The sequence below is a fragment of the Psychrosphaera sp. 1_MG-2023 genome (genome assembly GCF_030548245.1).
GTDB lineage: Bacteria > Pseudomonadota > Gammaproteobacteria > Enterobacterales > Alteromonadaceae > Psychrosphaera > Psychrosphaera algicola.
Genome location: NZ_JAUORW010000002.1, coordinates 230,687 through 316,319 on the forward strand (window position 1 = coordinate 230,687; position 85,633 = coordinate 316,319).

Genomic DNA, 85,633 nt, shown 5'->3' on the forward strand with positions numbered 1-85,633 from the left:
CAATTCTGGTTTGGCGAACAAGGTTATAAACCATTTATCGCCGCTAATCGTGGGAGCTTGTAATCATGTCTTCAGATGCTAAAAAAGTTTTATCTAGCCCTATTGTTGATAACAATCCAATCGCTTTACAAGTTCTTGGTATATGTTCAGCACTAGCGGTGACGAGTTCTATGGCAAACGCGCTAGTTATGACTCTTGCAGTTGTAATGGTAACGGCGTTTTCAAACTTATTTATCTCTACTATTCGTAACCATATCCCATCAAGTGTACGTATTATTGTGCAGATGGCGATTATTGCGTCTTTAGTAATTGTTGTAGACCAAGTATTGAAAGCATTCTCTTATCAGTTATCAAAAGAACTTTCGGTATTTGTTGGCCTGATCATCACAAACTGTATCGTTATGGGACGTGCTGAAGCTTTTGCTATGAAAGAAAAGCCGATGGTAAGTTTCTTAGACGGTATCGGTAATGGCTTAGGTTATGGCTTTATCTTGATGTTAGTTGCATTCTTCCGTGAGTTATTTGGCTTTGGTACTATTTTCGGAATCGAAATTTTACCACTAGTTCAAAACGATGGTTGGTATCAAGCTAATGGTCTTTTGGTATTGCCATTCAGCTCTTTCTTCATCATAGGTTTGATCATTTGGGCAATTCGCCAGTGGAAACCTGAACAAGTAGAGAAGGATTAATCGAAATGGAATATTATTTAAGCCTTTTGGTTAAAACGATCTTTATCGAGAATATCGCGTTATCGTTTTTCCTTGGTATGTGTACATTCTTAGCAGTCTCTAAAAAAGTGAGCACTGCGATTGGTTTAGGTGTAGCCGTTATTGTCGTATTGGGCATAGCGGTACCAGCTAACCAAGTTATTTATCAAAGCATCTTGGCGCCAGGCGCTTTAGATGGTGTTTTAGGCATTACAGACCCTACTCAATCTGTTGACTTAAGCTTCTTATCTTTCATTACTTTCATTGGTGTTATTGCGGCACTCGTGCAAATTTTGGAAATGGCATTAGACAAATACTTCCCGCCGCTTTACAACGCGTTAGGTATTTTCTTACCATTGATTACTGTTAACTGTGCAATTTTTGGTGCGGTTTCTTTCATGGTTGCCAAGAACTTAGGTTTTGTTGAAAGTGTTGTTTACGGTATCGGTTCAGGTATCGGTTGGGCGCTTGCTATCGTATTGTTGGCAGGTATTCGTGAGAAAATGAAATATTCAGATGTGCCAGATGGCTTAAAAGGTTTGGGTATTACGTTTATTACTGCAGGATTGATGGCGTTTGGCTTTTTATCCTTCGGTGGTATCTCGCTTTAAGGTTAATGTCGGCCTCGTGTTTTTACATGGGGCCCTTAGATAAAAAATAAGGAAAAGTCGATGGAAATCGTTCTCGGCGTATCGATGTTTACCGCAATCGTAGTAGCTTTGGTGTTAGTTATTTTAGTAGCTAAGTCAAAACTAGTATCGACCGGAGATATCACAATTTCAATTAATGGCGACGCTGAAAAATCAGTTGTAGCCTCTGCTGGCGGCAAGTTACTTAACGTCCTAGCTGACAAAGGGATCTTTATTCCTTCAGCTTGTGGTGGCGGTGGTACATGTGGTCAGTGTCGTGTACACGTCCATTCAGGTGGTGGCGATATTCTTCCAACTGAAGAAGGTCACATTACTAAACGTGAAGCTAAAGAAGGTTGTCGTCTATCTTGTCAGGTAGCGGTTAAACAAGATTTAGATATCGAATTAGAGCCTGAGATTTTTGGTGTTAAGCAATGGGATTGTGAAGTTATCTCTAATGATAACAAAGCAACCTTCATCAAAGAGCTTGTATTAAGAATTCCTGATGGTGAGTCAGTTCCGTTCCGTGCCGGTGGTTATATTCAAATTGCAGCACCTGCGCATCACATCAAATATTCTGAATTTGACATTCCTGACGAATATCGTCCGGATTGGGAACGTTTCAACTTCTTTAGCATTGAGTCTAAAGTAGACGAAGAAACGATCCGTGCTTATTCAATGGCCAACTACCCAGAAGAAGAAGGCATTATTATGTTGAACGTGCGTATCGCTACGCCGCCACCTAATAACCTAACACTTCCAGCGGGTAAAATGTCATCGTTCATTTGGAGCCTTAAAGAAGGTGACAAAGTAACGATTTCAGGTCCGTTTGGTGAATTCTTTGCCAAAGACACAGACGCAGAAATGGTCTTTGTTGGTGGTGGTGCTGGTATGGCGCCAATGCGTTCACATATCTTTGACCAACTACGCCGATTAAAAACCGACCGTAAGATGAGTTTCTGGTATGGCGCTCGTTCTGCCCGTGAAATGTTCTATGTAGAAGATTTCGATATGCTTGCTAAAGAAAATGACAACTTTGAATGGCATGTTGCTTTATCTGATCCACAACCAGAAGATAACTGGGAAGGGTACACTGGTTTCATTCATAACGTATTGTTTGAAAACTACCTACGTGATCATGAAGCACCGGAAGATTGTGAGTTCTACATGTGTGGTCCTCCAATGATGAACGCTGCCGTTATCAACTTGCTTAAAGATTTAGGCGTTGAAGACGAAAACATCCTTCTTGATGACTTTGGTGGTTAACCCCCTGATGTCATTAAAGATGTTAAAAACAATTTGGCTAGCCCTGGTAGGGCTGGCCTTTTTGGTTTCTTGCACACAGCAAACTGAGTCTGAGGTTCAGCCTGTTCTTTTGCAGGGCAAAACCATGGGTACGACCTTTAGTGTTAAGTTATTCCCAACACAAGACGACATCAATCAGCTTAATTTGTATGAGTCAGTAAACAATGAGTTAATTAGAATTAACCAACTCATGTCGACTTATATTGCAGATTCTGAACTAAGCAAATTTAATCAAACAGAAGCGGGTAAACCGTTTGAGTTTTCAGCGGATAATGTTGAAATTTTGACAAAGTCTTTCGAGATTAATCGCGAGTCAAATGGTGCGTTTGATGTAACGGTTGGGCCTATTGTAAATTTGTGGGGCTTTGGTCCTAATGGCCGAATTGAAACTCGCCCAAGCGACGCAGATATTGCAAACGTTAAACATTTTGTCGGCATAGACAAAGTTTCGCTGACAGGTAATGTGGCAGTTAAAAAGCATAAAGACGTTTATGTTGATTTTTCATCAATTGCTAAAGGTTTTGCTGTTGATAAAATTGCTGAATATTTAGAGCGAAATAACATTACCAATTACTTAGTGGAAATTGGTGGTGAAATGCGTCTTTCAGGCCATAAACCGTCAGGAGAATTATGGACGGTAGCGGTCGAAAAACCGGTGACAAATAGACGCGAAGCTCAGTTGATATTTAGTCCAGGCAATATTGGTATGGCTACGTCTGGTGATTATCGTAATTATTTTGAAGAGAATGGTACTCGATTCTCACATACGATTAACCCAGAGACTGCAGCACCAATAACGCATAAGTTAGCTTCGGTAACCGTATTACATAGTTCTGCGGCAAGTGCAGACGCTTACGCTACGGCTATTAATGTTTTAGGTCCCGTTAGCGGTGTTGAATTTGCAGAGAAAAATGGTATCGCGGCTTACTTTCTAATTAAAACGGATAATGGATTTGCCGAAGTTTTGTCGACGGAATTTAAAAAGTTGATTGGTAAAGGCTAACAGAATGTTAAAAGTATTTTTATTGACGTTTGCGCTGCTTTTGATTGTGTTTATCGCTATGTCGGTAGGCTATTGGATCAAGCAGAAAACAATTGCAGGCAGTTGTGGTGGTTTAGGTGCGTTAGGAATTGCTAAGGCATGTAATTGTGACAACCCTTGTGATAAGCGACTTGAACGTCAGAGATTGGCGCGAGAAGAAAAAGAGCAAGCTTGGAAAGATAACCAAATTATTTAATGAAAAGCGCCGAAAAGGCGCTTTTTTATTGGTTTAACGCAATGGTTGTGAAATTAGTTCAGTATAGAAGTGATTTAAGCTGTTGACGTCAGTTGTCCTGTTTCAAACGCCTGTTTAAAATGTTTCCGGCATAAGCTCATATATTTATCATTTCCGCCAATTTCTACTTGATCCCCTGAAGAAACCACGTGCCCATCTTCACCATACCTAACCACCATATTGGCCTTTTTGCCACAATGACAAATTGTTTTTAGCTCGACAAGCTTGTCAGCCCACGATAGTAAGTATTTACTACCTTCAAATAACTCACCTTGGAAGTCTGTTCGAATTCCATAACACATAACGGGGACGTTTAGTTTATCGACAACATCGGTAAGTTGTTGTACCTGATTTTTTGAAAGGAATTGAGACTCGTCGACCAACACACAGTGCAATGCTCTATTTTCTTTGATTTTAGATATCTGCTGAAATAAATCGGTGTCGCTGTTAAAAATATCGGCAGGTTGGCTTAAGCCAATTCGAGAACTCACAACGCCTGTTGCGGTGCGGTCATCTATTGCAGCAGTAAAAATGGCACTGTACATTCCTCTTTCAACATAATTGTAAGCTGATTGTAACAAAGACGTCGATTTTCCAGCGTTCATTGTAGAGTAGTAGAAGTATAGTTGCGCCATGTTTTTAATATTCTCGATAAAAAGTGTTCTTCGCCGTCATGGGAGTTTACCTACTAACTGCTCGGAAATAAATTATTTGATTGGTAGCCTAAAACCACTTTGGTCACTTTAGTTTTTGCGGTCAATTCGACTTGTTGAAATGAAATGTATTTTTGCTCTTGGGCATGACCTCTTTGCATACGTATGGATGACCAAAAATTCAGTTCTTCTGTCGACTGCTATAAGAAATACGGTAAATTACCGTATGAATTTAACAAGAGCACAGTAAATGTTGAGTATCCAAAAGAAGTTGTCTGCACCGTTTTATATGTTGTTAAGCTTGCCATCCACAGCTATGGGGTTTGCACTATCTGTTCAAATTTCAGCATTGAGTTGGTTGCTGAGCACACAATATGGCCTCGATATTCATGAAATTGGTATTGTTTGGGCCGCCGGTCCAATAGCCGGTATTTTAGGTCAAGTTATTGTTGGCTTTATTAGTGATAAAGTTTGGTTTTGGAATGGCAGACGAAGACCATTTATCATTATTGGCGGCGTATTAGCGTCACTATCTCTATTAGCCTTACCGAATATCGGCATCATAAACGAGTCTTTGGGTCATGTTGGCTTAATGGCCGTTGCTATAGCCGTTGCTCTATCCCTCGACTTGTCTATAAACGTTAGCTTTAACCCTACACGATCAATAATTGCTGACGTTACTCCAGCAGGGGAGCAGCGCACATTAGGTTATACTTGGATGCAAACCATCTCCGGAACCTTTGGCGTACTAGCCTATGTTATCGGCGGATTTTGGAACAATTTTCTACTTATTTACTTTGGTGCTGCACTCGTCCTGCTATTTTCAGTTATACCCGCATTGTTTATCGAAGAGCCTAAAGTACTTGAAGGTGAGAACAAAGAAGCGGATGTAAAATTTTCTTGGTATGAAGTACTTAGCGATATAAAGCCACTTTGGGGCTTTTTAGTTTATTCAATTTACGCCAGTGTTTTACATTTAACTGGTTTTGAAGTTAAGCACTATTATTTCGAAATATTGGCCTTGCTCATCACCTTGTATTTCGTATTTGAAACACTATCGAAAAATGAAAACGACTTTTCTGAATCTGACGCTAAGCACTTAGGATTCAAAAAGGTATTGGCGGCACACTCATTCTCATGGATTGGAATTCAAACGATGTTTGTTTTTTGCTATGCGTTTTTGCAAGAAAAAATGTCGACGCTCACTACGGAGGAATTAGGCCAAACAATTTCGTACAGCTTTGCCATTTTAAACGCCGTAGCTGCACTATTACCCGCTTTGGTTTTAGGACCCTTAGCCATTAAGTTTGGGCGTATTCAAGTCCATGCCTATGCATTATTGGTGACCGCAGTTGCGTACGCTTTGATCGCATTTTTTGCAACGACACCGATGATCATGTATCTCTTCATGGCGTTAGCTGGCATTGGTTGGTCTGCAGTTGTAAGTTTACCCTTTGCGATTATGTCAGAGCGTGTCGAAAACGCTAAGATGGGCTTGTACATGGGGTTATTTAATTTGTCTGTGGTTTTACCGCAACTTGTGGTTTCGTTGGGGGTGAGTCTATTCCTAAATAAAGCAGATGATAAAAGCATGGTCTTTGTGGTCTGCGCGATTTCAATGACGATCTCGGCAGTCTCGTGGTTAATGATCAAAGAGAAGCCAGTGCCCGATGTCAACGCGAACTAAATAGGTTAATTTGTTGTAATAAAAGGATAATTAAATGGATTTTTTGACGGGACTAAAGATCCATTTATTCATATGAACTAATAATCTGTCTATTATTTATCCTTTATTCTAAAATAGGGCTTTTGTTTTATAATAGTTATGCTATTATACGTCGCGCTACAGATGCAGTATTTATTTTGTTATCCGCTTTAGTTACACCAGTAAACCCGTTTTTTAATATTATATTGAATTCAGTTTTACCCAAGGCACTATCAATTAAGTAATTTCTTTAGCTCGACCGGTCAGAAATGACCATTCAATTTAATATTTAAAAAGGTAAGATTATTATGTCTACTACTACTGGCACAGTAAAATGGTTTAACGAAGAGAAAGGTTTCGGATTTTTAACTCAAGAAGGCGGCGGTAAAGATGTATTCGTACATTTCCGTGCTATTGCTTCTGAAGGTTTCAAAACTTTGACTGAAGGTCAATCTGTTCAATTCACTATTGAACAAGGCCAAAAAGGTCCTCAAGCATCAAACGTTGTTGTTATCTAATTTTAGATTTTTCTAAAAATAGTTAATAATTGAAAGGTCGAGTAAATTTTTACTTGGCCTTTTGTTTTATAGAGTGTTATAAAACCACTCAAGATTGTGTTTACCCCAAAGTTCTTCTTTTCTGTATAACTTTTTAATGCATTGATTTGACATTAAAAACGTATTGTCTTTATTGAACTCGTAAAATAATCCGAATTAGTCATGCTTGTAATTTTTCACAGAATAATTTTGTGCGGAATTTACTTAGTCATGTTTCTGTAATAATTGGTGGCTAAACTGGCCGCTGTTTTTTAATAATATAATAAGAAATTAAATTTATGTCATATACCTATAACGGTGAGCAATTAACAATTGTGCAACCACTACATTCAATTTCAGTTAACAACAACAAAGTTGTGTTTTCTGATCAGTCAGGCCCTAAACATTTAACGTTGGCCAATACCAAAGAAGCAAAACGCTTTTTAAACTGGTTAGTTCAAGAGCGATCTTAACTAACCGGCTGTACGGTATTACTCTCGTTTACTGTTATTAACTCTCACTCATATCCTTCAAAAATTTTCGTTCAAATTAATTCTCAACGGCTTTACTAAACAAGCTGATTGGCTTGCAGTTCATTCCAAATAAATTTCGCGATAATGTGCCTTAAACTTATTCGTTTTAATCGTTGTTTAAATAACGATACGAATAAGTAGGTTACCTTAGTCGTTTTTCAACTTCTTAATTGCAAACTTATCAATCTAGATTAAAAAACTGCACTTTGACTGTTTGTTTATACAGTGATATTTTGTAGCTATGGGCCAGTGAGCATTAAATTTAAACAGACAATATTCTAAATATGAGCATCAACCGAAAAATTATTCATGTCGATATGGATGCGTTTTATGTCAGTGTCGAGATAAGAGATAACCCGGCTTTAGTGGGGTTGCCTGTTGCAGTTGGTGGAAATTCTGATAGGCGAGGTGTCATAGCCACGTGCAACTATGAGGCACGAAAATTCGGTGTACGGTCTGCCATGGCAACTGCAATGGCCCTCAAAAAGTGTCCTAATTTAGTGATAGTTCCGGGCCGGATGGCTGAATATAAAGAAGTTAGCCGTCAAATTAGAGAGATATTCGAGTATTACACCCCACTAATTGAACCTTTATCATTGGATGAAGCGTATTTAGATGTTTCCGATTGTACGGAGTTTCAAGGTTCCGCAACCCTCATTGCCCAGCAAATAAGACGTGATATCTTTTATAAAACGGGTTTAACCGCTTCCGCTGGTATTGCACCGGTCAAGTTTCTTGCAAAGGTCGCGAGCGATGAGAATAAACCAAACGGACAGTTTGTAATTACGCCGGACCAAGTAGTTGAATTTGTTAAAACCATGCCGCTAGAGAAAATATCGGGTGTAGGCAAAGTTACATTAAAAAAATTACACGACGCTGGGCTCTTTGTCGGGGAAGATGTCAGAAACTCTAAAGAAGTGTTTTTATCTCAATTGCTTGGAAGTTACGGCGCCGTTTTATGGGCACGTTGTCAAGGCATTGATAACCGAGGGGTAGAGACTGAACGAGTTCGAAAATCCGTTGGTGTTGAGCGGACTTTCAGTGAAGATATTAAGGATCTATCTGTATTGAAGCAGATAATGCATGAAAAACTCATACCTGAACTTAAAAAGCGTGCCCAAAGCTATTTAGACAAGCGACATATTGGCAAGTTAGGCGTTAAGTTAAAGTTTAATGACTTTGTTGTCACAACTAAAGAGCAAAAACATAATCAATTTGATGTAGCGACGTTTGAATCGCTTTTAGTGGAGGCGTTAAGTCGTGGCGAGGGACGAGCCGTTAGACTATTGGGTGTTCATATTGGACTAGAAGATTCGGTGGTCGACGCTATTGAACAGCTTAGCTTATTTGGCTAATGGCCTTAGCTGCTTAATCCAACGTTGTTCTATACCTGGCAATTGCCACAATTCCAATCAAGACAATAAACCCGATTAACGCGTAAAACTCATTCGCGAGATGGGAAAAATCCGCCGCTTTTAGCATAACTCCCCTGACAATCCGCAAAAAATGCGTTAAAGGTAACATTTCACCGATAAGTTGAGCCCACTGTGGCATTCCTCTAAACGGGAACATAAATCCTGACAACAGCAGTGACGGTAAAAAGAAGAAGAACGTCATCTGCATTGCCTGCATTTGTGTTGTTGCGATTGTTGAAAACGTAAAACCTAAACATAAGTTAGCCAACAGAAAAATAAGGATTGCGGAGTTAAGGATCATAAAACTCCCTAGGAAGGGCACTTCAAATAAGAAACTGGCGGCGGATAAAATGATGGCGGTCTGTATGAGTCCAATGAGGACATAGGGAGCAATTTTTCCAACCATAACCTCAAATGGCTTAACCGGCATAGCTAAAATATTTTCCAAATTGCCTTTTTCCCGTTCTCGTGTCATTGCCATAGAGGTGATCATGACAGAAGTCATAGTTAAAATAACACCGAGCAATCCTGGTACGATGTTGTACTGAGTAATGCCTTGAGGGTTGTATTTTGGGTGAATAATTACATCGACATTTGGTTTAGTAGACTTCAGAAAGTTTAAAGAGCCGACAAAATCATGATTCAATGCTTTGCTAACAATTGCAGACGCTTTGGCAATCGCATTCGATGAAGCTGCAGGATCAGAAGCATCTGCAGATATTAACAATTGAGGCATTTCCTGGCGGACCAGTTTTTTTGTAAAGTCTGCTGGGATCACAAGTAAAAACGTAATTTCACCTTTTAAGAATAAGTCATCAGCTTGTTGGTAGTTACTCACTGCAGTAACAACATCAAAATATTCGGATAATTTAAAGCCCTCAACAATGGTTCTAGAATGTTGGTCTGGTGCTTCTATAAATACCGCTGTTGGCAAACCTTTTGGATCATTGTTGATGGCAAAACCGAACAATATTAATTGCATTATTGGAACACCGACCATCATCGCAAATGTCATTCTGTCGCGGCGCATTTGGATCATCTCTTTAGACAATATCGCCCAAATCCGAAATAAACTGTTCATTGGTAGTCTCGCTTATCATTGCCTACAGATGTCATAAGTGAAATAAACACGTCTTCTAAACTAGGGGTGATTTTTTGCCAATCTAGTGAGTCGAATGGCGCTCGTTTTATAACGTTTTCGATTGCTACTGTATTTGTGCTACTAATATGCAGGGCGGCTCCAAAGTATGAAACGTTTTCAATGTCATCTTCCGCTTTTAGCGCCGAGGCAAATTGCCTAACACCTTTATTGATCGAAACGTACGTTGTTAAGTTAGAGGCCGCAATGACATCTCGAACCGTTCCCTGCGTGATAAGTTTACCGTGGGCAAGATAGGCAATCTGGTCGCATCGTTCAGCTTCGTCCATGTAATGCGTCGAAACTAAAATGGTGATCCCTTGATTTGTCAGCTCATGAATTTGGTCCCAAAATTCTCGACGGGCCTTAGGATCCACGCCCGCTGTTGGTTCATCAAGCAGCAATAATTTAGGATTATGCATGGTCACAGCGGCAAGTGCTAAACGTTGCTTCCACCCGCCAGAAAGATCACCTGCTAGCTGGTGTTGTCTTTGAGTTAAATCTAGCCTTGCTATTACGTCATCAACTTTGGCTTTACGATTTGGCAGGTTGTACATTCGAGATACAAAATCTAGGTTTTCTCGAATTGATAAATCTTCCCAGAACGAAAATTTCTGAGTCATATAACCGGTTTGTAATTTTATCTTTTCAGCTTCGGTTATGATGTCTAGACCTAAACAGGTTCCTGAACCTTGAGTTGGTGTTAATAGCCCACATAACATTCTGATAGTCGTTGTTTTACCTGACCCATTAGGCCCGAGAAAGCCCCACACCTGGCCTTTTGGAATTTGTAATGCGACGTCATCAACCACGCGAGTTTTACCAAACTCTTTGACTAATGATTTAACATCAACCGCAAAGTCATTCATGGAAACTCACATCCACTGGTTGTCCAATATGTAGCTTAGTGGCGGGCGCTAATTGTGCCTCAACCATAAATACCAATGAGCTTCGAGAGCTTTGGTTATACAAAACCGGCGGTGTAAACTCTGGCTCCTGTGCAATAAACTGGACTTTTGCTTTATGGGTTTGAGTATCGTTATCTAGATTGATATCGACATATTGACCTACTTTCACGCGACTCAGTTGGCTTTGTTCGACATAAAACCTGACTTTTTGGGAATCGTTAATTAATACTGAAACAATTGGTTGCCCTTGTTTAACATACTCACCATGTCGCTGAAAAACTTGCTCTACAACACCGCTGTTTTTAGCGCTCAATATTCGTTTTGAATGTAACCATTGGGCCTTTTGGAGCTCAATTTTTGCTACCTCAAGTTGTTGCTCATGACTCGTAATAACAGCGGGTCGTGCTGCCATTTTCATAACGTTTATTGTGTGATTGAGTGACGAAACGTTTGCAGCAAGTTGCAGTTGATAGGACTTAGATGTTTCCAATTCAGTTTCAGAAACTAGGTTTTTACGATGCAAATTTTCTAAACGTAGGTATTCACTTTTCGCTAAATCAAGCGCCAGTTGTTTTTGTTCCAATAAGTTTTGTTGTGCTAATAACTCTTCTTCCCGCGCACCACTTTGTATGTCTTCGAGTTGTGCTGCCGTCGACGCCAGTTGTTTTTCCGCCTGGGCAATTGCAAGACGCTGATATTCATCATCGAGTTGAGCAATGATAGAGTCCGGGCTGACGGTATCGCCTTCTTTTACTGATAAGTTTATTATCCATCCAGGTTCCGGAGCGGAAACGTAAAAGTAATTACCTTCTATATAACCGGTGTACGCTGATACAGGCGGTTGCTTAGAACAAGCGGCGAGAAATAAATAAAGCAGGAAAAATATACACTTAACGCTTTTGTTTGTGTTCATTCTGTTATCCCTAAAGCTTTGTAAATTATCAATTGATGTTGTTTTAATAATACGTCAACGGCCAGTGGCGGAGAGTTTTCAGCTTCGGATAAGACTTTCCAAACGACGGCAAAAATGACAGGTGCAACGATGAGTTTTGCGGTAAGTGCTGCATCGTCAATATTAACTTCACCTCGTTCTTTTCCGGCTTGTAATACTATGGTGATAGTAGACAGAACTTGGTCAATGATATTTTGTTTATAGGTTTTTATCACATCAGGAAAATCAAAGGCGTCACTGATCAAAACTTTAATTAACTTTGGTAATGGAGAATCAATAATAACTTTGGGGATAAACTCAAATAATTGGTCGAGAGCTTCTTTTACACTATTGTGGTTTGTCATTAATGATTGGATTTGTTGCGCCTTATGCATAGCAATATGCTCAACAGCGGATTCAAAAAGCGCTTTTTTTGAACTAAAATAAAGATATAGGGTGCCTTTTGATATTCCGCAGCGAATGGCGATATCTTCCATTTTTGTCGCTTTAAGGCCTTTTAAATAAAACTCGTCCAAAGCAGCAAATACAATTTGCTCTTTTCTTTGTTCTTTTTCGATTTCAGAAATTGCACGTTTCATTTTTATCGCTAGGTTATTCAAAGATGACATTATGCATTCGATTAGGCTACCTAAAGGAGTAATTTCAATCAGCAGGTGATAATGGGTTAGATCAGGATCTTTATTTAGATAATAAATAACTGACCAGTAAGTTATTTAATCTAGTAAACAATATTAAAATTGGCAAACTTGATTTACAACTTCGGTAAGTTCGAAATATATCTAGACCGTCATTGACTTGCAATTCACCTATGTTTATCAATACTCTAGCGATATAAAAAATAATAGAGTAATGCCGTATGTCTTATCCAAAACCTATCTTAATATCAGAATTACAAACTGCACTTAGTGATCCAAGTTGGGATTCAGTTGTAATCATCGCGCCACAATTTGACGCAGAGTTACCTGACAACATCCAAACTGTAATTCAACAACACGCTAAATTTGATCAACGTATAGGCAATAGCGTTGTGACTATTGTGACGCAAGAGATAGCCCCAAAACGCTTAGTTCTTGCGCCTACTGGTCAATTAACACGTTATTTTGATGACGTAAGACGCTATTTTGATGCTGCAAAATTGGCAGCAGTTGAAGTGATTAAGATGGGGTCGGTGAAACCATTACTTGTTGTTTTATCAGATAAAAGTGAGACTTATAAAAATGCCACTACGGTAAGCTATCTTGGGTTTAGTCAGGCCTTATGGCAGCCGTTAGAGGCGAGAGAATATCATGGTGAAAGTATCGAGCCCGTCCAGACCATTGGCTTAGTCGGAGGTGATATAGACGTAAACCTTGCTGCAGCTATCGAAAGTGGCAAGTACATAGCCCGAGATCTTTGTGGAACCGAACCTGAACGCATGGCACCGCCTCAGTTTGCGCAATATTGTGTCGACTCGTTTGCTAACAGCAATGTTAAGGTTAGTGTAGTCGATGATATGGCCGTGATTGAACGCGATTATCCATTAATGTGGGCCGTAGCACGTGCTTCGGTTGAAGTAGAAAGACATCAACCTCGAGTCATCCGATTGGAATATATACCTGAGGGTGAAATCACTAAAACCTTAATGTTGGTGGGTAAAGGGATTGTCTATGACACCGGCGGCGCTGATTTAAAAACCGGCGGACATATGGCGGGTATGAGCCGCGACAAAGGTGGTGCAGCAGCGGTTGCTGGGTTTATGAAGTCAGTTGCAGAACTTGCACCTAAAGGCGTTAAAGTGGTTGCAGAACTTGCTGCGGTGCGCAACAGTATTGGTGCAGAAGCATTTGTATCAGATGAAATTATTACCGGTCATTCTGGTGTTCGAGTTCGTATTGGCAACACTGATGCGGAAGGCCGTTTAGCTATGGCGGATTTATTGTCTAGATTTAAAGATGAAGCGCTTACTGAAGTTAACCCTATTTTATTTACCGTCGCGACTCTCACAGGCCATGCCGCTAGGGCTGTAGGGCCATATACCGCGTTAGTTGAAAACGGTGTGGCATATAAAATGGGATTAGGTGAGAACATGGTTAAACAGGGGGACTTGATTGGTGACCCATGTGAAACCAGTCGGTCTCGCAGAGAAGATTATGATTTTGTTCAGCCTAGAACCAAAGCAGACGATTTGCTGTCATCAAACAATGGACCGTCAGCAGTAACAGCCCGTGGTCATCAATTTCCGATGGCATTTTTAGCACTTGTCGCTGGGTTAGAGCAGCACGATGTGAACTCAACTCAACCTATGCCTTATATTCATATCGATATCGCCGGTAGCGGTGTTGAGAATGGTGATTGGCAACATGGTAAACCTACGGCTGCGCCAGTAGCTGCTTTATTATCTTCGTTTTTGTAATATCTGATGGCCATCTAAGTTAATTTATTTAGATGGCCCTTCTCACTATTTGCTTTCCCTAAGGTGCTGAGAATATAAGATATTTTAAATTGTACTTCACAATTTTATTGTTGAGACTATAGTAGTATTCAATAGCGATTAACGCACTAAAGTGACTACAATGAAAAAAATCATCGCATTATTGGCTGGACTCAATTTAATCTCGTTCGCTGTATGTTCGAATTCTCGTTTTGACGATGTCGAAGTCACTGCAACTCAAGTTGTTGGTAATGTATTTGTATTGACAGGTACAGGTGGCAATATCGGTATTTTAACGGGCTCAGATGGCATCTTAATGGTGGATGATCAATTTGAACCACTTGCCCATAAGATAGAAAAAGCAATTAAAGTGGCAAGCCCTAATTCCCCCAATAAAGTAACCTACGTTGTAAATACTCACTATCACGGTGATCACACTGGTAGTAACGTCTATTTTTCTAAGTCAGCCAGTATATTAGCTCACGAGAATGTTAGAAAGCGGATGTCGGTAAAGCAAAAAGGGCCGGGATTGCCGGTGATAACTTATTCTGACGGCGTTAAATTATATGTAAATGACGACCGGGTTCATGTTAAACATTTAAGTTCAGGTCATACCGATGGTGACTCCGTAGTTTATTTTGAAAAGCATAATGTCTGGCATTTGGGTGATATGCTGTTTGAATCTCGTTTTCCTTATATCGATCTTAAAAGTGGTGGCTCAGTCCAAGGTTATATTCAAAATCTCGAAACACTTTTGGCGCAAATTGACGACACCGCTAAAGTTATTCCCGGACATGGTAATTTAACTGACAGAGTCGGTGTAAAAAATCTAAAAGACATGATAGTGGCGACTTTCGCAGAAGTGTCGGAAATGAAGTCGAGAGGGATGACATTAGCCCAAGTAATTGAACAAGGGTTAGATCAAAAGTGGCAAGCGTGGAGTTGGTCATTTATTAATGAAGAACGCTGGATAACTACATTATATGAGTAATAAGCTGTTTTTTAATGGCAAGTTTTAAAAGGTGCCTTACACTTGTTGTAATCGGCTAACATTTAAATAAAATTAGGGTGATGGACTTCCTTAAATGCGTTTACAACAAAAATCACTTTTAGTCACGCTACCGCTGATACTGATCCCCACGATTATTTTGGGATGGTTGTCTTTTCATTATACAAAAGACGCACAGGTACAAATTGAAAACGCCAAACTTCAAGCCGACGTAACGTATCGTTCCAACGCGATGCAAAACTACATTAATAACGCCAAGTCAGCTTTACAATTTATCTCGTCGTCTGGCGATATTAAAATGTTGCGGACACGTGTTGTTCGAGATTTACCTTATAGCCTTGCCCAAGAATTTATTGTCGAAAGTTTTGAAACATTTGCAACCGCTTATCCCGATACCGAATCTATAGTGTTATTCACCAAAGATTTAGAGCCCATATTTGGTTACGCGAATCCTGCAATACAATTGAATATTGACGACGTACGACTAACATTGTCGGATCAGGTATGGCGTCTAATATCAAAGCAAAATGAAGCTCCTAAAATTGAAATTCAACTACCTTTGATCGCTACCGGTGAAGATATTGAAGACGGAGATGCACATTGGGGCTATGTTCAATTAATTCTAAAACCAAGTTGGTTGGAGTTATTTGATTTACCAAAAGACAAAACCTCTAGCAGTTTTATCGTTAGTGATTTACAGGGTAAGTTGTTGTTTACATACCCTTATAACAATGTCGGCACGACGTTGCCTCGTCAGTTATTTGAGCGACTCTTAGACTCAGCACGAAAACTGCAATCTTCAGATATAAACGATGGTAGCCAGAAAGTGTTTTTCACTGGCAAAATCATGGATGCGCGCTACCTGCTGCTTTACGGCATGAGTGAATCGAATGTTCGCCACCATGAATCGAATATCACATTATTAACGGTGATGATTGTCCTTATTTCAGTCGTCATCGCCCCAATGCTGTTATTTTATGTTTTTTCGAGGCATGTCATACAACCAATCGAAAAGTTAGCAAATGCGAAACAACAAGTCGCACAGGGGATGTTGGATGTGAAGCTCGAAGTGCCTAATAATGATGAGTTAGGTGAGCTGTTTGCCGCGTTTAATGTCATGGTTAGGCAGTTAGTTGTTTATCGTGAAAACGAACGCGAAAGCCGTCTACGCTTAGAATATAAAGTAAAAGAACGTACCGAAGAGCTAGAGAAAACAAACTATGCTTTAGCAAATTCTAATCGTGATCTAGAGGTTGCTAAGCAAATATCAGAACAGGCCAATGATTTAAAGAGTGCATTTGTTGCTAATATTAGCCATGAGATTCGTACCCCACTGACTGCAATTTTGGGCTTTACCGAACAGGTTATTGCAGACATGCCAAGTTCTAAATACCAAATGGATTTACTCACTAGAGTTTTAAAAAGCGGTAAACATTTGTTGGCTTTGATAAATGACATATTGGATCTGTCTAAAATAGAGTCTGAAAAACTGGAGCTTGAGGTTTCAGAGTTTGACATGTTTGAATTGTTTAACGATGTGATCTCCATTTTGTCGTCACAGGCTGCAGATAAAGACTTAGAGTTTCAATTTAATCAGCACTTCCCGCTCCCGCGCCTTGTTCGAACTGACGCCACAAGGTTACGACAAGTTTTGTTGAACCTAGCAAGCAACGCGATAAAGTTCACAGCCGAAGGTTTCATCCATATCGATGTTCGTTATATTCAACAAACAAAACTAATAGAAGTGACAGTTAGTGATAGTGGAATTGGTATGAGCGCGGACGTTCAGCAACGTATCTTTACACCATTTGTGCAAGCCGATGTGAGCATTTCTCGACGGTTCGGCGGCACTGGTCTTGGCTTAGTTATTTCTAAAAGTTTAACTCATTTACTTGGTGGTGATATTCGGGTCTTTAGCGAAGAAGAAAAAGGCAGTGAGTTTGTTATGAACTTTGCGTTATCTTTGGATAATGACGAGTTTGAAACGCCTCTTATCAATAATCTCGAAGAGCTTGCTGAGGTAACACCGAGTTGTGATTTGCACGAAAATAAACCAAAAGCAAATGCCGGTACGTCTGAGAAAATGGTGGGGCGTGTTCTTGTTGCCGAGGATGTTGAAGACAACCAATACTTGTTTGGATTACTTTTGCAATCGGTTAATGTTGATTTTGTTATGGTTGAAAATGGTGAACAGGCTGTTGAAAAAGCCCTAATCGAAGATTTCGACCTAATCTTAATGGACATGCAAATGCCAATAATGGGAGGCATTGAAGCGACACAACTGTTAAGACAAGCTGGCGTCGACACCCCTGTTTACGCGCTCACAGCAAATGTGATGCGCGAAGATATAGACCGGCACCTGAAAGCGGGTTGTAATGGCACAATTGCGAAACCAGTTGAAAAACAAGAGTTCTTCAAAGTTCTGCAGCGACACTTAGCAGCAGATAGGGAAACCGAGCCAGAGTTTGTGCTCCCAGAAGCACAAATGAAATCATTACGTGAAAACTATTTAACACAACTCGTTAGTCAATGCTCTTTGATTAAGACATTAATCCATGACCAAGATTTGGCCGGTTTAAGGTCTGAATTCCATAAAGTAAAAGGCGCTGCCGGCAGCTACGGTTTTGTGGAGCTAGGTGCAGCAGCCAGTGTTTGCGAAGTCACCGCGAAAGAACATTTAGCTCTAGATATTTGTGATTGGACTATACTAACTAATGAGTTTGGCGACTTTGTCCAATTGGTGGAAGCCGTGTTAGCAAATAATTCGGTGCAGTCTTAAGTTGATTAATATGAAGCAAGTGCAACAAGATATTTGGATTGCAGGGGCAGAGCGTTGTCCATCGCCTAATTTTAGCGAAAGAAAATGTCAGCCAAGTGCAATAAATGGGTATGTTGATCTGTTGGTAATCCACAATATCAGTTTGCCTCCAGCACGCACAGAGTCTGATTTTTATAATCGTTGTGTCGAGGAATTTTTTTGTAATAAACTGGATACGGAAGTTTATCCTACGTTGAAAGAACTTGATGGGATCTGTGTTTCGGCCCATTTATACATTCGTCGTGATGGCAGTATAGTGCAGTTTGTACCGCTTAATAAAAGTGCTTGGCATGCGGGCGTGAGTCAGCATAAAGGACGTGAAGCCTGTAATGACTTTTCGGTGGGGATTGAATTACAGGGAACCGACGTTTTACCATATACTGAACAGCAATATCACACTTTGATCCAAGTGACTCAAACAATCAGGGAAATCTTTACCAAAATTACAGTTGAAAATATTGTTGGTCACGTCCATATTGCACCGGATAGGAAAACAGATCCTGGGGCTAGCTTTGATTGGCAAAAATACAAAACTGAGCTGGTCCAAACTGAAACGAAATCAAATTTATAAATTGGCATTTTGCTAGTAGATACGGGACAAAAGATGACTTTAATATTATTGCTTTTGGTATTGGTAACTGAGCGAGTTGCACTACAAGGAACTAAATGGCATGTAACTCCTTATCTAACTTGGTATTTGGACAAACTATTGCCTAAGTTTTTCAGAAAAGACACAGAGTCACCTGCGATTTTACTTTTTGTTGCGCTCCCCGCTGTATCGATAGGCTTGCTGCTGTATTTTATTGATATTGGCTTAATAGAGTTTGCGGCTAATTTAGTTGTTTTAGCCGTGATCATCGGTAATACAGAAGTACGTGCGTTTTATCGTCAGTATTTGAATGCTGAAAATCGCAATGACGTTGAAGCGATGAATTTATTGCAATCAGAATTGTCTGAACAGGGGTTTGCAACAAATGTTCAGGCCACAACCAATACCTCCGACAGCGCCCCAGAAAATGCTGAACAGGAAGTTGTGCAAACCGAAGCGACTGAAGAGCTCGCCGAAACGGTTACTATCGTCCCTGAACCAAAGCCATTATCAGAAAGCCTCATTTGGTGTAATTTTAAATATTACGCAGCTCCTATTTTTTACTTTGTTATCTTTGGTCTTCCCGGCATCGTTTTTTACGCCACCGCACTTTATTTATTTGAAAGTAAATCACTCAAAAACAGATTGCCTGATAATGTTATATCTACGTTAAAAGCTTGGAATGAGTGGATGTTCTGGCTGCCGGCTCGATTTGTCAGTGTTGGGTTTATGTTTGTTGGCCATTTTTCAAATGGCTTAGAATCCTATCTAAAATTAGCTGCTAATTTTAGCGTACCGGCATATCAAATGATTACGGAAGTCGCCCATGCCGCAGAAGGTGGTCATCCTCAAAGCAATGAAAAAAACATGGTAAAACTTGCGAAACGTAACATGGCACTGTTTGTTGTGGTTGTCGCTTTATTAACCTTGTATGGCTACATTGTCTAAAAGGGATTTTGTAAGTTGTTGAATATATTAATTTAAATTTGGTTGCCATGGCAGTGGTCTAGCCTCATTTGGAAAGGTTTACATTTTTATTCATAATTGATATTATTCTTCGTCTTATAATGGTAAGACCAATTTACCAAGTGGCTTGAATGGTCAATTAATGGAATGTATTTGTGGCTAAAGTAGTGGCAACTAAAGTTTCTGAACAAGTGGCAGCGCAATTAGAAAAGCTGATCATTGACGGAACCTATGGCGCAGGTAGTAAACTCGCATCGGAGCGAGATCTAGCAGCTCAGTACGGTGTATCCCGTCCTTCTGTTAGAGATGCCATTAAAAAGCTAGAAGCTAGGGGTATTGTTACTCGTAAACAAGGCGGTGGCACATTTGTTTGCAACCAACTTGACGCACCTTTAGCTGAACCATTATTTGAATTACTAGCAAATAGCCCAGAATCACATTACGACCTACTCGAATTTCGATGTGCACTTGAAAGTGTCATCGCATATTACGCAGCGCTGCGTGGCACCGATGAAGATAAAAAGCGTATTCAAGCGGTGTATCAAACTGTTGTAAGCCAAGAAAGTAGTGAAGACTTGGAAGCTTTAGCTAAAGCCGTTGTCGATTTTTATCTCGCGATTGCTGAAGCTTCACATAATGTCCTGCTGTTACATTTGTTGCGGGGCATTAGAGAACTAATTTTACATAACGTAAAAGAAAACTTGCTGGTTTTTAGTGGTCACAATGAAATACGTGGTCAGTTAAGTCAGCATAGAGAAAAATTGATGCAAGCTATCTTAGATGGTGAGCCGGAACAAGCAAGGTTGGCCAGTGGTCAACATTTGGCGTTTATTGAACAGTCTTTGTTAAAGCTGGATCATGAACATAACCGAATTCAGGGGTCTGTGAGGCGTCTTTTAAGCAGCAAATAGCATTACAATTATGCATATTGCGACTAAGCTTCATAATCCCAGATATTAACAATGACAAATAACTACAGGAACCTGAAACTATGTCAGAGAACCTAAATTTGAATCAGGATATTGATCCACAAGAAACTCAAGAATGGCTTGAGTCGATTGAAGCAGTTCTGGAGCAAGACGGGGCGGAACGTGCTCACCAAATATTGGAAGCACTTATCGACAAAGCTCGACGCAATGGCGCACATTTACCTTACTCGCCAACTACTGCGTATCTAAATACGATCCCCGCTGGGCAAGAGCCGCAAATGCCAGGTGACCGAACGTTAGAGTCACGTATTCGTTCAGCAATCCGCTGGAACGCATTGGCGATGGTTGTTCGTGGTTCGAAAAAAGATTTAGAGTTAGGTGGGCATATTTCATCTTTTGCATCGTCTGCGATGTTATACGATGTAGGTTTCAACCACTTCTTCAAAGCTGACAAAGACAATAAAGGCGGCGATTTCCTTTACATTCAAGGCCACGTATCTCCGGGTATTTACTCTCGTGCATTTGTTGAAGGTCGTTTAACTGAAGAGCAGCTAGATAATTTCCGTCAAGAAGCTGATTCAGATGGTTTGTCGTCTTACCCACACCCTAAGTTGATGCCTGATTTCTGGCAGTTCCCAACGGTTTCTATGGGCTTAGGTCCAATTGCAGCTATTTATCAAGCTCGTTTCTTAAAATATTTGACAGACCGTGGTATCAAAGATTGTTCAGAGCAACGTGTATATTGCTTTATGGGCGACGGTGAATGTGATGAGCCAGAAGCACTAGGTGCAATTGGCCTGGCAGCTCGTGAAGGGTTAGATAACTTAACTTTTGTTATCAACTGTAACTTACAACGTCTTGACGGACCTGTTCGTGGTAACGGCAGCATTATACAAGAACTTGAAGGCACATTCCGTGGCGCAGGCTGGGAAGTGATTAAAGTTATTTGGGGTTCTTACTGGGATCCACTAATTTCTCGCGATAAAGACGGCAAGTTATTAGAAATAATGGAAAGCACAGTAGATGGTGAATACCAAAATTATAAAGCGAAAGGTGGCAAGTACACTCGTGATAATTTCTTTGGTAAAACACCTGAAACGGCGGCTATGGTTGCAAACATGTCAGACGCTGATATCTGGCGCTTGAATCGTGGTGGCCATGATCCAGTTAAAGTTTACGCTGCTTATGACCGTGCTAAAAATACCAAAGGTCGTCCACAAGTTATCTTAGCCAAAACGGTTAAAGGTTATGGCATGGGTGACGCTGGTGAAGGTAAAAACATCGCTCACGGTGTTAAGAAAATGGACCTCGAAGCATTAAAAGCTTACCGTGACCGCCATCACCTAGACATTTCTGACGAAGATTTACCGAATGTACCTTATGTCACTTTCCCAGAGGGCAGTGAAGAATATAAGTACATGCATGGTCGTCGTGAAGCATTAGGTGGTTACCTACCTGCTCGTCGTCGTAATTCAGACGTCGAAATGAATATGCCTGACTTAAAGGCATTTGAAGCAATTACTAAAGGTTCAAACGGTCGTGAAATTTCAACGACTATGGCGTTTGGCCGAATCTTGTCTGCAGTTATTAAAGACAAACAAATCGGTAAACGTATTGTGCCAATCATTCCTGACGAAGCACGTACATTTGGTCTTGAAGGTTTATTCCGCCAAGTTGGTATTTATGCCCACGAAGGCCAAAAATATACGCCTCAAGATGCTGACCAAGTTGCTTATTATCGTGAAGATAAGAAAGGTCAAGTATTACAAGAAGGGATTAACGAACTTGGTGCTATGTCTGACTGGCTTGCTGCGGCAACGTCATACTCAAACAACAATGAACCAATGATCCCGTTCTATATCTATTACTCAATGTTCGGTTTCCAACGTGTCGGTGACATGGTGTGGGCCGCTGGTGATTCACAGGCTCGTGGTTTCTTGGTCGGTGGTACTGCGGGACGTACAACATTGAATGGTGAAGGTTTACAACACCAAGATGGTCATACTCATTCTCACTTTGGTACAGTGCCTAACTGTATTACTTATGACCCAACATATGGTTATGAGTTAGCGGTTATTGTACAAGACGGTATGCGTCGTATGTACGGTGACAACGAGAATGTGTTCTATTACTTGACTGTCATGAACGAAAACTATGTTCAACCTGCAATGCCTGAAGGCGTTGAAGAGGGCATCATCAAAGGTATTTATAAGCTTGACGATGTTAAACCTAAAAAAGCGAAAGCGAATGTTCGTCTATTAGGTTCAGGTACGATTTTATTACAGGTTCGTAAAGCAGCTGAAATTTTGGCTGAAAAATATGGTGTATCTGCTGAAGTATTCAGTGCGCCATCATTTAATGAACTTGCACGTGAAGGCCAAGATGTTGACCGTTTCAACATGCTAAATCCAGAAGCTCCGGTTCAAAAAGCGTATGTTACTGAATTGTTAGAGCAAGGTACTGGTCCAGTCATTGCTGCTACCGATTACATTAAGAGTTACGCTGATCAAATTCGCGCTTATGTGCCAGCACCTTACCGTGTATTAGGAACAGATGGGTTCGGTCGTTCAGATAGCCGTGAAAACTTACGTCGTCACTTTGAAGTTGACCACAACTATGTCGTTGTCGCAGCACTAAGTGAATTGGCACGTAGCGGTGATATTGAAGCCAAAGTTGTTACTCAAGCGATTGCTGATTTAGGCATTGACGCTGAGAAACTTAACCCACTTTACGCTTAATCACGGCTTAGGAGAAAATTTAGATGGCTAATTTAAAAGACATTCTAGTCCCAGATGTGGGCGGCGATGAAGTTGAAGTAATTGAACTTTGTGTTGCTGTAGGCGATGCAATTGTTGAAGAAGATTCAATTGTTGTTGTCGAAACAGACAAAGCGACAATGGACATCCCGGCACCATTTGCAGGGACGGTTAAAGAAATTAAAGTTGCAGAAGGCGATAAGGTTTCTGAAGGCGGTTTATTAATTACGGTTGAAGTAGGTGCGTCTGCTCCTGCAGAAACTGCAGCGCCAGTTGTTGAAGCGCCAGTGGCTGCGACGGAAGCTGCTCCAACACCCGCTCCGGCGGTTGAAGCGGCACCAGTTGCGACAACAAGTGCAGTAATTGAAGTTGCTGTACCTGATATCGGCACTGACGACGAAGTTGAGATTATTGACTTGTTGGTTGCTGTTGGTGATTCTGTTTCAAAAGAAGATGGATTAATCACTCTTGAAACAGACAAAGCAACAATGGACGTGCCTTGCCCTGAAGACGGTGTTGTTAAAGAAATTAAAGTTGCTGTTGGCGGTAAAGTCACCCAAGGGTCACTTGTGTTGTTACTAGAAACAAGTTCTGCGGCTGCGCCTGTTGCTGCGGCACCTGCACAATCGGCAGCGCCAGTTGCGGCACCTGCTCCGGTTGAAGCAGCTCCTGCACCAGTTGCTCAAGTTGCAGCTGTTGCAGAAGCGAAAGACGTAGAAGTTCCGGATATTGGTACTGACGAAGAAGTTGACGTTATCGACATACTTGTTGCCGTAGGCGACGAAGTTGAAGCTGAGCAAGGGTTAATTACACTTGAGACAGATAAAGCGACAATGGATGTACCTGCACCTTTTGCGGGCATCGTTAAAGAACTAAAAGTCGCCAATGGTGACAAAGTTTCTCAAGGCAAGTTGATTGCCGTTATTGAAACTAAAAGTGCGGCACCTGCTCCAGTAGCAGCGGCAGCGCCAGCAACGAGTGCTCCGGCACCAGCTGCGCCAGCGAAAAAAGCACCACCTGTTGCCCTAGCGCACCCATCACAAGCTGGTGGCTCTGCTTCAGGTAAACAAATTCACGCGACGCCTTCGGTACGTCGTTTAGCAAGTGAATTTGGTGTGGATTTAACGAAAGTTACAGGCTCTGGTCGTAAAGGTCGTATTTTAGCCGACGATGTAAAATCGTATGTTAAATACGAATTGTCACGTCCAAAAGCAACTGCAGCGTCAAGTGTTGCTGCCGGCAACGGTGGATTACAAGTGCTTGCACAGCCTAAAGTTGATTTCTCTAAATTTGGAGAAGTTGAAGAGAAGCCACTAACACGTATCCAAAAGATTTCAGGTCCTAACTTACATCGTAACTGGGTAACTATCCCACACGTTACACAGTTTGACGAAGCTGATATCACCGAAGTCGAAGCGTTCCGTAAAGAACAAAACGCGCTATTACAAAAACAGAAATCTGATCTTAAGATCACGCCACTTGTCTTTATTATGAAAGCATGTGCTTCAGCATTACTAGCGTACCCACAATTTAATTCTTCTTTAAGTTTAGACGGCGAAAGCATCATTCTTAAGAAGTATGTTCATATTGGTATTGCTGTAGATACACCAAACGGCCTAGTTGTTCCGGTTGTTCGTGATGTTGATAAAAAAGGCGTTAACGAAATTTCACGTGAATTAATGGAAATCTCTAATAAAGCACGTAATGGCAAGTTAACGGCGAAAGATATGCAAGGTGGTTGTTTCACTATATCTTCACTAGGTGGCATCGGCGGTACGGCATTTACGCCAATCGTTAATTCACCAGAAGTGGGCATTTTAGGTGTTTCTAAATCTGAAATTAAGCCAAAGTGGAATGGTTCTGATTTTGTACCTAAACTAATGTTGCCTTTATCACTATCTTACGACCACCGTGTTATTGACGGCGCGTTAGCAGCACGCTTTACAGTGCACATCAGTCAAGTAATGACAGATATCCGCAAGTTAGTGTTATAAAACAACAAGAAAGTCCTGCGTGTGCAGGACTTTTTTAAATCGGAGTGCTAAACTCCGAAAAAATTTGATTTGGAGATTGAAAGTTTTCAAGTCGTTTTTCTGTAATTAGAATAATGAATTCGGAAAGGTATGTACCTTTCTTATTACCCTACCAGCAAATAGAGGTTAATAATGAGTAACGATATCAAAACCCAAGTAGTGGTTCTTGGTGCAGGTCCAGGCGGATATTCAGCGGCATTTCGTGCTGCCGATTTAGGTTTAGACGTAACTTTAGTTGAAGCACGCAGCACACTTGGTGGTGTTTGTCTTAACGTAGGTTGTATCCCTTCAAAAGCGTTATTGCACGTGGCTAAAGTCATCGACGATGCAAAAGATATGGCGTCTCATGGTGTTACTTTTGGCGCACCTGAAATTGATCTAGATAAGATCCGCTCATGGAAAGATAGCGTTGTTTCTCAATTAACTGGCGGTTTAGACGGTATGTCTAAAATGCGTAAAGTTAAAGTGGTTAATGGTTACGGTAAATTTACTGGTAGCAACACTTTAGCGGTTAACGGTGCTGACGGCGTGACAAACATTACGTTTGATAATGCAATCATCGCAGCAGGTTCTGAACCTGTTAACTTACCTTTCATCCCAGAAGATGACCGTGTAATCGATTCAACTGGCGCGTTAGAACTTAAAGACGTACCAGGCGAAATGTTAGTTCTTGGTGGTGGTATTATCGGTCTAGAAATGGGTACGGTATACGCGGCATTAGGTTCAAACGTTTCAGTTGTCGAATTTTTAGACCAACTTGTTCCTGCGGCTGATAAAGACGTTGTTCAAGTTTATTCTAAATACAATAAAGACCGCTTTAACATCATGTTATCAACTAAAGTTGTTGGCGTTGAAGCTAAAGATGACGGTTTATACGTAACGTTCGAAGGCAAAAAAGCGCCTGCTGAACCTGTACGTTATGACAAGATTTTGGTTGCTGTTGGCCGTAAACCAAACGGTAACTTATGTGATGCGACGAAAGCTGGTGTTGCTGTAGACGAACGTGGCTTTATTAACGTAGATAAGCAACTTCGCACAAACGTAAATCACATCTTTGCGATTGGTGACGTTGTAGGTCAACCTATGCTTGCTCACAAAGCCGTTCATGAAGCACATGTTGCAGCAGAAGTTATTTCTGGTAAGAAACATTTCTTTGAACCTCAAGCAATTCCTTCTATTGCGTATACCGATCCAGAAATGGCTTGGGTTGGCGTAACTGAAAAAGAAGCGAAAGAGCAAGGTTTGAACTACGAATCAGCTAAATTCCCTTGGGCGGCTTCAGGTCGTGCGATTGCTTCTGCAAGAACAGAAGGTTTCACTAAGCTTATCTTTGATAAAGACTCTCACCGCATCTTAGGTGGCGCGATTGTTGGTATCAATGCGGGTGAAATGCTAGGTGAAATTGGTTTAGCAATTGAAATGGGCGCAGACGCAGAAGACATCGCGTTAACTGTACATGCTCACCCAACGCTAAATGAATCTATCGGCTTAGCTGCTGAGATGTATGAAGGGTCAATTACTGACCTTCCTAATCCTAAAGCGAAAAAGAAAAAGTAGTTCTTTACTAACGCATCAGGATTTTCTAAGTTAGCTTCTGGCTAACCATATTTTAAAGGCCGCATATTGCGGCTTTTTTGTTTTCTAGGAACCTTCATTAATGCAGTTATTTCGACATCTTGTTGTTAGTTGTCTGGTTTTGTTCAGTTTTATCTTTAGTTTTCAAACCAAAGCAAACGAAGCTGAAGCACTCTTTTCAAATTACAGTCCAGCGCTTGTGCAGATTAAATGTATCAATATTGAATCTGGTCAGAAATCATCGATTGGTACTGGCTTTTTTATCTCTGAAAGTGGCCATATCGTGACTAATTACCACGTTATCTCTAATTTTATTCAATCCCCTGAGCAATATCGACTGGAGTTATTGGACAACAACGAGCAGACCCATATTGTTGATGTCGTCGATATCGATGTTATTAATGATCTTGCTATATTAGACGCGAAACAGCCTTGGCCTGTTCATTTTCCGCTTGCTTCTGAGCCGCCAACAAAAGGACAGGAAATCTATTCACTTGGTAATCCGCATGACTTAGGCATGATAGTGGTTCCGGGCACATACAATGGTATTAAATCAAAAAGTTTCTATAAGCGGATCCATTTTACGGGGTCAATAAACTCTGGTATGTCAGGCGGACCTACGGTTGATGAATTTGGTAATGTAGTCGGCATTAACGTTGCGTCAGCAGGTAATCAAATTGGTTTTCTTGTACCAGTGGACAGACTTTTCAATTTAAGAGAGCAGGCATTAGAGACGTTAGACGTCAAAAAGGAAGAGGCGTTTTTTGTCGAACGGATCACCAAGCAGCTTACAGAGAACCAAAGTGCATTATTCCAAGATTTAATTCAATCTGAATGGCCATTGTACAGTTTAGGGCAGGCAAAAGTCCCAAATGAACTCAGCGACTTTATGCCTTGTTGGGGTGACTCAAATCAAGATAAAGAAAAAGAATTGTATACGGCAGCCTCGACAAATTGTGCTTTAAACGAACGGATTTATTTAAGCAGTGATATGACGACGGGTCATGCGCAAATGGGATTCAGTTGGATCCACTCTGATAAGTTAAATGAGTTGCAATTAGCTACTTTATTTACGCAAACATTGAATCGACAATACAGCCGAAATAACGCTGGCCAAGATGATGTGACCGATTTTTATTGCCAAGAAGCACTTATTAATAACACACTTAAAACAACGTCTAAGGGCATTAGCTGTGTTAGGGCTTATCGAAAATACCCAGGCTTGTATGACGTAAGATTCCATTCTTTATTACTCGATAAAAATGACCAAACGTTAGTGGGTCGTTATGTACTGCAGGGTGTTAGTGAAACTACAGCGCAGTCCTTTTTCACTAAATTTGTTGAGAGTATTTCATGGAATTAATGATTGAAGTTGTTACCCGAAACAACAAGGTTCTGGCGTTACATAAAGTCCAAGGTGAAACTATTCGCATTGGTCGAGCATATGACAACGATCTGGTATTGCAAGAAGAGCATGTGTGCCCGTATCACGCGGAACTCAAACTATCCGAAGACGGCAGTTTGCTGTTAGTCGACAGTGGCTCGGTAAATGGCATAAAAGATAAACATAATAAACAACTTAAACCTGTCGAAACGGTAACGTCAGGGGATGTTTTTGTTTTTGGCAAAGTATTTATTCGAGTTTTATTACCATTACATTCTGTTGCGCCCGCTAAAAAGATTAACGTAATAGAAGACATAGCACGAGCAGCTAATCATTGGTATTGGTCTTTGTTAGCCATTGCGATTTACTTTTTGATTTTGTTGGTCGACAAATATTACGAAACCTACCAAGAAGTTATTTGGAGCAAACTCACCGTTACCGCCATTTTTAGCGTACTAGCGTTGTTTATATTTCCCTTGTTGGTATCCATTGCAGCGCGTGTATTTAAAAAGGACGTCAAGTTTTTCACTATTGTGACCTTTTGCTATCTGCTTGCTATTTGCTGGTTGGTTCTCGCTGCTATTGGCTCAGTTCTTTTATTTAACTGGGGTGACAACGTTAGTATTTATATTGGTGCTGAGCTCATCGATTATGCCCTATTAATGATATTTTTAGGCGGCAGTTTTTATCTAGCGAGCAACATGAGCTTGCAACGTATTGCTGGCGTTTCAACTGTACTTGTTCTGGCTATTGCATCGTTGTCTTATATCAATGATAAAGGCGACGATAAGGTTAAATTATTCCCAAAAATGAATAGTAAGGTCTTGCCATCGAAGTGGTTGCTTGCGTCTCCAGAATCGGCGGATAGTATTTTAGTTGAGACACAGAGCTTGTATGAAAAGGCGACATTAGAAGCCAAACGCAGAAACGCGGAAGCCGATAAATAATGTTGAAACCAATGTGTAATGGGGTTGAGCACATTAATTCAGTCCAAGTGTTAAGAACCGCACAATTAAAGTTGTCGACACGCGAATTTAAAGCCCGCGGGGCTTCGTTAAAACGTTGCTCAGCCTGTTTGCTGGGTGAGTCAAAATGCATTTGCGGTAGCGAACCGATTCCGGGTGAAATCGGCGTTTGTATGTTGATGTATCATGCTGAGTATTTTAAACCGTCAAATACAGGGCAACTCATTTGTGATCTGGTCACCGATAACTTCGCGTTTCGTTGGGAGCGTACAGAATGCGATCCTAAGTTAATTGAATTATTAGACGATCCTAAATGGTTTCCCGTGATTATCTTCCCTCACGATAATGTTGAAACAAGCCGACAACTGTCTGAATTGCCGAATCTAGAGGCGAGAAAAGGTCGACGGCCATTATTTGTATTTTTGGATGGCACATGGCGTCAGGCTAAAAAGATGTTTATCAAATCACCTTATTTGCAACATCTGCCTGTTTTACAATTAAATGACGCCTCACGAGGTGATTATCAATTGCGTGAGGCCTACCATGATCATCATCTAAGTACGGTTGAAGTTGCTATTGCACTGTTTAAGGAAAATGAAGAGGTGGAATTGGGTGAGCGATTAGAGGCATTATTTCAACGTTTCAGAAGTGGATATCAACACTTCAAACGCTAAATAGATCGCGTAATTCTATAATTTTCAACTACTTTAATTGTAGGGATTTAGTGTTCTCAGTATCAAATTATTTACATGATGGACTTAATTGGCGGCCTGAGGGCACATAGAAATTTACGTTACCCTTTAATAATCGCTGTAGTTCTACTATTCTAAAATTCAACATTATTGCCCTTTCGAAAAAACTAAAAACTAAAAACTAAAAACTAAAAAATAACAGTTGGAATAAACACTATGAAATTTTTATTGAATATTGGAGTAATGTTTCTACTCCTTTTATCAGGGCAATCTATTGCCAAATCAGATCAGATCCCCGTTGAAGATTTTTTCAAAAACCCAGAATTCTCAGGACTTCAACTATCCCCTAATGGTAAATATGTCGCTGTTTTATCACCAGTGAACACGCGCCGAAATATTGTAATTATGGAAACCAACAATCTTACTAAAGTTAAGCCAATCACTGGTTTCAAAGAGCAAGATGTGGGCAGCTTCTTTTGGGCTAATGATCAAGATATTGTTTTTACGCTAGATAGCGATGGTAATGAAGCGTTTAGTATTTACACAATTAACACGACAAAAAGAAAACCAAAAGTCGTTAAGTTGGTCGGTGCAATCGTTGATTCGTCAGGGATTCGTTCTGCTGCAACTGTGCATACCTTGCCAGACGATCCAGACCACATCATTGTCCAATATAATGGTCGTCGCGTAGTATCCCCAGATTTATACAAAGTTCCACTAGATAGTAAATGGAGCGAACGTGGTGAGCGTAACGGCAAGATGGACATGATTGCTCGAAACCCAGGTGATGTGCAAAGTTGGATCTTAGACCATAATGGTGCAGTTCGCGGTGCGTATTCGATTAAGGGCCTCACAGGAAAGTTCTTATACAAAGAAGCCAACGAAGAAGAGTTTCGAGTAATCAAAGAGTTTAACGTTGATGATGAAAATATCACGCCGCTAGGTTTTGCGTTCGACAATAAGACAATGTACGTTTCGTCTAATGTTGGCCGAGATAAGGGTGCTCTATATACCTACGATCCAGTCAAAGATAAATTAGGTGAACTGATTTTTGCCCACGACGAAGTTGACGTTGCAGGCTTAATGATGTCGCGTAAGCAGAAAAAGCTGTTAGGTGTGAGTTATTTTTACGAGTACCCAGAAGTGGCTTATTTCGATAAAGATTTTGCAACTTTAATGACGTCTTTAGAAGGTGCATTCAAGGGTAAACGTGTTGCAATTACTAGCATGTCTGAAGATGAAAAACTGAATATTGTTTATGTATCCAATGACAACGATCCTGGTGTTTATTATTTGTTTAATAAAGGAAACAACAGCCTAAAACCATTGGTTCCAACTATGCAGTGGTTAGATCCAGAAAAAATGTCATCAATGAAACCGATTAAATTCACGAGTCGTGATGGCTTAACAATTCACGGTTATTTAACAATACCTAAAGGGGCCAAAGGTAAAGTACCACTGATTGTTAATCCACATGGCGGTCCTTATGGTATTCGAGACTTTTGGGGTTTTAATCCTGAGCACCAATTTTTTGCCAGTCGCGGTTATGCAACGGTACAAGTTAATTTCCGTGGTTCAGGCGGTTATGGTTTAGCATTTCAAAAAGCCGGCTATGGCGGTAAGTGGGGGGCAGAAATGCAAAATGACCTTACAGATGCGGTAAATTATCTTGTTAAAGAGGGCATTGCTGATCCAGATAAAGTTTGTATTTATGGTGCCAGTTATGGTGGCTATGCAACGATGGCAGGATTAACCTTCACGCCTGATGTTTATAAATGTGGGATCAACTATGTTGGTGTAACAGACGTAGCGTTATTATTTGAATCAATGCCAAAGCATTGGGAACCACAAAAAGAGCTAATGAAAACTCGAATTGGTGATCCTGATGACGAAGCATTAATGAAACGTATGTCACCACTTGCGCATGTTGATAAAATCAAAGCGCCTTTAATGATTGTCCAAGGGGCGAGAGATCCACGTGTTGTTAAAAAACATGCGACTGACTTGCGTGATGCTCTTGAAGACCGTGGAATCGAGCTTAGTGACGATGAATGGATCATGAAGAAGAATGAAGGTCATGGCTTCAGAAAAGAAGAAAACCGCTTAGAGCTCTATACTAAAATAGAAAAGTTCTTAGAAAAGCACTTAAAGTAACTTTTAGTTAAAAGTCTTTATGAAAAAAGCCTTACTTTTGTAAGGCTTTTTTGTATCTTTTTAACTCTGCTTTCATCCTTAAAGCTCAATGAAGGCTAGGGTGGTTAATAAATGGTCAAATTAGACATTCTTATTTGTAAGGTTTTGTTACATCCATTGACAACACTGTGTTAATCATTAATCTGATTGCGAATATTGAAATTTTGAATTGCGCTATATTCAATCACATAATTCAGTATAAAAATAAAAACAGGTTTTAGCCTACAATTCCGGAACAACACAATGAAAAAACTTAATGTAATCGCTGCGAGCGTTGCACTTGCTGTGGGGGCACTGTCATTGACAGCATGCTCTCCTAAAAGTGAAACAAATAGTCAAGTTCAAGCCGAGCAAGTTGCTGAAAAACAACTCGTTTCGGGCATTGACCTTAAAAATATCGATGACTCTGCATCCCCAACTGAAGATTTTTATATCTACACAAACGGTAAATGGCTTCAAGAAACAAAGATCCCTGCGGATAAGTCAAACTACGGTTCATTTACAAAGCTTTATGATGACGCCCAAGAAAATTTAAAAGCGATTATAGAGAAAGCTTCTAAAGCTAAAAACGCTAAAGTGGGTTCTGATGAGCAGAAACTGGGCGATTTTTATAATTCATATATGGATGAAGCACAGTCAGAGAAGTTAGGAATGCAGCCATTAAATGCATTAATGGCTGAAATTGACGGCTTATCCAACCATACTGATTTAGCCGCTATGATGGGTAAATTATATGGTTTGGGTGTAACTGGCCCTCTTGGTTTTTACGTAAACAACGACGCTAAAAAATCTGATCAATATGCTGTATACCTATTCCAATCAGGCTTAGGTCTTCCTGACCGTGATTATTATTCTAAAGATGATAAAAAATCTGAAGACAATCGTATTGCGTATGTCACTTATTTAACTGACATGTTAAAAATGGCGGGCATAGCCGATCCTAAAGGCGCAGCTAGCCGCATTATGGCATTAGAAACTGATTTAGCCGCTAAACAATGGTCACGTGTTGAATCTCGAGATGCAAACAAACGTTACAATAAATATAGCACTGAAGAATTTGCGTCTTACATGGGGACATTCCCATGGGCGGCCTATGCTAAAGAAACCAAATTGGCTGATGTAAAAGAAGTTATCGCTTCTCAAAATACATACATGAAAGCGTTTGGTGAAATGTTTACTAAGGTTGAAGTTGGAACTTGGAAAGAATATTTCAAGATGAAACTACTTGGCGAATATTCTGACTATTTATCAAAAGACTTCGCAGACCGTAGTTTTGAGTTTTATGGTACAAAACTTAAAGGTATCGAAGAGCAACGTCCACGTTGGAAAAAGGCAGTTTCTGGTGTAGATACTGTACTTGGCGAACTTTTGGGTCGTTTATACGTTAAAGAACACTTTAAACCAGAAGCTAAAAGGCGCATGGAACAATTAGTTCAAAACGTGATTAAAGGCTTTGAAGTTGGCATAAAAGATTTAGAGTGGATGAGTGAAGAAACTAAGGTTTCTGCATTAGAGAAGCTATCTAAATTTACCCCTAAGATTGGTTACCCAGATAAATGGACTGATTACTCTGCATTAGAAATTAAAGCTGGTGATTTGGTCGGCAACTACATGCGTTTCAATCAATGGCAATTAACTCGTAATATTGAAAAGCTAGGTAAGCCTATCGATCGTAGCGAATGGCACATGACGCCACAAACCGTTAATGCCTATTACAACCCTGTAATGAACGAGATTGTCTTCCCTGCGGCCATTTTACAACCACCTTTCTTCAACTTAGATGCTGAAGATGCTGTTAACTATGGCGGTATTGGTGCTGTAATCGGGCATGAAATTGGCCATGGTTTTGATGACCAAGGTGCTAAGTACGATGGCGATGGCAACTTAAGAAACTGGTGGACAGAATCCGACCAAGCGCAATTTAAAAAGCGCGGTGAAAAGTTCTCTGCACAATACAGTGCATTTGAAGTGTTTGAAGGTGAGTTTGTAAATGGCGATTTAACTTTAGGCGAAAACATTGGCGACTTAGGTGGTTTAACTATCGCATATAAAGCGTACCAGTTATCTCTAAATGGCAAAAAATCACCTGTGTTAGACGGCTTTACTGGCGAGCAACGTGTATTCTTAGGTTGGGGTCAAGTATGGCGTCGTCTATACCGCGATGAAGCATTAAGCGAACGTCTAGTAACTGACCCACATTCACCGAGTCGTTATAGAGTAAATGGTATTGTTCAAAACATGCCTGAGTTTTATAAAGCGTTTGACGTTAAAGAAGGTGATGGACATTACCTTACCGAAGAAGAACGTGTAAAAATTTGGTAATTTAAAGCATCTTTATGCATTAAACTGTTAGTGCGTTTTTAGTGCATAACATTATGACTTTAAATACTATATTTAAATTGAAGGCCTCACATTATAGAGGCCTTTTTGTAGCCTGTTTATCAAGTGTTTTGAAACTAAAATGTAAACTTACGAACAAAGGTCGCAAATCGAGGTTTGCCACTATTGGTATATCCAGAGTACCGATAAGTGACTTGAGTCCCTATTTCAGGCGGTTCCGCTCGCTCTTTGTCTGAAAACCCCGAGCCTATCTTAAAAACGTGGCCAGTTTTATTTTTGACAACGATTGCGCCTAACATCCCTGCATACTTGCCCTTACCCTCTACGTGTTTTAATACGGTTGCTTCTTCGTCTAGATACGGCTTTAATTTTAATAGGCGGTCTGTTCGGCCGTGATAGTAATAGCTGTTTGCAACATTAAGCATGACACCTTCACCACCACCAGCGACAATTTGTTTGAATATAGTTTGCACTTCCGTTTCGGTTTCCACTTTTAGTTGTTTAACTTGCCGCACCCAGGGTAAATTAATGTCCGCCAATAAATGAGCTAACTGGTTTTGTCGAAATTCAAAAGGTAGATGTGATTCAGGTACATCAAATACCATAAACCGCACATGTTGCCATTCGGATTCGTCAGCGTGTTTTTTTCTAACAGTGGAAGAAACTTGTTCAAACTGTCCTCTGGATATCCATAATTCGCCGTCTAAGGCTGTTTTTGGCAAGTTCTCGATAAACCATGGTGGGCAATGGATTTGGTTTCCTCTGCGCGTAAGGAGCGTTGTTCCATTCCAATACGCTCTGATCCCGTCGTACTTTTCGCTTAACCAATAACCTTGATGCTGAGCAAATAGATTTTTGATATCAGCAACTTTGGCTAACATTAAGTCTACGGGTTTTGGTTTTGCCCAGATATAAACCGGAAATAAAACTAAAACTGCAAAGCAACATACAAGTATAAAATTTTGCATAACACTGTCCTTAGTGACGTAAAATTTTATTTTAGCGACTTTGTTTGGTTGTGAAGGACAGTTTAAAGATCAGTTTTCGGGGAAAGCTGAGTTACAAGAAGTGAATTACTTCTAAAAAGGAGTAATAAAAATTAACGTCTTTAGAGAGAGCAGCGCATACAAATCAAATCCGACTTTGCTACGCCAATCTTTTAACATGTGGCGGATGTTTACCGCCACAGCATCATACCATCAAAGGTTTTTATCAAAATATCGAACGATAGTTTTGGCTAAATGAAGGCCTGTTTTTTTACCGCGAATGCTATGTTTGCTCCCTGGGTAGGTCATTACATCAAAAGGCTTACCTAAATCTTGTAAATGTTTAAAAAGCTTCGTCGCATGCGTAAACAATACGTTGTCGTCGGCCATTCCATGATAAATCAGTAAATCGCCTTTTAGACCCTCGGCATATTTAAAGACATTACTAACATCATAGTCTTTGCCATTTTTACCGGGATGCCCTGCATAACGTTCTGTGTAATGAGTATCATATAGTGTCCAGTCGGTTACTGGCGCACCTGAAACACCTACTTTAAATACATCACCGGCTTTAAACATGCTCATTATTGTCATATACCCGCCATAACTGTGGCCGTAAACACCAATGCGATTTGGGTCAACATAGTCGAGGGTTTTTAAGTATTCTACACCGGTTAACTGGTCTGTTAATTCAACTTCACCAAGATGTTGGTAGATTGGATCTTCAAATTTTTTGCCTCGGTTATAAGACCCGCGGTTATCCAGTTGAAAAACCACGTACCCTTTTTGCACTAAATGCTGGAGGATATAATTTCGTTTACTCCAACTATCAGTCACCAATTGTGCGTGTGGACCGCCGTACACATAATTAATTACAGGGCGCTTGCCAGTAAAACCTTTAGGCTCAAATATGCGGTAATGAAGTGTTTGCCCATCCTCAGCGGTTATCGTACCAAAACGAGGTTTAATCCAGTCATTCAAATAAGGTGTAAGTGGATGTGAAGCGTCGAGCTTATTTTGTTCCATCCAGGTTAATTGCTTTCCGTTTGCCTGGTGTAGGCTCACTTGAGGCGGTTGTGTCGTGGTTGAAAATGAGTCTAAGTAAACCGAAGCGTCTTCAGAGAATGTTACGTCATGTAAACCACTTCGCTGGGATACTTTTTTTATCTGCTGTGGTTTGTTTAAGTTAACAACATATAAGTGGCGTTCGATAGGAGTATCTTTTCGTCCCGTGAAATAGACATCGCCGTTGGCTTTGTCTACAGCAACTAATTTATCGACGATCCAATCACCCTTAGTTAATTGCGCTTTTACGTTACCTTTTAGATCGACGTGATACAAATGTTGGAATCCGTCACGTTCTGAAGCCCAAACAAAACTGTCATCAAAATAATATAATGATTCGTGAAGGTTAATCCAAGTATCAGAAGTTTCAGTCACTACAGTCTTTTGAGACAATGTTTTAGCGTTAACAAAACGCAACTGTAACTCATGTTGACTGCGGTTTTGCCACTGGTAACTAAATGTAGCTGAGTTAGGTAACCATTTACCGCGAGTGATATAAATATCCTGTTCTTGACCTAAGTCAATCCAGCGGATCTGCGATTCGCTTTGTGTGATCTTCAGTAAACCCAGTTCGATTTTTACATTTGGGGTTCCGGCAAACGGATATCGTTGGTCAAATAATTTAATCGAATCGGCGTAAATCTCGTTACGTGTTGCAACCTTAACCGGTGATGTATCGACTTTAGTTAACGCAATTTCAGATTCATCCGGTGCCCACCAGTAACCTGTCATTCGTTTCATTTCTTCTTGAGCAACAAACTCCGCCATGGCAAATTTAATGGTGTCTTTACCACTTGTGGTGAGTGCTTTGGTTTGTTTGGTTTTCAGGTTAATAATGTAGAGATTTTGGTTTTTAACATAAGATACAAAATTGCCTTTAGGTGAAAACTTTACGTCGGTGACAAATCCATCACCATTCGTAAGCTTCTCTGCTTTAGCTTTACCTAACTGATAATAAAAAACATCGCCATTTAGTGGGAATAGCAAAGCGCTGCCGTCGGCTGACCAGGTATATTCCAAAATCCCCTTACCATAAATACGTTGGCGTTCACGTCGTGCTTTCTCTTCATCAGATAAGGACTCAGGCCCCGAGAACAAAGATTCGGAATCGACCAACATTGAACGCTTGCCTGTTGCGACATTGTATTCCCATAGATCATAACGATTATAGTCATCAGCTCGCGGTTGGATATAGGTGGCACGTTTACCATCAGGGGAGACCGTTAATTTACTTGGTGTTTTGCCAGCTAATGATGGGTCAGAATAAATTCGTTCAAGGGTTAATTCTTGGGCGATAATGTTGAATGTTTGAATAAGGATGAACAGTAATATAATCGTTAATTTTTTCATTTATGGGTTACACCAAATTATGACAAGAAGACAAACGGGTTGCTTTTTGTAATGCGAATAATTTATGAGGTGGATGATGCCAGAAACGACATAAGCACGAAATAACAAGTTGCAATAATGCGATAGATGGATAGAATTCCGCGTGGAAATTTTGTACACACGGAGAATTATAATGACAACATTGACAAAATTAGGTTTGGCCCTGGCATTAGCTGTTTCAGGTGCGTCTTTTACAACTCAAGCTAACAGTGACGACACTGCTACAGAGAAAAAGTTTAATGCAAAACCATTCATGGTATTTGGATATGCGTTTGGCGGCGATGATATGGGAACGTTGGAATATGAAGATGGCTCTTCTTCTGATGTTTCAGCCGGTGGCGGTTTTACAATGGGTGGTGGTGTAGATATCGCCATAGACTCAGAATCGTTTGGTTTTTCTAAGCCTATTGGCGTGAAACTAACTGGTGCATACAAATTTGATTCGGCAACTGCTGATAATGCTGATATCACGTTTGACCGATTTGAATTCACAGTATTGCCATATGTGCAATTAAACGAAAAAGTGACACTTGGTGCTGGTGTGTCTTTCCACACAGGTGTTGAATTTTCATTAGAAATGGACGGTTCAGGTTCAGAATCCTATGAATTTGACGGTGCAACGGCGTTTGTTGCTGAGTTAGGCTTTAAGCAAAACGAACAGCTTAGTTGGGGTTTTAGATTTACATCGGTAGAATATACTCTTGCTAATTATAGTGGTGCTGAAGCAACTTCAGGTAGTAACTTCGGCGGGTTTATGACCTATAGCTTTAAACAATAGTATTTCAAAATATTGTTTAAGTGTTTTAGTAAGGGGCCTTTAGGCCCTTTTTTGTTACCTATAAATAATCGAGTCATTTGTTAGTAAAACTAAAATTTAAGGTAAAAATCGCGACATAAATCTTTGTACGGTTTTGAATAATTGCCATCAAGTTGTCGAATAACGAGTGTTGAATTTAGTGTGTTGATTGTACTCGTTGCCGATTTTCTTAATTCAACTAGTTGCCGGATCACCTTGCCTTGTCCATTATGTTTGATATCGCATTGCCGAGTTAGCCGCCACTGATAAGTCGGAGCTATGTCGAGCAATTCCTGCATTTCTGCAACAGGTAATACTAGGCTCAATTTGCCTTTCTCAGTAGTGAGTTCAGCGCTACGTTTTAACAACTGGTCAAAGGTGAGCGTAATTTGATGACGCGCCTGCGTTCGTTTGTTGTCCTTATTTTGTAGGTCGTGACTAAAATAAGGTGGATTGGAAACAATATGGTCAAATTTTTCCGGTGTCGCCCATAAGCTAAAGTCGCTTTTTAAACAGGTTAGCCGTTCATACCAATCGCTGTGTTCAAAGTTTTGTTGTGCTTGTTGCACCGCGTCGTCGTCCAACTCAATTGCGGTAATTGAAGCCTGAGCGACAACGCTTCGTTGAGCTAACATAAGGGCAATTAAACCGCTACCCGTCCCAACATCGAGAATGCGTTTATCGTCGTCAATATTTGCCCAGGCACCCAGTAAAATGCCGTCGGTATTAACCTTCATTGCACACTTATCGTGCCAAATTGAAAATTGTTTAAACTGAAAGTGTGGTTTTGCCAATTCTAAGGTATCCGCTTGACGATATTTTCCGCTATAATATCAGACCTTAAGATTTGATATAGCTCCAGCCGGAATTTGCATGACATTTGATGAGTTCGATTTAGACCGCCGTTTACTTTTAGGTATTCAGTCCCTTGGTTACGCCAAACCAACACGAGTACAACAAGCCGCAATACCTGAGGCGTTGGATGGTCACGATGTGTTAGCAAGTGCACCGACAGGAACCGGTAAAACTGCCGCGTTTTTGATCCCAGCAATCCAGTATTTATTAGACTCTCCTCGCAGAAACCCTGGTTTTGCCCGTGTTATGGTACTTGCGCCTACCAGAGAACTTGCTTATCAAACCTATGATTTTGCTAAAACGTTAAGCCAACATACTGATTTACGTGTAGGTGTTATTACCGGCGGTATTAATTACGGCAGTCATAAAGACATTTTAGAAAAAAATAACGATATTTTAATTTCAACTCCAGGTCGTCTGCTTGAGTATATGGATGCTGAAACCTTCCACTGTGAAGATGTTGAGGTGTTAATATTAGATGAAGCTGACCGCATGCTCGACATGGGGTTCCGTAGCTTTATGTTACGCATCGCCGATGAATCTCGAAATCGTCGCCAGGCCATGTTGTTTTCTGCCACATTAGAAGGCCGCGGTATAATAGAGTTTGGTAATCATGTTTTGGCCGAAGCGGTATTTGTTGAAGCGGATGCACCAAGAAGTGAAGTCAGTAAAATTGTTGAATGGACCCACTTAGCCGACAGCGATGAACACAAATTTGCCATGCTGGGGCACTATTTAGCGTTAGAAGATGTTAAAAAGTCAATCGTATTTGTTAAAACCAAAGAACGGTTAGAGCTTGTTGTAAATCAGTTGCAAGCTATGGGTATTTACGCAGCGTACTTGCAAGGTGAAATGCCCCAGGACAAACGTCTCAAAGCAATTGAGAAGCTAAAGTCGGGTAAATCCCCTGTATTGGTCGCCACCGATGTTGCAGCGCGTGGTCTTGATATTATCGATGTGACTCACGTCTTTAACTTTGATTTACCGCGAACAGCGGATGTTTATGTTCACCGAATTGGCCGCACAGCTCGCGCTGGCGCAAAAGGCTATGCTGTGAGTTTTATAGCTGCACACGACATGCTGATCATGAAAAAAATTGAACGTTATACAGAACAAACGTTTAAGCATAGAAAAATTGCAGGCATCGAACCTAAAAACAAAGAATCTGCAGTTCCGGCTAAAAAGAAAAAGCCGCATAAGAAAAAAGTCGCCAAAGCGTTAGCTAAGTCGGCTAAGAAGAAAACTAAGAAGAAAAAATAAGCCATGTCGCAACCCGTTAAAATAGGCAAAACGTTTGCATTTATCTTCTGGGGATTGTTTCTCGTCTTAGGTTATCAGTTTTTTGATGGCAAATTATCAGAGCGCGTAAATCCAAATCAAAACCCCGAGAGCTATATTAACGGTCAAATGGCTACTTTAGTTTTGGACCAAAACCGAATGGGTCATTATGTTGTAAATGGCCTGTTAAATAACTATCCAGTGACCTTTTTACTCGATACTGGCGCGACAAATGTCGCAGTACCGAAAGGGGTTGCTGATGCAATTGGCCTTAAATATGGTCAGCCTGTTTCAGTTAATACTGCCAATGGCACAGCTAAGGCGTATATGACTACGATTGATAACTTAACTATCGGCAAGTTGCAGTTTGGCAATATGCGCGCGACGATTGTACCTGGTATGCAGGGCGACGAGTTATTACTTGGCATGAACGCATTAAAACAAGTTGAGTTTACGCAAAGAGAGGGACGATTGACCCTCAAGCAAATACAATAAAAGAGAATTTTCAAACTATGTATCAGCAACACATTCCTGCTCAAGTTACCGCTGCGCTGCAAGAAGACCTAAATGGTCTGTCTGCCGATTTAGATATTACCGCACAATTAATTCCATCGGAACAACTGGCCACAGGTAAAGTGATTACGCGTCAAGATGCGGTTGTTTGCGGGGTTGAATGGGTGAATGAAACCTTTTCCCAAATTGCTAAAAATACGACTGTTGAGTGGCAAGTCAAAGATGGTGACAACGTAGTTGCCAATCAAACCTTATTCACATTCTCAGGCCCAGCCCGTGAAATATTGACAGCAGAACGTACAGCGTTAAATTTTTTACAAATGTTATCTGCGACCGCAACGTCGACCCAACATTACGTTAATGAAATTGCCGCGATGCAAAGCACAACTAAAATTTTGGATACGCGTAAAACCATCCCTGGGTTACGGTTAGCGCAAAAATACGCGGTTACCTGTGGTGGTGGGCAGAATCACCGAATTGGTTTATTTGATGCGTATTTAATTAAAGAAAATCATATTTTTGCCGCTGGATCTATTGATGCTGCTGTGACTACCGCTAAACAACTCAATCCATCAGCTAAAGTGGAAGTGGAAGTGGAGTCATTAGATGAGCTTCAATTGGCAATGGATGCGGGGGCGGACATCGTCATGTTGGATAATTTCACTGTTGAAATGACAGCGCAGGCAAGAAAATTAAGCAATGGAAAAGTTAAACTTGAGGCGTCTGGCAACATGGATGGTGAAAAATTTAAAGCATATGCGCAGTTAAATATTGACTATATCTCAATTGGTGGCTTAACTAAGCATGTGGATGCGATAGATTTGTCGATGCGATTTGATTAAGTCTTGTATTTCTTATGAGTACGCATCTTGTAAATCAAGTTATGGCACTAACAAGCTTTTAACGTTTTTTGTAATTTTGAGAAAATTGCTAATAATTAGATCACACTATTGGACCTTTAGATTGCAGTACGGATGCGTAAAATTTGATATGAAACAAATTCGTAGCTTGTAATTTGAAGTAAAAGAGTCACAATGGCTGTAGGTTAAAGACAATAACTTCATGACAACTTACTAGGAGTAATAAAATGAAAAACCGCCAACAAAAGGGTTTTACTCTAATTGAACTGATGATTGTAATTGCAATTATCGGTATTCTGGCATCGGTTGCGGTTCCGCAATACCAGACTTACGTTTTACGTACGGAAGCCACAACTTCATCTACATCAGCATTGCGTCCAATTAAAAATGCCGTTGAAGAATACGTAGCATTGAATGGCCAAAACCCAAGTTCATTTGCAGAATTAGCAGATATTGGTTTTGTTGACCCATCTGGTGCTGACTATACCGCTACAACTTCTGTATCGGGTTCTGATTTTACGTCAGCCACGCTTACTGGTGGTGGTGAAAATGCACTACAAATCGTAATGCTTTATAACAGCGACACGGCACCTAAAGACTTTCAAGCTGAATCTTTGACATTTGAAGCTACAGTTAGTGCAACAAACGGTGCCGTAACTTGGACAGTATTATCAAGTGACGTAACTAAGTTACCTACACCAAAAGGTTTCACAGTTACAGCATCTGAAGAAGATGATAGTGAAGACTAATTATCATAATAAATAGGTAGGTTACTATTTATTATTAAACGGGGACTTTAAGTCCCCGTTTTTTTTATGGTTTTTTCAAAATTGATTTATATTTTTGTCAAAGTATTTTCGCTATCTTAACTTTCAGCTAAAAAAGTGAATATTTCCTTTCTTTTTTTGTCATAACATTAGTTAAACGTTGCGACAAAGCGATTTCCTCGACATAATTAAATGATACTAATTCAGGAAGAAATCTCAGTTTTATGCAACATTCGTTTAACGGTGCCTTAATTCGACAACTCTTAGCACATCAGTTAATTTCCGATGAAGCCGTCGAGAAACTGAAAACGAGTATATCCGCCTATCAATCAACTGCGGAAGCACTGGTTAAAGAAGGAGTGATCACGCCTGAAAACCTAATGTTATTTGCATCCCAACGCTTTGGTGTGCCACGCATTGATATTGCCTATTACGATGTTTCGCAAATTCCTGATGAGCTCAAAAACGAAAAACTCGTATCCAAACACCAAGTATTACCTTTAGTCAAAAATGGTCGAACCCTCTATTTAGCGACCGCAGACCCGTCTGATATTGCCGCGCAGGAAGACTTTGAATTTAATACCGGACTGCAAACTGAGTTTGTGGTTTGTGATCCAATAGCGTTAAATGAAGTTATTCACCAAGTATTTTCGTCTTTAGAAGAAGGGCTTGGCGTTAATGAATCGGATATGTTGGAGTTGGCTGACTTAGAAACAGAGTCGGTTGAAACTGAACAAGACGATGGCAATGATGGAAAAGACGATGCGCCAATCGTTGTTTATATCAATAAAATATTATTGGACGCCATTCGTAAAGGGGCGTCGGATTTACATTTTGAACCCTATGAAAAAGAATACCGCATCCGCTTTCGTATTGACGGTATTTTGTCTGAAGTTGCCCGGCCACCTTCCGCATTATCCAGTCGTTTATCGGCCCGTATAAAAGTTATTTCTAATTTGGACATTGCTGAAAAACGCAAACCTCAAGACGGTCGAATTAAGCTAAAGGTATCCGCCAAAAAATCCATCGATTTTCGTGTCAGCACACTTCCTACTTTGTGGGGCGAAAAAGTGGTTATGCGTATCCTCGATGCGTCTAGCGCAATGTTAGGTATCGATGTACTTGGTTATGAGGAAGAGCAAAAACAACTCTATTTAGAAGCTTTAGCACAACCACAGGGCATGATTTTAGTTACTGGGCCAACGGGTTCTGGTAAAACCGTATCTTTGTATACCGGACTCAATATTCTCAATACCCCTGAACGAAATATTTCAACAGCGGAAGATCCGGTTGAAATTAATTTGACAGGTGTGAACCAAGTGCAAATGAATCCAAAGGCTGGATTAGATTTTGCGACGGCATTACGAGCCTTTTTACGTCAAGATCCCGATATCGTAATGGTCGGTGAGATTCGAGATTTAGAAACTGCCGAGATTTCAATTAAGGCGGCTCAAACGGGTCACTTGGTCTTATCCACACTGCATACTAATTCTGCTCCCGAAACGCTAACACGTTTGTCTAATATGGGGGTTCCGTCCTATAACATTGCGAGTTCAGTATCACTTATAATTGCCCAGCGATTAGCACGTAAGCTTTGTAATCGTTGTAAAGAGCCGGAAATAGAGCTACCAGAAAGTGAATTGTTAAAAATTGGTTTTGAACCTGAACAAATTAAAGATATGACCTTATTTAAGCCGGTTGGATGTAATGAATGCACCCAAGGCTACAAAGGTCGGGTCGGTATTTACGAAGTAATGAAACTGTCTGAGCAAATGAAAACCATAATTATGTCCGGTGGAAATTCGTTAGATATTGCAAATCAAGCCAAACTTGAAGGTATCAACAATTTGCGGCAATCTGGTTTGTTAAAAGCAGCAAACGGCATTACAAGTTTGGCGGAAGTAAACCGGGTAACTCAACAGTAATTGGTTAAGGCAAGTAAATGGCGACAAATAACAAAGTAATCAGAAAGCAGATCGTTTTTACCTACCAAGGTTTGAACCGCCGAGGTGGTAAAATCAAAGGTGAAATCTATGCTGCTAGCGCCAGTGAAGCCAAGGGGAATCTAAAAAAACAAGGCATAACCCCAACCAAAGTCCGTAAAAAACCACAGCCTTTATTTGGTTCAGGTGGTAAACCAATTGATGCAAAAGACATTGCCGTATTTACTCGACAAGTCGCCACAATGTTAACCGCCGGTGTACCTTTGGTTCAGTCTTTAGATATGATTGCTAAAGGTGCCGATAAACAAAGTATGTCTAAGCTGGTTCAGGATGTACTTGGTCAAGTGCAGGCCGGTTCTAGTGTTGCAGATGCATTGCGGACCCAGCCTAAATATTTTGACGACTTGTATTGTGACTTAGTTGAATCGGGTGAAAAATCCGGGGCATTAGACGGTATATTCGACCGAATTGCTTTATATAAAGAAAAATCAGAAGCCTTAAAATCTAAAATTAAAAAAGCGATGACCTACCCAATCGCAATATTAAGTATCTCGTTTATTGTTGTCGGTATTCTCCTCGTTGTGGTAATTCCAAGTTTTGAAGACATCTTTAAAAGTTTTGGTGCTGACTTGCCTGGCCCAACAATGACCGCGATTGCCGCGTCTGAAGTAGCGCAAGATTATTGGGCTGTCGTGGTTGCGGGGATCATCATTGCGGTATTTTTATTCAAACGGGCGCTACGAACCAATGCAAAATTTGCAGCTTCAATGGATGCCTTGTTATTAAAAGCACCAATAGTTGGCAATATTGTCAACAAAGGGGCGATAGCCCGTTACGCTCGAACCTTATCAACCACCTTTGCTGCCGGTGTCCCATTACATGAAGCATTAAACTCTGCGGCAGGTGCCTCTGGTAATGCTGTTTATAAAAAAGCCATCCAGGAAATTAAAGCCGACGTATCCGCTGGTAACTTGATGCACGTATCGATGCGAGCCACTAATTTGTTTCCCGATATGGTTACGCAAATGGTATCCATTGGTGAAGAATCAGGTGCCCTAGATACTATGCTAGAGCGGGTAGCCAATGTTTATGAGCAAGAAGTCGACGACGCTGTTGACGGTATTACTGCCCTTATCGAGCCCTTTATTATGGTCTTTTTAGGTACCGTAATAGGTGGTCTCATCGTGGTAATGTATTTGCCTATATTCCAAATGGGTAATGCGGTTTAGTCTGGTTGTTTCACTGAGTTAATTGCTTAGACTTTGGCCTTTGTACCGTTACAAAAATAATTGATAAGAAATATATGTTTGATCAAATTTTAGATGCTTTAGAAACTTTTCCGCTGTTTTTATATGGTTTCACTTTTGTCCTCTCTCTTCTCGTTGGCAGCTTTTTAAATGTCGTTATTTATCGACTGCCGGTGATGATGCAAAATGAATGGGACTGTGATTGCCGCGAATTACTCGCCGATGAATTGAAAAAAACGAAAGCAAAGGAAGCGACGCCGTTTAATTTAGCTGTCCCGGAATCCCACTGTCCAAAATGTAAACACAAAGTTAAGCCATGGCAGAATATTCCAGTCATTAGCTATTTATTATTGAAAGGAAAGTGTGGAAACTGCAATACGCCGATTTCCCTAAGGTACCCTGCAATAGAGTTGTTGACTGCAATTGCGTCATTAACTGTGGTCATGGTAGTTGGGTTTTCACCTCAAGCGCCAGTATTAATCCTTTTGACTTGGTTGTTTGTTGCCCTCATTTTTATCGATATTGACCACATGTTATTGCCAGATCAAATTACCCAACCTGCGCTTTGGTTAGTAATTATTAGCTCAATTTGGGGCGTGTTTCTATCTCCTAAAGACGCAATTATTGGCGCGGCCTCTGGGTATATGTTTTTGTGGGTTGTCTTTTGGGGCTTTAAGTTAGTCACAGGAAAAGATGGCATGGGTTATGGCGACTTTAAGCTAATGGCGGTTGTTGGTGGTGTTGTTGGCGTTATTCAGTTGCCAATGGTCATATTACTATCGTCCGCTGTCGGGGCTGTTATCGGTCTTTCTATGATGGCATTTTCAAAAGCTGATCGTACGACCCATATCCCTTTTGGACCATATATCGCGATAGCTGGTTGGATAACCATGTTGTGGGGTGATGGTATCCTTGCATGGTATTTAAGAGTTTTTGTATGAGCCAGCCGAAAAAGCTAATTATAGGAATAACGGGCGGGATCGGCAGCGGCAAAACGGCTGCAACAAACATTTTTCAGCAACTTGGTATTGATGTGGTCGATGCGGACATCGTCGCCAGAGATATTGTTAAAGTAGGCTCTCCAGTATTAGACCTTATTGTTAAGCAGTTTGGGAAAGGTATTATTCTGGCGGATGGCTCACTAAATCGAGCGATGTTACGCCAACAAATTTTTTCTGATAATGCTCAAAAGTTAGCCCTAAATGCAATTATGCACCCAGCTATTAGAGCTGAATTGTTGGCACAATTGGACGCGGCTACCTCAGACTATGTCTTGTTATCTGCGCCCTTGTTGTTTGAAAATGGACTTGAGAAATATGTTGATAAGGTTATTGTTGTTGATGTTGATGAGTCAGTACAAATGCGTCGAGCGAGTGACAGGGATGGCGTTGAACCATCGCAAATAGAAGCCATTATTAACAGCCAGTTGTCACGGCATGAGAGAAAAAATAAAGCTGACTTTATCATCGACAATTCAGGCAGTTTACTCATGTTAAATGAGCAGGTTAAAGCCGCACATATTTGGGCAAAAAATTTAATAATTTAACATCGTAAAATCGGTAAATTTAGATAAAAGTGTATAATTTTTCTGCGATATGTGTTTAAACTACTAGAAAGTACTAGTAAATATAATCAAACAATAATAAGAATAAAATGAACTTTGTTGTATTCGAACACCCATTAAATGAAAAAGTCCGAGTGCTTTTGCGACTCGAACTCTTGTTCCAGCAACTCGATTCATTTCAATCCACCAATAATTATCCCAACCTACTTTCCTTTTTCCGCAATATTTTTGACTGCATTGAGCTACTTGAACGAAATGACGTTCGCAGTACCTTGACTCATTATTTGGATTTATTAGAAAAAAGTATGGTTAAGTGGGCGGCGCATCCTGAGGTTCAAAATGAATCGTTACAGGAAAAGTTAGCAGAGGCGATTCGATTGCAAAATGACGTCGTCAATATGACTAAAGCATGTCAGCAACTCAAAGAAGATAAATTTTTAGCCAGCTTACGCCAACGTTTTTCTATTGCTGGTGGCGCATGTGATTTTGAATTACCGCAACTTCACTATTGGCGTCTACAAACAAAACAAGAACGTGATAATAATGTCCAAGAATGGCTTAATATCTTGTTGCCACTAAAACAAGCGCTGGACTTTTCACTTATGTTTATTCGTGAGTCCTATAGTTTTGAGCAAAAAAGTGCTGTAAATGGATTTTATCAAGATTCCAGCGGCGATAACGTGAGTTTATTGCGTATACGCTACGACTTGTCCCTAGGGGTTTTTCCAACGGTTAGTGGCAGTCATAGACGATTTTCAATCAGTTTTATGCAACCTGATAAAAGTTCGGTTAAAACGGCTGTGAATGATACAATTCATTTCGAATTAGCAAAATGTTAGTTAATAAGAGTGAATTATGACAACCGTAGTTAAATGTCCAACCTGCGTAAAAGACGTTGTGTGGGGGCCCGAATCAGAATTTCGTCCTTTTTGTTGTAAACGATGCCAGCTTATTGATTTAGGTGAGTGGGCCAACGAAGAAAAATCTATTCCAGAATCACCGTTAGCGTCAGCAATGTCAGAAGCCGATCTCGATCGCATTGAAAACATGTTGGCCCAACAAGAAAACGAGTTTTTTAAATAATAAGATGTTAGTCATTTCTAACAATGTCAGTTTGTCCCTTGATGAGATTGAGTTAAATGCGATCCGTGCTCAAGGCGCTGGCGGGCAAAACGTAAATAAAGTTTCCTCGGCAATTCACCTTCGATTTGATGTCGCAGCATCCTCTTTACCAGACTTCTATAAAGAGCGCTTGTTAGCGCTAAAAGACAAACGCTTAACAAAAGAAGGCGTTATTGTCCTAAAAGCGCAGCAATATCGGACTCAAGAGCAAAACCGAGATGACGCGTTAGAACGGTTAGTGGAATTGATTAAGAGTGTGTCCGTTGTTGCAAAGGCGCGCCGAGCAACAAAACCTACCCGCGCATCGCAAAAAAGGCGAATGGATAGTAAGACTAAGCGAAGTGGTCTAAAGCAAATGCGGGGCAAAGTGGATATGGGCTAGATTGTTAGCCCACTGTCGTTACTGAATATTAGTTTTTTCTGACTTTATTATCCCGCCGCCAAAACTTTGCATGATCAATATCTCGTTCCCATAAAGGTCCAGGGTTCCAATACAGTCCGTCTGGAAATTGTTTTTTGAAATAAGCAGGTCCAAAATCTGAGCTGGATCTCGCTGCTTCGTACAGTATATTGTACGCTGGTGTCACTTCTACTTGGGTAATGTCGTCAAATTGTACCTGCCGCTTGGTTAATTGCTTAACTATTGCATTATTGGGCGCTGACGGGTTAAGCGTCGTAACAACTCCGCGTTCTGGCAAATTGGTTTCTTTGGATATGAAATATAGGCCGCAACCTAATGGAAAACGTCCAACCATTTTTTTCAATATATTGGCAACATCTTTACGCACTACTTTTTTGTCAATGGCGCTACTAAGTACGTCGTAGGCTTTAAACATGGTTGGGAAGTCAAATTTAGGTTTGGTCGATAAAATAAAAGACGCATAAATCATTGGCACACGAATGAGATTACCCAACAAGTGCGCAGGGTTTGAATAATTAACCAAAATCTCTTCCATAATTTGATGTCGTTGCAGTGCTTTTTCAAATAAAGAGTCGTCGTCAAATTCGTTGCGATTCGGTTTCCCTAATCCCCATTTAAGGTATGTTAGAGTATTTTCATAAATGGCTTTAGCTTGGCTTTTTCGCGTTTTTTCATCAACCTGCCGGTATCGATTACCTTCATACAATGCCTCAGCTTCTGGGCTGTAACTCCCGATGCTTTGCAATAAACAGGCTTTAACAATAGGCATTAAAACATTGGCTTTATAACCTTCTAGTGCTTCGTCATCATCATCGTCTGATGTTGTTACTTGTTCATTGCTCTGGGACCAGTTAGGTAAATTTAATTGAATAAATTTGTTGTCTAGTAGTTCTTTCTGAGCAAGTTGCGATACAAGTTGTATCGTTAATGCTGACGTATAAAGAGGTCGATTTTTTTCATTGTTTGGGCAACGGCTTGGATCACCAGAGAGTGGTGCGCGGAGCACGATAGTAGTTAAAAACTTACCTGCGTCTCGTTCTTTAACTGCTGCGTCAACTAATGCTCCGGCCAATTTGTCGAGTATTGTTCTACGTTGTTCAAAGCCTTTTTGAATTTTTGGCCACAATTGAGCTATGTTCTCATCGGCTTTTTTCTTGATTTGGTTTAATTCAGATAAGTAGACTTCAACGTCGGCTTGGTCTTTTATCTTTGGGTAATTACCATTTTTTTGTTTGTAGCCCAAAATTGTTTTAAGTTGGTTATTAACCTCCTCAAGCTTTTCTTTTTCACGCAGAAAGAAGCCCTGTAACTCGCTAAATTTAGAGTAAAATGAGGTTGCATCGTCGATGACTTCAACATATTCAGATTTGAGTTGTTGTAACAAATCAGTGATAAAAAGAGGTTGTGACATTAAAATCCCATCAAAAAACCATAAATTTTAGGCGCTTATATTGCTGGATCAGTATAGAAGTCGAAGTCGATTTGAGCCAGCACTAAATTAGTTTGATTAATTTTTGCGCTTTGTGTAACTCACCATATGCTTTTTCAATTTGTTAACGTATAATGCGCGCCCAAAATCGGATACTAGAACCGGTTTAAACGAATTTTATATTTAAAACTTACGGAGTTTAACATGGCTTTAGAACGTACTTTTTCTATCATCAAACCTGACGCAGTTGCAAAAAATGTAATCGGCGCTATTTATAACCGTTTTGAATCTGCAGGTCTACGTATCGTAGCGTCTAAAATGGTTCACCTTTCTCAAGAGCAAGCTGAAGGTTTCTACGCTGAGCATAGCGAACGTCCTTTCTTTGGTGCTTTGGTTTCTTTCATGACTTCTGGTCCAGTTATGGTTCAAGTGTTAGAAGGCGAAAATGCAGTATTGAAAAATCGTGAAATCATGGGTGCTACAAACCCTGCTGAAGCACTAGCTGGTACTTTACGTGCTGACTACGCAGCTTCAATTGATGAAAATGCTTGTCACGGTTCTGATGCGCCTGAATCAGCAGCTCGTGAAATTGCATACTTCTTCTCTGCTGACGAAATTTGTGCACGTACTCGTTAATTTAACTTTTTGCTTAACTTGAAATATGGTTAAGTAAGTACTGCTAAATAAACAATACGTTAAAAGGACTTAGGAATACTAAGTCCTTTTTGTTTTTCTAATCACTCTTAAACATTCCAACTGGAAACGTTTGTGAATGTGGATAACATAGAGTGATTAGAAAAATTAGTACGCGTGTAATAACGCATCCATTTCTTTTAGCAAAGACTGCTAATAAAGAACAACGATATAAGTTACAAAGAGGTTCTTATGACGACAGAAACGACCACTCCGGCTACTCCAAAAATAAATTTGATGGACTTTGATCGCAAAGGCATGCGCAAGTTTTTTGCGGATGAATTTGGTGAAAAAGGCTTTCGTGCTGACCAAGCGGTGAAGTGGATTTATCAAATGGGAAAAACCGATTTTGATGAAATGACTAATTTTTCTAAAGTCTTAAGAACCAAATTAAAAGAAAAGTGTGTAATAAAATCACCTGAAATTAGCGTGCGCCAAGTGTCTAGTGATGGAACAATTAAATACGCATTGGTGCTAGATGATGGCCAAGAAGTCGAAGCGGTTTGGATCCCAGATGGAAATCGCGCTACTTTGTGTGTTTCCTCTCAAGTTGGTTGTGCATTAGAGTGTCCATTTTGTTCGACAGGGGCTCAAGGCTTTAATCGTAATTTGAAGGTCGGAGAAATTATTGGCCAAGTTTGGCGTGTGGTGCAAGACATTGGTTGGGATGGTTTATCAACCAATCGTGCAGTAACAAACGTTGTTATGATGGGCATGGGTGAACCGTTATTAAATGTAAATAACGTTGTTCCAGCGATGGAACTAATGATGGATGATTTCGCTTTTGGTTTATCTAAACGTCGTGTCACGCTTAGCACATCAGGTGTTGTGCCGGCTTTGGACTTATTAAAAGAAAAAATTGATGTGGCTCTCGCCATTTCTTTACATGCACCAAACGACGAACTACGTGACGTCTTAGTTCCGGTAAACAAAAAATATAATATCGAGTCGTTTCTAGCGGCATGCCGTCGTTATATTGATGGTTCTACAGCTAACCAAGATATTACGATTGAATACGTTATGTTAGATGGCATTAACGATTCAATGGATCATGCCCGTGAATTAGCTAAAACATTACGTGGAACACCGTCTAAAATAAACTTAATTCCATGGAATCCATTCCCAGGCGCGCCATACGGAAAATCATCTAATTCTCGAGTGGATAGATTCGCTAAAGTCATGCAGGAAGAAGGTTATACTTGTATCGTCCGTCGTACTCGTGGCGATGATATTGACGCGGCTTGTGGTCAATTAGCAGGTGACGTAGTTGACCGGACTAAGCGAATGTTAAAAAAACAGGTGAAAGGTGAGGCGATATCAGTCAAAATGGCTTAACCCTCAGTTTTCATTAAAAATAAGAATAAGCGGTTATGGGACGAATTGTTATCGTATTGCTCAGCTGTTTTATGCTGATAAGCTGTGTTACGGAACGAACTTTTATCGATTCTAAGAAAAAAGTTCGGAGTTTAGAGTTTAATAAAGACGATGCAGCCAAAACCAGACTTATCCTTGGTTTGAGTTATCTCGAAAACGGCAAATTTGAGCAGGCGAAATTTAACCTTGAAAAAGCGTATCAATTTTCGCCTGACCGAGCCGACATAAATTACAGCCTTGGTTATTATTACCAGTTGGTTGGCGAAATGCTAATCGCGGAAGAATATTACAAAGAAGCTGTGGATTTAGAACCAAACAACCCCGATACGCTAAATAACTACGGTACATTTTTATGTAACACCGGAGATGTTGATAAAGCTGAGAAGTTTTTCAAGCGCGCGATAGATATATCAAAATATACTAGAGCCGCAGAAAGTTATGAAAACATGGCGATCTGTGCTCTAACTAATGACCAATTAGTTAAAGCTGAAAAGTATTACGAAACCTCATATAAACATAACCCTAGCCGGGCCAATAATGTCTTGTCGCTTGCGGGTTTAAAATATGCGTCAGGGGATCTTGTTTCCGCCCTCGATTTTTTTGGTCGTTATATGCGATTAACAGAAGCGAGTTCGCGGGCTTTATTACTCGGATATATATTGGAAACGCGCCGTGGACGAATTTCTCAGGCGAATAAATATTCCAATAAACTAAGAGACGCTTTTCCCAAATCCCGTGAAACCTTATATTTTACGACAGGACAAGTGAAAAATTCAGAATTTGAAGTGCTTCGTCAAAAATATCAAGCGACCGCTGGCAATGGTCAACCGCAAATTAAAATCATTAAAAAGCCTCAAAATCGCACAACTAAAAATCGGTTTGATACACGACTTTCTCAAACCGGACTAATTGGTGCGGGGGCATTGCAGAATACCAATGTTGAGTTAACCTCAAGTGTAGCGCTAGCCGCAGAATTAAAACAAAAGCTGGAAATGTTTTCGAAGCCACTAACGGATACGGAATCGATAACGATGCCGAGTCAAACCCAATCTACCGCTGCGTTTAGAAAAGTCGGCCCACTTCCGAATGAAACCATGTTAGTGGAAGAGGTTGCGCCAGGGGAGGTTGTGAATGACCGCGCCGCAACTGCGAATCAAAAACAATTTTTAAAATTACAAGAACGTACCATTGAGCCACCAATGTACCAGGTTCAAGAAGGTGACAACTTGTATCAACTGTCAGTTAAATTTAACGTTCAAATGCTGAAAATTGTGGCGTGGAATGAATTAAAAAATGAGACACTAGAGTTGGGGCAACGCCTTTATATTGCGGATCCTAATCCATATATCGTTGTGACTGAAGACATGTTATTGTCACAGTTTGCAAGTCAGCACAATATAAAGCTATCAGCCCTAATGAAGTGGAACAACTTACCTAGTGATGGTTGGCTGAAAAAAGGCATGAAACTGTTTAACTTAGACCCTGTAGATTACTTGGCTAAGGTTGAGAACGTATCAAAGTTAGGTGAAAAATCTAATGGGTTATCGGTAATAGAGGTGCAAACACCGAGCATAACGATACCGCAGCATACCGTTGGAAAAAATGAATATCTGTATACGATATCGACAAAATTTAATATCAAAATTGAAGCCTTAAAACGCTGGAATAAGCTAACGTCAGAAAGTAATCTAAAGGCCGGTCAAAAACTCTATTTGGCCAACCCTGACGTGTATTACATAACAAAGGACAAACAATCATTGTCTGAAATCGCTGATCACTTGAACGTTGCGCTTTCTCAATTGTTGGTTTGGAATAATTTGACCCAAGACGGGGTAGTAATGGCAGGGACAAAGCTGCTAAAGGTTGACGCGGAGCGATATAAGAAATGACAGAACAACAAACAAATGAACCAGAAGTACCAGCGACAAACCTTAGTGCAGGAACAATATTAAGTGCAGCGCGAGAAAAGCTAGGCATTGAACTTGCTGATTTGGCAGAGCAAATCCGTGTACCAGTCAACGTATTGGAAGCTATAGAAAAAGATCGAGTTCCAAAGAATTTACCAGAGACATTTATTCGCGGTTATATCCGTTCTTATGCAAAAAAAGTTGGCGTAGCAGAGTCAGAAGTACTCACCGCAATTAAAACAACTGCGGCATTTGAAATGCCAGAAATGTCTAAACAAGAAATGCAGTCTTTTTCTAAAAGAACCAAAAAACAGGCTTTTGAACGCCGTTTAAAATTGGTTAGTTGGATAATATTAAGTGTATTGGTATTCGCGCTAATTCTTTGGTGGTATCAAGACTCAAACAATACCGACATTGCGCCGTTGGCCGGTGGTAATGAAAACAACGCAGTGGTGGTTGCTCAGGAAGTTGAACAAGTCGATAATATTGCGTCATCAATGGACGAGTCAAATGACGCAGATTTAGTCAATTCGTTTAATACTAATGCAGCGCAAACCGATGCTATACAAGATGATGAAATTGAACCTGCAATAGAAGCAACACCAGCTGATGACTTAACAACTGTAGCAGCTAATGAATCATCGCAAGAAAATACAGACGCAGCAGCGCCAATGGAATTAACCGCTGCTCAAACCGCGCTTTTGGCAGATGTTGGCGAAGTTGACGAAGAAGGTTTCATGAAAGTGGAAATGTTGTTCGAAAACGAATGCTGGGTGGAAGTATATGATATTAACGAAGAGCGCATTGCGGTAGGGAATAAACCTGCTGGCTATAGAATGACATTAAATGCACAGGGACCGTTTAGCGTTTTACTTGGTAACCCAGTTGGTGTGACTATTTGGGTCGACGGCAAAAAGTTTGATACCAATCGTTACCCACGTAATCGTGTCGCTCGTTTTGAGTTAGACGCAGCAGAATTAGCAAATAATTAAATTTACAGAATAAGAGATCCCGATGTTTGGCGAAAACCCGATTAAGCGACGTAAATCCACTCAGGTTATGGTTGGTAATGTACCGGTGGGTGGTGATGCACCAATAGCTGTGCAATCAATGACAAATACCAATACTTTGGATGTTGATGCTACGGTTGCTCAAATTGAAGCGATACAAAATGCCGGGGCAGACATTGTCCGTGTATCTGTTCCAACGATGGAAGCTGCAGAAGCATTTAAAGAAATTAAACAACGTGTGACCATCCCTTTGGTTGCAGATATTCATTTTGATTATCGAATTGCACTTAAAGTTGCCGAATACGGTGTCGATTGTTTGCGTATTAATCCAGGTAATATCGGTAATGAAGAGCGTATTAAAGCGGTAATCGACGTTGCCAAAGAAAAGAACATCCCTATACGGATCGGTGTTAATGGCGGATCATTAGAAAAAGATATTCAAGAAAAATACAAAGAGCCAACTCCCGAAGCACTTGTTGAATCGGCAATGCGTCATGTAGAAATATTACAACGTCACGATTTTCACAACTTCAAAGTAAGTGTTAAAGCGTCGGACGTTCATTTGGCCGTTGGTGCTTATCGTTTGCTTGCACAAAAAATAGACCAACCTTTGCATCTTGGTATTACTGAAGCTGGTGGCTTCCGTTCAGGTGCGGTTAAATCAGCGGTTGGACTCGGAATGTTGTTAGCAGAAGGCATTGGCGATACGTTACGGATCTCTCTAGCGGCTGATCCAGTTGAAGAAATCAAAGTGGGTTTCGATATATTAAAGTCATTAGGTATTCGAGCACGTGGCATTAACTTTATAGCGTGCCCGAGTTGCTCTCGCCAAGAGTTTGATGTGGTAACCACCATGAATCAACTTGAAGAGCGACTAGAAGACGTAATTGAACCTGTGACCGTGTCAGTTATCGGTTGTGTTGTAAATGGTCCAGGTGAGGCTCTGGTTTCCGATTTAGGTCTTGCCGGTGCAAACAAACGCAGCGGGTTTTACTTAAATGGTGTTCGCCAGAAAAAACGCTTCAATAATGATAATATCGTTGAAGAGCTTGAATCTGAAATTCGAGAATTTATTGCCAATAAAATTCCAGCGACGAACGTTGAATAGTCGCTTTTAATTACCTCATAATTTCAGAACAGGAAACGTCATCCCTAGCTTGTAAAATTAGTCGAGCTTAAGCGATATTAGGAACCTCCAACCAAGTGCAGAGGAATGTCATAGTTCACACAAAAGAATGCTTGAATGTTGCTAGTAACACCAGTGTATAGCGCATCAAAATATTTTTACTTTCAGAGTCGATTGTTGGAGATTCCAAATATCGCTGGGGCGATTTTGGAATGACGATTCTTTCTATAAAACGTCATCCCTAGCTTGTAAAATTAGTGGAGCCTAAGCGATATTCAGAACCTCCAACCGAGTGCAGAGGAATTTCATAATTCGCTTTGCAGGCTGCGCCTTGCTTTGCCCTGCGGGCGGCTATTTCGCCTAAAGGCGAGTCACTTTTCTCAACAGCTAGAAAAGTAACCAAAAGAGCCGCTTTCGGCCAAATCCCTAATCCTTATTTGATATTTATATTATCGTCGAAGACGGAATGTAAATTCGTCCATGAATACATTCCTTGCAACGGCGTCCCTGCCGTTCACTTCGAGTTATAAATCTCAACTAAGGGGAATTTAGACGAAGGGAAATGCAGCCTGAACTTTAGGTGCAATAACTCATAACTTCAGAACAAAAAAACGTCATCCCCAAGCTTGTAAAATTAGTCGAGCCTAAGCGATATTAGGAACCTCCAACCAAGTGCAGAGGAAGTTCATAATCCGCCTTCAATTAACTCATAACTTCAGAACAAAAAACGTCATTCCAAAAGAGCCTAAGCGATATTAGGAACCTCCAACCGAGTGCAGAGGAATTTCATAATCCGCCTTCAATTGGCTCAAAATAATCAGAACAAAAAACGTCATTCCTAGCTTGTAAAATTAGTCGAGCCTAAGCGATATTAGGAACCTCCAACCAAGTGCAGAGGAATTTCATAATTCGCCCAAAATTAGCTCAAAATAATCAGAACAAAAAACGTCATTCCAAAAGAGCATTAGCGATATTAGGAACCTCCAACCAAGTGCAGAGGAAGTTCATAATTCGCCCAAAATTAGCTCAAAATAATCAGAACAAAAGACGTCATTCCAAAAGAGCCTAAGCGATATTAGGAACCTCCAACCAAGTGCAGAGGAATGTCATAGTTCGCCCTAAATTGACTCATAACTTCAGAACAAAAAAACGTCATTCCAAAAGAGCATTAGCGATATTTGGAACCTCCAACCGAGTGCAGAGGAATTTCATAATCCGCCTTCAATTAACTCATAATAATCAGAACAAAAAACGTCATTCCCAAGCTTGTAAAATTAGTCGAGCCTAAGCGATATTAGGAACCTCCAACCAAGTGCAGAGGAAGTTCATAATTCGCTTTGCAGGCTGCGCCTTTCTTTGCCCTGCAGGCGGCTATTTCGACTGCGTCGACCTTACTTTTTGCAACAACCCAAAAAGTAGGCAAAAAGGCCGCTTTCGACCAAATCCCTAATCCTTATTTGATATTTATATTATCGTCGAAGACGGAATGTAAATTCGTCCATGAATACATTCCTTGCAACGGCGTCCCTACCGTTCACTTCGAGATATAAATCTCAACTAAGGGGAATTTAGACGAAGGGAAATGCAGCCTGAACTTTAGGTGCAATAACTCATAACTTCAGAACAAAAAAACGTCATTCCCAAGCTTGTAAAATTAGTCGAGCCTAAGCGATATTAGGAACCTCCAACCAAGTGCAGAGGAATGTCATAGTTCACACAAAAGAATGCTTGAATGTTGCTAGTAACACCAGTGTATAGCGCATCAAAATATTTTTACTTTCAGAGTCGATTGTTGGAGATTCCAAATATCGCTGGGGCGATTTTGGAATGACGATTCTTTCTATAAAACGTCATCCCAAGCTTGTAAAATTAGTCGAGCCTAAGCGATATTAGGGATCTCCAACCGAGTGCAGAGGAATTTCATAATCCGCCTTCAATTGGCTCAAAATAATCAGAACAAAAAACGTCATTCCCAAGCTTGTAAAATTAGTAGAGCCTAAGCGATATTCAGAACCTCCAACCAAGTGCAGAGGAAGTTAAGTTGGATTGTTTGCCTTGCAGGCAGAAGATTGAATCGCTACTCTGTTATATTAGTCTTGGTAATCAATAGGTAACTCCATGGATTCAACTACTGAAGTGGTTAAGCAACAATCACAAGAATCACTTGCCGCAGCAGATCTTTTAAAAAACGAAATTGATCAAGTGGCCAAAATTTACGACATCATGATCGAGTTTTTTACAAACTATAGCTTTCAACTCGTTGGCGCATTTATCATTTTTATCATCGGATACATGATTGCCGGTAAAGTTGGCAATATGGTTTTAGCCATTTGTGAACGCAATAAACTAGACATTACGTTGAGTCGATTTTTATCAAACACATCTAAAATGTTGTTTGTTGTTATGGTGCTTATCATTGCATTAGGCAAGTTAGGGATCAGTGTTACCCCGTTTGTTGCTGCGATTGGTGCTGCGTCATTAGGTGCTGGCTTGGCATTGCAGGGATTATTAGCCAACTATGCGGCTGGATTTAATATCATCATGATCCGTCCTTTTGTTGTTGGCGATACCTTGACCGTGCAGGGTGTTACCGGAGTTGTTCAGGAAGTGCTGCTTGCTTACACCATCGTTGTTGATGAGGATGGCGCTGAAATCATAATTCCTAACAAACATATCGTTGGTGAAATTCTGCATAATTCAAAATCAGATACCTTGCTAGAGTTGTCGGTAGGCATTGATTACAGCCATAACCCACTTGAAGTGGTTGAGTTAATCCAAAAAGCATTAGCAGAAATGGATGTTGTAAGCTCAAATAAAGCGCCTGAGGTTGGCATAGACCAATTTGCTGACAGTTCGATAAATATCGGCATCAGACTTTGGACGGCAACGGTAGGATTGCATACAACGCGTTTTGAGACGAACAAAATGATCTATGAGTTGTTGCACCAACACAATATCAAGATCCCATTCCCGCAAAGAGATATACATATTGTCTCGGGCAATGCAGCATAATTAACAATTTTGGGATAGGGCTAGTTGAACTTTCATCGCACCTGTCCCAAGTTACTTTAGTAAACGGAGTTGATTCAATGAATAAGATATTTATCGCAACATTATTGGTTTTTTCTTCGTTTATGGCTATTGCCGCAAGCGTTGAATATATTGGTATTGCCGAAGCAGAAGAGTTTGTTAAACCTATGAAGCGCGGGCAAGCTTTGGATAATGTCTGTTTAGAGGATATCGACCAGAAAACGGTATGTACCGATGATGTATTGTCCAGCAAACCCACGATTCTTATTGTTTATCGCGGGGGTTGGTGCCCTTATTGTAACGCGCAGTTAAATCGTTTGATGAAAATTGAAAAGCAGTTAACAGCACTTGGTTTTCAACTTATTGCGGTATCCCCTGATTCGAACAAAAACATCAAGGACATGAAACAACAAGATGGCATTAGCTACACATTATTAACGGACAACAAACTTGAACTGTCAAAGGCGTTAGGATTAGCGTACTTTTTAGATAAAGAAGTTGAAGCAAAATACCGCAATAAACTTGGTGTGCCGTTTATCGATATTAATGGTGATTCGCGAGTTTCCTTGCCGGTTCCGGCGGTGTATATTTTTGACCAAAAAGGTAAAGTGCATTATCAATATATCAGCCCGAAATATCAGGTTCGAGTAGATGAACAAATACTGCTTAAAAACGCCAAACAGGCAATGCAATCTATAAAGTCTATGAAGTGACCTGCGGTTATATAATTGTATTAACATTTGATAATAAGTAATGACTAATCTCAATTTAAACTTACAAGCCTCAGTTAGGAACGCCAAACTCGTTGAGGCGAGTGTGCTTACAAACATTGCATTGAAGTCAAAAGCCCATTGGGGTTACGACCAACAGTTTATGGCAGACTGCGTTGAAGAGCTGTCACAGTCTAAGGAGAAACTAGCACGCGAGAACTTTGTCTATCGTGTAGCTGAATTAGACGGACAGGTTGTTGGTTTCTCAATTTTGGAAAACACTCATCTTCGAGATATTTCACTCGACGCCTTATTCATTGACCCTGAGTTTATTGGGTTTGGAATTGGTAAGCAGTTGTTCTGCGATGTTGTCGAGCAGGCTAAATCATATCGCGCCGAGTCAATCACTGTGCAAAGTGATCCAAACGCGGAAGGTTTTTATTTGGCAATGGGCATGACGCTGTCTGGTAAATTGGAATCTGGCAGTATTCCTGGACGCATGTTGCCGACGTTAAACTTGCAACTTACCTGAACCTCATTTAGCTTAGACAATTCTTAATATTTAAGGACGAACGTACCAATGAAATTATGTGGAATAATTGCTGTTATCACACTTGGCTTGTCGGGATGCGCGACGACTAATTCAGCGCCAACAACTAGCTCAGTTGCTAATGGCACAATCAAAACTGCATCGCTGTGTGACGCTAATAAAGAGCAAAACCCGAGTATTACTCCAATTATCCGAGTGGAACCTAAATACCCTGTTAAAGCAGCAAAAGCTGGATTAGGCGGATATGTCATTATGGATTTTGATGTCACCAAAAATGGCAAAACGAGCAACATCAGGGTAACTGAATCTTATCCATCAGATTTGTTTGTTTCTGCCGCCAAAGCTTCGTTGTCAAAATGGCTCTATAAGCCCGCAGTGGAAGATGGGAAAACCGTTGCTTCAAAGTGTTTAAACGTTAGGCTTGATTTTAGACTAGGCTAACTAGAAATTAGAAATTAGAAATTAGAAATTAGAAATTAGAAATTAGAAATTAGTTTAAGTCTGAAAGCCCATAAATAAAAATATTTATGGGCTTTTTTTGAGGTTCATACGTATAGCCATTAAATTCCTAAAACTTGGTGTGTTATGAAGTACCTATTAATCAGTTTTCTAACGTTATTATTACAAGCTTGTTCAACCACTTATCAAAATCAGCAAATACTAGGCAAAGCTTTTCCATTGGTCGAAGGGACTAGCCTGTCCGATGAACTCATCGAGATCCCAAAACATTTCAGTGGCAACAACACCCTATTGCTTATCGGCTATAAACAGGCATCACAGTTTGATATCGACCGATGGCTAATCGGCTTGGATATGACAGAAACACTTGTTGACGTATATGAAATTCCAACCATCCAAGGCTTATTTCCTAGAATGTTCAGTCCATTAATTGATGAAGGTATGCGCAAAGGGATCCCAAAAGAACTTTGGAAGGGCGTCATTACGGTTTACAACGATGGAGAAAAGGTTCAGCAGTTTACCGGCAATGAAAACGGTAATAATGCTCGGGTCGTTTTGTTAGATAAGTCGGGCATGATAACTTATTTTTATGACAGAGGTTTTTCAGTACAAGCGTTAAATGCGTTGAGGCAGCAGCTAGTGAAAGACCGACGTTAAATCATTGGTATCAGAATTACAGACATAAAAAAACGCGCAATGTTATCCAGAGCGCGTTTTTTTAGGATTTAGAAACCGTTATTAAACTTCTAACATGTCCAACATGCCTTCAGCAGCTTTGCGGCCTTCAGCTATTGCCGTAACAACTAAATCTGCACCACGGACGATATCGCCGCCAGCAAAGATTTTAGGGTTAGATGTTTGGTACGGGAATGGCGAGTCTTCCTGTGCCTTAATGGTATTCCAAGCCGTAAGCTCAACCCCATATGGCGTTAACCATTCAAGATTAAGTGGTTGGAAACCAAAAGCTTGGACGACGGCATCTGCTTCAACAATGTGCTCAGAACCTTCAATTGCTTCTGGACGGCGACGACCATTAGCATCAGGTTTCCCAAGTTGAGTTTTAACAAATTTAACACCACAAGCGTTGCCATCGGCGTCAATTTCTACTGAAATTGGTTGCACGTTCCACATGAACTCAACACCTTCTTCTTTGGCATTTTGAACTTCACGTGCAGAACCTGGCATGTTCGCTTCATCACGACGATAGGCACAAACAACGTCAGTGGCTTCTTGGCGAATCGCAGTACGGACACAGTCCATTGCAGTATCACCACCACCTAGAACAACGACTTTTTTACCTTCAAAGTCGATGCAATCATCATTTGTTCCCATAACTTTGCGCGTATTTGAAATTAAGTATGGCAATGCGTCAAATACACCAGGTGCGTTTTCATTAGGGAAACCACCTTTTAAGTTTTTGTACGTACCAACACCTAAAAATACTGCATCGTATTCGTCTAATAATGTTTGGAATTCGATGTCTTTACCCACTTCGGTATTTAGAACAAATTCGACACCTAACGATTCAAAGATTTCTCTACGACGTGTGATGACTTCTTTTTCCAATTTGAAAGAAGGAATACCAAAGGTCAGAAGACCACCGATTTCTTCGTATTTATCAAATACTACTGGCGTTACACCGTTACGTATTAATACGTCGGCACAAGAAAGTCCAGCGGGACCTGCGCCAATTACGGCAACACGTTTGTCGGTTTTCTCTACACCTTCAATGCTTGGACGCCAGCCCATCTCAAATGCAGTATCGGTAATGTATTTTTCAATACTTCCGATAGTAACTGCACCAAAATCGTCGTTAAGCGTACAAGCGCCTTCACATAAACGGTCTTGAGGACATACTCGGCCACATACTTCCGGCAAGCTATTGGTTTTGTGCGACAATTCAGCCGCTTCAATAATTTTGCCTTCATTAGCAAGTTTTAACCATTGTGGAATGTAGTTATGTACTGGACATTTCCATTCACAATATGGGTTACCACAATCTAAACAACGGTCGGCTTGGCCTTTAGCTTGAGGCTCGTTAAGAGGTTGATAGATTTCTATAAACTCTTCTTTACGCACCTTAACTGGGTGTTTAGTTGGGTCGATTCGTTTTACGTCGATAAATTGATATACGTTTTGACTCATGTCTAATTCCTCACCCTACATCGCCTGCACACGCAGCTCAGCTGATGAGCGATGGCGGTGGCCTAACAATTGATTGACGTCTGACGTTTTTGGCTTAACAAGTTTAAACTTAGGTAACCATTCTTCAAAATTCGCTAAAATATGTTGTGAACGTTCACTTTGCGTTTCTTCAAAGTGGTCGTTGATTAATCCGCGAAGATTTTCAATATGAATTGGCATATCGATATCTAATGATTCGATTAAATCGCCATTTAAACGTTGTGCTAAGTCATTATCTTCATCAAGTAGATAAGCGAATCCGCCTGTCATACCTGCACCGAAGTTGACGCCTGTTTCACCAAGTACGACAACAACACCGCCTGTCATGTATTCACAAGCGTTGTCGCCTGCGCCTTCAATGACGGCAATCGTTCCTGAATTTCGTACTGCAAAACGTTCACCAGCACAGCCTGCAGCTAATAATTTGCCGCCTGTTGCACCATATAAACAGGTATTACCCATAATGACTGACTTATGGCTGATATAACGAACACCTTTTGGAGGGTGTATTGTTAAAATACCGCCGGTCATACCTTTACCCACGTAATCATTGGCGTCGCCAATGAGACGAAGATAAACGCCACCCGCATTCCAAACACCAAAGCTTTGACCGGCTGTTCCGGTAAAGGTGATTGAAATAGGGTCTGTCGCCATACCTTGATTTCCGTGATGATCTGCAACTTCTCCCGAAAGCGTCGCGCCAACAGAGCGGTCAGTATTTCGAATGTCATAGTGCAGAGAGCCACCTGTCTTATTTGCGACCATATCTTTGGTGTCAGCTACGATAAGTTGATTCAAGGCACCATTATCTAATGGCGTATTTTCTGCCACACAGTAACTTGGGAATTCTGACGTAACACCACTGGACGCTAAAATACCGCGTAATTCCAATTTATTTTGTTTCTTGGTATCACCAGATAAAATCTCTAGTAGGTCAGTACGACCAATTAAGTCTTCAAACTTAGCTATACCTAATGAAGCCATGATTTCACGTACTTCACGTGCCATCGACACAAAATAGTTTTCAACCATTTTTGGCAAGCCAGCAAAATATTCTTTACGCAGTGTTTCGTCTTGAGTTGCAACACCAGTCGCACAGTTATTTAGATGGCATATACGTAGGAATTTACAGCCTAACGCAACCATAGGTCCGGTACCAAAACCAAAGCTTTCCGCGCCTAAAATAGCGCCTTTAACTACGTCTAGACCAGTTTTTAAACCGCCATCGACTTGGACGCGAACTTTATGACGCAGGCCGTTTTCTACTAACGCTTGGTGAGTCTCAGACAAGCCAAGTTCCCAAGGGCTACCAGCATATTTAACCGATGTTAATGGACTTGCAGCGGTTCCGCCGTCAAAACCAGAAATCGTGATTAAATCAGCATTTGCTTTTGCAACACCGGTGGCAATCGTACCAACACCTGGTTCAGATACGAGTTTAACGGACACTAGTGCTTTTGGATTAACCTGTTTCAAATCGAAAATAAGCTGAGCTAAATCTTCAATTGAATAGATATCGTGGTGTGGTGGTGGTGAGATTAACGTAACACCTTGCACCGAGAAACGGAGTTTCGCGATTTCAGCTGTTACTTTATCACCTGGTAATTGTCCGCCTTCACCTGGTTTTGCACCTTGAGCAACTTTGATTTGTAGTACATCAGCATTACGTAAGTAATGAGGTGTTACACCAAAGCGGCCAGACGCGATTTGTTTAATACGTGAGTTTTTGTCGGTTCCAAAACGGCGAGGGTCTTCACCACCTTCACCAGAGTTAGAGAACCCGCCTAATTTATTCATCGCTTGAGCCAGAGCTTCGTGAGCTTCAGGGCTTAATGCCCCTATCGACATGGCGGCAGTATCAAAACGAGGAAATAAATTTTTAGCTGGTACAACATCGTCAATCGAGATTGAGTCTTGCTGTTTCAGTTGCATCAAGTCACGGAAGTGCGCAGGACTACGTCCATTTACCAACTGAGCAAATTTCTGGTAGTCGCCGTAATCGCCAGACTTAACTGCTGTTTGCAGAGTAGTTACAACGTCTGGGTTATAGGCATGGTATTCACCACCATGAACGTATTTTAATAGTCCACCGTGATCAATTGTTTTGCGCTTCAACCAAGCAATTTTACCAAGTTGCATCAAATCTTGATGAACATCGTCAAAGCTTGCACCTTCAATTCTTGAAGTGATGTTAGGGAAACACAACTCCATGATTTCTGTGCTTAAACCAACGGCTTCAAATAGGTTAGAACAACGGTAACTTGCAATCGTTGAGATACCCATTTTCGACATAATCTTGTAAAGGCCTTTATTGATGCCTTTACGGTAGTTTAATACCGCTTGTTTAACAGGAATATCAATGCTGCCGTTTTCGACAAACTGTTCAACGGTTTCATAGGCCATGTAAGGATAGATAGCAGTTGCGCCTAAACCTAATAACACAGCAAAGTGATGTGAATCACGAACTGAAGCTGTTTCGACAACCATATTGGCATCACAGCGTAAGTTGTTTGTGACTAACGCATTTTGTACTGCACCAACAGCCATAGCTGCAGGGATTGGTACGAGGCCTTTTTCAATCGCGCGGTCAGATAAAATTAATATCGCTGCATTTCTATCACGAGCCGCTTCAATGGCTTGAGCACAAACTGCCTCAATTGCCGATTTCAGGTCGGTTTGTTCTGGGTTGAACAATATTGAAATTGTTTCTGTACGGTAGTGTTCTTCATCGTATTCACGTAATTGGTCCAAGTCGGTGTACATCAGCACAGGCGATTGGAATAACACACGGTTGGCATAACCAGACGTTTCGTTAAACACGTTTTGTTCACGACCAATACAGGTTGCCAAAGACATAACATGACTTTCACGTAACGGGTCAATTGGCGGGTTTGTTACCTGCGCAAATAACTGACGGAAGTAGTCATAGAAGTTACGTTTTTTCTTCGACATAACGGCCATAGGGGCGTCGTCACCCATAGAGCCAGTGGCTTCTTGCCCATCTTTGGCAAGAACCTTAATGATTTGGTCAATTTCTTCAAACGAGTAATTAAACAGTTTGTGGTAGACAGCTTGGGTTTCGTCATCAAATAGACGTTGACCAATTTCGTTGCCATCACACTCTTCAAACGGTTTTAAATGATTAATGTTTTTCTTCAACCATTCTTCATATGGTAAACGTTCTTTTAAATCGTTGTCGATTTCATCCGAGTGCCACACTTTACCTACATAAGTATCAACCGCTAACATTTGTCCAGGGCCAACTCGACCTTGTTCAATAACTTCGTCAGGGGTGTAATCCCAAATGCCAGACTCCGACGCTAACGTCAGGATCTTATTTTTGGTAATCGTATAACGAGCTGGACGAAGACCATTACGGTCTAAGTTACAAGCTACGTGGCGACCGTTGGTTAAAACGATACCGGCTGGGCCATCCCACGGTTCCATATGCATGGAATTAAATTCGTAGAATGCTTTAAGCTTGTTATCCATTTTAGGATGATTTTGATATGCAGGTGGCACTAATAGACGCATAGCACGGAACAAGTCCATACCACCGGCTAAAAATAGCTCCAACATATTATCAAGAGATGCTGAGTCTGAACCTGTCTTACTGACAAATGGTGCTGCGTCTTGAAGATCAGGGATCAAAGGCGAACGGAATTTGTACTCGCGAGCTTCAGCCCACTGACGGTTACCTTTGATGGTATTGATTTCACCATTGTGCGCTAAATAACGGAACGGCTGCGCAAGTTTCCATTGCGGAGTGGTGTTCGTTGAGAAACGTTGGTGGAATACACAAATTGCAGTTTCCATTCTAATGTCTGCTAAATCTAAATAGAATTTAGGCAGATCTTTAGGCATCACTAGCCCTTTATAGACTGTAACTAAACAGCTAAGGCTCGGTATGTAGAAATCTGGATCGTCTAACAGTTGTTTTTCAATACGGCGTCTTGCCATATATAAGCGGCGTTCAAAGTCTTTCTTACGCCAGCCTGGTTGTGCATTGATAAACACTTGTTCAATTTGAGGCAATTGATCAGCGGCAATTTGGCCGAGAACTTCCTTATTAGTCGGCATAACGCGCCAACCGACAAGTTCCAACATCTCGTTTTCGATTTCTTGTTGGATGATCTCTTTTGCTTTTGCTGCCCTGATAGGATCTTGGCTTAAAAATATCGTGCCTACGCCGTATTTTTTACCTAGATGCCAATTTTGCTCTTCAGCTATCGCGCGAAAAAACGCGTCAGGTTTTTGGATCAATAATCCACAACCATCACCTGTTTTACCGTCCGCAGAGATGCCTCCACGGTGTTGCATACGGTCTAAGCTCGTAATGGCAGTGCGTACAATTTTGTGACTCGCTTCACCTTCAAGGTGTGCAATTAAACCAAAACCACAGTTCTCGCGAACGTCTTGGCTGTTGTGCATTAGCTGAATCTGTTTAGAACCATTGTTGTTCACTCTGGTATCCTCCTTCCTAACCTTGCAGTAGCCGGTGTATTTCACCTGTTAATGTTGTTGTGTAGCTGCATGATGTGAATTTAAATTCACTTTTATGGTTATAAAATTCAAACGGCCGAACAACATAACCAGATTTACGCATCAGGTCAATATCAAAATAGGATAAATACTCTAAATAAGAAGAAATAAAATTTCATAAGTTAGAGTGATTATGGTGTTGATTTGGTGTTATGTCAGTATTTTCTGTAATTTATTTACAGAAATGTGCATATTTTAATAAAAGTAATCAACCAAATAAGATTTTTTAATATTGAATAGTATTACTCACATTAGCATTGATCTGGTCAGAATAAACCATAATTTTGTGACATACATATTTCTAATTTAATTTTTTTAAATTTACTTAGGTTTTGACGATTTAACTTTGGTGGTTATTTAGATAAAACGGATAGGGTTAAATTAGTGATGAGGTAATAAATCACGTTTTTGTTAAATAATAGGCGGTGGTTATCGACTCTATTAAGCTTGTTGGCCATTAAAATGGAAATTTTCCTAATTTGATAACGCTTAATTTTAGTCTGCTATATATAGAAGGAACTTCTAATTGTGAAGATTTACGTATTGTGGGTTATGAAGTGGTTCGACCGAGCCTAAAAACCAAACACAAAAAAGCCCGAGTGTTTCGGGCTTAATTTAATGAGCTTATTGATGCGTCAGAATAACCAGTTATACAGACATCAACTATCTAGATGAGTAACCACCAGAAATGCCTTTGCTTGCAACCGATACTGCGTCGTGGGCATGAAGCGATTCATAATGATTAACGCGCAACCAAAAGTCACGGTAACCATCTATATGGTTAAGTGCATGTTTAATGCGTCGACTTGCGTCTTCACAAAACATCAAGTTTTGGCCATTTAATCTCGCAAACTCTTGTTCATCTTCGCGTTTAACTGCCGCTTGAACAGGTGTTTGTAACGCATCTTCGATGGCATCAACCAAGTCGACGATTGGAAAGTCATCCACTGACGCGGCTAACTTTACTTTAACTTCAGCAATAGAACGTTGGCTGTGCGGTGTCGCAACAATGCCTTCCGTTGTACCTAACCAATTGCGAACGTCTTCAGCATTAACTTCACCACTGAATTTTTCGTTAAATGCATTTTGAATTAATTGACGGGCTAATGCGGCTGAGCATGGGCACGTTGATGAATATGGAACTTTAACGGCAAGTTCGATATCAAATTCGCCTTCCGTTAAGTTACCCGTAATCACTACTGGGTAAGCTTTCCAGCCTAATTTACCGCTAATCAAAGATTTTCGTCTAAGGTGATAATCAAATTCAAATTTAACATGTGCACTGTTGCTTAAGTCTTCGTGGCTTACAATGAAGTTATTAAGCAATTTAACCAAATTAGATTGGTTTAACGCGCTTTCAACTGAAAGTTCATCCAACATTAAATAAAGGCGTGACATATGAATGCCTTTGGCTTTAGGTTGGTTTAAATTTACAAATGCTTCGACCAGTGCCGATACAGGTCGGCTTTCGCCTTGCATTTCCACCATGATTGGCATTTCAATATTGCTCATTCCTACCCAATCGAGCACGCCTTCAGTTTGTGCTTGTGCTTGGTTTGCAATATCTGGCATTTTGGTTGGCATGGAAACTCCACATTAAAAAGTCAGCAAAAAAGCCCTCGGGTGTCAGAGAGAGGGCTCTTTAAAAAATTAAGTTCAAAATTAAGATGCGTTTATATCATAATTCCAAGCATTCGAATACCCTAGTAAGTTAGTCGGGTATAGATTTTTCGGAATATCTTAGTTTTGGTGCTATAGATGTATGTATATACGTTGAAATGTGTTCGCTGGATCACTATTTCAAGGTTTAAAAATCAGTTGGGTATAATAAACATTTAAATTGTAGCCAATGGATCGTAAAGTAGACGTTAGTTGGGCATAAAACAAACAGAGGAATGTTGTGAGTATGAGATGGTTGACCGGAAGTGTTGTAGGATTGACATTAATGTCATTTGTTATGGCAAGCCCAGCTGCTAACGGGAAGGCTGACTATTCGCTAATGCTTATTGGTGGGGGACTCGAATTTTGCACGAGTCAATCAATACGAGAATGTACTAAACCATTAAAACTTTCCTCAGAAGATCATGTTGATTATGCCTACTTTATCGATGAAAGCCGAATTGCCGAATTACAACGCACCATCTGGTCACCGGCTCGAATCATTGAAAAAAATCAACTTATCGAAGCGGTTAAACAAGCCCATAGCCGAACAAAAGGCGTACTGACTCGTCGTCAATTACTGACTGCATTGCGCGATGCAGAGATTACCGACAAAGGCAAAAAACTACGTGGTTCTGATTTGCTGCAATCTTTGCAAGATGTTGAGTTTCATACCATGCTCGATATCTTACAAATGGGTAATATTGAACATAATATTCTGAGTACAGACGAACATCGGAAAATAAAGGTCGATATTAAAAACAGTAAAAGTCATTTTTCGTTAAAGGTACTAAGGGAGTTTGTTCGCCAGAGCAAAACACTAACCTCTAGCAAACGACCTAAAATTGTCATCGTCACTGCTGCAAACCGTGACCAGTTTGAGCCTGTTGATTTATATACTCAGCTATTTGAAGAGCTCGGCGCTGACGTTACTTGGCTACCTGCTGATTTGGCGTTGTTTGCTGCGATTGAAGCGAATAATCAGAATCAAGATGCTGAAGCCTGTGACAAACTCGAAGACTACCGACAATCGTTATTACAACAATACGCTCGCCAGCGAATATTCCCTAAATTAACGGAGTATCAACGAGATATCTGTAAAAAGCCTGAACGCTTAAATGAAATGTTGGCTGAAGCACAGGGGATTTATTTTGTTGAGGGCGATGCTTTTCATCTAAAAAATGCTTTTATCAACGACTATCCTATGGCTAAAAGTATTCTTAACGAAATCCAGCAAAGAATGTTAAAAGCCGAATTAGTTGTTGCTGCGGATCAAGAATCTGCGATGGCATTTGCAGGAGGCCAGTCATCTATTTCTAAACCCGTAATGATGCTTGATGGGGACAGTCACAAGGCGTTGCTTTACGGTGCTTTTCAAACAAAAACACCGCTAAAGCAATGTGACAAAATTAAAAATTGCCCAAGAAAATTCAAAGATGGACAAGCTACATATATAGCTGACGGTGGCTTGGGGTTATTCCCGTTTGGTGTGGTCGATACCCGATTCTCAGAACGAGGTAGACAAGGTCGCTTAATACAATTGATTAGTCAGTCTAAAAGTATCATGGGTTACGGAATAGACGAACGAACGGCATTGATGATTGGTATAGACGATAGCAGGGAAATTCCATTAAGAATGGAAGTTATTGGTGAAAATGGCGTCAGTATTTTTGACTTATCCGAAGTTGAGAAGGACAAAGGATTCGAGAATTCAATATTGTCAGTGAGAAGTCATTACCTGACAGATGAAGACAAACTCTTTTTTAGAAACAACAAAGTGATCATAAGTTTTGCGGACTGGAAATATAGTGGCAATAGTCGTTCTCGGCCTGTTATCAAAAGTGGCAGCGCGTTTAAAAATGACAATTATAGAAGAACAGTAAACATGTTGTGTGCAACTGGGGCAGATTCGGCAACAATGAAACACTCCGTTTTGGGGACCGGACATACCTTATACGTAACCAAAAGCCGTACGTCGATTTCCTTGGCGGGCAAAAAGAATGTTGCAGGCAAAGACTATAGTTTTTGCTCTTACCGAGATTACTACCTAGACATTAATCCTATCTAGATTTGAACCAGACTTAGTCAACGTTGGTCATAATCGATAGCAATCTTGAATGGATTTCTATATCGGAGTTTTTTAAATTGCTCAGACTTGTATAAAGCGTCGATTTACGACCTTGAACCTCGATACTGACAATCCCACCTTTTTTTAACTGCGATACATCGCCAACAATTGTTAAGGTTGACTGGGATAATGAAACTAGCTTTTGCTCCATGTCTTTAGGTATATCAGCAACATAGAGTATATGGCATTGGCGAGTCCCGAACTTTTCTAAAGACGATTCAGTCGTAACATTAATGGTGTTTTGTAACTCTCGGGATTTTACCATTGCAATTAACAAGTCAGCTAATACCTTGCCCTTTTCGCCGACAAAACAATAGTCCTTAATTGTTGGGGAATTTCTCGAGCGTAAATAAGCGCCGATCTTATAGATTAAAACCGCTTTCAGTTCCAACGGTGTGGTTGTTTTTGCCGTTGCTTGTTTCGAATACGTCAAACTAAAAAGTAGAAAGCTTACTAACAGCAAAATCTGCAAATATTTAACTTTCATATTCAAGAACCTGAACTGCTGGAAATTGAATATCAAATGACGCACCATTGCCAAGTTCGCTAGTTACTTCAATACGACCATTTAGCGCTTGCGTTACCAAGTTATACACAAGGTGCATACCTAGTCCAGAGCCGCCTTCACCGCGTCGCGTGGTTACAAACGGGTCAAATATTTTTTGTTTAATCTTTTCTTCAATACCAGAGCCATTGTCAGAATAATGAATCGTACACGTATTAGCTCTTTGCGTTATCCGAATTGAAATTAGGCCGCGGTCCATTTGGTCAAAACCATGAATAATGGAGTTCATTATCAGATTTATGATTATCTGATTTAGAGGACCTGGTTTAGATTTGATAACTAGGTTTTCGTCACAATCAATATCGATTACATGACTGGTTTGTTTCAATGTTGGGTTAAGAGACAATAAAATATCTTCAAAAAATGACTTTATATTTACTTCTCTGTTTATGTCGGCACTTTGATCTACGGCAACTTGTTTAAAGCTACTGATTAAATCCGCTGCTCGACTCAAATTACGGTAAATAATCTGGGTGTTTTCTTTGCTTTCGACCAAAAAGTTTGAGAGCTTGCGGGCGCTGAGTTTTTGATTCTCCATGGCCTCGCTGATTTCATCAATTTTATCGCTCAGCATTGTGGACGCTGTTACCCCTAAACCAATTGGTGTATTTACTTCGTGGGCAACCCCAGCGACCATTTGGCCTAATGAAGCCATTTTTTCACTTTGAATAACTTGAGATTGGTATTGATGTACTTGCTCTAAGGCGTCAAGCAGCTCTTGGTTTGAATCTCTTAGAGCTTGAGTGCGTGAGATTACTTTCTCTTCTAAGTTTTGGTTCAGCTCGGTGATTTCTTTTTCAGCTTGAGCAGATTGATGTATCTGCCAATTGATTTTAGCCAACATCGCATTCATCGATTCAGCCACCATATTCATTTCAATTAGGTTGGTGGATTTTACCCTAGAATCAAAAGCCTTATTTTGGGTTATTAACTGAATTTCTCTGACAAAGCGGTTGATAGGGGCAACCACTTTATTTAATACATAAAAGGAAACCAAAATACTTAACGCGATTACAACAGCGGCAACGATTGTATTCCAGGTTAACATTTCCTGATTGTATTGGAGGTATTGGGTGAGTTCATATCTTAAATACACATAGCCAATGGGAGGGTTTTGAGTAGAACCCTCAAAGCTATGATCATAAATTGGCTCTGCATATTCGATGTAACGTTCCGTGAATACGGGTTGTTTTAGGGTCTTAACCTTGCTGTATTGAGGTCTTAGTGTCGTTGCTCCCTTTTTTATGTAGCTTGCAAAAAGTGTTAATTCCTCAGAGAAATCATCATATCGATAAATGTGGATATGGCTAACTTCTTTGATGTTATTGATGGTATTTAGAAATCCTTTTTGCTTGTCGTCAAGGTCACCTTGCTGGTTGAAGGCAACGGGGATTATAGAATTATAGGCGACTATCTTTGCAATTTGTTGCACAAAAAATGAAGCTTCACGCGTATATTGCTCGTTACTCTTATAAATAGTAACGGATACAGACAATACCAATGACAAAATACCGACCATTAAAATGGAGGTTAGTATTGTTGTTTTTAAAGATGAAGCGGTTTTTTTACTCACAAGGTCTCTATCTATATATGCTAATTATTGCGCGCTAGCATTAAGCAAATATCTTTATCTGCGAAGCACTATTTTAGTCATTGTTTAATTACTAATTAACTTGAACAATTGCTTTTCAGTGTAGTTATATTTTGCTAATAAATCCCGTAATTCCATTTTATTTAGAATTCTTTGTTCTTCCGAAACATTTTTTGCTGTTAGTTTGACCATGTCAGTTTTACAGAAACAAAATATCTTTGTTTTCCCTGTTTCGGGATCATCGATGCCACGGTAAACCAGGTTAGGGCATGCTTTGACTCTAGATGGTAATTGCACACATTCAAGAGGTACTGCCGCATAGGCGAAGCTTACGTTTAACAGTAAGCTCGCCCAAAGGCCATTAATTGAACATTTGTTTATATATTTCAACATATTGTTCCGCACTTTCTTGCCATGAAAACTTAGTATTCATAGCTCTTGTTTGCACTACTCTAAATTTAGCTGTGTCTTCATGATAAAACAATAGGGCGCGACGTATAGCAGAAACTAATTGCTCACAAGTCGGCTGTTTAAAAACAACACCGGTAGCGTCTTCGTTTGTGATATCGGTAACAGTATCTTTAAGGCCGCCAACTTCTCTTACAATTGGAAGCGTACCATAGGCTAATGCGTACATTTGCGTTAGGCCGCAAGGCTCAAATAACGATGGCACTAGGAAAAAATCTGTAGCAGCCATATATTTATGGGCAATGTCTTCTGAAAAACCATGATAAAAATGCACGTTAGCGCTATGTTTACCGGCTAGGTATTCAAGTTGATCGACGTATAGAGGATCGCCTGTACCAGCAATACAAATTTGAATTTTGTGCTGCACTAGTTCTCGAATTGCCGGCAATAAATAATTTAAGCCTTTTTGATCGGTAAGGCGGCTGACCATAGCAATCATTGGAATATTAGCGTTTTGTTCAAGACCATTTTGTTTTTGTAATGCTAACTTATTGGCGACTTTAGTGTCTAACGAAGTCGCATCGTATTGTTGTTCAATATACGGGTCATTAAGCGGATCCCAATCTTTGTAGTCACAACCATTTAACACGCCAAAAACTTTATCTTTATGTTGGTTGAAAATATCGTATAAATGATGAGAACCTAGCTCTGATTTCAGCTCTTCTGCGTAGTTAGGGCTCACCGCAACAATCGAATCTGCGTTAATAATACCAAGTTTTAAAAAGTTAATGACATCAGCTTCATAATGAGTGTTGTCTGCACCTAAGCGATGCAGCAATGACGGAACTAGATGTTTTCCGCTAATGCCTTGGAACGCACCGTTATGGATGGTTAACATCGTTTTAGTGTTTTGCCCTTGCCAATATTTATCATGTTTAAATAAGGCTGGAAGTAGGGCCGTATGCCAATCATTACATTGAATTACGTCAGGCTTAAATTGTATTTGGTCGCTGAAATATTGAATAAAATCCAGCGCAGCCATTGAGAATACAGAAAAACGTTCGCCGTTATCTTCATAGGCATGATAACTGTCACTGTAAATCCCGTTTCTATCAAATAGCTCGGGGATATCAACACAATAAACAACTAAATTGTCGTGAGTAATTTGGTGAACTTTGACTTGATATTCAATGTGGACACGAATGGAAAACGAGAACGTGCGTTCAGCAACTGGATGAGCTTTAGCGATATCACGATAATAAGGCAAAATCACCCGAGTATCATGACCAGAGTGATTTAACACTATAGGAAGGTACTTAGCCACATCGGCTAATCCCCCCGTTTTTACTAGGCCTTCTATTTCAGAGACCGTAAATAATATATTCATAAAATGATTACTCTAATACATCTGTATTTTGTGGCACAACGGTGACACCGTTGGCCGAAATTGTGAAGCCGCGTTGGCGGTCTAGCTCAGGATCTGCCCCTATAGTAACACCATCCGCGACACGAACATGTTTGTCTATGACACATTTATTCAAAACAACGTTTTTACCTATGTTGTTGTCGCCCATTAAAACCGATTCGTAAATTTCAGCACCTGAGCGTACTTTACAGTCATAACCCAATACGGAGTGATCTATAGTTGCACCGTATACTTCTGTGCCCGCTGAAATAGCACAATTTCGAATGACACTTTCTTTGCCATTTCGACATGCTCGAATCAGTGCTGGTGGAAGTGATGGGTGGTACGTTCTAAAAGGCCATTGGTTGTTAAATAAATCGAATTCTGGTTCTTTTGCCAATAATTCCATATTGGTTTGCCAATAACTGTCAATCGTACCAACATCGCGCCAATACATTTGATTACCAACGTCGTTAGGGATGACGTTACGGCTAAAGTCATAAACAAAAACTTCACCTTCATCACAAAGGTGCGGGATTATATCTTTTCCGAAATCGTGGTGGCTTTTTTGTTTTGCCGCATCGCGTTCTAATTCTGAATAAAGGGCTTTCGCAGCAAAAACATAATTACCCATACTGACTAATGCGAAATCGGGTTGGCCTGGGATGCACTTTGGTGACTCTGGTTTTTCTTCAAAGCTGACCATGTTCCAGTCTTCATCAATTTCTATTACGCCAAATTCTGAGGCTTCAGCGATGGGGACTTTTATACCTGCAACGGTGCATTTAGCGCCGCGTTTTTTATGCAGATCAACCATTTGCCGGATGTCCATTTTATAGATATGGTCGCTGCCGAAGACACAAACATGGTCTGGATTATGTTCTTGCACAAGTCGTAAATTTTGATAAATCGCATCGGCTGTGCCTTCATACCAACGTTTACCCATACGCATCTGCGCAGGAATAGGGTCAATAAAGCGGTCTGTAATCCCAGATACGTGCCAGGCTTGGCGTAAATGTATGTTCAGTGATTGGGATTTAAATTGGGTAAGAATAAATATTTTAAGAAAATCAGAGTTTACGAAATTGTTAAGCGCAAAGTCTATTAGCCGGTATTGTCCGGCAAAAGGTACTGCGGGTTTGCTGCGACTTCTAGTCAGCGGATATAGCCGAGTACCTTCACCACCAGCTAAAATCATAGATATAACACCTGGCATAATCTCTCCGTAAAATGCTTAAGTTATATTAACCGTGCGACTACTTTCTGCCGATCAATGAGTTCAGGAATGAACCTGCGTAAACGTAATCAACCAAGACGTGAGTGGTATAATTACTCTAATTAATACTAGTGCCTGCGTGATAAATATTAAAGCGCTTATTATTACTTTTTACATCAACAGGTTTTAAGTAATGCTTAAAAACATCTGGGTAAGGTAAAAAGGCATTGGCGACCATCCAAAAATCGTACTTAGGTTGTAAAACTTTTTTACTATGCTGAATGAATTGCTCGGTAATATTGTAGTCGGTGTCTATACCCGTATGAAAGGGAGGATTGGTCACTATAAAGTCAAACTTATCGGCTTTCGCGATAAGCTGTGAAAGTCCATTTGAGGCTAATGCCTTTGCTTTTATGTTATTGTATTCAAAGGTTTTGTTGCTACTTGCGATGGCGAGTGCGTCTACGTCTACTGCCGTCATTGGCGTACCAAATCGTTTGCCTACAGCTGCACTAATCACGCCGCATCCACAGCCAAAATCTAAACCCTTGCCAGTTACAGAAGTGATTGTTTTGAGTAGCAGTTCAGTGCCATCATCTAGTCGATTAGCGCTAAAAGTGCCCGGAAGGGAGAATAAAGTAAGTGAAATAGTTTCACCTGTAACCTCGATATCAAGGGTTGTAGATGAATACCATTGTTCCATAGTTTTTGGACAAACGACGCCATTGGATGCTCCGATATACAACATACAGTGACGAGCAGAGTCAATTTTATTGGCTTTTATGACAAATGGTTTTAGCCCTTTATCACAGCTTTTAATGCCGCCTTTTTTCTCGCCAACGACGTAAATTAAACCGTTATCATTGAGCAATTTACTCGCCATTGAAAGGTAGTAGTCAAAACGATGCTTAGCTTTAGGGTAATAAATAACAATGGCGTCGAATCGCTGCTCGGTGTCGAACCAAGCAGAAAAGGAAACATCAAATTTGTGGAATTTTTTGGTTTGAAAAAACTGGTGGGTATCGAAAAATGGTGTAAAACCGTGCCATGTGATGTCTTGACGGACAGACGCAAAGTTTAATGGTGCATCGTCGGGCATTACATCGAGCAGTAAAATGTCACCCGCAGGAAACTGATCAATATTGCGTTCTAAAACTTGGTTCTCAGGTGACAAATTGGACATGTTAGCTCACACGCTTATACATAATATCCCAAACGCCATGCCCTAAACGGTGGCCACGTTGTTCAAATTTGGTAAGGGGTCTATGTTCCGGGCGTTCAACAAAAATGCTATGGGCATTTTCATCAGAGTTGATATCGCTGGCAATATTGATAAACCCTTCTTCTTGGTCCATCACCTCAATCATATGTTCTGCGTAGTTTTCCCAATCAGTTGCCATATGGAAAACACCACCTATTTTAAGCTTAGAACGTAAAGATTGCACAAATGCTGATTGCACAATTCGGCGTTTATGATGGCGAGTTTTGTGCCACGGATCTGGAAAAAACAGCTGAATTGTATCGATAGACTGATCAGCAATGCAGTCGCGTAAAATTTCCACCGCGTCGTGTTCGTATACTTTTAAGTTATCGACACCTGCTTCGTTTGCTGATGACAAACACGCACCGACACCAGGTAAATGAACCTCAATACCAACAAAGTTTTTATCCGGAGCGTTTTTAGCCATTTCAACGAGTGAAGCACCCATGCCAAAACCAATTTCTAATACAACAGGGTTGTTGTTGCCAAATACCTGCTCAAAGTTGACTAAACCTTGTGCGTGCTCCAAACCCATTGTAGACCAGTGTTGATCTAGTGCAGCTTGTTGCCCCTTAGTTAAACGACCTTCTCGCTTCACAAAGCTTTTAATGGTACGTATGTATTTACCTTCGGCTTTTGCTTGCTCAATGGTTTTGTGATCTTGCTCGGTCATTTGGACTAATCTCGTTTTTTGCCGTCGGAAAGGCCGTTATTATCGTATAGCAGCGATTTTCTCTCAAGGTTTTTTACTGGTTTGTCAGGTTACGTAGCTAAAGAACCTAAAAAGTCGACTTCCTATTGGCGCAATTTGATACCATTGGCAAAATATTCTTTTAAAATTGAATTATGAACGAAACAAATAAGCAACACGCCGCTTGGTTTGCAAAGCGAGCATTGTCATGGTTTGACCAACATGGCCGAAAACACTTACCTTGGCAGCAAGACGTTACGCCGTACAAAGTTTGGTTGTCAGAAGTTATGTTGCAACAAACCCAAGTCACTACGGTAATCCCATATTTTGAGCGATTTATTGCGCAGTTTCCAACGGTGGCTGATTTAGCCGCCGCGCCACAAGATGAGGTTTTGCATCTTTGGACTGGACTCGGTTATTACGCCAGAGCACGTAATTTACATAAGTCAGCTCAGATCATTACGGAGCAATATAACGGTCAGTTTCCTACTCAGTTTGACCAAGTACTTGCTTTGCCTGGCATTGGTAAGTCTACCGCCGGGGCAATTTTATCTCTGTCTCTTAACCAACATCACGCGATATTAGATGGCAACGTCAAGCGCGTCTTATCTCGTTTTATGGGCGTTACGCAGTGGCCTGGGACTAAATCCGTTGAAGATCAGCTATGGCTAGTGGCTGAGCAGTTTTCGCCAAAACAACGCATCGCGAATTATAATCAAGTGATGATGGATTTAGGGGCAACGTTATGTGTTCGAAGTAAACCTAAATGCAGTGAATGTCCAGTGAGTAAACATTGCGAAGCGTTCAACCAGAATATTGTCAGCGAGTGCCCGGGTAAAAAGCCTAAAAAAGACAAACCCATAAAATTTGCTCACCTGCTCATTTTAAAACATGAACAATCTGTATATTTATATCAACGACCAATGTCAGGGATTTGGGGGGGCTTATATAGTTTTCCCGAATTTGATTCCCTAGCGGAAATAGAAGCGCAACTACAAGACTGGCAAATAAACCCCGCTAAATACGATTTGTTAGCCGAAGAGCAGAACCTATTTCGCCATACATTTAGTCATTACCATTTGGATGTGCAACCCGTTCTTATTTCATTGTCGAGTAAACCTTTGATTGTTGCTGAGTCTGCGGATATTTGGTTTTCTTTGGATGATACAGACCAAGTTAATCAGAAGGTTGGATTGTCAGCGGTAGCCCAAAAGTTGCTGTTACTAGCGACTCAAAATAACTAATGTTTATTAATTTTCTAATCAGAGGTTCACTTGATTTGCGGTTTTGACAGTTGAGGCACTTTGCTCCAGCTTTTTATTCAGAACCGAATTTTAAAGCAGGAATAGGCTTCCAAAGAGCGAGTATAAAAGTGAAGGTTATTTGGTAATGACTGTGAAAAGGAATTGTTTCTCGTTTCAAAGGCTCAGTAGTTAAAGTCTACTTTGGAAAGCTATTCTTTCGCGATTAGTGAACTATTCAATATGGGAATTGGTATTACAATATAGGCTCAGTTACAATACCGAAATAAACTCTTTTATTTTAACCATGAGTGAGAATTTACATGGCCAGAACAGTATTTTGTGAATATCTAAAAAAAGATGCACCAGGATTAGACTTCCAATTGTACCCGGGTGAAGTCGGTACGCGAATTTTTAATAACATATCCAAAGAAGCTTGGGCCGAGTGGCAGAAGAAACAAGTAATGTTAATTAACGAACATAAGTTATCGATGATTAACCCAGAACATAGAGAGTTTTTAGAAACTTCAATGATTGGATTTTTGTTTGAAGGTAAAGATGTGACTGTTGAAGGTTACGTCCCTAAAAGCTAATGGTCATCAGGTTGCTAACATCATAAACAAAAGGGCAATGTAAATAACATCGCCCTTTTTTGTTGAGACCTATTTATCGCGGTTTAAAGTTAAATCGCTATATTGTAGTTATCTCTTACAAATACGATAACGTCATTAAACTGCTGTAAAATAAGCGTAAACAATTCTTCAATTTCCGCCATGTCAGCTGATTGGGCAATACTTTCTAATTTTAGTGTCGATTCATGCAATGTCATCGCACCGACACTTTTTGCCATCGATTTAAATTGGTGAGCAAAGTTTTTAACATTTTCACGTTCTTGTTGTTTTACAAATTCACTTATTTGGTCGATAAGCTCATTGCCTCTTACTTGGAACATGTTTAAATACTTTTTGTGGCGCTCAATATCATTACCTAAATAACTGATCAAAACAGCTTGTTGAATTGGCACAACCTCTTTTGGGTGATGCTCCGCAGAACGGGCGACCGATGTTTGTATTTCAATGGGAGCTTCGGGGTGAAGGTCTAGCCATTTTTTCATCACTACTTCTAAATCTGCTAGCTCAAGCGGTTTAGTTAAGTAACCATCCATACCTAGGTTGATACATTTTTGCTCTTCGCCTTTTAGGGCGTTAGCCGTAATAGCAACAACTCGGGTTATGCCATTTTCTTTAGGTTGATCAATGCCTTCTTTACGAATGGTTTTGATAACGTCGTACCCGCTCTTAATTGGCATGTGTAAGTCGGTCAACACCAGTGGATAATGATTTCTTCGCCACAGATTAATCGCTTCTTCACCGTCATTTGCTACTTCTACGGCATAACCGAGCATATTTAACTGCTCGGTGATGACCTGTTGGTTCATCGCATTGTCTTCGGCAAGTAACACCAATTTCCTATTTTTACGAGCTTCTTCTATCGACATCACATATTTAGCGACACGAGGGGTGTTTCTATTTTTTGGCATGCCAATGTTTTTGATCTTTTTGTTTTCCATGACTTCACCAATAGCCTCTAATAGGGCGGCTCGGCAAAGTGGCACGGCATGTAATACCCACACTCGATCTCTTGTTTTTTCCTGGAAGTTAATGGAGTTAGTTAGCATTAAGAATCGAACCTGCTGACACTTTTCAAATGTCATTAGCTGGTCAATGGTTTTTAATGCTTCATCATGAAATTCTGTTGCGTCGATGATCCAGATAGGCTGTTTGTCTAAGTCATAGCGATAATGATTTGCAACATGGATAAGGCTTTCGACGCTATTAACTAAGGTGTTTTTACTGCCAAAATATTTGCTGTATTCGTCAATTGCCGCCGTATGGAATCCATCAGGTGAATAACACACTAAATCAACTTTGGAAAAGTCGAGTTCAATTTCGGTTGTAGAACTTGGATTAGTGCGTAGTGGCAAACTAACCGTAAACTCTGAGCCTACGTCAATTTCAGATTTAACGTGAATTTGTCCATACATTAAGTCAGCCAAGCGCTGACAAATTGTCAAGCCAAGTCCGGTGCCACCAAATTGACGTGTTACAGCGCCTTCAGCTTGATTAAATGGTTGAAATACATAATGAACCTGGCGCTCGGACATACCGCGGCCATTATCTATTACTCTTAATTTGACGTTGGTGAACTCTAAATTAGACTCTAAAATTTCCGCTCTAATTTGCACAATGCCGGTGTGCTCGCGGGTCGTTTGAGTAAACTTGATTGCGTTGCCAGCTAAGTTAAACAAGATCTGACGTATGCGTATTGGGTCGCCCATTAGGTCTTCATTGATTCGAGGGTCAACAAAGAGTCGTAACTCTACATTTTTCTGCTCAGCAACGGACATCAATGTTCTGCCAACCGCTTCTACAATACTATTAATCGACATTGGAATGTTTTCTACTTCGAGTTTTCCAGCTTCGATTTTTGAAAAGTCGAGGATGTCGTCAATTATTCTCAGCAATGAAAAGGCAGACTCTCGGATCGTATCTGATAATCGATACTGATTTTGATCCAAAGTGCTATTTCGTAATAAGTCGATGGAACCAATAATGCCGTTCATCGGGGTTCGAATTTCATGGCTCATGGTTGCTAAAAACGTCGATTTAGATTCATTCGCGGCTTCAGCTTCTTCCATCGCAATTCTTAATGCATGGGTTCGTTCAGCTATTTTACTTTCCATATCTTGGGCGAGTTGCTGATTCGATTTTTCCAATTCTTTATTAGCTTGCTCGGTGCGGGCGACATATTTAAACAACTTGTTTAAAGAGCCTGCGAGTTCAGAGAAGGCACCAAATTTTTTGACGGCTAAACGTTTTTCAAAGCTGTTTTTATTTACAATTAAATTGGTGTCTTTTAATAGAGGAACCGCATATTTAGAAACCGAAAGGTTTAGCATTGAGGCAATTATTCGGGTCAATATTATGGACGCGATTAGAGCGACCAACAAAACAATAAACCAAGACCGCACATCGGCTTTCTTCTTTTGCATTGCTGCGATTATAAGTCCCGCGTCTTGATTATCGACTTTAATAATGCGTCTTATCTCAACCCAGTTGTTTAAATCGGTTTCGTGATTTGCCAATATTGGTGTTGGCATATAACCATCAAATGCACCAGTTTTAGCATGTAAAACGAGCTTGCCGGCGGACATTCTATATAAGAAAAAAGCTTTATTTTTAGCCCCACCGTGTACCGCATTAATGTAGTTTTGAGCCGCTGCAGCTTTATTTGAGCTTAGATAGTCAAGAGGCAAGCCTTTAACTGCGGATGCAAGATGACTCTGTAACTCAGATTTATAGTTTTGAGGCTCGTGCCATTGTTGAAGGGTTTTGAGTCCTCCTAATGCGGCAAGTACGACAAAACATACAAAAATCGTAATCCAAATTGTAAAAAGCTGCGCGGGCTTTAAAAATGGCACTTTCTTAGCTTCGATATCCATAAATTCGCTTTAGTCTATTATTTTTAAGATTATTTGACGTTGATGTAATACAGTATCGTTTGCTTATTTCGACAATTCAATCTAAAACTTAAACTAGTATGTGTGGTTTGGTACAGGATGTATGGAAAATTTAGAATTATTAAATAATATTACCGCAGTTGACGACGACCCATTCTTTTTACAATTTATCGAAGACAAGTTCGGTGAAATTGGAATTGAGTCAATTGGACAGTACGCTTGTCCGCAACAAGGACTAGATTATCTTTGCCGGGGTTCTAGTATAAATGACATCGTTTTGGTTGATTTACAGATGCCAAAAATTGATGGAATCGCATTTTTAAAATTTTTGGGTGACATGCGGTACCAAGGTCAAGTGATTGTGATTTCGGGATTTGAGTCAAAAGTTCTGCAAATGGCTGAATCTATAGCAAAACAGCATGATCTCGCGATACTGGGTCAACTCACCAAGCCATTCTCCACGACACAATTGGTTGGTCTTGTCGATAAGGCTACCGCGAGGATCATGTCTAATAAGGCGGTTGGCAATCCATTAGCCGAAGCCGTTTTTGATGCCGAGACATTTGAAATATCAAAAGAAACTTTTTATCCGGTTATTCAACCCAAGGTCGAAATGGGCAATGAGCATATAGTCGGGTACGAAATATTGTCTCGCTTAAAATCCTTTGACGGCACTATTATTTACCCAAATCAGTTTATTCATTTGTTTGAGAATAACGGTAGGATCACCGAATTTAACAAAGTTCTTTTTGATTGCTCATTTGAGAAAATGGCGGATTATAAAGACGTTAATTTTTCAATTAATTTGTCGATGAAAGATTTAACGTCTCACGAGTTTGTCAACGAGATAGACGGGTTACTAAAAAAATATGGCCTAGAACCTAATAGGTTGACCATAGAATTAACGGAATCGTGCATTGTCGATAATTTGCTGATTGCACAGGAAATCACCACGCGATTACGTTTACTAGGGTGCTCTGTTTCTATCGATGACTACGGTACGGGTTATTCAACGATGAAGCAACTGACCGAATTTCCATTTCAAGAGTTAAAAGTCGATAGACAATATATTGCTGATTGCCATATAAATACCGAAAACCAAGCTATTATAAAGAGCGTTGTTGAAATGGCTCACGCTTTAGGTATGACAGTTATTGCTGAGGGCGTCGAAACCAAACAAGAATTAGCTTTTGTTAAAGAAGCGGGAATTGAAGTTGTACAAGGATATTATTACTCAAAACCGTATGTTTGGGCTTAAAACTGCTCGAATAGGCTAAAAACTACACATTTGGTAAAACTATTGCAAAAAATAGTTGACTTAAAAAGCCAAAATCCGTTTAATACACGCCCGCAACAAGGACAGCCTTGTTACGGGAAAAAAGCACAGTATGTGCCTCGATAGCTCAGTCGGTAGAGCAGGGGATTGAAAATCCCCGTGTCCCTGGTTCGATTCCGGGTCGAGGCACCATCTTTCACCAAAAAGATGGTCATTCATACAGTCTCTTTTAGAGAGTACTCTTTGAGTATCCAGTGTGCCGACTTAGCTCAGTTGGTAGAGCAACTGACTTGTAATCAGTAGGTCGCCAGTTCGACTCCGGCAGTCGGCACCATTTCTCTAAAATTGCACCTCCTAAGTGCCTCGATAGCTCAGTCGGTAGAGCAGGGGATTGAAAATCCCCGTGTCCCTGGTTCGATTCCGGGTCGAGGCACC

The 85,633-nt window shown here is 40.4% G+C and carries 69 protein-coding genes and 3 tRNA genes (1 of these 72 only partly in view); 53 read left to right on the top strand and 19 right to left on the bottom strand.

All coding sequences use genetic code 11. The features are described 5' to 3' along the window. The 6 genes from Q4575_RS02585 to nqrM form a co-directional block, all read left to right on the top strand. Positions 1–63, top strand: the end of a protein-coding gene (locus Q4575_RS02585; protein WP_215963377.1) for a Na(+)-translocating NADH-quinone reductase subunit C. The gene continues 702 nt to the left of window position 1, outside the view; the window shows 63 of its 765 coding nt (coding positions 703–765); its start codon lies off the left edge, out of view; its stop codon occupies positions 61–63. A gap of 2 nt (positions 64–65) precedes the next feature. Next, positions 66–689 carry an NADH:ubiquinone reductase (Na(+)-transporting) subunit D gene (locus Q4575_RS02590; RefSeq protein WP_215963378.1) on the top strand — a complete coding sequence of 208 codons (624 nt, stop codon included), beginning with the start codon at positions 66–68 and terminating at the stop codon, positions 687–689. A 5-nt stretch (positions 690–694) separates the two neighbouring features. Further along, positions 695–1,318, top strand: coding sequence for an NADH:ubiquinone reductase (Na(+)-transporting) subunit E (gene nqrE, locus Q4575_RS02595; RefSeq protein ID WP_215963379.1), 624 nt, complete (start codon positions 695–697; stop codon positions 1,316–1,318). Between the two features lie 60 nt (positions 1,319–1,378). Next, positions 1,379–2,602, top strand: coding sequence for an NADH:ubiquinone reductase (Na(+)-transporting) subunit F (gene nqrF / locus Q4575_RS02600; RefSeq protein WP_215963380.1), 1,224 nt, complete (start codon positions 1,379–1,381; stop codon positions 2,600–2,602). Between the two features lie 124 nt (positions 2,603–2,726). Continuing rightward, positions 2,727–3,644, top strand: a complete 918-nt coding sequence (locus Q4575_RS02605; protein ID WP_303521244.1) for an FAD:protein FMN transferase — start codon at positions 2,727–2,729, stop codon at positions 3,642–3,644. 4 nt (positions 3,645–3,648) lie between these two features. Next, positions 3,649–3,879, top strand: coding sequence for a (Na+)-NQR maturation NqrM (gene nqrM / locus Q4575_RS02610; RefSeq protein ID WP_215963382.1), 231 nt, complete (start codon positions 3,649–3,651; stop codon positions 3,877–3,879). 74 nt (positions 3,880–3,953) lie between these two features. On the opposite strand, the gene Q4575_RS02615 is transcribed toward nqrM, so the two are convergent. After that, positions 3,954–4,553, bottom strand: a complete 600-nt coding sequence (locus tag Q4575_RS02615) for a thymidine kinase (protein ID WP_272180851.1) — start codon at positions 4,551–4,553, stop codon at positions 3,954–3,956. Positions 4,554–4,821: 268 nt separating this feature from the next. Here Q4575_RS02615 and Q4575_RS02620 point away from each other — a divergent pair, with 268 nt between their 5' ends. From Q4575_RS02620 to dinB, 4 genes are all read left to right on the top strand, one after another. Next, positions 4,822–6,258, top strand: a complete 1,437-nt coding sequence (locus Q4575_RS02620; protein ID WP_215963384.1) for an MFS transporter — start codon at positions 4,822–4,824, stop codon at positions 6,256–6,258. Between the two features lie 323 nt (positions 6,259–6,581). After that, on the top strand, positions 6,582–6,794 hold the full coding sequence (locus Q4575_RS02625) for a cold-shock protein (RefSeq protein WP_272182582.1): 213 nt from the start codon (positions 6,582–6,584) through the stop codon (positions 6,792–6,794). Between the two features lie 317 nt (positions 6,795–7,111). Further along, positions 7,112–7,285, top strand: coding sequence for a hypothetical protein (locus Q4575_RS02630; protein ID WP_215963386.1), 174 nt, complete (start codon positions 7,112–7,114; stop codon positions 7,283–7,285). Between the two features lie 344 nt (positions 7,286–7,629). Further along, positions 7,630–8,700, top strand: a complete 1,071-nt coding sequence (dinB, locus tag Q4575_RS02635) for a DNA polymerase IV (protein WP_215963387.1) — start codon at positions 7,630–7,632, stop codon at positions 8,698–8,700. Positions 8,701–8,713: 13 nt separating this feature from the next. Here the strand turns inward: dinB and Q4575_RS02640 are convergent, their stop codons facing one another. The 4 genes from Q4575_RS02640 to Q4575_RS02655 are packed head-to-tail and all read right to left on the bottom strand — an operon-like array spanning position 8,714 to position 12,336. Further along, positions 8,714–9,841 carry an ABC transporter permease gene (locus tag Q4575_RS02640; protein WP_303521245.1) on the bottom strand — a complete coding sequence of 376 codons (1,128 nt, stop codon included), beginning with the start codon at positions 9,839–9,841 and terminating at the stop codon, positions 8,714–8,716. Further along, entirely contained in the window at positions 9,838–10,767 is a 930-nt protein-coding gene (locus Q4575_RS02645) for an ABC transporter ATP-binding protein (protein ID WP_215963389.1), read from the bottom strand. Before Q4575_RS02645 ends, Q4575_RS02640 begins: the two co-directional genes overlap by 4 nt. After that, complete coding sequence (locus Q4575_RS02650; protein ID WP_272180848.1) at positions 10,760–11,719, bottom strand: HlyD family secretion protein; 960 nt, start codon at positions 11,717–11,719, stop codon at positions 10,760–10,762. Before Q4575_RS02650 ends, Q4575_RS02645 begins: the two co-directional genes overlap by 8 nt. Next, a complete protein-coding gene (locus Q4575_RS02655; protein WP_215963391.1) occupies positions 11,716–12,336 on the bottom strand; it encodes a TetR/AcrR family transcriptional regulator in 621 nt (206 codons plus the stop codon). Before Q4575_RS02655 ends, Q4575_RS02650 begins: the two co-directional genes overlap by 4 nt. A gap of 278 nt (positions 12,337–12,614) precedes the next feature. Between Q4575_RS02655 and Q4575_RS02660 the strand changes: the two genes are divergently transcribed. From Q4575_RS02660 to Q4575_RS02725, 14 genes are all read left to right on the top strand, one after another. After that, positions 12,615–14,150 carry a leucyl aminopeptidase family protein gene (locus tag Q4575_RS02660; RefSeq protein WP_303521246.1) on the top strand — a complete coding sequence of 512 codons (1,536 nt, stop codon included), beginning with the start codon at positions 12,615–12,617 and terminating at the stop codon, positions 14,148–14,150. A gap of 160 nt (positions 14,151–14,310) precedes the next feature. Further along, on the top strand, positions 14,311–15,159 hold the full coding sequence (locus tag Q4575_RS02665) for an MBL fold metallo-hydrolase (RefSeq protein ID WP_215963393.1): 849 nt from the start codon (positions 14,311–14,313) through the stop codon (positions 15,157–15,159). Between the two features lie 94 nt (positions 15,160–15,253). Further along, on the top strand, positions 15,254–17,956 hold the full coding sequence (locus Q4575_RS02670; protein WP_303521247.1) for an ATP-binding protein: 2,703 nt from the start codon (positions 15,254–15,256) through the stop codon (positions 17,954–17,956). 10 nt (positions 17,957–17,966) lie between these two features. Next, the gene (gene ampD / locus Q4575_RS02675; RefSeq protein ID WP_303521248.1) at positions 17,967–18,566 is read left to right on the top strand and encodes a 1,6-anhydro-N-acetylmuramyl-L-alanine amidase AmpD; all 600 of its coding nucleotides are present in this window, start codon (positions 17,967–17,969) and stop codon (positions 18,564–18,566) included. A gap of 33 nt (positions 18,567–18,599) precedes the next feature. Continuing rightward, positions 18,600–19,532 carry a regulatory signaling modulator protein AmpE gene (ampE, locus tag Q4575_RS02680; protein WP_215963396.1) on the top strand — a complete coding sequence of 311 codons (933 nt, stop codon included), beginning with the start codon at positions 18,600–18,602 and terminating at the stop codon, positions 19,530–19,532. 173 nt (positions 19,533–19,705) lie between these two features. Beyond that, positions 19,706–20,461 carry a GntR family transcriptional regulator gene (locus Q4575_RS02685; protein ID WP_215963397.1) on the top strand — a complete coding sequence of 252 codons (756 nt, stop codon included), beginning with the start codon at positions 19,706–19,708 and terminating at the stop codon, positions 20,459–20,461. Between the two features lie 80 nt (positions 20,462–20,541). Beyond that, a complete protein-coding gene (gene aceE, locus Q4575_RS02690; RefSeq protein WP_215963398.1) occupies positions 20,542–23,217 on the top strand; it encodes a pyruvate dehydrogenase (acetyl-transferring), homodimeric type in 2,676 nt (891 codons plus the stop codon). A gap of 23 nt (positions 23,218–23,240) precedes the next feature. Next, complete coding sequence (gene aceF, locus Q4575_RS02695; RefSeq protein ID WP_303521250.1) at positions 23,241–25,229, top strand: pyruvate dehydrogenase complex dihydrolipoyllysine-residue acetyltransferase; 1,989 nt, start codon at positions 23,241–23,243, stop codon at positions 25,227–25,229. Positions 25,230–25,400: 171 nt separating this feature from the next. After that, positions 25,401–26,825, top strand: a complete 1,425-nt coding sequence (lpdA, locus tag Q4575_RS02700; RefSeq protein ID WP_215963400.1) for a dihydrolipoyl dehydrogenase — start codon at positions 25,401–25,403, stop codon at positions 26,823–26,825. 100 nt (positions 26,826–26,925) lie between these two features. Next, positions 26,926–28,206 (top strand): serine protease, encoded by a 1,281-nt coding sequence (locus Q4575_RS02705; protein ID WP_215963401.1) that lies wholly within the window; start codon positions 26,926–26,928, stop codon positions 28,204–28,206. After that, on the top strand, positions 28,197–29,174 hold the full coding sequence (locus tag Q4575_RS02710) for an FHA domain-containing protein (RefSeq protein ID WP_303521252.1): 978 nt from the start codon (positions 28,197–28,199) through the stop codon (positions 29,172–29,174). Before Q4575_RS02705 ends, Q4575_RS02710 begins: the two co-directional genes overlap by 10 nt. Further along, a complete protein-coding gene (locus Q4575_RS02715) occupies positions 29,174–29,866 on the top strand; it encodes a tRNA-uridine aminocarboxypropyltransferase (RefSeq protein WP_252736726.1) in 693 nt (230 codons plus the stop codon). The genes Q4575_RS02710 and Q4575_RS02715 overlap by 1 nt, the downstream gene beginning before the upstream one ends. A gap of 234 nt (positions 29,867–30,100) precedes the next feature. Then, positions 30,101–32,038 (top strand): S9 family peptidase, encoded by a 1,938-nt coding sequence (locus Q4575_RS02720; protein WP_215963403.1) that lies wholly within the window; start codon positions 30,101–30,103, stop codon positions 32,036–32,038. Between the two features lie 282 nt (positions 32,039–32,320). Continuing rightward, positions 32,321–34,399, top strand: a complete 2,079-nt coding sequence (locus tag Q4575_RS02725; protein ID WP_215963404.1) for a M13 family metallopeptidase — start codon at positions 32,321–32,323, stop codon at positions 34,397–34,399. 134 nt (positions 34,400–34,533) lie between these two features. Here the strand turns inward: Q4575_RS02725 and Q4575_RS02730 are convergent, their stop codons facing one another. Both Q4575_RS02730 and Q4575_RS02735 read right to left on the bottom strand, forming a co-directional pair. After that, entirely contained in the window at positions 34,534–35,385 is an 852-nt protein-coding gene (locus tag Q4575_RS02730) for a DNA ligase (RefSeq protein WP_215963405.1), read from the bottom strand. A gap of 231 nt (positions 35,386–35,616) precedes the next feature. Continuing rightward, entirely contained in the window at positions 35,617–37,818 is a 2,202-nt protein-coding gene (locus tag Q4575_RS02735) for a S9 family peptidase (protein WP_303521253.1), read from the bottom strand. Positions 37,819–37,990: 172 nt separating this feature from the next. On the opposite strand from Q4575_RS02735, the gene Q4575_RS02740 reads away from it, so the two are divergent. Then, a complete protein-coding gene (locus Q4575_RS02740) occupies positions 37,991–38,635 on the top strand; it encodes a hypothetical protein (RefSeq protein ID WP_303521255.1) in 645 nt (214 codons plus the stop codon). 89 nt (positions 38,636–38,724) lie between these two features. On the opposite strand, the gene Q4575_RS02745 is transcribed toward Q4575_RS02740, so the two are convergent. Beyond that, the gene (locus tag Q4575_RS02745; protein ID WP_303521256.1) at positions 38,725–39,390 is read right to left on the bottom strand and encodes a tRNA1(Val) (adenine(37)-N6)-methyltransferase; all 666 of its coding nucleotides are present in this window, start codon (positions 39,388–39,390) and stop codon (positions 38,725–38,727) included. A 136-nt stretch (positions 39,391–39,526) separates the two neighbouring features. Between Q4575_RS02745 and srmB the strand changes: the two genes are divergently transcribed. The 11 genes from srmB to arfB all read left to right on the top strand — a co-directional run bounded on the left by srmB (position 39,527) and on the right by arfB (position 49,184). After that, on the top strand, positions 39,527–40,768 hold the full coding sequence (gene srmB, locus Q4575_RS02750; RefSeq protein WP_303521257.1) for an ATP-dependent RNA helicase SrmB: 1,242 nt from the start codon (positions 39,527–39,529) through the stop codon (positions 40,766–40,768). A gap of 3 nt (positions 40,769–40,771) precedes the next feature. After that, the gene (locus Q4575_RS02755) at positions 40,772–41,281 is read left to right on the top strand and encodes a TIGR02281 family clan AA aspartic protease (RefSeq protein WP_215963410.1); all 510 of its coding nucleotides are present in this window, start codon (positions 40,772–40,774) and stop codon (positions 41,279–41,281) included. A gap of 17 nt (positions 41,282–41,298) precedes the next feature. After that, complete coding sequence (gene nadC, locus Q4575_RS02760) at positions 41,299–42,141, top strand: carboxylating nicotinate-nucleotide diphosphorylase (RefSeq protein ID WP_303521258.1); 843 nt, start codon at positions 41,299–41,301, stop codon at positions 42,139–42,141. Between the two features lie 245 nt (positions 42,142–42,386). Next, a complete protein-coding gene (locus Q4575_RS02765; protein WP_215963412.1) occupies positions 42,387–42,908 on the top strand; it encodes a prepilin-type N-terminal cleavage/methylation domain-containing protein in 522 nt (173 codons plus the stop codon). 242 nt (positions 42,909–43,150) lie between these two features. Beyond that, positions 43,151–44,851: a type IV-A pilus assembly ATPase PilB gene (pilB, locus tag Q4575_RS02770; protein WP_215963413.1), complete on the top strand. Its 1,701-nt coding sequence runs from the start codon at positions 43,151–43,153 to the stop codon at positions 44,849–44,851. Between the two features lie 17 nt (positions 44,852–44,868). Next, on the top strand, positions 44,869–46,098 hold the full coding sequence (locus Q4575_RS02775) for a type II secretion system F family protein (protein ID WP_215963414.1): 1,230 nt from the start codon (positions 44,869–44,871) through the stop codon (positions 46,096–46,098). Between the two features lie 74 nt (positions 46,099–46,172). Then, positions 46,173–47,057 carry an A24 family peptidase gene (locus Q4575_RS02780; RefSeq protein ID WP_215963415.1) on the top strand — a complete coding sequence of 295 codons (885 nt, stop codon included), beginning with the start codon at positions 46,173–46,175 and terminating at the stop codon, positions 47,055–47,057. Further along, positions 47,054–47,662, top strand: coding sequence for a dephospho-CoA kinase (gene coaE, locus Q4575_RS02785; RefSeq protein WP_215963416.1), 609 nt, complete (start codon positions 47,054–47,056; stop codon positions 47,660–47,662). The genes Q4575_RS02780 and coaE overlap by 4 nt, the downstream gene beginning before the upstream one ends. 107 nt (positions 47,663–47,769) lie before the next feature. Then, positions 47,770–48,519, top strand: coding sequence for a cell division protein ZapD (locus tag Q4575_RS02790; RefSeq protein WP_215963417.1), 750 nt, complete (start codon positions 47,770–47,772; stop codon positions 48,517–48,519). A 16-nt stretch (positions 48,520–48,535) separates the two neighbouring features. Further along, positions 48,536–48,763 carry a DNA gyrase inhibitor YacG gene (gene yacG, locus Q4575_RS02795; protein WP_215963418.1) on the top strand — a complete coding sequence of 76 codons (228 nt, stop codon included), beginning with the start codon at positions 48,536–48,538 and terminating at the stop codon, positions 48,761–48,763. Between the two features lie 4 nt (positions 48,764–48,767). Beyond that, positions 48,768–49,184, top strand: a complete 417-nt coding sequence (arfB, locus tag Q4575_RS02800; RefSeq protein ID WP_215963419.1) for an alternative ribosome rescue aminoacyl-tRNA hydrolase ArfB — start codon at positions 48,768–48,770, stop codon at positions 49,182–49,184. 28 nt (positions 49,185–49,212) lie between these two features. Here the strand turns inward: arfB and Q4575_RS02805 are convergent, their stop codons facing one another. Continuing rightward, the gene (locus tag Q4575_RS02805; RefSeq protein ID WP_303521261.1) at positions 49,213–50,634 is read right to left on the bottom strand and encodes a hypothetical protein; all 1,422 of its coding nucleotides are present in this window, start codon (positions 50,632–50,634) and stop codon (positions 49,213–49,215) included. 222 nt (positions 50,635–50,856) lie between these two features. Here Q4575_RS02805 and ndk point away from each other — a divergent pair, with 222 nt between their 5' ends. The 10 genes from ndk to Q4575_RS02855 all read left to right on the top strand — a co-directional run bounded on the left by ndk (position 50,857) and on the right by Q4575_RS02855 (position 62,168). Further along, positions 50,857–51,288 (top strand): nucleoside-diphosphate kinase, encoded by a 432-nt coding sequence (gene ndk / locus Q4575_RS02810; protein ID WP_215963421.1) that lies wholly within the window; start codon positions 50,857–50,859, stop codon positions 51,286–51,288. 249 nt (positions 51,289–51,537) lie between these two features. Then, a complete protein-coding gene (locus tag Q4575_RS02815) occupies positions 51,538–52,680 on the top strand; it encodes a bifunctional tRNA (adenosine(37)-C2)-methyltransferase TrmG/ribosomal RNA large subunit methyltransferase RlmN (RefSeq protein ID WP_215963422.1) in 1,143 nt (380 codons plus the stop codon). A 35-nt stretch (positions 52,681–52,715) separates the two neighbouring features. Then, complete coding sequence (pilW, locus tag Q4575_RS02820; RefSeq protein WP_303521262.1) at positions 52,716–54,608, top strand: type IV pilus biogenesis/stability protein PilW; 1,893 nt, start codon at positions 52,716–52,718, stop codon at positions 54,606–54,608. Next, complete coding sequence (locus Q4575_RS02825; protein ID WP_215963424.1) at positions 54,605–55,618, top strand: RodZ domain-containing protein; 1,014 nt, start codon at positions 54,605–54,607, stop codon at positions 55,616–55,618. The genes pilW and Q4575_RS02825 overlap by 4 nt, the downstream gene beginning before the upstream one ends. 22 nt (positions 55,619–55,640) lie before the next feature. After that, positions 55,641–56,744 carry a flavodoxin-dependent (E)-4-hydroxy-3-methylbut-2-enyl-diphosphate synthase gene (gene ispG, locus Q4575_RS02830; RefSeq protein ID WP_215963425.1) on the top strand — a complete coding sequence of 368 codons (1,104 nt, stop codon included), beginning with the start codon at positions 55,641–55,643 and terminating at the stop codon, positions 56,742–56,744. A gap of 2,136 nt (positions 56,745–58,880) precedes the next feature. Next, on the top strand, positions 58,881–59,774 hold the full coding sequence (locus Q4575_RS02835; protein WP_272180816.1) for a mechanosensitive ion channel family protein: 894 nt from the start codon (positions 58,881–58,883) through the stop codon (positions 59,772–59,774). A 77-nt stretch (positions 59,775–59,851) separates the two neighbouring features. Beyond that, positions 59,852–60,505 (top strand): peroxiredoxin-like family protein, encoded by a 654-nt coding sequence (locus Q4575_RS02840; RefSeq protein WP_303521264.1) that lies wholly within the window; start codon positions 59,852–59,854, stop codon positions 60,503–60,505. Positions 60,506–60,545: 40 nt separating this feature from the next. After that, complete coding sequence (locus Q4575_RS02845; protein WP_303521265.1) at positions 60,546–61,034, top strand: GNAT family N-acetyltransferase; 489 nt, start codon at positions 60,546–60,548, stop codon at positions 61,032–61,034. 48 nt (positions 61,035–61,082) lie between these two features. After that, positions 61,083–61,493: an energy transducer TonB gene (locus Q4575_RS02850; RefSeq protein WP_303521266.1), complete on the top strand. Its 411-nt coding sequence runs from the start codon at positions 61,083–61,085 to the stop codon at positions 61,491–61,493. Positions 61,494–61,637: 144 nt separating this feature from the next. After that, positions 61,638–62,168: a hypothetical protein gene (locus Q4575_RS02855; protein ID WP_272180811.1), complete on the top strand. Its 531-nt coding sequence runs from the start codon at positions 61,638–61,640 to the stop codon at positions 62,166–62,168. 81 nt (positions 62,169–62,249) lie between these two features. Here the strand turns inward: Q4575_RS02855 and Q4575_RS02860 are convergent, their stop codons facing one another. The 3 genes from Q4575_RS02860 to folE2 all read right to left on the bottom strand — a co-directional run bounded on the left by Q4575_RS02860 (position 62,250) and on the right by folE2 (position 69,821). Continuing rightward, positions 62,250–63,656 carry an FAD-dependent oxidoreductase gene (locus Q4575_RS02860; RefSeq protein ID WP_303521267.1) on the bottom strand — a complete coding sequence of 469 codons (1,407 nt, stop codon included), beginning with the start codon at positions 63,654–63,656 and terminating at the stop codon, positions 62,250–62,252. 15 nt (positions 63,657–63,671) lie between these two features. After that, complete coding sequence (gene gltB, locus Q4575_RS02865; RefSeq protein ID WP_303521278.1) at positions 63,672–68,126, bottom strand: glutamate synthase large subunit; 4,455 nt, start codon at positions 68,124–68,126, stop codon at positions 63,672–63,674. Positions 68,127–68,900: 774 nt separating this feature from the next. Continuing rightward, positions 68,901–69,821, bottom strand: coding sequence for a GTP cyclohydrolase FolE2 (gene folE2, locus Q4575_RS02870; protein ID WP_215964267.1), 921 nt, complete (start codon positions 69,819–69,821; stop codon positions 68,901–68,903). Between the two features lie 322 nt (positions 69,822–70,143). Here folE2 and Q4575_RS02875 point away from each other — a divergent pair, with 322 nt between their 5' ends. Further along, positions 70,144–71,964 (top strand): cyanophycinase, encoded by a 1,821-nt coding sequence (locus Q4575_RS02875; RefSeq protein WP_215964266.1) that lies wholly within the window; start codon positions 70,144–70,146, stop codon positions 71,962–71,964. Positions 71,965–71,977: 13 nt separating this feature from the next. On the opposite strand, the gene Q4575_RS02880 is transcribed toward Q4575_RS02875, so the two are convergent. The 6 genes from Q4575_RS02880 to trmB form a co-directional block, all read right to left on the bottom strand. After that, positions 71,978–72,511, bottom strand: a complete 534-nt coding sequence (locus tag Q4575_RS02880) for a YfiR family protein (RefSeq protein ID WP_303521268.1) — start codon at positions 72,509–72,511, stop codon at positions 71,978–71,980. Then, the gene (locus tag Q4575_RS02885; RefSeq protein ID WP_303521270.1) at positions 72,501–74,162 is read right to left on the bottom strand and encodes a sensor histidine kinase; all 1,662 of its coding nucleotides are present in this window, start codon (positions 74,160–74,162) and stop codon (positions 72,501–72,503) included. Before Q4575_RS02885 ends, Q4575_RS02880 begins: the two co-directional genes overlap by 11 nt. Positions 74,163–74,541: 379 nt before the next feature. Then, positions 74,542–75,975 (bottom strand): glycogen synthase, encoded by a 1,434-nt coding sequence (locus Q4575_RS02890; RefSeq protein WP_215964263.1) that lies wholly within the window; start codon positions 75,973–75,975, stop codon positions 74,542–74,544. Between the two features lie 7 nt (positions 75,976–75,982). Beyond that, positions 75,983–77,209 carry a glucose-1-phosphate adenylyltransferase gene (glgC, locus tag Q4575_RS02895; RefSeq protein WP_215964262.1) on the bottom strand — a complete coding sequence of 409 codons (1,227 nt, stop codon included), beginning with the start codon at positions 77,207–77,209 and terminating at the stop codon, positions 75,983–75,985. Between the two features lie 118 nt (positions 77,210–77,327). After that, entirely contained in the window at positions 77,328–78,392 is a 1,065-nt protein-coding gene (locus tag Q4575_RS02900; RefSeq protein ID WP_303521271.1) for a methyltransferase, read from the bottom strand. Position 78,393: 1 nt separating this feature from the next. After that, entirely contained in the window at positions 78,394–79,143 is a 750-nt protein-coding gene (gene trmB, locus Q4575_RS02905) for a tRNA (guanosine(46)-N7)-methyltransferase TrmB (RefSeq protein ID WP_215964260.1), read from the bottom strand. A 173-nt stretch (positions 79,144–79,316) separates the two neighbouring features. On the opposite strand from trmB, the gene mutY reads away from it, so the two are divergent. Next, complete coding sequence (gene mutY / locus Q4575_RS02910; RefSeq protein ID WP_303521272.1) at positions 79,317–80,405, top strand: A/G-specific adenine glycosylase; 1,089 nt, start codon at positions 79,317–79,319, stop codon at positions 80,403–80,405. Between the two features lie 320 nt (positions 80,406–80,725). Then, positions 80,726–80,995, top strand: coding sequence for an oxidative damage protection protein (locus Q4575_RS02915; protein ID WP_215964258.1), 270 nt, complete (start codon positions 80,726–80,728; stop codon positions 80,993–80,995). A gap of 89 nt (positions 80,996–81,084) precedes the next feature. Here Q4575_RS02915 and Q4575_RS02920 read toward each other — a convergent pair whose 3' ends face one another. Beyond that, the gene (locus Q4575_RS02920; RefSeq protein WP_303521274.1) at positions 81,085–83,904 is read right to left on the bottom strand and encodes a hybrid sensor histidine kinase/response regulator; all 2,820 of its coding nucleotides are present in this window, start codon (positions 83,902–83,904) and stop codon (positions 81,085–81,087) included. A 121-nt stretch (positions 83,905–84,025) separates the two neighbouring features. Here Q4575_RS02920 and Q4575_RS02925 point away from each other — a divergent pair, with 121 nt between their 5' ends. From Q4575_RS02925 to Q4575_RS02940, 4 genes are all read left to right on the top strand, one after another. Beyond that, positions 84,026–85,180, top strand: coding sequence for an EAL domain-containing protein (locus Q4575_RS02925; RefSeq protein WP_215964256.1), 1,155 nt, complete (start codon positions 84,026–84,028; stop codon positions 85,178–85,180). A 134-nt stretch (positions 85,181–85,314) separates the two neighbouring features. Continuing rightward, positions 85,315–85,390, top strand: a tRNA-Phe gene (locus Q4575_RS02930). Positions 85,391–85,456: 66 nt separating this feature from the next. Then, a tRNA-Thr gene (locus Q4575_RS02935) sits at positions 85,457–85,532 on the top strand. A gap of 26 nt (positions 85,533–85,558) precedes the next feature. After that, a tRNA-Phe gene (locus Q4575_RS02940) sits at positions 85,559–85,631 on the top strand. Positions 85,632–85,633: the final 2 nt, after the last annotated feature.

What these genes read in the sequence shown, in the direction of transcription:
- Q4575_RS02590 (WP_215963378.1), top strand. Translation starts at nt 66, where the DNA reads ATGTCTTCAGATGCTAAAAAAGTTTTATCTAGCCCTATTGTTGATAAC.
- nqrE (WP_215963379.1), top strand. Translation starts at nt 695, where the DNA reads ATGGAATATTATTTAAGCCTTTTGGTTAAAACGATCTTTATCGAGAAT.
- nqrF (WP_215963380.1), top strand. Translation starts at nt 1,379, where the DNA reads ATGGAAATCGTTCTCGGCGTATCGATGTTTACCGCAATCGTAGTAGCT.
- Q4575_RS02605 (WP_303521244.1), top strand. Translation starts at nt 2,727, where the DNA reads ATGGGTACGACCTTTAGTGTTAAGTTATTCCCAACACAAGACGACATC.
- nqrM (WP_215963382.1), top strand. Translation starts at nt 3,649, where the DNA reads ATGTTAAAAGTATTTTTATTGACGTTTGCGCTGCTTTTGATTGTGTTT.
- Q4575_RS02615 (WP_272180851.1), bottom strand. Translation starts at nt 4,553, where the DNA reads ATGGCGCAACTATACTTCTACTACTCTACAATGAACGCTGGAAAATCG.
- Q4575_RS02620 (WP_215963384.1), top strand. Translation starts at nt 4,822, where the DNA reads ATGTTGAGTATCCAAAAGAAGTTGTCTGCACCGTTTTATATGTTGTTA.
- Q4575_RS02630 (WP_215963386.1), top strand. Translation starts at nt 7,112, where the DNA reads ATGTCATATACCTATAACGGTGAGCAATTAACAATTGTGCAACCACTA.
- dinB (WP_215963387.1), top strand. Translation starts at nt 7,630, where the DNA reads ATGAGCATCAACCGAAAAATTATTCATGTCGATATGGATGCGTTTTAT.
- Q4575_RS02640 (WP_303521245.1), bottom strand. Translation starts at nt 9,841, where the DNA reads ATGAACAGTTTATTTCGGATTTGGGCGATATTGTCTAAAGAGATGATC.
- Q4575_RS02645 (WP_215963389.1), bottom strand. Translation starts at nt 10,767, where the DNA reads ATGAATGACTTTGCGGTTGATGTTAAATCATTAGTCAAAGAGTTTGGT.
- Q4575_RS02650 (WP_272180848.1), bottom strand. Translation starts at nt 11,719, where the DNA reads ATGAACACAAACAAAAGCGTTAAGTGTATATTTTTCCTGCTTTATTTA.
- Q4575_RS02655 (WP_215963391.1), bottom strand. Translation starts at nt 12,336, where the DNA reads ATGAAACGTGCAATTTCTGAAATCGAAAAAGAACAAAGAAAAGAGCAA.
- Q4575_RS02660 (WP_303521246.1), top strand. Translation starts at nt 12,615, where the DNA reads ATGTCTTATCCAAAACCTATCTTAATATCAGAATTACAAACTGCACTT.
- Q4575_RS02665 (WP_215963393.1), top strand. Translation starts at nt 14,311, where the DNA reads ATGAAAAAAATCATCGCATTATTGGCTGGACTCAATTTAATCTCGTTC.
- Q4575_RS02670 (WP_303521247.1), top strand. Translation starts at nt 15,254, where the DNA reads ATGCGTTTACAACAAAAATCACTTTTAGTCACGCTACCGCTGATACTG.
- ampD (WP_303521248.1), top strand. Translation starts at nt 17,967, where the DNA reads ATGAAGCAAGTGCAACAAGATATTTGGATTGCAGGGGCAGAGCGTTGT.
- ampE (WP_215963396.1), top strand. Translation starts at nt 18,600, where the DNA reads ATGACTTTAATATTATTGCTTTTGGTATTGGTAACTGAGCGAGTTGCA.
- aceE (WP_215963398.1), top strand. Translation starts at nt 20,542, where the DNA reads ATGTCAGAGAACCTAAATTTGAATCAGGATATTGATCCACAAGAAACT.
- aceF (WP_303521250.1), top strand. Translation starts at nt 23,241, where the DNA reads ATGGCTAATTTAAAAGACATTCTAGTCCCAGATGTGGGCGGCGATGAA.
- lpdA (WP_215963400.1), top strand. Translation starts at nt 25,401, where the DNA reads ATGAGTAACGATATCAAAACCCAAGTAGTGGTTCTTGGTGCAGGTCCA.
- Q4575_RS02705 (WP_215963401.1), top strand. Translation starts at nt 26,926, where the DNA reads ATGCAGTTATTTCGACATCTTGTTGTTAGTTGTCTGGTTTTGTTCAGT.
- Q4575_RS02710 (WP_303521252.1), top strand. Translation starts at nt 28,197, where the DNA reads ATGGAATTAATGATTGAAGTTGTTACCCGAAACAACAAGGTTCTGGCG.
- Q4575_RS02715 (WP_252736726.1), top strand. Translation starts at nt 29,174, where the DNA reads ATGTTGAAACCAATGTGTAATGGGGTTGAGCACATTAATTCAGTCCAA.
- Q4575_RS02720 (WP_215963403.1), top strand. Translation starts at nt 30,101, where the DNA reads ATGAAATTTTTATTGAATATTGGAGTAATGTTTCTACTCCTTTTATCA.
- Q4575_RS02725 (WP_215963404.1), top strand. Translation starts at nt 32,321, where the DNA reads ATGAAAAAACTTAATGTAATCGCTGCGAGCGTTGCACTTGCTGTGGGG.
- Q4575_RS02730 (WP_215963405.1), bottom strand. Translation starts at nt 35,385, where the DNA reads ATGCAAAATTTTATACTTGTATGTTGCTTTGCAGTTTTAGTTTTATTT.
- Q4575_RS02735 (WP_303521253.1), bottom strand. Translation starts at nt 37,818, where the DNA reads ATGAAAAAATTAACGATTATATTACTGTTCATCCTTATTCAAACATTC.
- Q4575_RS02740 (WP_303521255.1), top strand. Translation starts at nt 37,991, where the DNA reads ATGACAACATTGACAAAATTAGGTTTGGCCCTGGCATTAGCTGTTTCA.
- Q4575_RS02745 (WP_303521256.1), bottom strand. Translation starts at nt 39,390, where the DNA reads ATGAAGGTTAATACCGACGGCATTTTACTGGGTGCCTGGGCAAATATT.
- srmB (WP_303521257.1), top strand. Translation starts at nt 39,527, where the DNA reads ATGACATTTGATGAGTTCGATTTAGACCGCCGTTTACTTTTAGGTATT.
- Q4575_RS02755 (WP_215963410.1), top strand. Translation starts at nt 40,772, where the DNA reads ATGTCGCAACCCGTTAAAATAGGCAAAACGTTTGCATTTATCTTCTGG.
- nadC (WP_303521258.1), top strand. Translation starts at nt 41,299, where the DNA reads ATGTATCAGCAACACATTCCTGCTCAAGTTACCGCTGCGCTGCAAGAA.
- Q4575_RS02765 (WP_215963412.1), top strand. Translation starts at nt 42,387, where the DNA reads ATGAAAAACCGCCAACAAAAGGGTTTTACTCTAATTGAACTGATGATT.
- pilB (WP_215963413.1), top strand. Translation starts at nt 43,151, where the DNA reads ATGCAACATTCGTTTAACGGTGCCTTAATTCGACAACTCTTAGCACAT.
- Q4575_RS02775 (WP_215963414.1), top strand. Translation starts at nt 44,869, where the DNA reads ATGGCGACAAATAACAAAGTAATCAGAAAGCAGATCGTTTTTACCTAC.
- Q4575_RS02780 (WP_215963415.1), top strand. Translation starts at nt 46,173, where the DNA reads ATGTTTGATCAAATTTTAGATGCTTTAGAAACTTTTCCGCTGTTTTTA.
- coaE (WP_215963416.1), top strand. Translation starts at nt 47,054, where the DNA reads ATGAGCCAGCCGAAAAAGCTAATTATAGGAATAACGGGCGGGATCGGC.
- Q4575_RS02790 (WP_215963417.1), top strand. Translation starts at nt 47,770, where the DNA reads ATGAACTTTGTTGTATTCGAACACCCATTAAATGAAAAAGTCCGAGTG.
- yacG (WP_215963418.1), top strand. Translation starts at nt 48,536, where the DNA reads ATGACAACCGTAGTTAAATGTCCAACCTGCGTAAAAGACGTTGTGTGG.
- arfB (WP_215963419.1), top strand. Translation starts at nt 48,768, where the DNA reads ATGTTAGTCATTTCTAACAATGTCAGTTTGTCCCTTGATGAGATTGAG.
- Q4575_RS02805 (WP_303521261.1), bottom strand. Translation starts at nt 50,634, where the DNA reads ATGTCACAACCTCTTTTTATCACTGATTTGTTACAACAACTCAAATCT.
- ndk (WP_215963421.1), top strand. Translation starts at nt 50,857, where the DNA reads ATGGCTTTAGAACGTACTTTTTCTATCATCAAACCTGACGCAGTTGCA.
- Q4575_RS02815 (WP_215963422.1), top strand. Translation starts at nt 51,538, where the DNA reads ATGACGACAGAAACGACCACTCCGGCTACTCCAAAAATAAATTTGATG.
- pilW (WP_303521262.1), top strand. Translation starts at nt 52,716, where the DNA reads ATGGGACGAATTGTTATCGTATTGCTCAGCTGTTTTATGCTGATAAGC.
- Q4575_RS02825 (WP_215963424.1), top strand. Translation starts at nt 54,605, where the DNA reads ATGACAGAACAACAAACAAATGAACCAGAAGTACCAGCGACAAACCTT.
- ispG (WP_215963425.1), top strand. Translation starts at nt 55,641, where the DNA reads ATGTTTGGCGAAAACCCGATTAAGCGACGTAAATCCACTCAGGTTATG.
- Q4575_RS02835 (WP_272180816.1), top strand. Translation starts at nt 58,881, where the DNA reads ATGGATTCAACTACTGAAGTGGTTAAGCAACAATCACAAGAATCACTT.
- Q4575_RS02840 (WP_303521264.1), top strand. Translation starts at nt 59,852, where the DNA reads ATGAATAAGATATTTATCGCAACATTATTGGTTTTTTCTTCGTTTATG.
- Q4575_RS02845 (WP_303521265.1), top strand. Translation starts at nt 60,546, where the DNA reads ATGACTAATCTCAATTTAAACTTACAAGCCTCAGTTAGGAACGCCAAA.
- Q4575_RS02850 (WP_303521266.1), top strand. Translation starts at nt 61,083, where the DNA reads ATGAAATTATGTGGAATAATTGCTGTTATCACACTTGGCTTGTCGGGA.
- Q4575_RS02855 (WP_272180811.1), top strand. Translation starts at nt 61,638, where the DNA reads ATGAAGTACCTATTAATCAGTTTTCTAACGTTATTATTACAAGCTTGT.
- Q4575_RS02860 (WP_303521267.1), bottom strand. Translation starts at nt 63,656, where the DNA reads ATGAGTCAAAACGTATATCAATTTATCGACGTAAAACGAATCGACCCA.
- gltB (WP_303521278.1), bottom strand. Translation starts at nt 68,126, where the DNA reads ATGCACAACAGCCAAGACGTTCGCGAGAACTGTGGTTTTGGTTTAATT.
- folE2 (WP_215964267.1), bottom strand. Translation starts at nt 69,821, where the DNA reads ATGCCAACCAAAATGCCAGATATTGCAAACCAAGCACAAGCACAAACT.
- Q4575_RS02875 (WP_215964266.1), top strand. Translation starts at nt 70,144, where the DNA reads ATGAGATGGTTGACCGGAAGTGTTGTAGGATTGACATTAATGTCATTT.
- Q4575_RS02880 (WP_303521268.1), bottom strand. Translation starts at nt 72,511, where the DNA reads ATGAAAGTTAAATATTTGCAGATTTTGCTGTTAGTAAGCTTTCTACTT.
- Q4575_RS02890 (WP_215964263.1), bottom strand. Translation starts at nt 75,975, where the DNA reads ATGAATATATTATTTACGGTCTCTGAAATAGAAGGCCTAGTAAAAACG.
- glgC (WP_215964262.1), bottom strand. Translation starts at nt 77,209, where the DNA reads ATGCCAGGTGTTATATCTATGATTTTAGCTGGTGGTGAAGGTACTCGG.
- Q4575_RS02900 (WP_303521271.1), bottom strand. Translation starts at nt 78,392, where the DNA reads ATGTCCAATTTGTCACCTGAGAACCAAGTTTTAGAACGCAATATTGAT.
- trmB (WP_215964260.1), bottom strand. Translation starts at nt 79,143, where the DNA reads ATGACCGAGCAAGATCACAAAACCATTGAGCAAGCAAAAGCCGAAGGT.
- mutY (WP_303521272.1), top strand. Translation starts at nt 79,317, where the DNA reads ATGAACGAAACAAATAAGCAACACGCCGCTTGGTTTGCAAAGCGAGCA.
- Q4575_RS02915 (WP_215964258.1), top strand. Translation starts at nt 80,726, where the DNA reads ATGGCCAGAACAGTATTTTGTGAATATCTAAAAAAAGATGCACCAGGA.
- Q4575_RS02920 (WP_303521274.1), bottom strand. Translation starts at nt 83,904, where the DNA reads ATGGATATCGAAGCTAAGAAAGTGCCATTTTTAAAGCCCGCGCAGCTT.
- Q4575_RS02925 (WP_215964256.1), top strand. Translation starts at nt 84,026, where the DNA reads ATGGAAAATTTAGAATTATTAAATAATATTACCGCAGTTGACGACGAC.